At 73.1% G+C, this 110,978-nt stretch carries 112 protein-coding genes and 2 tRNA genes (2 of these 114 only partly in view); 65 read left to right on the top strand and 49 right to left on the bottom strand.

The window, feature by feature from the left end:
* Positions 1–696, bottom strand: partial view of a 2OG-Fe(II) oxygenase gene (locus tag AB5J73_RS31635; protein WP_370962332.1) — the 5' portion only. 18 nt of this gene lie to the left of the window's left edge; only the first 696 of its 714 coding nucleotides appear in the window; the start codon lies at positions 694–696; the stop codon falls past the left edge of the window.
* A 77-nt stretch (positions 697–773) separates the two neighbouring features.
* Here AB5J73_RS31635 and AB5J73_RS31640 point away from each other — a divergent pair, with 77 nt between their 5' ends.
* Positions 774–1,427: a Pr6Pr family membrane protein gene (locus AB5J73_RS31640; RefSeq protein ID WP_370962333.1), complete on the top strand. Its 654-nt coding sequence runs from the start codon at positions 774–776 to the stop codon at positions 1,425–1,427.
* On the opposite strand, the gene AB5J73_RS31645 is transcribed toward AB5J73_RS31640, so the two are convergent.
* The 4 genes from AB5J73_RS31645 to AB5J73_RS31660 are packed head-to-tail and all read right to left on the bottom strand — an operon-like array spanning position 1,408 to position 3,781.
* Positions 1,408–2,001 (bottom strand): methylated-DNA--[protein]-cysteine S-methyltransferase, encoded by a 594-nt coding sequence (locus AB5J73_RS31645; protein WP_370962334.1) that lies wholly within the window; start codon positions 1,999–2,001, stop codon positions 1,408–1,410. The genes AB5J73_RS31640 and AB5J73_RS31645 overlap by 20 nt on opposite strands.
* Positions 1,998–2,474: an RNA polymerase sigma factor gene (locus tag AB5J73_RS31650; RefSeq protein ID WP_370962336.1), complete on the bottom strand. Its 477-nt coding sequence runs from the start codon at positions 2,472–2,474 to the stop codon at positions 1,998–2,000. Before AB5J73_RS31650 ends, AB5J73_RS31645 begins: the two co-directional genes overlap by 4 nt.
* A 35-nt stretch (positions 2,475–2,509) precedes the next feature.
* A complete protein-coding gene (locus AB5J73_RS31655) occupies positions 2,510–3,274 on the bottom strand; it encodes a putative protein N(5)-glutamine methyltransferase (protein ID WP_370962337.1) in 765 nt (254 codons plus the stop codon).
* Between the two features lie 12 nt (positions 3,275–3,286).
* Positions 3,287–3,781, bottom strand: coding sequence for a L,D-transpeptidase (locus tag AB5J73_RS31660; protein ID WP_370962338.1), 495 nt, complete (start codon positions 3,779–3,781; stop codon positions 3,287–3,289).
* Between the two features lie 138 nt (positions 3,782–3,919).
* Here AB5J73_RS31660 and AB5J73_RS31665 point away from each other — a divergent pair, with 138 nt between their 5' ends.
* The 4 genes from AB5J73_RS31665 to AB5J73_RS31680 are packed head-to-tail and all read left to right on the top strand — an operon-like array spanning position 3,920 to position 6,300.
* Entirely contained in the window at positions 3,920–4,642 is a 723-nt protein-coding gene (locus AB5J73_RS31665; protein WP_370962339.1) for a transglycosylase SLT domain-containing protein, read from the top strand.
* 1 nt (position 4,643) lies between these two features.
* The gene (locus AB5J73_RS31670; RefSeq protein WP_370962341.1) at positions 4,644–5,642 is read left to right on the top strand and encodes a CHAP domain-containing protein; all 999 of its coding nucleotides are present in this window, start codon (positions 4,644–4,646) and stop codon (positions 5,640–5,642) included.
* Positions 5,639–5,893 (top strand): YbaB/EbfC family DNA-binding protein, encoded by a 255-nt coding sequence (locus tag AB5J73_RS31675; protein ID WP_370962342.1) that lies wholly within the window; start codon positions 5,639–5,641, stop codon positions 5,891–5,893. Before AB5J73_RS31670 ends, AB5J73_RS31675 begins: the two co-directional genes overlap by 4 nt.
* A complete protein-coding gene (locus tag AB5J73_RS31680; protein ID WP_370962343.1) occupies positions 5,890–6,300 on the top strand; it encodes a hypothetical protein in 411 nt (136 codons plus the stop codon). Before AB5J73_RS31675 ends, AB5J73_RS31680 begins: the two co-directional genes overlap by 4 nt.
* A 114-nt stretch (positions 6,301–6,414) precedes the next feature.
* Here the strand turns inward: AB5J73_RS31680 and AB5J73_RS31685 are convergent, their stop codons facing one another.
* The gene (locus AB5J73_RS31685) at positions 6,415–7,188 is read right to left on the bottom strand and encodes an ESX secretion-associated protein EspG (RefSeq protein ID WP_370962344.1); all 774 of its coding nucleotides are present in this window, start codon (positions 7,186–7,188) and stop codon (positions 6,415–6,417) included.
* Positions 7,189–7,236: 48 nt separating this feature from the next.
* On the opposite strand from AB5J73_RS31685, the gene AB5J73_RS31690 reads away from it, so the two are divergent.
* A complete protein-coding gene (locus AB5J73_RS31690) occupies positions 7,237–8,031 on the top strand; it encodes a helix-turn-helix transcriptional regulator (protein ID WP_370962345.1) in 795 nt (264 codons plus the stop codon).
* Here AB5J73_RS31690 and AB5J73_RS31695 read toward each other — a convergent pair.
* From AB5J73_RS31695 to AB5J73_RS31715, 5 genes are all read right to left on the bottom strand, one after another.
* Positions 7,943–8,539, bottom strand: coding sequence for a hypothetical protein (locus AB5J73_RS31695; protein ID WP_370962346.1), 597 nt, complete (start codon positions 8,537–8,539; stop codon positions 7,943–7,945). The genes AB5J73_RS31690 and AB5J73_RS31695 overlap by 89 nt on opposite strands.
* On the bottom strand, positions 8,536–9,228 hold the full coding sequence (locus AB5J73_RS31700; protein ID WP_370962347.1) for a hypothetical protein: 693 nt from the start codon (positions 9,226–9,228) through the stop codon (positions 8,536–8,538). Before AB5J73_RS31700 ends, AB5J73_RS31695 begins: the two co-directional genes overlap by 4 nt.
* A gap of 80 nt (positions 9,229–9,308) precedes the next feature.
* On the bottom strand, positions 9,309–9,593 hold the full coding sequence (locus tag AB5J73_RS31705; protein ID WP_370962348.1) for a hypothetical protein: 285 nt from the start codon (positions 9,591–9,593) through the stop codon (positions 9,309–9,311).
* Positions 9,590–10,735, bottom strand: a complete 1,146-nt coding sequence (locus AB5J73_RS31710) for a PPE domain-containing protein (protein WP_370962350.1) — start codon at positions 10,733–10,735, stop codon at positions 9,590–9,592. The genes AB5J73_RS31705 and AB5J73_RS31710 overlap by 4 nt, the downstream gene beginning before the upstream one ends.
* Positions 10,728–11,192: a hypothetical protein gene (locus AB5J73_RS31715; RefSeq protein ID WP_370962351.1), complete on the bottom strand. Its 465-nt coding sequence runs from the start codon at positions 11,190–11,192 to the stop codon at positions 10,728–10,730. The genes AB5J73_RS31710 and AB5J73_RS31715 overlap by 8 nt, the downstream gene beginning before the upstream one ends.
* 125 nt (positions 11,193–11,317) lie before the next feature.
* Here AB5J73_RS31715 and AB5J73_RS31720 point away from each other — a divergent pair, with 125 nt between their 5' ends.
* Positions 11,318–11,881 carry a copper resistance protein CopC gene (locus AB5J73_RS31720; RefSeq protein WP_370962352.1) on the top strand — a complete coding sequence of 188 codons (564 nt, stop codon included), beginning with the start codon at positions 11,318–11,320 and terminating at the stop codon, positions 11,879–11,881.
* Here AB5J73_RS31720 and AB5J73_RS31725 read toward each other — a convergent pair.
* Positions 11,878–13,245 carry an APC family permease gene (locus AB5J73_RS31725; RefSeq protein WP_370962353.1) on the bottom strand — a complete coding sequence of 456 codons (1,368 nt, stop codon included), beginning with the start codon at positions 13,243–13,245 and terminating at the stop codon, positions 11,878–11,880. The genes AB5J73_RS31720 and AB5J73_RS31725 overlap by 4 nt on opposite strands.
* A 181-nt stretch (positions 13,246–13,426) precedes the next feature.
* On the opposite strand from AB5J73_RS31725, the gene AB5J73_RS31730 reads away from it, so the two are divergent.
* Together AB5J73_RS31730 and AB5J73_RS31735 are read left to right on the top strand one after the other, a co-directional pair.
* Positions 13,427–13,909, top strand: coding sequence for an Lrp/AsnC family transcriptional regulator (locus AB5J73_RS31730; RefSeq protein WP_370962354.1), 483 nt, complete (start codon positions 13,427–13,429; stop codon positions 13,907–13,909).
* Positions 13,910–14,026: 117 nt separating this feature from the next.
* Positions 14,027–15,418, top strand: a complete 1,392-nt coding sequence (locus tag AB5J73_RS31735) for an aspartate aminotransferase family protein (protein ID WP_370962356.1) — start codon at positions 14,027–14,029, stop codon at positions 15,416–15,418.
* Between the two features lie 48 nt (positions 15,419–15,466).
* On the opposite strand, the gene AB5J73_RS31740 is transcribed toward AB5J73_RS31735, so the two are convergent.
* The gene (locus AB5J73_RS31740; protein ID WP_370962357.1) at positions 15,467–17,068 is read right to left on the bottom strand and encodes a GH25 family lysozyme; all 1,602 of its coding nucleotides are present in this window, start codon (positions 17,066–17,068) and stop codon (positions 15,467–15,469) included.
* A gap of 27 nt (positions 17,069–17,095) precedes the next feature.
* The gene (locus AB5J73_RS31745; protein ID WP_370962359.1) at positions 17,096–18,463 is read right to left on the bottom strand and encodes an FG-GAP repeat domain-containing protein; all 1,368 of its coding nucleotides are present in this window, start codon (positions 18,461–18,463) and stop codon (positions 17,096–17,098) included.
* Positions 18,464–18,594: 131 nt separating this feature from the next.
* Between AB5J73_RS31745 and AB5J73_RS31750 the strand changes: the two genes are divergently transcribed.
* The 6 genes from AB5J73_RS31750 (at position 18,595) to AB5J73_RS31775 (ending at position 25,956) form a co-directional block, all read left to right on the top strand.
* Positions 18,595–21,642, top strand: coding sequence for a BTAD domain-containing putative transcriptional regulator (locus AB5J73_RS31750; protein WP_370962360.1), 3,048 nt, complete (start codon positions 18,595–18,597; stop codon positions 21,640–21,642).
* A 65-nt stretch (positions 21,643–21,707) separates the two neighbouring features.
* The gene (locus tag AB5J73_RS31755; RefSeq protein ID WP_370962362.1) at positions 21,708–22,307 is read left to right on the top strand and encodes a hypothetical protein; all 600 of its coding nucleotides are present in this window, start codon (positions 21,708–21,710) and stop codon (positions 22,305–22,307) included.
* Between the two features lie 86 nt (positions 22,308–22,393).
* Complete coding sequence (locus tag AB5J73_RS31760) at positions 22,394–23,602, top strand: cytochrome P450 (RefSeq protein WP_370962363.1); 1,209 nt, start codon at positions 22,394–22,396, stop codon at positions 23,600–23,602.
* Between the two features lie 34 nt (positions 23,603–23,636).
* Positions 23,637–24,008: a hypothetical protein gene (locus tag AB5J73_RS31765; protein WP_370962365.1), complete on the top strand. Its 372-nt coding sequence runs from the start codon at positions 23,637–23,639 to the stop codon at positions 24,006–24,008.
* A 2-nt stretch (positions 24,009–24,010) separates the two neighbouring features.
* On the top strand, positions 24,011–24,655 hold the full coding sequence (locus tag AB5J73_RS31770) for a DNA-binding response regulator (RefSeq protein WP_370962366.1): 645 nt from the start codon (positions 24,011–24,013) through the stop codon (positions 24,653–24,655).
* A gap of 149 nt (positions 24,656–24,804) precedes the next feature.
* Entirely contained in the window at positions 24,805–25,956 is a 1,152-nt protein-coding gene (locus AB5J73_RS31775) for a DDE-type integrase/transposase/recombinase (RefSeq protein ID WP_370962367.1), read from the top strand.
* A 71-nt stretch (positions 25,957–26,027) separates the two neighbouring features.
* On the opposite strand, the gene AB5J73_RS31780 is transcribed toward AB5J73_RS31775, so the two are convergent.
* The 3 genes from AB5J73_RS31780 to AB5J73_RS31790 form a co-directional block, all read right to left on the bottom strand.
* Positions 26,028–27,164, bottom strand: a complete 1,137-nt coding sequence (locus AB5J73_RS31780) for a S8 family serine peptidase (RefSeq protein ID WP_370962368.1) — start codon at positions 27,162–27,164, stop codon at positions 26,028–26,030.
* Between the two features lie 14 nt (positions 27,165–27,178).
* The gene (locus tag AB5J73_RS31785) at positions 27,179–29,296 is read right to left on the bottom strand and encodes a hypothetical protein (protein ID WP_370962369.1); all 2,118 of its coding nucleotides are present in this window, start codon (positions 29,294–29,296) and stop codon (positions 27,179–27,181) included.
* 113 nt (positions 29,297–29,409) lie between these two features.
* Complete coding sequence (locus AB5J73_RS31790; RefSeq protein ID WP_370962370.1) at positions 29,410–30,135, bottom strand: FadR/GntR family transcriptional regulator; 726 nt, start codon at positions 30,133–30,135, stop codon at positions 29,410–29,412.
* Between the two features lie 142 nt (positions 30,136–30,277).
* Between AB5J73_RS31790 and AB5J73_RS31795 the strand changes: the two genes are divergently transcribed.
* From AB5J73_RS31795 to AB5J73_RS31825, 7 genes are read left to right on the top strand one after another with little or no spacing between them, the layout of a single operon-like run.
* Positions 30,278–31,873, top strand: coding sequence for an ABC transporter substrate-binding protein (locus tag AB5J73_RS31795; RefSeq protein ID WP_370962371.1), 1,596 nt, complete (start codon positions 30,278–30,280; stop codon positions 31,871–31,873).
* A gap of 12 nt (positions 31,874–31,885) precedes the next feature.
* The gene (locus AB5J73_RS31800) at positions 31,886–32,845 is read left to right on the top strand and encodes an ABC transporter permease (protein WP_370962372.1); all 960 of its coding nucleotides are present in this window, start codon (positions 31,886–31,888) and stop codon (positions 32,843–32,845) included.
* The gene (locus tag AB5J73_RS31805) at positions 32,842–34,746 is read left to right on the top strand and encodes a dipeptide/oligopeptide/nickel ABC transporter permease/ATP-binding protein (RefSeq protein WP_370962374.1); all 1,905 of its coding nucleotides are present in this window, start codon (positions 32,842–32,844) and stop codon (positions 34,744–34,746) included. The genes AB5J73_RS31800 and AB5J73_RS31805 overlap by 4 nt, the downstream gene beginning before the upstream one ends.
* Positions 34,743–35,681 (top strand): oligopeptide/dipeptide ABC transporter ATP-binding protein, encoded by a 939-nt coding sequence (locus AB5J73_RS31810; protein ID WP_370962375.1) that lies wholly within the window; start codon positions 34,743–34,745, stop codon positions 35,679–35,681. The genes AB5J73_RS31805 and AB5J73_RS31810 overlap by 4 nt, the downstream gene beginning before the upstream one ends.
* On the top strand, positions 35,681–36,604 hold the full coding sequence (locus AB5J73_RS31815) for a dihydrodipicolinate synthase family protein (protein ID WP_370962376.1): 924 nt from the start codon (positions 35,681–35,683) through the stop codon (positions 36,602–36,604). The genes AB5J73_RS31810 and AB5J73_RS31815 overlap by 1 nt, the downstream gene beginning before the upstream one ends.
* Positions 36,604–38,565 carry a beta-galactosidase gene (locus AB5J73_RS31820; RefSeq protein ID WP_370962377.1) on the top strand — a complete coding sequence of 654 codons (1,962 nt, stop codon included), beginning with the start codon at positions 36,604–36,606 and terminating at the stop codon, positions 38,563–38,565. Before AB5J73_RS31815 ends, AB5J73_RS31820 begins: the two co-directional genes overlap by 1 nt.
* Before the next feature lie 2 nt (positions 38,566–38,567).
* Complete coding sequence (locus AB5J73_RS31825; RefSeq protein ID WP_370962379.1) at positions 38,568–40,394, top strand: exo-alpha-sialidase; 1,827 nt, start codon at positions 38,568–38,570, stop codon at positions 40,392–40,394.
* 9 nt (positions 40,395–40,403) lie between these two features.
* Here AB5J73_RS31825 and AB5J73_RS31830 read toward each other — a convergent pair whose 3' ends face one another.
* The 3 genes from AB5J73_RS31830 to AB5J73_RS31840 form a co-directional block, all read right to left on the bottom strand.
* Complete coding sequence (locus AB5J73_RS31830) at positions 40,404–41,753, bottom strand: protein kinase (protein ID WP_370962381.1); 1,350 nt, start codon at positions 41,751–41,753, stop codon at positions 40,404–40,406.
* A gap of 97 nt (positions 41,754–41,850) precedes the next feature.
* Positions 41,851–42,312: an HNH endonuclease gene (locus AB5J73_RS31835; protein ID WP_370962382.1), complete on the bottom strand. Its 462-nt coding sequence runs from the start codon at positions 42,310–42,312 to the stop codon at positions 41,851–41,853.
* A gap of 63 nt (positions 42,313–42,375) precedes the next feature.
* A complete protein-coding gene (locus AB5J73_RS31840) occupies positions 42,376–43,314 on the bottom strand; it encodes a PHB depolymerase family esterase (protein WP_370962383.1) in 939 nt (312 codons plus the stop codon).
* 140 nt (positions 43,315–43,454) lie between these two features.
* Between AB5J73_RS31840 and htpG the strand changes: the two genes are divergently transcribed.
* Positions 43,455–45,359 (top strand): molecular chaperone HtpG, encoded by a 1,905-nt coding sequence (htpG, locus tag AB5J73_RS31845; RefSeq protein WP_370962384.1) that lies wholly within the window; start codon positions 43,455–43,457, stop codon positions 45,357–45,359.
* A 54-nt stretch (positions 45,360–45,413) separates the two neighbouring features.
* Here htpG and AB5J73_RS31850 read toward each other — a convergent pair whose 3' ends face one another.
* Positions 45,414–46,856 carry a glycoside hydrolase family 76 protein gene (locus tag AB5J73_RS31850; RefSeq protein WP_370962385.1) on the bottom strand — a complete coding sequence of 481 codons (1,443 nt, stop codon included), beginning with the start codon at positions 46,854–46,856 and terminating at the stop codon, positions 45,414–45,416.
* A 157-nt stretch (positions 46,857–47,013) separates the two neighbouring features.
* On the opposite strand from AB5J73_RS31850, the gene AB5J73_RS31855 reads away from it, so the two are divergent.
* The 3 genes from AB5J73_RS31855 to AB5J73_RS31865 all read left to right on the top strand — a co-directional run bounded on the left by AB5J73_RS31855 (position 47,014) and on the right by AB5J73_RS31865 (position 49,484).
* On the top strand, positions 47,014–48,306 hold the full coding sequence (locus AB5J73_RS31855; RefSeq protein ID WP_370962386.1) for an erythromycin esterase family protein: 1,293 nt from the start codon (positions 47,014–47,016) through the stop codon (positions 48,304–48,306).
* 16 nt (positions 48,307–48,322) lie between these two features.
* Entirely contained in the window at positions 48,323–48,973 is a 651-nt protein-coding gene (locus AB5J73_RS31860; protein WP_370962387.1) for a phosphoribosyltransferase, read from the top strand.
* Positions 48,974–49,061: 88 nt separating this feature from the next.
* Positions 49,062–49,484, top strand: coding sequence for a DUF6292 family protein (locus AB5J73_RS31865; protein WP_370962388.1), 423 nt, complete (start codon positions 49,062–49,064; stop codon positions 49,482–49,484).
* A gap of 1 nt (position 49,485) precedes the next feature.
* Here the strand turns inward: AB5J73_RS31865 and AB5J73_RS31870 are convergent, their stop codons facing one another.
* The 4 genes from AB5J73_RS31870 to AB5J73_RS31885 are packed head-to-tail and all read right to left on the bottom strand — an operon-like array spanning position 49,486 to position 50,883.
* The gene (locus tag AB5J73_RS31870) at positions 49,486–49,848 is read right to left on the bottom strand and encodes a VOC family protein (protein ID WP_370962389.1); all 363 of its coding nucleotides are present in this window, start codon (positions 49,846–49,848) and stop codon (positions 49,486–49,488) included.
* Entirely contained in the window at positions 49,845–50,270 is a 426-nt protein-coding gene (locus AB5J73_RS31875; protein WP_370962390.1) for a hypothetical protein, read from the bottom strand. Before AB5J73_RS31875 ends, AB5J73_RS31870 begins: the two co-directional genes overlap by 4 nt.
* Entirely contained in the window at positions 50,267–50,434 is a 168-nt protein-coding gene (locus tag AB5J73_RS31880; RefSeq protein ID WP_370962391.1) for a hypothetical protein, read from the bottom strand. The genes AB5J73_RS31875 and AB5J73_RS31880 overlap by 4 nt, the downstream gene beginning before the upstream one ends.
* A gap of 11 nt (positions 50,435–50,445) precedes the next feature.
* The gene (locus tag AB5J73_RS31885) at positions 50,446–50,883 is read right to left on the bottom strand and encodes a DUF4383 domain-containing protein (RefSeq protein WP_370962393.1); all 438 of its coding nucleotides are present in this window, start codon (positions 50,881–50,883) and stop codon (positions 50,446–50,448) included.
* 417 nt (positions 50,884–51,300) lie between these two features.
* On the opposite strand from AB5J73_RS31885, the gene AB5J73_RS31890 reads away from it, so the two are divergent.
* On the top strand, positions 51,301–52,494 hold the full coding sequence (locus tag AB5J73_RS31890) for an aromatic acid exporter family protein (RefSeq protein WP_370962394.1): 1,194 nt from the start codon (positions 51,301–51,303) through the stop codon (positions 52,492–52,494).
* 5 nt (positions 52,495–52,499) lie between these two features.
* Here AB5J73_RS31890 and AB5J73_RS31895 read toward each other — a convergent pair whose 3' ends face one another.
* Both AB5J73_RS31895 and AB5J73_RS31900 read right to left on the bottom strand, forming a co-directional pair.
* The gene (locus tag AB5J73_RS31895) at positions 52,500–52,679 is read right to left on the bottom strand and encodes a hypothetical protein (protein ID WP_370962395.1); all 180 of its coding nucleotides are present in this window, start codon (positions 52,677–52,679) and stop codon (positions 52,500–52,502) included.
* Positions 52,680–52,753: 74 nt separating this feature from the next.
* Positions 52,754–53,959, bottom strand: coding sequence for a glycosyltransferase (locus AB5J73_RS31900; protein ID WP_370962397.1), 1,206 nt, complete (start codon positions 53,957–53,959; stop codon positions 52,754–52,756).
* Positions 53,960–54,128: 169 nt separating this feature from the next.
* On the opposite strand from AB5J73_RS31900, the gene AB5J73_RS31905 reads away from it, so the two are divergent.
* From AB5J73_RS31905 to AB5J73_RS31925, 5 genes are all read left to right on the top strand, one after another.
* Positions 54,129–54,743: a DUF47 domain-containing protein gene (locus tag AB5J73_RS31905; RefSeq protein WP_290061598.1), complete on the top strand. Its 615-nt coding sequence runs from the start codon at positions 54,129–54,131 to the stop codon at positions 54,741–54,743.
* Positions 54,743–55,738, top strand: coding sequence for an anion permease (locus AB5J73_RS31910; RefSeq protein WP_370962398.1), 996 nt, complete (start codon positions 54,743–54,745; stop codon positions 55,736–55,738). The genes AB5J73_RS31905 and AB5J73_RS31910 overlap by 1 nt, the downstream gene beginning before the upstream one ends.
* Positions 55,739–55,803: 65 nt before the next feature.
* Positions 55,804–56,994: a zinc-dependent alcohol dehydrogenase gene (locus tag AB5J73_RS31915; protein WP_370962399.1), complete on the top strand. Its 1,191-nt coding sequence runs from the start codon at positions 55,804–55,806 to the stop codon at positions 56,992–56,994.
* 247 nt (positions 56,995–57,241) lie between these two features.
* The gene (locus tag AB5J73_RS31920) at positions 57,242–58,315 is read left to right on the top strand and encodes an NAD-dependent epimerase/dehydratase family protein (protein ID WP_370962400.1); all 1,074 of its coding nucleotides are present in this window, start codon (positions 57,242–57,244) and stop codon (positions 58,313–58,315) included.
* 15 nt (positions 58,316–58,330) lie between these two features.
* On the top strand, positions 58,331–59,923 hold the full coding sequence (locus AB5J73_RS31925) for a phytoene desaturase family protein (RefSeq protein ID WP_370962401.1): 1,593 nt from the start codon (positions 58,331–58,333) through the stop codon (positions 59,921–59,923).
* A 15-nt stretch (positions 59,924–59,938) separates the two neighbouring features.
* Here AB5J73_RS31925 and AB5J73_RS31930 read toward each other — a convergent pair whose 3' ends face one another.
* Positions 59,939–60,406: an SRPBCC family protein gene (locus tag AB5J73_RS31930; protein WP_370962402.1), complete on the bottom strand. Its 468-nt coding sequence runs from the start codon at positions 60,404–60,406 to the stop codon at positions 59,939–59,941.
* Positions 60,407–60,491: 85 nt separating this feature from the next.
* Here AB5J73_RS31930 and AB5J73_RS31935 point away from each other — a divergent pair, with 85 nt between their 5' ends.
* Together AB5J73_RS31935 and AB5J73_RS31940 are read left to right on the top strand one after the other, a co-directional pair.
* Positions 60,492–61,475 (top strand): YihY/virulence factor BrkB family protein, encoded by a 984-nt coding sequence (locus AB5J73_RS31935; protein ID WP_370962403.1) that lies wholly within the window; start codon positions 60,492–60,494, stop codon positions 61,473–61,475.
* A 4-nt stretch (positions 61,476–61,479) separates the two neighbouring features.
* A complete protein-coding gene (locus tag AB5J73_RS31940; RefSeq protein WP_370962404.1) occupies positions 61,480–61,869 on the top strand; it encodes a VOC family protein in 390 nt (129 codons plus the stop codon).
* 99 nt (positions 61,870–61,968) lie between these two features.
* Here AB5J73_RS31940 and AB5J73_RS31945 read toward each other — a convergent pair whose 3' ends face one another.
* The 3 genes from AB5J73_RS31945 to AB5J73_RS31955 form a co-directional block, all read right to left on the bottom strand.
* Positions 61,969–62,307, bottom strand: a complete 339-nt coding sequence (locus tag AB5J73_RS31945) for a hypothetical protein (RefSeq protein WP_370962405.1) — start codon at positions 62,305–62,307, stop codon at positions 61,969–61,971.
* Positions 62,308–62,445: 138 nt separating this feature from the next.
* The gene (locus AB5J73_RS31950; protein ID WP_370962406.1) at positions 62,446–63,459 is read right to left on the bottom strand and encodes a DNA topoisomerase IB; all 1,014 of its coding nucleotides are present in this window, start codon (positions 63,457–63,459) and stop codon (positions 62,446–62,448) included.
* Positions 63,460–63,595: 136 nt separating this feature from the next.
* Positions 63,596–63,757, bottom strand: a complete 162-nt coding sequence (locus tag AB5J73_RS31955; protein ID WP_370962408.1) for a hypothetical protein — start codon at positions 63,755–63,757, stop codon at positions 63,596–63,598.
* A gap of 167 nt (positions 63,758–63,924) precedes the next feature.
* On the opposite strand from AB5J73_RS31955, the gene AB5J73_RS31960 reads away from it, so the two are divergent.
* A complete protein-coding gene (locus AB5J73_RS31960; protein ID WP_370962409.1) occupies positions 63,925–64,524 on the top strand; it encodes a methyltransferase in 600 nt (199 codons plus the stop codon).
* Entirely contained in the window at positions 64,511–64,717 is a 207-nt protein-coding gene (locus tag AB5J73_RS31965; RefSeq protein WP_370962410.1) for a CDGSH iron-sulfur domain-containing protein, read from the top strand. Before AB5J73_RS31960 ends, AB5J73_RS31965 begins: the two co-directional genes overlap by 14 nt.
* 56 nt (positions 64,718–64,773) lie before the next feature.
* Here AB5J73_RS31965 and AB5J73_RS31970 read toward each other — a convergent pair whose 3' ends face one another.
* Together AB5J73_RS31970 and AB5J73_RS31975 are read right to left on the bottom strand one after the other, a co-directional pair.
* Complete coding sequence (locus tag AB5J73_RS31970) at positions 64,774–65,775, bottom strand: iron-containing redox enzyme family protein (protein ID WP_370962411.1); 1,002 nt, start codon at positions 65,773–65,775, stop codon at positions 64,774–64,776.
* 9 nt (positions 65,776–65,784) lie between these two features.
* A complete protein-coding gene (locus tag AB5J73_RS31975; protein ID WP_370962412.1) occupies positions 65,785–66,921 on the bottom strand; it encodes a glutamate--cysteine ligase in 1,137 nt (378 codons plus the stop codon).
* Positions 66,922–67,030: 109 nt separating this feature from the next.
* On the opposite strand from AB5J73_RS31975, the gene AB5J73_RS31980 reads away from it, so the two are divergent.
* Positions 67,031–67,405, top strand: a complete 375-nt coding sequence (locus AB5J73_RS31980; protein WP_370962413.1) for an STAS domain-containing protein — start codon at positions 67,031–67,033, stop codon at positions 67,403–67,405.
* Here AB5J73_RS31980 and AB5J73_RS31985 read toward each other — a convergent pair.
* Complete coding sequence (locus AB5J73_RS31985; RefSeq protein WP_370962415.1) at positions 67,402–68,499, bottom strand: glutamate--cysteine ligase; 1,098 nt, start codon at positions 68,497–68,499, stop codon at positions 67,402–67,404. The genes AB5J73_RS31980 and AB5J73_RS31985 overlap by 4 nt on opposite strands.
* A gap of 97 nt (positions 68,500–68,596) precedes the next feature.
* On the opposite strand from AB5J73_RS31985, the gene AB5J73_RS31990 reads away from it, so the two are divergent.
* From AB5J73_RS31990 to AB5J73_RS32000, 3 genes are all read left to right on the top strand, one after another.
* Positions 68,597–68,950 carry a hypothetical protein gene (locus AB5J73_RS31990; protein WP_370962417.1) on the top strand — a complete coding sequence of 118 codons (354 nt, stop codon included), beginning with the start codon at positions 68,597–68,599 and terminating at the stop codon, positions 68,948–68,950.
* Between the two features lie 8 nt (positions 68,951–68,958).
* Positions 68,959–69,438, top strand: coding sequence for a hemerythrin domain-containing protein (locus tag AB5J73_RS31995; RefSeq protein WP_370962418.1), 480 nt, complete (start codon positions 68,959–68,961; stop codon positions 69,436–69,438).
* A gap of 92 nt (positions 69,439–69,530) precedes the next feature.
* On the top strand, positions 69,531–70,718 hold the full coding sequence (locus tag AB5J73_RS32000) for a M20 family metallopeptidase (protein WP_370962419.1): 1,188 nt from the start codon (positions 69,531–69,533) through the stop codon (positions 70,716–70,718).
* 24 nt (positions 70,719–70,742) lie between these two features.
* Here AB5J73_RS32000 and AB5J73_RS32005 read toward each other — a convergent pair whose 3' ends face one another.
* The 6 genes from AB5J73_RS32005 to AB5J73_RS32030 form a co-directional block, all read right to left on the bottom strand.
* Positions 70,743–71,639 carry a TauD/TfdA dioxygenase family protein gene (locus AB5J73_RS32005; RefSeq protein ID WP_370962421.1) on the bottom strand — a complete coding sequence of 299 codons (897 nt, stop codon included), beginning with the start codon at positions 71,637–71,639 and terminating at the stop codon, positions 70,743–70,745.
* The gene (locus AB5J73_RS32010) at positions 71,636–72,943 is read right to left on the bottom strand and encodes an LLM class flavin-dependent oxidoreductase (protein ID WP_370962422.1); all 1,308 of its coding nucleotides are present in this window, start codon (positions 72,941–72,943) and stop codon (positions 71,636–71,638) included. The genes AB5J73_RS32005 and AB5J73_RS32010 overlap by 4 nt, the downstream gene beginning before the upstream one ends.
* Positions 72,940–73,782 carry an ABC transporter permease gene (locus tag AB5J73_RS32015; protein ID WP_370962423.1) on the bottom strand — a complete coding sequence of 281 codons (843 nt, stop codon included), beginning with the start codon at positions 73,780–73,782 and terminating at the stop codon, positions 72,940–72,942. The genes AB5J73_RS32010 and AB5J73_RS32015 overlap by 4 nt, the downstream gene beginning before the upstream one ends.
* Positions 73,779–74,552, bottom strand: a complete 774-nt coding sequence (locus AB5J73_RS32020) for an ABC transporter ATP-binding protein (protein WP_370962424.1) — start codon at positions 74,550–74,552, stop codon at positions 73,779–73,781. The genes AB5J73_RS32015 and AB5J73_RS32020 overlap by 4 nt, the downstream gene beginning before the upstream one ends.
* Positions 74,549–75,568 (bottom strand): ABC transporter substrate-binding protein, encoded by a 1,020-nt coding sequence (locus AB5J73_RS32025; protein ID WP_370962426.1) that lies wholly within the window; start codon positions 75,566–75,568, stop codon positions 74,549–74,551. Before AB5J73_RS32025 ends, AB5J73_RS32020 begins: the two co-directional genes overlap by 4 nt.
* A 102-nt stretch (positions 75,569–75,670) precedes the next feature.
* Positions 75,671–76,882: an ROK family protein gene (locus tag AB5J73_RS32030; RefSeq protein ID WP_370962427.1), complete on the bottom strand. Its 1,212-nt coding sequence runs from the start codon at positions 76,880–76,882 to the stop codon at positions 75,671–75,673.
* Positions 76,883–76,972: 90 nt separating this feature from the next.
* Here AB5J73_RS32030 and AB5J73_RS32035 point away from each other — a divergent pair, with 90 nt between their 5' ends.
* Both AB5J73_RS32035 and AB5J73_RS32040 read left to right on the top strand, forming a co-directional pair.
* Positions 76,973–77,308: an ArsR/SmtB family transcription factor gene (locus AB5J73_RS32035; protein ID WP_370962428.1), complete on the top strand. Its 336-nt coding sequence runs from the start codon at positions 76,973–76,975 to the stop codon at positions 77,306–77,308.
* A gap of 1 nt (position 77,309) precedes the next feature.
* Entirely contained in the window at positions 77,310–77,789 is a 480-nt protein-coding gene (locus AB5J73_RS32040; RefSeq protein ID WP_370962429.1) for an SRPBCC family protein, read from the top strand.
* Here the strand turns inward: AB5J73_RS32040 and AB5J73_RS32045 are convergent.
* Positions 77,758–78,726 (bottom strand): helix-turn-helix transcriptional regulator, encoded by a 969-nt coding sequence (locus tag AB5J73_RS32045; RefSeq protein WP_370962430.1) that lies wholly within the window; start codon positions 78,724–78,726, stop codon positions 77,758–77,760. The two genes, AB5J73_RS32040 and AB5J73_RS32045, sit on opposite strands and share 32 nt — an antisense overlap.
* Positions 78,727–78,788: 62 nt before the next feature.
* Here AB5J73_RS32045 and AB5J73_RS32050 point away from each other — a divergent pair, with 62 nt between their 5' ends.
* Both AB5J73_RS32050 and AB5J73_RS32055 read left to right on the top strand, forming a co-directional pair.
* Positions 78,789–79,913, top strand: coding sequence for an epoxide hydrolase family protein (locus AB5J73_RS32050; RefSeq protein ID WP_370962431.1), 1,125 nt, complete (start codon positions 78,789–78,791; stop codon positions 79,911–79,913).
* A gap of 60 nt (positions 79,914–79,973) precedes the next feature.
* Positions 79,974–80,183, top strand: coding sequence for a DUF2945 domain-containing protein (locus tag AB5J73_RS32055; protein ID WP_370962433.1), 210 nt, complete (start codon positions 79,974–79,976; stop codon positions 80,181–80,183).
* On the opposite strand, the gene AB5J73_RS32060 is transcribed toward AB5J73_RS32055, so the two are convergent.
* On the bottom strand, positions 80,180–80,629 hold the full coding sequence (locus AB5J73_RS32060; protein WP_370962434.1) for an HIT family protein: 450 nt from the start codon (positions 80,627–80,629) through the stop codon (positions 80,180–80,182). The genes AB5J73_RS32055 and AB5J73_RS32060 overlap by 4 nt on opposite strands.
* A 22-nt stretch (positions 80,630–80,651) precedes the next feature.
* Positions 80,652–81,536, bottom strand: coding sequence for an NmrA family NAD(P)-binding protein (locus tag AB5J73_RS32065; RefSeq protein ID WP_370962435.1), 885 nt, complete (start codon positions 81,534–81,536; stop codon positions 80,652–80,654).
* 102 nt (positions 81,537–81,638) lie between these two features.
* On the opposite strand from AB5J73_RS32065, the gene AB5J73_RS32070 reads away from it, so the two are divergent.
* Positions 81,639–82,187 (top strand): TetR/AcrR family transcriptional regulator, encoded by a 549-nt coding sequence (locus tag AB5J73_RS32070; protein ID WP_370962436.1) that lies wholly within the window; start codon positions 81,639–81,641, stop codon positions 82,185–82,187.
* A gap of 100 nt (positions 82,188–82,287) precedes the next feature.
* On the opposite strand, the gene AB5J73_RS32075 is transcribed toward AB5J73_RS32070, so the two are convergent.
* Positions 82,288–83,421, bottom strand: a complete 1,134-nt coding sequence (locus AB5J73_RS32075; RefSeq protein WP_370962437.1) for a helix-turn-helix domain-containing protein — start codon at positions 83,419–83,421, stop codon at positions 82,288–82,290.
* Between the two features lie 181 nt (positions 83,422–83,602).
* Between AB5J73_RS32075 and AB5J73_RS32080 the strand changes: the two genes are divergently transcribed.
* From AB5J73_RS32080 to AB5J73_RS32145, 14 genes are all read left to right on the top strand, one after another.
* Positions 83,603–84,862, top strand: a complete 1,260-nt coding sequence (locus AB5J73_RS32080) for a YncE family protein (RefSeq protein ID WP_370962438.1) — start codon at positions 83,603–83,605, stop codon at positions 84,860–84,862.
* 124 nt (positions 84,863–84,986) lie between these two features.
* Positions 84,987–86,459, top strand: a complete 1,473-nt coding sequence (locus AB5J73_RS32085) for an amidohydrolase family protein (protein ID WP_370962439.1) — start codon at positions 84,987–84,989, stop codon at positions 86,457–86,459.
* Positions 86,456–87,583 (top strand): M20 family metallopeptidase, encoded by a 1,128-nt coding sequence (locus AB5J73_RS32090; RefSeq protein ID WP_370962440.1) that lies wholly within the window; start codon positions 86,456–86,458, stop codon positions 87,581–87,583. The genes AB5J73_RS32085 and AB5J73_RS32090 overlap by 4 nt, the downstream gene beginning before the upstream one ends.
* A gap of 32 nt (positions 87,584–87,615) precedes the next feature.
* Positions 87,616–88,500: a GNAT family N-acetyltransferase gene (locus AB5J73_RS32095; RefSeq protein WP_370962441.1), complete on the top strand. Its 885-nt coding sequence runs from the start codon at positions 87,616–87,618 to the stop codon at positions 88,498–88,500.
* Entirely contained in the window at positions 88,497–89,600 is a 1,104-nt protein-coding gene (gene menC / locus AB5J73_RS32100) for an o-succinylbenzoate synthase (RefSeq protein WP_370962442.1), read from the top strand. The genes AB5J73_RS32095 and menC overlap by 4 nt, the downstream gene beginning before the upstream one ends.
* Positions 89,597–90,844: an MFS transporter gene (locus AB5J73_RS32105; RefSeq protein WP_370962443.1), complete on the top strand. Its 1,248-nt coding sequence runs from the start codon at positions 89,597–89,599 to the stop codon at positions 90,842–90,844. Before menC ends, AB5J73_RS32105 begins: the two co-directional genes overlap by 4 nt.
* A gap of 22 nt (positions 90,845–90,866) precedes the next feature.
* A complete protein-coding gene (locus AB5J73_RS32110) occupies positions 90,867–91,046 on the top strand; it encodes a hypothetical protein (RefSeq protein ID WP_370962444.1) in 180 nt (59 codons plus the stop codon).
* 104 nt (positions 91,047–91,150) lie between these two features.
* The gene (locus tag AB5J73_RS32115) at positions 91,151–92,536 is read left to right on the top strand and encodes a serine hydrolase domain-containing protein (RefSeq protein WP_370962445.1); all 1,386 of its coding nucleotides are present in this window, start codon (positions 91,151–91,153) and stop codon (positions 92,534–92,536) included.
* Complete coding sequence (locus tag AB5J73_RS32120; RefSeq protein ID WP_370962446.1) at positions 92,533–93,423, top strand: serine hydrolase; 891 nt, start codon at positions 92,533–92,535, stop codon at positions 93,421–93,423. The genes AB5J73_RS32115 and AB5J73_RS32120 overlap by 4 nt, the downstream gene beginning before the upstream one ends.
* On the top strand, positions 93,420–95,006 hold the full coding sequence (locus AB5J73_RS32125; RefSeq protein WP_370962447.1) for an ABC transporter substrate-binding protein: 1,587 nt from the start codon (positions 93,420–93,422) through the stop codon (positions 95,004–95,006). The genes AB5J73_RS32120 and AB5J73_RS32125 overlap by 4 nt, the downstream gene beginning before the upstream one ends.
* Entirely contained in the window at positions 95,003–95,983 is a 981-nt protein-coding gene (locus AB5J73_RS32130; RefSeq protein WP_370962448.1) for an ABC transporter permease, read from the top strand. Before AB5J73_RS32125 ends, AB5J73_RS32130 begins: the two co-directional genes overlap by 4 nt.
* Before the next feature lies 1 nt (position 95,984).
* Positions 95,985–97,871: a dipeptide/oligopeptide/nickel ABC transporter permease/ATP-binding protein gene (locus tag AB5J73_RS32135; protein WP_370962450.1), complete on the top strand. Its 1,887-nt coding sequence runs from the start codon at positions 95,985–95,987 to the stop codon at positions 97,869–97,871.
* The gene (locus AB5J73_RS32140) at positions 97,868–98,785 is read left to right on the top strand and encodes an oligopeptide/dipeptide ABC transporter ATP-binding protein (protein WP_370962452.1); all 918 of its coding nucleotides are present in this window, start codon (positions 97,868–97,870) and stop codon (positions 98,783–98,785) included. The genes AB5J73_RS32135 and AB5J73_RS32140 overlap by 4 nt, the downstream gene beginning before the upstream one ends.
* 26 nt (positions 98,786–98,811) lie before the next feature.
* Entirely contained in the window at positions 98,812–102,147 is a 3,336-nt protein-coding gene (locus tag AB5J73_RS32145; RefSeq protein ID WP_370962453.1) for a serine hydrolase, read from the top strand.
* Between the two features lie 344 nt (positions 102,148–102,491).
* On the opposite strand, the gene AB5J73_RS32150 is transcribed toward AB5J73_RS32145, so the two are convergent.
* Positions 102,492–103,946: a DHA2 family efflux MFS transporter permease subunit gene (locus tag AB5J73_RS32150; RefSeq protein ID WP_370962455.1), complete on the bottom strand. Its 1,455-nt coding sequence runs from the start codon at positions 103,944–103,946 to the stop codon at positions 102,492–102,494.
* A 191-nt stretch (positions 103,947–104,137) separates the two neighbouring features.
* Here AB5J73_RS32150 and AB5J73_RS32155 point away from each other — a divergent pair.
* A tRNA-Val gene (locus tag AB5J73_RS32155) sits at positions 104,138–104,212 on the top strand.
* A gap of 38 nt (positions 104,213–104,250) precedes the next feature.
* Positions 104,251–104,322, top strand: a tRNA-Val gene (locus AB5J73_RS32160).
* Positions 104,323–104,410: 88 nt separating this feature from the next.
* Here the strand turns inward: AB5J73_RS32160 and AB5J73_RS32165 are convergent.
* Positions 104,411–105,007, bottom strand: coding sequence for a TetR/AcrR family transcriptional regulator (locus AB5J73_RS32165; protein WP_370962457.1), 597 nt, complete (start codon positions 105,005–105,007; stop codon positions 104,411–104,413).
* Positions 105,008–105,110: 103 nt separating this feature from the next.
* Here AB5J73_RS32165 and AB5J73_RS32170 point away from each other — a divergent pair, with 103 nt between their 5' ends.
* Entirely contained in the window at positions 105,111–105,842 is a 732-nt protein-coding gene (locus AB5J73_RS32170) for a class I SAM-dependent methyltransferase (RefSeq protein WP_370973404.1), read from the top strand.
* 67 nt (positions 105,843–105,909) lie between these two features.
* Positions 105,910–106,161, top strand: a complete 252-nt coding sequence (locus AB5J73_RS32175; RefSeq protein ID WP_370962458.1) for a DUF4287 domain-containing protein — start codon at positions 105,910–105,912, stop codon at positions 106,159–106,161.
* A gap of 210 nt (positions 106,162–106,371) precedes the next feature.
* On the opposite strand, the gene AB5J73_RS32180 is transcribed toward AB5J73_RS32175, so the two are convergent.
* The gene (locus AB5J73_RS32180; protein ID WP_370962459.1) at positions 106,372–107,826 is read right to left on the bottom strand and encodes an MFS transporter; all 1,455 of its coding nucleotides are present in this window, start codon (positions 107,824–107,826) and stop codon (positions 106,372–106,374) included.
* A gap of 100 nt (positions 107,827–107,926) precedes the next feature.
* Between AB5J73_RS32180 and AB5J73_RS32185 the strand changes: the two genes are divergently transcribed.
* On the top strand, positions 107,927–109,132 hold the full coding sequence (locus AB5J73_RS32185) for a cytochrome P450 (protein WP_370962460.1): 1,206 nt from the start codon (positions 107,927–107,929) through the stop codon (positions 109,130–109,132).
* Positions 109,133–109,138: 6 nt separating this feature from the next.
* On the opposite strand, the gene lexA is transcribed toward AB5J73_RS32185, so the two are convergent.
* On the bottom strand, positions 109,139–109,792 hold the full coding sequence (gene lexA / locus AB5J73_RS32190; RefSeq protein ID WP_370962461.1) for a transcriptional repressor LexA: 654 nt from the start codon (positions 109,790–109,792) through the stop codon (positions 109,139–109,141).
* 270 nt (positions 109,793–110,062) lie between these two features.
* Between lexA and AB5J73_RS32195 the strand changes: the two genes are divergently transcribed.
* Positions 110,063–110,575, top strand: a complete 513-nt coding sequence (locus AB5J73_RS32195) for a lytic polysaccharide monooxygenase auxiliary activity family 9 protein (RefSeq protein WP_370962462.1) — start codon at positions 110,063–110,065, stop codon at positions 110,573–110,575.
* A gap of 43 nt (positions 110,576–110,618) precedes the next feature.
* Here the strand turns inward: AB5J73_RS32195 and AB5J73_RS32200 are convergent, their stop codons facing one another.
* Positions 110,619–110,978 carry the final stretch of an FHIPEP family type III secretion protein gene (locus AB5J73_RS32200; RefSeq protein ID WP_370962463.1) on the bottom strand. 918 nt of this gene lie beyond the right edge of the window, so 360 of the gene's 1,278 nt are visible here — the last part of the coding sequence; its start codon lies beyond the right edge, outside the window; its stop codon occupies positions 110,619–110,621.

The following is a 110,978-nucleotide window of genomic DNA, read 5'->3' on the forward strand; positions in this document are numbered from 1 at the left end:
GACCAGGCCCAGCGTGTGGCGGCGGCCGGTGCGGACCGCCGATACGCCGTGGCGGACCGGGGCGGCCGACCAGCCGCGGGCTGAGCGGACCGGGCGGTCGCGGGTGGTGAACACCAGGCCGTGGCCCTGGGGGATCAGTGTCGCCGTGCCGCGGGACTGGGCTCGCGGTCGTTGCTCCACCAACAGGAACTCGCCGCCCGTGTGGTCGGTGCCCGGGTCGTTCAGGTTGATCACCACCTGCAGCGGGAACACCTTGTCGCCGTAGAGGTCCCGGTGCAAGGCGTTCCAGCCGCCGGTTTCGTAGCGCAGCAGGATCGGTGTCGGGCGCTGCTGACCCGCCGCGTGGCAGATCGCCAGCCATTCGTCCAATGTGGGAGGCCACTCCGCTTCGCGGCAGAGCCGCGCGAACCAGTCCTGGGCGATCGGGAGCAGCCTCGGGTAGAGCGCCTGGCGCAGCCGCTGCACCGGTTCCGGGAAAGGCGCGGCGAAGTAGTGGTAGTCGCCGTTGTCCCCGAAGCGGTGACGGCGCAGGTTCACCGTCGCCCGGAAGTGCGCCGGCTCGTCCCAGAGCGCAACCAGCTCCGCGCATTCCGCCGGGGTGAGCAGGCGGGGCAGGAGCGCGCAGCCGTAGTCGTCGACCTCCGCCGCCACCGCGGGCCAGTCCGCCGCGGCGACACGCTGTTCGAAAGTGGTCATACCCAGTAGACGTCCCGGCCGGGTGAAACGTGAGATCGGCCCGGCGAAAAGATTCGGGCCGCACTAGCGTTCCGGCCATGATCGCCCAGGCGTCGAGGTGGTGGCACGGCGCCATCGCCGCAGTCATCTTCGCGTCGCTGGTCATCCAGCTCGCCCTGCTCTTCACCGGTGGCGCGGACGCCAACTCCGGCCAGGCCGGGACGTCGCTGAGCATCGGAGTGCGGCTGTGGCGGCTGTTCAGCTACTTCACGATCGAGAGCAACCTGTTCGTGCTCGCCGTCGCGATCGTGCTGACGGTGCGGCCGCTCGCCGACGGCCGCGTCTGGCGAGTCGTCCGGCTGGACTCGCTGCTCGGCATCCTCATCACCGGGCTCGTGTACGCGATCGTCCTCGCCCCGCAGGTACACCTGACCGGCGCGGCCCTGGTCGCCACGATCGGGCTCCACTACGTCTCGCCGTGGGCGGCGGTGCCGGCCTGGCTGCTGTTCGGCCCCCGGCCGCGGCTGACCTGGGGCACCGTCGCCTGGGCTTTCGCCTGGCCGCTGCTGTGGCTGGGCTACATCTTCGTCCAGGGCGCGTTCACGCACTGGTACCCGTACCCGTTCCTCGACGCGGGGAAGCTCGGGCTCGGGACCGCGGTGCGCAACGCGCTCCTGGTCGTCGTCATCGCCGTGGTGTTCGCGGCGCTGTTCAAGCTGCTCGACCGGAAGCTCAAGCCGCTTCCATCGTGAGCAGCACCCGTTTCGCTTCCTCGCCGCCGGCGTACTGGCCGTACGAGCCGTCGGAGCGGACGACGCGGTGGCACGGCACCACCACCGGCAGCGGGTTCAGCGCGCACGCCGTGCCGACCGCGCGGACCGCCTTCGGGCTGCCCGCGGCCGCGGCGACCTGGGCGTAGCTTTCGGTGTGGCCGTAGGAGATCTCCGGCAGGTGCTCCAGCACGGACAGGCGGAACCCGCGGGCCAGGCGGAAGTCGAGTGCGACGTCGAAGGTGTGCCGTCCGCCGGTGAAGTACTCGTCGAGCTGGCGGACGACCGGGTCGAGCCGGGCCGGGGCGCGGAGGATCCGGGGGCTGATGATCGCGGCCAGCTCGGCCAGCACCGCGTCGTGGTCCTGGCGGTCGAACGCCACCTTGACCAGGCCCTGCTTCGTCGCGGCCAGCAGCAGGGAGCCGACCGGGGTGTCGAGGGTCCGGTAGGCGACGTCCAGCAGGCCTTCGCGGTCGGCGGCGGCGGCGAGCTTCTCGTGCATGGGGTTCGGGTCGAGCTCGAAGAGCTCCGGAGCAGCGAAGAAGATGTCCGTCATGAGTGCGCTCCTTCCAAGGGGTAAGTGGCCCGCAGCGCCTTCACGCCGTCGGCGGCGGCCCGGCGTGCGGCGTCCGTCGTGCCGCCGGTGATCTCCGCGATTTCGCGGTACGGCAGCCCGGCCAGGTAGTGGTAGGCGACGGCGAGGCGTTGCTTGTGCGGCAACCGCGCCAGCGCGTCCCACAGATCGCCGGTGAACGTCTCCGCGCGGCCCGGCCGGTCCGGGATTTCGCCGACCGGGAGCGGGCGGCGGGCTTGCGCGCGGGTGACGTCGACGGCCTTGCGGTGCGCGATCGTGACGAGCCACGCCTGGACGTTCGCCTCCGCCGGCAGCTCCGGGTACGCCTTCAACGCCGACAGGAAGGTCTCCGACCAGGCGTCTTCGGCGTCGGCGGGGCCGAGCACGGCCCGGCAGACGCGGAGCACCATCGGCCCGTGCTCGGCCACGATCTGCTCGAACGGTTTCACGATCACACCTTGAAGACGTCCGGGGCCGCCGGAACGTGAGGTCACACCTTCGGGGTACCGGTGACGACGGTCGCGCCCAGCTCGTCGGAGGAGTGCACCTCCGGCGTCAGCCCGGCCGCCGTGAAGACTCCGGCCAGCACCGGCGCCTGCCGTTCGCTCGATTCCACCACCACCGTGCCGCCCGGCGCCAGCCAGCGCGGGGCGCCGGAAGCGACCCGGCGGGCGAGGTCGAGGCCGTCCGAGCCCCCGTCGAGGGCGACGAGCGGCTCGTGCAGCCGCGCTTCGGGGGGCATGGTCGAGACGGCGGCCGAGGGCACGTAGGGGACGTTCGCCAGCAGGACGTCGACCCGCCCGCGCAGCGACGGCGGCAGCGCGTCGTAGAGATCGCCCTGGTGGACGAGCGCGCCCGGCAGGTTCTCGCGGGCACAGGCGACGGCCGCGGGCTCGACGTCGGCGGCGTGCAGCTCTCGCGGCCGCAGCGCCGCCGTGAACGCCGCGCCGAGCGCCCCGGAGCCGCAGCACAGGTCGAGCACCACCGGGTCCGGCGGGGCGAGCGAGACGGCGACGTCGACGAGGAACTCGGTGCGGTGCCGGGGCACGAACACCCCGGGCCGCACGCGGACGCGCAGGCCGTGGAACTCCGCCCAGCCCAGCAGGTGTTCCAGGGGCAGCCCGGCGACCCGGCGCGCCACGAGCGCCTCGAGCTCGGCCGGCGTCGCGGCGGCGCCGACGAGCAGCGCGGCCTCGTCCTCGGCGAACACACAGCCGGCGGCGCGCAAGCGGGAGATGACGGATGAAGTGTCCACCGGGGACGGACCCTACCGGACCTCCACCGTGTCCCCGACGTTCAGGCCGTCGAAGAACGCGGCCGAATCGGCGTCGGAGAGGTGCACGCAGCCGTGCGAAGGCGCGTCGAGCGGTCCCGCGTGGAAGGCGATCCCGCCCGCGGCGAAGAACACCGAGTTGGGCATGTCGGTGCCGTAGTCGCCGCTGCGGTGCTCGCGGTCCTTCCACACGACGTGGAACGACCCGGCCGGCGTCGCCTGCTCGGGTGGGCCGAACCCGGCCGGGACCGGGCCGCGCACCACGTGGCCGTCCCGCAGCAGCCAGGCCAGCCGCTGCGTCAGGCTGACGCAGGCCCCGGTCGTGACGGCGCACGGCGGCGCGGGCGGTGGCGGCGTCGTGGTGGGGGTGGTCGTCCGGGGCAGCGGCACGGGCTCGGCGATCGGGCTCGGCGTCGTCGTGCGCGGTACCGAACAGGCCGCCGTGACCAGCGTCAACCCCAGCAGGGTCAGCACCCCGGTGCCGCGCATCCGCCATCCCCTCGTCGAAGGTCCTCCCGGGAGCAGTACGGCTGAACGGCCCCGGAGGTTGCGCCGGGCGTGCACGCGGGTTGTCCCAGCGTGCAGCGCGGCTACCGCGGCGGGTACCCGGGCGGTCAAGGTCGAACCATGACCAAGCTGAGCGCCGAGCAGATCGCCCGGCACGCCTACGCGGCCGGGTTCCGGGGACAGGGCCTGACCACCGCGGTGGCGGTCGCGCTGGCCGAGTCCGGCGGGCGGACCACCGCGCACAACGCCACCCCGCCGGACAGCTCCTACGGGCTGTGGCAGATCAACATGCTGGGCGCGCTGGGGCCCGAGCGGCGTCACCAGTACCACCTGAAGTCGAACGACCAGCTGTTCGACCCGGCCACCAACGCCCGTGTCGCCAACAGCATCTCGAGCGACGGTCGCGACTTCACGCCCTGGTCGACGTACACGAACGGCGCCTACAAGGACCACCTCACCGCCGCGCGCAAGGCCGCGAAGGACGTCACCGGGCACCACGGCGAACCGCACGCGCAGACCGGCGGCGGGGCGCTGAAGGTGGACGACGAGGTGCTGCACGGCTACGTGCGGCGCACCCGGCACGTCGCCGACGCGCTGGGTGGCGCGACCGGGCAGCTGCGGGACGTCCGGGACATCGCCGAGGACAGCTTCGGCCGGATCGGCAAGGAGTCGGGGTTCGCCGGCGCGCTGGCCGGCTTCGGGCTGGCGCTGCAGCGGCAGGTCAAGGGCGTCGGCACGCACGCCGACCGGCTGGCCACAGCCGCGCAGAAGGCCGCCAAGACCTACCGCGACCACGAGACGGCCACCGCGGCCGCGCTGAACGACCACGCCCGACGGAGCTGACATGGACACCGCCGCACTCGCGCGCTCCTTCGCGAAGGACCTCATCGCGCACCGGAACAAGCTCGCCGGCAAGGCCGAAGACGCCGTCCGCGCCGAATTCGCCCTGCACCAGGTCGCCACCGCGCTGGACGACCAGCACGACGCCTACCACAAGGAAAGCACCGCGGTCCTCGGCCACTGGCACGGGCACGGCGCCGACGGGTTCCGCCACACCAGCGCGAAACTGACTAAGGAACTGAAGATCACGGGTGCGGCCGGTGCCGCGGCGGAGAAGGTCGTCGCGCACGTGGCGTCCACAGTGGACAGCGGGCACACCGCCGTGCAGCGGCTGGTCGACGAGTACACCACCAAGGCGAAGCAGGTCCTCGACGCCGGTGCCGCCACCGGGACGCAGGCCGCGCTGATGCGGGCCGTCGGGCACGTCGCGGACCTGGCGCCGCACTACACGCGGCAGTCCGCCACGACCCTGCGGCACGTCCACGCCGAGCTCGAAGCGGCGGCGAAGAAGCTGAACGAGCTGCGGAAGGACCTCACCCACGACCACGTGGGGGACAAGACGACGCACGCGAGCCACGTTTCCGGGCGGGGCAAGGAGATCGTGCACGCCGCGCGCAAGGAGCTCGGCACGCGCGAGAACCCACCGGGCAGCAACCGCAACCCGTACGGGCCGACCGCCGCGTGGTGCTCGTCGTTCGCCACCGCGATGTGGCGGAAGGCCGGGGTGAAGATCCCGGTGCTGCCGTTCAGCGGCGACGTCTTCCACTGGGGACAGGCCAATGGGCACGCGTACGGCAAGCGTTCGCTGCACGAGGCGCGGCCGGGGGACGTGCTGATCTTCGGCACCGGGCCGCAGAACACGTCGACGAGCACGCACATCGGCATCGTCGAGAAGGTGGAAGGCAACAAGGTCACGATGATCGAGGGCAACTCCGGGGACGCCGTCCGCCGGAACACGCACACGCTCTCGGCGTCGACGTTCTACGGAGGGGTCCACCCGTGATCACCGGAAAAGCCGCCGACCGCACGGTCGCCGTGGAGGTCGCGCCCGGCGGGGCGCTGCAGGAGCTGACCCTGGAGGCCGCGGCGCTGCGGCTGGAACCGGACGAGCTGGCGCGCCGCATCCTGCTGCTGACGGCGGCGGCCGCGGCCCGCGCGACGGCTTCGCTGTGGCACAGCGTCGACGGGCTCGGGTTGCCCGCGGCGGGGGAGGCGGCGGAAGCGACGACACCGGAAAGCTGGCGGGCGCAGTGAGCGGGGAACGGACGACGGTGGAGCTGATCGAGGACGCCTTCGCGGAGCCCGGCCCGGGTTACGGCGCCCGGCTGGCGGCGATCCGGGCCGAGGCGGCGGCGGACGGGGTGGCGCTGGCGGTGGACCTGCACGGGGCGCTGGTGGAGCTGCGGTTCGAGCGGTGGGCGCTGAACCTCGCGCCGGGCGAGCTGGCGGGGGTGATCCGGCGGCTGGCGGCGGAGGCGGGCGTGGCGGCTCTGCGGCAAGGGCGGGAGTTGCTGGGGGAGTTGCTGCCCGAGGACGCGGCGGGCGTGGACGGGCCGCGGATCGGGGCTCGGCCGGTGGACGAGCCGCTGACCGTCGGACCGGTCATCCGGCCGCGACCGGAAGCCGAGGACGACTTCACGCCGGTCACCTGGGCGACGTGACCCGGGTCGGTTCCGAGCGCCCCAATGTGGCGTTGGGTGCGTCTGGCGCACCGAACGCCACATTGGGTGCGTTCTCCAGGCTCGACGACGGGGCCCGGCGAGGGGATCGGCGGCTCAGGTGGTTGCGTCGAGCATGCGGTTCAGGCGGTCCGCGAGCCACGCGCTGTCCGCCGGGGTCACCATCACCCACGGCTCGCCGCCCGCGTTCTCCGGGGTCACCGCGTAGCGGCCCGCCGCCGTGTCGAACCAGGCCAGGACCGGTGCTCGGCCCGCCGGGCCGGTCGCTCCCAGCTGGCCGGCCGCATAGCGCTCCGAAGTCGCCAGTGTCGCCAGCGGCCGGACCGCGCGGCCCGTCACGCCCGATGACGCCAGTGCCCGCTCGAAGGCGTCGTAACCGCTGCGGGCGTACGCGTCCATCGCGGCCGTGTACGCCGCGCGGGGGAGGCGCAGCTGGTCGCCCGGGCCCGAGGGCTGCTCGCCCAGCATCCGCACCACCGCGGGCACCAGGCCGGCCGGGCGCACCGGCTCGAGGACCAGGTCGCGTTCGTCGAGCACGGCGAGCACGCCCGCCGCGTCGCGGGCCGCCGCCAGCAGCCGCCACGGCGCTTCGCCCAGGACCAGCGCGTCGACGCTCAGCGACGGCGAGCCCAGCACCGTGAACAGGTCCGCCAGCTCCGGGGCGACGTCGTCGCCGTCGGTGAGGCCGGCTTCGGCGAGGCTCGCGAACACGCCGACGCCCAGGTCGTCGCGCTCGGCCTGGGTGCGGCCGTGTGCGGCCACGTCGAACGGGTGCGGTGGCGGCCCGCCCGGGCCCAGGTCCGCCCAGAGGAGATCGAATTCGAGATGCGACAGGACTACCCCCGCCGTCGTCGTGGTGCGGCGCGCCACGGTCCCCCTTCCCGTCGTGGGCGGCCGCCGTCGGGCACGATGGTGCCGATGGCCGAGCCGTACCCGGTGGACGTACCCGCGAGCGGGTACCTCGTCGTCCGCGCTTCGGGCGCGGCGGCGGCGCGGGCGGCGATCCTCGGCGGCGCCGCCGGTGCCCCCGAAGACATCCAGCTGGTGCTCCGCTGCCCCGTGCCGCGGGCGGTCGCCGAGTCCGGCGCGAAGCTGACCTTCGCCGACGCGACGCTGCACCTGCTGCCGTCCGGGCGCGGGGTCGTCATGCTGACGGTCGCGGCGGCGAAGCTGTCGATCTCGTTCGCCGAGCTGCGGCCGCTGATGTTCCGGCCGGTCGAGGTGGACGCGCCGCTGCGGGCGCTGTTCGCGAGCGCGGTGGCGCACGTGCTGGCGGCCGGGCCCCGGCTCGACCCGCACGGGCTGGCCCACCACCTGCTGGGCCTGGCCGAACTGGTGCTGCGCAGCGCGCTGCGCGTCGAGCTCGACCGCGTCGACGCGCTCGCGGCCCGGCGGCGCGAGGCGCTCGAGTACATGCGCGCCCACCTCGCCGACCCGTCGCTGACCGCGGACAAGATCGCCGAAGCGCTGTACATCTCGCGGCGCCGGCTGTACCAGCTGTTCGACGACGGCCAAGGCGTTTCCGAACGGCTCAAGGGCCTGCGGATCGAGCGTGCGAAGGCGGTGCTGGCGGACCCGGCGAAGGCGGGCCGCGGGATCGCGGAAGTCGCGCGGGACTGCGGGTTCACCAGCGCCCCGCACTTCTCGCGGACCTTCCGCCGGGCGACCGGGACGACCCCGCGCGAATACCGGGAGCGGGCCCTGCGGGGGTGAGGTCGACGCCGGCGACGAGCGTCCCGGCCAGCCCGGCGACCTCGAGCCAGCCCCGGCCGCCGGGGGAGTGCAGGGTGAACACCGCCGCGCGCGGGCGGTCCGGGTCGAGCACGACGGCCTGCAGCTGCGCGCCGGACAGGCCGATCCGCTCGACGATCACCACCGGGTAGCCGCGGCCGGTCCGCGCGCTGCTCACCTCGCGCAGGCCCGGGGTCGTGTCGGCGACGAAGTGCTGCAGGTCCGCGGCTTCCTCGAGCGGGACGTCCACCGGGACGACGCCGGCGATCAGCAGCGCGGGGTCCGCGTCGCGGTGCTCGACCAGCGCCAGCAGCCCCGCCCGCTGCTCGTGGGCGATTTCCGCGGACTGCACGGCGGCCGCTTCGAGGCCGAGGTCGTGGGCGGCGTCGGGGCCGCGCAGGCGCGCCATGAGCGCGTGCAGCTCGGCGGTGGTGCGCTCGACCGAGTCCAGGTTCACCGGGGTGATCCCCGGTACGGCGGGCAGTTTCACCGGCCACCCAGCGCGGCGGCGAACGCGGACACGGCGCCCGGCGGGGGCGGCACCGGCGTGACGGGCGTGCGCGCGACGGTCACGCCCAGCTCGCGCCCGGCGGCCGAGAACGACTCCAGGTGCGTGGCCAGGCCCCGGAAATCGGGTGCGGACGGCAGCGGGGTGCCGTCACCGAGCGCGGCGAGGCGGTCGGCGACGCGGTGCGCTTCGGTGGCGTGGGCGCGTTCGAGGTCGCGGGCTTCGGCGAGCACCCGGCCGAGCTCCTGCCGCCGGTCCGCGAGCCGGGCGCGGGCCGCCGTGAGGTTTCCGGCGCCGGCGGGCGAGAACTGCGCTTCGGTTTCGGCGCGCTCGACGTCGTCTTCGGCGCCGACCACGGCCCGGCGCGCGGCTGCGGCCCGGACGTCGAGGTCTTCGGCGCGGCGGTGGTGGGCGACCAGGGTCCCGGCCCAGCCGTCGAGCACCGCGGCGGCCGCGTCCATGGCGTCCGGCGCGGCGGCGAGCCCGGTCGCGGCCCGGCCGGCGCGCTCGGCCTGGGCCCGCGCCGACGGGCCGGCCCACTCGGGGATTTCGGCGGGCGGCCGGATTTCCCGCAGGCGGGCGGCCGCCTCGGTGCACCGGCGGGCCGCTTCGGCGACGGCGTCGGGGTGGCCGGGGACGGGGTCGAACCCCAGGCCGCGGAAGTCAGTCATCGGTGCGTCCCAGGCGGTCCGCGGCGTCGGCGTTGGCGTCGGGGTGGCCGGGGGTGGGCTCGAACCCGAGGTCGTGGAAGTCAGTCATCGGTGCGTCCCAGCCGGTCCGCCGCGTCGGCGTCGGCGGTGCGGTAGGCCTTCGCCGCGGCTCGCACGCTTTCCGCCGATGCGGCGAAATCGTCGTGCACGTCCCGGAGCCGGCCCGACCACTCGACGGCGAGCGCGGCCAGGGCGCCCGAGACCGCGGGCGGGCCCAGGTCGCCCACGTCGAGGTCGGGCGCCGCGGCCGCGTACTCGCCGGCCGTGTCCGCCAGCTGCCTCGCGAGGGTGTCGAGGGCGGCCGGGTCGGCGTGGAAACCGGTCATTCGCCGAACACCGGCGGGTAGGCGGGCGGGAGGTCGTCGAGCAGGTCGTAGCCCGAGCCGTACTTGTCGCGGTGCTCGGTCTCCTCTTCGCGTCGCGCGCCCTGACCGGGTGGGTACATGCCGTACCCGCCCGCCGTGCCGCGGGCGCCCGCCGAGCCGGGGCCGAAGCCGGGCGTTCCGGTGCCGGGGGCGCGGCCGGCGCCGGCCTGCGCGCCTTCCCCGAGCACGCCGGAGCCGATCAGCCCGGTGAAACCCGGGCCGGACGCGCCCGTCGGCGCGGGTCCGCCCGGTCCGGGCAGGCCGTCCAGCGCGCCCGGCAGCCCGGCCCCGGTGAGGGACGCGGGCAAGGCGGCCGCCGCCGACGTCGTGTCGCCGGGCGAGGAGCCGGGAACCCGCGGGCCGCCGGGCAGGCCGGGTGGTCCGGGCTCGGGTCCGGGGTCCGGGTCCGGTGGGGGCACGGGGACGTGCTGGACCACGTCGCCCGTCGCGCTGACCTGCGGCGCCGTGTCGAACGTCGGGAGGCGGTGGCGGACGTCGTGGCTCGCGCTCTCGTACTGCTCCATCACCCGGACGGCTTCGGCCTTGGCGTCGTCCGCCTGCTTCTTGGTCGGCTGCTTGTCGTCGAGCAGGTCGTCCAGCATGTACGCGCCTTCGGGCCCGTCGAGCCGCTTGACCGCGTAGCCCTCCCGGAACCACTTTTCCGCCCAGTAGTGCACCGGTTCCGGCATGTTCCGCCGCGCTTCGCCGATCGCCGAGGTGTACGCGTCGAGGCCGTCGCCGACGTCGCGGGCGTTCGAGCTCGCCGTGCTCGCCCACTGCGTCAGCCGGCCCACCGAGTCGGCGGCCCGGACCGCGGACGGGCCGCGCCACGACAGCAGCAGGTCCTGCACCAGCTTGTGGACTTCGCCGGTCTCGGCGTCGACGCCCTTGGCCAGCTCGGCCCACCGGTGCGCCTGTTCGCCGAGCTTCGGCGGGTCGGCCGACTGGACCATGTCCCACAGCTCGCGGTGGGCGTAGCTGTCCCAGTGGATCTTGCCGAACGACGCTTCGCGGCCGTTCACCGCCTTCTCCCGGCGGACCCGCCGCGCCTTCGCCTTCTCGCGCGCGGTCGGCCGGTGGTGGCTCGAGTGGAACTCAGGCATCGGCCTCACCCACCTGGAGGACCGCGGCGGCCTCGTCGTCGTTGCGCCGGTGCGTCGTGGCGACGGTGTCGAGCGCCTGCCGCAGCGACGCCAGCTCGGTCAGGTAGGACCGCAGCGTGGCCTGCACGCCGCCGGGGTCGGCGCCGCCCCGCAGGCCGAACGAGCGGCCCATCCAGTGCGCCACCGGGCCGTGGCCGTCGGCCAGCGGGGCGCCCAGCTCGGCGGCCGCGGTGAGGTGGCCGGAAAGTGCCTGGTAGCGCGCGTCGATGGCCGCTTTGGCCCGCTCGACCTCGTCGTAGTCCAGCGCGATGACGTCGGCCTCCGCGACCAGTGCGGCCGAGCCGCCACCCGCCGGCTTCGCGACGTCGGCCGCGGTCTCCCGCGGCTTGTTCGCCGCGAGCTGCTCTTCCTTGCGCAGCTGTTTCCGCGCGTCGGCTTCGTCCCGCACTGTCGCCATGGACGTCCTTCCCTCGCCACCCAGGCGTCCATCCTGGCCAATGCGGGGCGCGAAGAGAAGTGGCCTCGCCGCGGCTGCACGGGTGGACACGAAGACTGCACGGGCGGATAGGGCAGGATGTCCGGATGATCCCGCGTCGCGTGTCCGGAGCCGTTCTCGCCGCCCTCACCGGGCTCGTCGTGCTCGCCGGGCCGGCCTCGGCCCACACCGAGCTCGAGTCCAGCTCGCCTGCCGAAGGCGCGGCGCTCGGCACGGCGCCTTCGCAGGTCGAACTGACCTTCGGCGAGCCGGTGACGCTGCCGCCGGACCCGATCGAGGTCACCGGCCGCGACGGCGTCAGCTGGCAGGTGGGCGCTCCGGCGGTCGCGGGCGGGGTCGTGACGGTGCCCGTGACGCCGTCCGGTCCGGCGCAGGCCTACACGGTGACCTGGAAGGTCGTCGCGAAGGACGGCGACAACGTCACCGGGACCGTGCACTTCACCCTGACCGCCCCGGTCGCGAGCGCCGCGCCGGCCGCGGCACCGGGCGCCGCGGCGGCCTCGAGCCCGGCCGCGCCGACGTCCGCGGCGCCGGCCACCCTCGACTCCGCCGGCATCCCGACGTGGGTGTGGGTGCTGGTCTCGGTGGTCGGCCTGCTCGCGGTGATCGTCGTCGGCATCCGCCAGCTCCGGGGCCGTCCGAAGGACTAGTCCTGGGGGACCGTCACGACCCAGCGCTCGGGACGGCGGCGCAGGTAGCCCCACCAGTACAGCGCCGAGACGACCAGCACGCCCGCGGTGATGCCGAGGTCGAGCGCGCTCTGCTCGACCAGGACGCAGGCCAGCGCGCCGGTGGCGAGCACCGGCACCACCGGCCACGCGGGCATCCGCCAGACGTGCGGTTTCCGGTGCGCCGCCCGGCGGGCGCCCAGTGCGGCGGCCGCGACGCTGAGGTAGAGCGCGACGACGGCGACCCCGGTGACGCCGCTGAGCGTGTCCACCGGCACGAAGCAGAGGACCGCTTCGGACAGCCCGACCACGAGGGTCGCGACCCACGGCGCGCCGAACCGCTCGCTCACCACGCTCATCGCCCGGTTCACCGGGGTCGGCCACGCCTGGTCGCGCGCGGCGGCGTAGAGCACGCGCGAGTTCTGGATGACCATGACGATCACGGCGTTGACGATGGCCGCCGCGATGCACAGGCTGATCGCGGCGCCGACGGCCGAACTGCTCCAGCCGGTGACCAGCGCGGTGAGGTCGAGCCCGGCGAGCGCGGCGGCGTCCGGCACGGCGAGGGTGATCGCCACGACCGGCACGAGGATGACCACGGCGCTGATCCCGAGCGTCCAGAACACCGTCCTGGCCACCGTCCGGCGCGGCTCGCGCATCTCCTCGGCGAGGTAGACGGCGGTGCTGAAGCCCTGCACCACGAACAGCGCGACGGCGAGCCCGGTGACCACGGCGATCAGCCCGATCCCGCTCGTGCCGAGGCTCGGCTTCAGCAGCACGGCCGGGCTCTGCGTGGTGTGGGTGAAGCCGAGCAGGGACACGGCGAAGATCGCGACGATCTCGATGACCAGGAACACGCCGGTGATCCAGGCGTTGGACCGGAGGTTCAGCAGGCCCATCACAGTCGACGCGAGCATCACGAGCGCGCCCGCGACCGAGGGGCTGACGTCGACGACGGCGGCGAGGTAGTCGGCCACGCCGATCGCGATGATCGGCGGCACGACGAGGATCACGATGAACGACAGCACGAAGGTCAGCCAGCCGGCGAACCGGTTCGCCACCGTCGTCACCATCGCGTACTCGCCGCCGGCGCTCGGCACCAGCGTGCCGAGTTCGGAGTAGCAGAAGGCGATCCCCACGCAGAGCAGCACGGCGAGGGCGATGGCGAGGGCGGTGCCGGTGCCGAGGTCGGCGAACAGCGGCGGCACGAGGACGAACAGCGAGGACGCCGGCGTCACGCAGCTGAGCGTCAGCAGGGTGCCGCCGCCGACGCCGATGGAGCGGGTCAGCGTCTTCTTCGCCTTGGCGGTGGCGGCGGTGTCGGGCGGGGCGGGAGTGCGGGGCATCGGCGTTCCCTCCGGCCGGGGGCAAGGTGCGACGGATGGAACAGCACCGATTCGGTGTTGTCAACGCCACTTTGACGACTAAATCCGTTGTCTCGGCGGGACCGCGGCTTCGTATTCAGTGACGGGCCGTGACGGCGCGCCGCGGTTGCCGGGCGTCGCCCGCGTCGGGGATGATCCGGGCGTGAGCAGCCAGGACACCCCCAGCCGGCCCGCGCCGCCGGTGCTCGACGACATCTCCCGGCAGATCATCGCGCAGCTGCAGGAGGACGGGCGGCGGGCGTACGCGACGATCGGCAAGGCGGTCGGCCTCTCGGAAGCGGCGGTCCGGCAGCGGGTCCAGCGGCTGTCGGACTCCGGTGTCATCCAGATCGTCGCCGTCTCGGATCCCTTGCAGGTCGGGCTGTTCCGGCAGGCGATGATCGCGATCACCGTGGACGGTCCGCTCGAGCCGGTCGGCGACGCACTGGCCGAAATGGACGAGATCGCGTACGTGATCCTCTGCGCCGGGCGCTACGACCTGCTGTGCGAGGCCGTCTGCGCGGACGACGAGGCGCTGCTGCAGCTGATCTCGACGCGGATCCGCGCGCTGCCCGGCGTCCGGCACGCGGAGGCGATGGTCTACCTGAAGCTGCGGAAGCAGACCTACCAGTGGGGCTCTCGCTGAGGGTGACGACTAAATCCGAAGGTTACTCGGCAGAGTTGACCATGAATTAGTCGTGTAAGTTCGTCTGGACGACTGAATCGCTTGCATCGGCGCGCCAGGGCGTGCGATAACCGAGGCATGACCACAACCGCCGACCGCGCCACCGCCGACGCCTCGAGCCTCGCCGAGGCCGCCCGCCGCAACCTCTGGATGCACTTCACGCGCCACTCCACCTACGACGAGACCGACGTCCCGGTGATCGTGCGTGGCGAAGGCCCGTACATCTGGGACGCCCGGGGCAAGCGCTACCTCGACGGGCTGGCCGGGTTGTTCGCGGTCCAGGTCGGCCACGGCCGTGAGGAGCTCGCCGAAGCCGCCGCGCGGCAGACGAAGCAGCTCGCGTACTTCCCGCTGTGGGGCCACGCGCACCCGGCGGCGATCGAGCTGGCCACCCGGCTGGCCTCGGCCGCCCCCGGCGACCTGAACCGCGTGTTCTTCACCGTGAGCGGCGGGGAATCGGTCGAGACGGCGTGGAAACTGGCGAAGCAGTACTTCAAGCTCGTCGGGAAACCGGGCAAGCACAAGGTGATCAGCCGCGCGCTGGCCTACCACGGGACGTCGCAGGGCGCGCTGTCGATCACCGGCATCCCCGGCGCGAAGGCGGACTTCGAGCCGCTGGTGCCGAGCACCCTGCGCGTGCCGAACACGAACTTCTACCGCGCGCCCGAGCACGCCGACGACTACGAGGCCTACGGCCGCTGGGCGGCGGACCGGATCGAGCAGGCGATCGAGTTCGAAGGGGCGGACACGGTCGCGGCGGTGTTCCTCGAGCCGGTGCAGAACACCGGCGGGTGCTTCGTCCCGCCGCCCGGGTACTTCGCGCGGGTGCGGGAGATCTGCGACAAGCACGACGTGCTGCTGGTGTCCGACGAGGTGATCTGCGCGTTCGGGCGGGTCGGGTACGACTTCGCGGCGAAGCGGTACGGGTACCAGCCGGACATCATCACGACCGCGAAGGGGCTGACGTCCGGGTACGCGCCGCTGGGGGCGGTGCTGGCCTCGGAGCGGCTGATGGAGCCGTTCACCCGCGGCGAGACGACGTTCATGCACGGGTCGACCTACGGCGGGCACCCGGTTTCCTGCGCGGTGGCGCTGGCGAACCTCGACCTGATCGAGCGCGAGGGGCTCTACGAGCACGTGCTGACGCGGGAATCGGCGTTCCGGTCCACTTTGGACAAGCTGACCGACCTGCCGATCGTCGGAGACGTCCGCGGGGCCGGGTTCTTCTACGGGATCGAGCTGGTGAAGGACAAGGCGACGAAGGAGACGTTCAGCGCCGCGGAGTCGGAGCGGGTGCTGCGCGGGTTCCTGTCGGACGCGTTGTTCGACGCCGGGCTGTACTGCCGGGCCGACGACCGGGCCGAGCCGGTGGTGCAGCTGTCGCCGCCGCTGGTGTGCGACCAGCCGCAGTTCGACGAGATGGAGCAGATCCTGCGGGACACGCTGACGCGGGCCTGGCAGCTGCTGTAGGCGAGCCGCTGCCCCCGGCGGCGGCCGGGGGCAGCGGCGTGGCTCGGCTCAGGCGAAGGTCTGCCAGCCGGAGCCGATCAGCGCGCCGGAGCTGTACGGGGCGGTGTCGGAGCCGCCGTTGGTGTACAGCCACAGGGTTCCGTCGGGCTTGGTGGCGGTGAGATCGGCCCGGTGGTCGCCGGTGACGTCGCCGAGCTGGACGCGGTCGAACTGGGCCCAGCCCCCACCGATCTGGCTGCCGCTGCTGTACGGCGCGGTGTCGCTGCCGCCGTTGGCGTACAACCAGAGTGTCCCGTCGGGCTTGACCGCGACGAGGTCGGCCCGGCCGTCGCCGGTGACGTCCCCGCCCAGGATCCAGGTGAACTGTTCCCAGCCGGCGCCGACCTGGGTGCCGGTGCTGTAGGGCGAGGCGCCGCCGCCGTTGGGGTAGAGCCAGAGCGATCCGTCGGCTTTGGCGGCGACGAGGTCGGCCCGGCCGTCGCCGGTTACGTCGGCGAGGGTGACGTGGCCGAACTGCTGCCACGCGGAGCCGATCAGCGTCCCGGTGCTGTACGGCGAGGTGTTGTCGCCGCCGTGGGTGTACAGCCAGAGTGACCCGTCGGGTTTGGCGGCGACGAGGTCGGCTTTGCCGTCGCCGGTGACGTCGCCGGACTGGAACCAGCTGAAGCCTTCCCAGCTGGTGCCGATCAGGCTGCCGCTGCTGTACGGCGACGTGTTGCTGCCGCCGTTGGCGTAGAGCGAAAGCGACCCGTCGGGCCGGCGGGCCACGAGGTCGGCCCGGCCGTCCCCGGTGACGTCGCCGGCGGCGACTCCGTTCGCGCCGCCGCCCGAACCGCCCGCGAGCGCGGCGAGCTGGGCGAGCGAACCGTTGAAGACGTTGGAGTCGTGGGCCGCGCCCCGGCCGCACGCGTCGATGTCGTACTGCCAGAACGTCCACTTGGTACCCCAGCCTGGCACCGACGGCGGCGACGGGTTGCAGCTGGCGATGTCGAGCGGGTACCCCGAGAACGCCGTGCTGTTGCCGGTGCAGGGGTTCCACCAGTTGACGTTGGTGTAGATCATCGGCGCGCGGCCGATGCGGGCCTTGACCTGGTTGAGGAACGAGCTGATCCAGGCCCGCATGTCGCTCTGGCCGAGCCCGTAGCAGTCGGGCAGGTTCAGCGAGCTGTAGGGCCATTCCAGGTCGAGGAACGGCGGCAGCGTCCGGCCGTCCGCCGCCCACTGCAGGTGGTCGGCGAAGTAGTTCGCCTGGCCCACCGCGTTCCCGAGGTCCGGGCGGCCGAACGCGTAGGCGCCGGTGTAGAGCCCGGCGTTCTTGGCGCCGTGGTAGTCCTGGTCGAAGTACGGGTTGGTGTAGCCGGTGCCTTCCGTCGCCTTGACGAACGCGAACTCGTCGCCGGCGGCCTTCTGGTTCGCCCAGTCGACCGTCTTGCCGCCCGAGTGGTCGTGGCTGGAGACGTCGATGCCGTTGACGGTGTAGCCGGAGGGCAGGCCGGCGGCGAGTGCGGCCGGTGCGTCCGGTTCGCGAGCGGCGTCGGCGAACCCGTTCGCCGTGTCGGATTGCTTGTCCGTCAGGGGTTCGGCGATCGCGGGCGACGTTCCCCCGAGGAGGACCGCTCCGGCCAGCACCGCCAGCAGGTACTTGCGCATGGTGAGCTCCTGTGGTGAGAAGGGGGATCAGGCGAAGGGCTGCCAGCCGGAACCGATCAGGATGCCGCTGCTGTAGGGCGCGGTGTCGCTGCCGCCGTTGGTGTAGAGCCACAGGGTGCCGTCGGGCTTGGTGGCGGTGAGGTCCGCGCGGTGGTCGCCGGTGACGTCGCCGAGCTGGATGCGGTCGAACTGGGCCCAGCCCGCCCCGATCTGGCTGCCGCTGCTGTAGGGCGCGGTGTCGCTGCCGCCGTTGGTGTAGAGCCACAGGGTGCCGTCGGGCTTGACCGCGACGAGGTCGGCGCGGCCGTCGCCGGTGACGTCCCCGCCCAGGATCCAGGTGAACTGTTCCCAGCCGGCGCCGATCCGGGTCCCGGTGCTGTAGGGCGCGGTGTCGCTGCCGCCGTTGGCGTAGAGCCAGAGCGACCCGTCGGGCATGGCGGCGACGAGGTCGGCCCGGCCGTCCCCGGTGACGTCGGCCAGGGTCACGTGGCTGAACTGCGCCCACCCGGAGCCGATCAGCGTTCCGGTGCTGTACGGCGAAGTGTTGTCGCCGCCGTGCGTGTAGAGCCACAGCGTCCCGTCGGGTTTCGCGGCGACGACGTCGGCCTTGCCGTCGCCGGTGACGTCGCCGGACTGGAACCAGCTGAAGCCGTCCCAGCTGGTGCCGATCAGGCCGGCGGTACCGTAGGGCGAGGTGTCGCTGCCGCCGTTGGCGTAGAGCACGAGCGACCCGTCGGGCTTGCGGGCGACGAGGTCGGCCCGGCCGTCCCCGGTCACGTCACCGGCCGCGACCCCGTTGGCCGCGGACGACTGCTCGACGACGCGGTCGTAGCGGATGGCGGTGTAGGAGGTGACCTCGGACCACGAGTCGAACCCGAGGTTGCCGGAGTTGTTGACCTTGTACGGGTTCTGCACGGTCTGGCCGGTGGAGTTGAACGAGTAGACGTAGGCGCCCTGGCCGTGGTCGTTCTGGTTCTTCCAGAACGCGAACAGCTCGATGTGCCCGTCCGGGCCGCTGCCGTCGCTGTCGCGGACCATCGCGTCGCCGGGGCGCAGGGCGTCCCGGGCGACGACGTGCATCCCGTTGCCGCTCTGCGCCTTGCTGAGGAATTCGTTGGTGATCAGGCTCGAGCCGAGGTGCCAGGCCATCGAGACGAGTCCCGAGCAGTCCCGGCGATAGGTCTGCCCGCCGTCCGGTCCGGGGACGTGGGTGCCGGTCTGGGTGTAGGTGTAGCCCTTGTCCACCCAGTACTGCGCCCGGTCGAGGACCTCCTGGCGGGAGACCGGGCCGTTGACGGTCGATGCGTGCGCCGTGCCCGGGACGGCGAGCGAGACCGCGGTCAGGGCCGCGGTGGCGAAGGTGACGGTGAGCCGGGCGATCGTCTTCGTGGTCATGGGCCCAGCGTCGGGACCCGCGCTGCAGGTTCTCTGCAAATCCGCCGGTAGCCGCCATACAGCGGTTTTCCGGCGGCCTTGCCGGGCGGTAGGGTCCGCCGGGACATCTCGGGGGAGACACAGGGGCGGGGATGGAGTTCCGGCTGCTCGGACCGGTCGAGGTCGCCGACGAAACCGGCACCCTGGCCTTGGGGGGCACGAAGACCCGCACGCTGCTGGCCGCGTTGCTGCTCGAGCCGGGCCGGATCATCGCCACGGACCGCCTCGTCGACATCATCTGGGACGACGACCCGCCGTCGACCGCCCGCGCGCTGATCCAGACCTACGTGTCCACGTTGCGCCGGGCGCTGGGTGACGCCGGCACGGAGATCATCCGCACGGCGGCGCCGGGCTACTCGGCTCGCTTCGGCGCCGAGAGCCTCGACCGGCACCGCTTCGAGGTCTTCGCCGCGGAGGGCCGGGAAGCCGCGGCCGAAGGGCGGTACCGCGAGGCGTCGAACGCCTTCCGGGCCGCGGACACGCTGTGGCGCGGGCCGGCGCTCGGCGGCGTGCGCAGCCGCGTCCTGTCGGGCGAGGCGGCCCGCCTCGACGAGCAGCGGCTCGCGGTCATCGAGGCCCGCATCGCCGCCGACCTGGAACTCGGCCGCACGGACGAGCTGATCGGCGAGCTCACCGTCCTGATCGGGCAGCACCCGACGCGGGCGTCGCTGCGCGGCCACCTCATGCTCGCCCTGTACCGCGCGGACCGCACCGCCGACGCCCTCGCGGTCTTCCGGCAGGGACGCGAGGTCCTCGTCGACGAGCTGGGCATCGAGCCGGGGGTCGAGCTGACCCGGCTGCACGAAGCCATCCTGCGGTCGGACCCGGCCCTGCTCGGCCCGCCCGCCGAGCCGTCCGCGCGCCCCGAGCCGGCACCGGCGGCCCGCGGCGGGGGCCGGGTGGCCGTGCCGCGCCAGCTCCCGCCCGACGCGGCCGATTTCACCGGCCGGGACGCACTGGTGGGCGAGCTGGCCGGAGTGCTGACCGGCGGCCGGCCCGGACCGGTGGTCGCGGCCCTGCTCGGCCCGGGCGGGGTGGGCAAGTCGGCACTGGCCGCGCACGTGGCGCACCGGGTGTCCGCGGCCTACCCGGACGGGCAGCTCCACGCCGACCTGCGGGGCACCACCGGCATGCCGGCGTCGCCCACCGAGGTGCTCGGCCGCTTCCTGCGGGCCCTGCAGCCCGACCGCGGCGCGATCCCGGACGACCCCGACGAGCGCATGGACGCTTACCGCACCGCGCTGGCCGGCCGCCGCGTGCTGATCGTCCTCGACGACGCCGCCGGCGAGCCGCAGGTGCGGCCCCTGCTGCCCGGCACGGGTACCTGCTCGGTCCTGGTGACCTCGCGCACCCGGCTGGCCGGCCTGGCCGGTGCCCACCTCGTCGACGTGGGCCTGCTCTCGGCGGGCGAAGCGACCGCGCTGCTGTCCCGGATCGCCGGCGCGGACCGGATCCAAGGCGCGCCCGACGCCGCCGCCGAGATCGTGGCCTGCTGCGGCAACCTGCCGCTCGCGGTCCGCGTCGCGGGCGCGCGCCTGGCCACCCGCCGGCAGTGGACCGCGCGGCTGCTCGCGACCCGGCTGACCGACGAACGGCGCCGCCTCACCGAGCTGTCCGCCGGTGACCAGCAGATCCGCGCGAGCATCGAGCTGAGCGTCCGGAACCTGGACCCCGCCGCCCGGACCGCGCTCCGCCGGCTCGGGCACCTGGGCCTGGCCGACTTCCGGTCCTGGGTGGTGGCCTGCGCGCTCGACGTCGAAATCGCCACGGCCGAGGAGGTCGTCGAGCACCTCGTCGACACCCACCTGGTCGACTACACCTTCGTCGACGACACCGGCCAGGTCCGCTACCGGCTGCACGACCTGGTTCGCATCTACGCCCGGGAGGAGGCCGAACGGCACGAGTCCCGGACCGACCTGGTGGCCTCGACCGCGCGCGTCGCCGGCGGCTGGACCGCCGTGCTCGACCGGCTGCGGGACCACGTCGCCGACCACGTCACCTCCGGGGCGATCCCGCTGACGACGGCCGAGGCAGGCCCGGTCGACCCCGAGGTGCTCGGCACCGCGCTGACCGATCCCCGCGGCTGGCTCGACATCGAGCAGGCGTCGCTGGTGCTCGCCGTGGAGCGGGCCGCCGAGGCGGGGCTCGACGGGCCGGCCGTCGCCATCGCGTCGGTGCTGTGCGCGTCGGGCTACGCGTTGAACGGCGTCGTGGACCTGTGGGACCGCGCGCACGGCGCCGCGCTGGCCGCCGCCCGCGCCGCGGGCAACCGGCCCGGCGAGGCGGTCCTCCTGGCGCAGGTCGGCCAGCTCCGGTACGAGCAGGACCGGTTCGCCGAGGCCCGCCGGCACCTGACCGACGCCGTCGAGCGGTTCCGCGACCTGCGGGACGCGCGGGGCGAGGCCGCCGCGCTGACCGCGCTCGGGCTCGCCTGCCGGGACCAGGGCTACCTGCCCGAAGCCGAGCACTTCCTGGACCGGGCGGCCACGGTGTGCCGGAGCCTGGACGACGACCGCGCGACCGGCCACTGCGAGCGGCTGATCGGCTCGGTCCACCTGGAGCGCGGCGACTTCGCGGCCGCGGACGCCGCGCTGGCCGCCGCGCTGGCGGCGTACCGCCGGGCCGGCAGCGAACGCGGGGAAGCGCTGACGCTGCGCACGATCGGCCTGACCCACCTCGGCCGCGGCCGGCTCACCGAGGCCGAGGAGACCTTCACCCGCGCGCTGGCGCTGTTCCGCGCGCTCGGTGACGAGAAGCTGGTCGGGTTCTGCCGGCGCGGACTGGCCAAGACCCACCTGCGGATGGGCCGGCTGGCCGAGGCCAGAGGACCGCTGGAGACCACCCTCGCCGCCCACCGCGCGGAAGGCGACAGCTGGTCCGAAGCGATGGTCATGCGCACCCTCGGCGAGCTGGACCTCGCCGCCGGCCGGTTCGAGGAGGCGAGCCGGTGGCTCACCACCGCGCTGGCCGCCTTCCGCGAGCAGGAAGCCTTCCTGTTCGCTGCCCGCACCCTGCGCGACATCGCGCAGCTGGAGGAGGCCAGGGGCGACCAGCCGGCGGCGAAGGCCGCGCTGGCCGAGGCCATCGAGACCTTCCGCGCCTACGGGGCCCGCGAATACGGCGAGCTGACGTCGCTGTAATCCGGTTGCAGGGTTTCTGCAGCCCGGTGGGCGACCGTGGAGCGGTGCCCCCTCCAGATGCCCCGATGACCGTGCCGCCGTTCGATCCGCGCCTCGCCCGGATCCCGATCCGCGACAGCGGCGAGGAGCTGGTGGACGTCCGGACGTCGGCCCCGCTGTGGGTCGCCGGACCCACCTGGCTCCGGCACGGGCTGGTCGATCGCCTCGTGACCGCCCAGAGCCTGCTGCCCCGCGACGTCCGCCTGCTCATCGTCGACGGGTACCGGACGCCCGGCCACCACCCGGCCTGCGCACCCGGGTGCGCGATCCCGCCCGCGGTGGCCCCGCACCCGACCGGCGGTGCCGTGGACCTCACCCTGTCCGGGGCGGACGACGAGGCGCTGCCGCTGCCCGCCTGCTGCGCCGGCCCGATCCCGCCGCCGGACCCGAAGACCGGGCGGCTGCTCGCCGAAGCGCTGGTCACCGCCGGTTTGGTCAACTACCCGGCCCGCTGGTGGCACTGGTCCTACGGCGACCGCTTCTGGGCCTGGGTGGCCCGATCACCCCACGCCCGTTACGGCCCGGTCCACGAGCCGGATCGTCCTCCGGCGGGGACCGGCGGCGCGGGGGCGTTGGCCCGAAGGGGCGGCGAACCGGGCGATCCCCGCTCCGGCCCGGGTTCCTGAGTACCGTGGAACGCAGGGGGACCGGGGGGTGCGGCCGGCGACCGGCCCGCCCGCGCCCGGCCGGCCGCGCGCCGGGAGGAGACCCGATGACCGCGACCACGGACACCCCGCGCCTGCCGTTCGAGCGGCCGAACGTCCTGGAGATCGCGCCGCTGTTCGAGGTGCTGCGCCGGCAGGGGCCGGTCGTGCCGGTGACCACCCCGGCCGGGGATCCGGCTTGGCTCGTGACCGGGTTCGAAGAGGTCCGGACCGTTTTCACCGATCCGCGCTTCGGCCGCTCGCACCCCGCGCCCGAAGAGGCGTCCGCGCTGTCGGACGCCGCCATCCTCAGCCGGCCGCAAGGCGACCACGAAACCGAGCACGTCGAGCACGCGCGGATGCGCCGGATGCTCGTGCCCGCCTTTTCCGCCAACCGGATCCGGCGGCTGGCCGGCCACGTGCAGGAGCTGGCCGACGGCTGCTTCGCCGCGATGGAACGCGCCCGGCACGGCGACGAGCCGGTCGACCTCCACGAACACCTCTCGTTCCCGCTGCCGGTGCTGGTGATCTGCGAGCTGCTCGGCGTCCCGTACGAAGACCGCGACACCTTCCGCGTGCTGTCCGAGCGGATGGGCCGGATGGACATCGGGTCCGGCGCCGAAGCCGCCCTCGACGAGTTCGCCGCCTACATGGGCCGGCTCGCCGCGGCGAAGCGGCGTGCCCCCGGGCAGGACGTCGTCTCGGACCTGGTCCGGGCGCAGGCCGACGACCCCGCGTTCGCCGACGACGACCTGGCCCGGCTCGCCGCCGGGCTGCTGTTCGCCGGCCACGAAACCACTTCGAACCGGATCGACCTCGGTGTCCTCTTCCTGCTCACCGACCTCGCGCGGCGCGACGCCCTGGTCGCCGACCCCGACGGCCTCGTGCACGGCGTGGTCGAGGAGATCCTGCGGCTGTCCGCGCCGGGCGGTCTGGGTGTCCTGCGGTACGCGCACGACGACGTCGACCTCGGCGGCGTGCGGGTCGCCCGCGGCGACGCGGTCGTCCTGGCGCTGGCGGCCGCGAACCGGGACCCGGCCGCGTTCCCGCACGCCGAAGAGTTCGATGCCGGGCGCAAGCCGAACTCGCACGTCGCCTTCGCCCACGGCGGCTGGTTCTGCATCGGCGCGAGCCTGGCCCGCACCGAGCTGCGCGTCGTGTTCGGCTCGTTGTTCCGCCGGTTCCCCGGGCTGCGGCTCGCGGTGCCGGTCGACGAGCTGGAAGTGCGGACGAACCGGGTCACCGGGGGAGTGGACCGCGTGCCGGTCCTCTGGTAGACCTGCGGCGGTGACGCTGTGGGACAGGCTCGGGATGGATGACAAGCTCATCAAGGTGCTGAAGGAGATCCCACCGGGACCGGACGCGCCGGAGCTCGGCCCGGCCTACGTGACCATCCACCAGCTGGCGGTCGAGCTGGACCAGCGGTTCCCCGAAGTCCGCAAGCAGCTCGACGTGCCCCTCGGCGGCGGCTCGACGCGCCACGCGGGGCTGGTCGAGCTGCTGGGCAAGGAACTGGTCGACAAGATCAAGCGCTACGGCGACGTGTACCCGATCGAAGCGGCGCAGCTCTCTTCGGTGCGGTTCCGCGAGCTGCGGCTGCGCGGCCCCGGCGGACGTGACCTGGTGGGCGCCTCGCGCACCGACCTGCCGCTGATCCGCCTGCGGGCCAAGGGCCAGGACTGACGGTGCTGCCCCCGCCACCGGTCCGGGCCCTGCTGGCCGAACGCGACCCGGCGGTGCGGGCCCGGCTGAGCACCGTGCTGGGTGAGGCGGACGGCATCGAGCTGATCGGCTCGGCCTCGGACGCGTCGTCGGCCCGGACGGCACTGCGCCGCCTGCTGCCGGACGTGGTGCTGCTGGACCTGCGGCTGGGGCCGCTCGGGCCGGTGTTCCGCCGCCCGGCGGTGCTGGCGCTGGTGACGTTCGACTCCGACGCCGGGATCCTGCGCGCGCTGCGCGACGGGGCCGCGGGGTACGTGCTGCGCTCGGCCCGGCGCAACGAGCTGATCAAGGTGGTCCGCCTGGCGGCCGACGGTCACGCGGTGCTGTCCCCGGACGCGTCCCGCCGGCTGGTCTCGGCCGCGACCCGGCTGTCCGGCCCGCGCGACGAGCGGCTGGCGGCGGTCGACCGGCTGTCCGCGCGCGAGCGGGAAGTGCTGATCGGCATCGGTTCGGCGCTGTCGAACGCGGAGATCGCGGCGCGGCTGGGCGTGGCGGAGCCGGTGGTGCGCAGCCTGGTGGACCGGGTGGTGCGGAAGCTGGGGTGCACGCACCGGACCGAAGCCGGCTTGCTGGCGTACGAACGGGGCCTGTGCCGCCCGGGGCCGTGAGCGGTGATCCGGGTTCCGGCCCGGTGCTTGAGGTCAGGACATCGTGAACAGTTGATGTTTCAGGACATCGTGAACACTGACCGGCCTGTCAGCATGATGACCAGGACTTCCGTGGTGATCATGCGACGATGGGCAGAGCAGGGTTTTCGATGGATCCTGAGTTCGTCGCCGCAGTCGCACGCGCCGCCGCAGGCGAAAAGGTCAACATCGCACGGTTCTGCCGCGAACACGGCGTGTCCCGGGGCGTGTTCCACAAGTACCTGACCCGGTTCCGGACCGAAGGCACCGACGGGTTCACCCGCCGCAGCACCGCCCCGCGCCACCACCCGGCCGCCCTGGCCGCTCCGGTGGCCGAGGCGGTGCTGCGAGCCCGCAAGGAACTGGCCGAGCACGGCCTCGACAACGGCCCGATCTCTATCCGCTGGCACCTCGAGGACAACGGAACCACTCCCGTGCCGTCCCCGTCCTCGATCTACCGGATCCTGCGCGCCCACGGCCAGATCGTGGCCCAGCCCCGCAAGAAACCCCGCACCCGCCGCCGCTTCGAATACGCCGACCCCAACGGCTGCTGGCAGATCGACGGCATGGAGCACTACCTGGCCGACGGCACCAAGGTCTGCATCATCCAGATCCTCGACGACCACTCCCGCCTCGACGTCGGCTCCTACGCTGCGACCGGCGAAACCACCGCCGGCACCTGGGCCGCGCTGCAGCAGGCCTTCGCCGGCTACGGCCTGCCCGTCACACTGCTGTCCGACAACGGGCTGGCCTTCACCGGCAAACACCGCGGCTGGATGGTCGAACTGGAACGCCACCTCGCCCGGCTCGGGGTCACCAGCATCGCCTCCACCCCGCACCACCCGCAGACCTGCGGAAAGAACGAACGCGTTCACCAGACCCTGCAGAAATGGCTCGCCGCCCGACCACCCGCCGCCACTCTCACCGCGCTGCAAGACCTGCTCGAGGACTACCGGACCTGCTACAACAACCGCCGTCACCAAAGCCTCGACGGGCTGACACCCCAGCAACGCTACGACGCCCGCGCCAAAGCTACCCCCGCCACCGGTCCCCGCCGGGCCGGCGGCGTCGCCACCCGGCCTGTCTCCGCTACCGGCGTGATCGCGTTTTCCGGCTGCTCCATCGTCCTCGGACGCGCCTGGGCGGGCCGCTTCGCGACCCTCTACTGGCAGGGCGACCGTGTCACCGTGATGATCGGTGACACCGTCGCCCGCCAGCTCACGCTAGACCGCTCGGTACGCTACCAACGCCTCACCGACCACAAACTGTCCACGAGGTCGTGAAACACATCTGTTCACGAAGTCCTGAAACAGGACACCGGGTTCCGGCCCGGATCACCGCTCACGACCGCCGGTCAGAAGCCGGTCAGGCCGTTCGGGACTCCCACGCCCGTCGGGGCGTCATAGCCCGGGCCCGCGACGCACAGGTAGTCGCCGCCGCACTTCTTGCCCGCGCCCGCCGGGTCGTTGTGGCCCGTCGTGATGTCCGTGAACCGGGACGCGTTCGCGTACAGGCCCGACGGCGCCGGGACGTGCCTCGACCGGCCGATCAGCCCCGCGATGAACGGCGCCGACGCGCTCGTGCCGCTCGCCGGGAGCCAGCCACCCGCGTCCGTGTAGTGGATCGCGATGTCCGCCGCCGCCGCGGCGACGTCGGCCACCGTTCGCTTGCCGCAATGGGTGTCCTTTTGCCACGACGGCTTCGCGATGTACGCAGAGCACCCGCTGCCGCCGTACTGCCACACCGACTCCGTCCAGCCGCGGGTGGTCGACGGGTCGCGGGCCAGTGACGTCCCGCCGACCGCGATGGTCGTCGCCAGGACCGCCGGGTAGCTCGCCGCCGTGAAACCCGAGTCGCCCGAGGAGGCCACCACCGCCACGCCCGGGTGCTGGTAGTGGCTCGCGAACGCCAGCGGCGCGCCGCCTTCGCGGGCGCCGTAGCTGTTCGACACCACCGAGGCGCCCAGGCGGACCGCCGTGTCCTCCGTCTCCGCCAGGTCCGCGAATCCCGGCGAGTTCCCTTCGACGACCAGCAGCCGGCACGACGGGCACGCCGCCGACACCATCGAGACGTCCAAAGTGGACTCCAGCGCCCAGCCGAAGCTCGGCTCCGGCAGCGGTGCCGCCAAGCCCTGCTGGTTGACCTTGCGGAAGCAGCCGTCGGCCGCCGTGCACGGCGGCAGGCCGTACTGCGCCCGGTACGCCGCCAGGTCGGCCTCCAGGTTCGGGGCGTCGAAGGCGATCGAGATGCCGACGACCGTCTCGGGGCCCGGAGTGGCCGGGAGCCCGTAGGCCGACGCCAGGTCGTCGGCACCCCAGCCGGCCGGGCCGTCGGCCGAGGCGCGCACCGCACCCGGGGTGTACGTGGTGAGGCAGCGCGCCACCCCGGGCTGCTCGGGACACGCCGCGCGCGGCGCCGGAGCCGCGGTCGCGGCCGGGGCGAACGCGACGGCCAGGACGGCGCTCAGCACGCCGATCAGTGATCTGTGCACTGTGGACATTCCCCTCAGACCGGGTAGACGTGGTAGGCGGCGGTGATCGTCTCGGCCACGGTCGCCCCGGCCGCGTCGGACGCCGTCACGCGCAGCGAGACGTCCGTGCCGCGGAAGGCCTCCGTGACCGCGGCGAAGTCCGCGTGGAAGACGCCGCCGTCGCGCGGGGTCACCGTCGCGTCGAGCCAGGTGGTGCCGTCGAGCGAGTACTGCACGGTCGCCGCCGTGATCGGCGAAGCCGTGCTCTGCTGCAGGTGCCCCACGCTCAGGTCGAGGCTCTGCGGCCCGGACACCGTGGAGCCGTCGGGTCGCAGCCCGCCGACGGCGTACCCCAGGGTCAGCATCGGCTCGACCGCGCACGACCGGTCGACGCCACCCCGCAGGCGCAGGCAGACCAGCGCCGCCGGGAGCTGGGCGCCCTCGACGTGCCGGGACTTCCACGTCCACTCGGTGCGGGTCGCGGTGCTCTGGCGGTACATCGGCCCGGTGCGCCCGGCGTCGACCGTCAGCCCCAGGGTCGACGGCCCGGCCGCCACCGGCTGCTCCACGGTGAGCTCGGTGTTCCCGGCCGGGTCGCCCTCGGCGATCGTGGTGCCGTCCTGCGTCAGCGCGTAGTGCCCGGTGACGGTGTCCCTGGCCTCGCCGTAGAAGCCCAGCCCGGTGTGCCCCGGCTGGTTGTCGCTGAACGGCGTGATCGACAGCCGCAGCAGGTCTCCGGCCCTCGTCGCGGCCGGCGCCACCGGGGCGCTGCCGTCGTCGAGCGGCAGCAGCGCGACCTCGCCCGCCGGGTGGAGCGGGAACCGGTTCCACTCCTCGGTGGCCGCCGAGCCGCCCCGGTAGGCGTGGAACGGCTCGTACTGGCCGCCGGCCCAGCCGGGGAACGGCCCGGGCAGGACGTACTTCGAGAACCCGCCGAACCAGCGCAGGTCCGGCGCCGCCGAGACGTACTCGACCTGCTTGCGCGGCAGCTGGATCGGGTGCGAGACACGGCCGCTGACGTCTTCGAAGGAGAACATCCCGCTGCGCTGGCGCAACCCCAGCGACGAGTACTCGCTGAAGTAGGTCGAGTCCACCGCGGCGACGTCCTTCGCCGTGATGACGTACCGCTGCTGCGGAATCGTGCCGGTGCTCGCCTTCTGCAGCACGTATTCGTACGGCGTGCCCGGCCCCGGCGGGGACACCAGCCTGCTGTACGGGTACGTCTGCAGCGCGCCCGTCTTCACCGGGACGGCCGTCGGCGACACCGCGATCGGCACGCCGGGCCCGGCGTCGAAGTCGACGAGCAGTGCCGGCCCGGTCTTGGCCGCGCGGCGGAACAGGAACCCGGTGTCGTCGAGCAGCGCCGGCCGCGGCGTCACCCAGGTCAGCTTGCTCGACGCGCGGGAAGCGTCGACGCGGACGGTCTTGTCCGCCTTGACCGCGAACTCGGGCTGCGCGCTGAACCGCAGCTCCGTCGGGTTGCCGTCGGCGTCGGCGGTCCAGAACAGGCCGAGCGCGCTGTAGTTCCCGTCCGGGACGCTGAACTTCGCCGTGCCGCCCGAGAAGTAGTTGAGGCTTTCGTCCGGGGCGAGGAGGTTCCCGTCGTCGGTGTTGTAGAGGAACGCGACACCGGTGTCGGCCGGGTGGCCGGCGATGTCGGTGGCGTCGACCGACACCGTCCGCATCACCGAACGCGGCCGGACGGCCGGGCGCGCCCCGGGCAGCGCGAACCGCGCACCGCCGGCGAAGAGCCCCTGCCCGCCGAACTGCCCGCGCGCGTTGTCCTCTTTGAACTGCTTCGCCAGCGCGGGCCCGAACGTCGCCGGGTCGGCGGGCAGCGGCGCGCCGGCCAGCAGCGCGCCGACGTCGAACAGGTTCAGGTCCAGCCCGCGTCCGAGGTAGGGGAGCGCGGTGCCGGGGACCTCGTAGTCGCGGTCGCCGAGCCGCAGGTGCACCAGCGCCCGCGCCATGCCCTTCTCCGCGGCCGGCCGGACGTCGAACAGGGACCGGCCGTCGGCGGTGGTCCGGACGCTGACGCGCTCGCCGGTGATCAGGGTGGCGGACGTTGAGGGCGCCGCGGCGCCGGCCGGTGGGGGAGCGAGTCCCACTAGCCCGGCGAGCGCGACCCCCAGGACGGACAAAGTTCTTCGCACTGGCACCTCCGTGTGGTGGTTGATCACCACTACCGACGAGCCGGTGGTCCGGGGCGTTGAGACCGGTTCTCGATCTTGGCGCGAATTACCTCGATCGGCTCAACGACGCACAGTCAGGACCGGAGCGCCGGCACCGGCCGGGCGACGCCGAAACCGCCGTACGGCCCCGCTTTCGCGCGCTTGCGGACCTCGTCGAAGTGCCGGTGCACCGCTTCGGCGGCGGCGTCGGCGTCGCGCAGCACGAGCGCGTCGACGATCGCCTGGTGCCGCTTCGCGGTGGCGGACGGGGACCCGGCCGGCCCGCCGAGCTCGCTTTCGGCGATCCGGTAGACGTCCCAGAACAACCCGGTGAGCTCGCGGGCGAGGTCGAACCCGGCCTCGGCGCAGATGAGGTCGTGGAACTCGCGGTCGGCCTCCGCGGCGTCCGGGCCCTTGCGCTTCATCCGCGCGACGCAGGCCTGCAGTTCCTCGACCAGTCCGGGCCGGTGGTCGGTGGCGACGCGGCGGGTCAGCTCGGTTTCGAGCATCTCCCGCACCTCCAGGAGATCGCGCAGCCGCCCGACGTCGGTGGCGCCCCGCGCGCGGGTGCGGAACAGCAGCCACGTCTGCAGCGACTCCGACCCGGCGGACCCGACGAACGTGCCGTAGCCGTGGCGGATTTCGACGATGCCGAGCGCCTGCAGCGCCTTGATCGCCTCGCGGATCGAGTTGCGGCTGACGCCGATGTCCTCCATCAGGCTCAGCTCGGTCGGCATGGGCGCGCCCGGCGGGAGTTCCCGCTCGACGATCAGGTCGATGATGCGCTTGGTGATCTCTTCGCTGCGCTGCGGACGGGCCACTGCTGTCCTCCCCGGATGCGTCGTGAGAGGACATCCTACGTCATACGTCCAGAAGGGTTGACCGGCACGCGAAGCCATCCTAGGCTCACGCCAGTCATAGGACGTCCCACGTCCTACCGTTCGAGGCCCGCAGGAGACAGCGATGTCCCAGAGCCCGTCGCTCAGCCGCCGCCAGTTGCTGCGCTACAGCACCTTCGCCGGGGCGGCCTTGGCGTTCCCCACCGTGCTCGCCGCGTGCGGCGGCCCGGCGTCCACCAACAAGACCGGCAGCTCGGCGGGCTCGCTGACCGCCGTCATCGGCTACGGCAACAACCAGACGTGGGACCCGCTGCAGACCGCGTCCGCGTTCTCGATGGCCGCGATCCTGCACTGCTACGAGTCCCTCGTGGAGGGTGACCCGGTCACCCGGACGCCGTTCCCCGGCCTGGCGAAGGCGCTTCCGGACGCCACCGGCACCAGCCTGGAGTTCGAGCTGAGAGACGGCGCCCAGTGGCACGACGGGCAGCCGGTCACCGCCGACGACGTCGTGTTCACCTACGCGCGGGCGCTCGACGAGAAGGAGAACGTGCTGATCCACAGCTTCTTCTCCACGTGGCTGAAGGAAGTCCGCAAGACCGGCGACCGCTCGGTGGCGTTCGCGCTGAAGTTCCCGTTCCCGTACGCGCTCCAGCGGATCCAGTGCTGCAAGATCGTGCCGAAGCACGTCTTCGAGGGCAAGTGGGACGACGCCAAGGGCGGCAAGGTCGTCGGCTCCGGCCCGTACCGGGTCGTCGAGCAGGCTCCGCTGAGCCACACCAGCTTCGAGAAGTTCGCCGCCTACAACGGACCCCGCCCGGCCGCGTACGACAAGATGCTGTGGAAGTCCATCGTGGACGCCGCCCCGCGCGTCGCCGCGATTTCGGGCGCGAAGCCCGACGCGCAGATCGCCGAGAACATCCCGGCCGCCAACGCCGAGCAGCTCCGCAAGGCCGGCCGCACGGTCGAGTTCGCCGACGGCGGCAACAACCTCTTCCTGCTCTTCAACACCGCGCACGCGCCGTTCGACCAGAACCTCGTCCGCCAGGCGCTGCACTACGCCATCGACAAGAAGAAGATGGTCGAGATCGGGCTGAAGGGCGCCGGGACACCGGCGACGTCGTTCATCAACCCGAAGCTCCCGTCTTCGCAACCGGCGTCGCAGGACTTCGCCTACAACCCCGAGAAGGCGAAGCAGCTCTTGCAGCAGGCTGGTGTCAGCGACCTCGCGGTCACGTTGTCCACGACGAACACCTCGCTGGTCGCCGACTGCGTCAAGGTGATCAAGGAGGGCTGGGACGCGATCGGCGTCCGGACCACTTTGGACTCCCAGGACACCAAGGCGCTGTTCTCCAAGCTCGACGCCGGCACCGACTTCCAGGTCGTCGCGACGACCAACAACCCGATGCAGTTCGGCAACGACCCCGACCTGCTGATCCGCTACTACTACGACGCCAAGTCGATCCTCACGGCCAAGTACGCCCGCTTCACCGGCCCCGACGCGCAATCCCTGCAGGCGCTGCAGGACCAGGCCGCGGCGGAGACCGACGAAGGCAAGCGGACCGCGCTCACCAAGCAGCTGCTCGACCGGATTTCCGAGCAGGCCGTGCTCTACCCCGTGGTGTTCACCCAGCTCGGCACGGCGTGGGACCCGAAGGCGATCTCCGGCGTGCGCGCCCAGGGCTACCCGGGCATCTACCTCAACCAGGCCAAGCCGGTCTAGGAGGGGACATCCGTGGCCGTCGTCGTGCGGATGCTGCTGAGCCGCATCCTCGCCCTCATCCCGCTGCTGCTCGGCGTGATCCTGTTCGTGTTCGTCGTGATGCGGTTCGCGCCGGTCGACCCGGCGCTGGCCGCGTTCGACGGCGCGAACGCCACCGCCGAGCAGCTCCAGCAGTTCCGGCTCGAGAACGGGCTGCTGGACCCGCTGCCGCTGCAGTACGTCCACTTCGTCTGGCACCTGGCCCAGGGCGACTTCGGCACCAGCGTGATCACCAAGCAACCGGTCGGCGACACGATCGCCACCGCGCTGCCGCTGACCGTCCAGCTGACCCTGCTCGGCCTGGTCATCGCGCTGGTGACGGCGCTGGTGCTCGGCGTGACGTCGGCGCTGTTCCGCGATCGCTGGCCGGACAAGGTGATCCGCGTGGTCACCCTGGCCGGGGTCGCCGCACCGGCGTTCTGGGTGGCGCTGCTGCTCGTGCAGTGGCTCGCCGTCGGCCAAGGCCTGTTCCCGACCAGCGGCTACGTCAGCCCGGCCGACTCCTTCGGCGGCTGGCTGAACTCGCTGGCGCTGCCCGCGATCTCCCTCGCGCTGCCGGTGGCCGCCCAGCTGACCCGCGTGATCCGGACGTCGATGGTCGAGGAACTGGACAAGGACTACGTCCGGACCGCGCGCGGCGGCGGCCTGCCGCCGGTGGTCGTGATCGGGCGCAACGTGCTGCGCAACGCGCTCGTCACCCCGCTGACCGTGCTCGGCCTGCGGGTCGGCTACCTGCTGGGCGGCGCCGTCGTCATCGAGACGATGTTCGCGCTGCCGGGGATGGGGCAGAACATGATCCAGGCCGTCACCGACGGCGACACCGCCAAGGTGCAGGGCTTCGTCATCACCATCGCGATCGGGTTCGTCCTGGTCAACCTGATCGTCGACGTCTTGTACCTGATCGCGAACCCGCGCCTGCGGAGCCACGCGTGAAGCGCCTGCGCGCGGCCTGGCCCGCGCTCGCGATCCTCGGCGCCCTGCTCCTGGTCGCCGTGCTCGGCACGCTCGTCGCGACGCACAACCCGGACGCGCTGAGCACCGACACCGGCGGCCCGAGCGGCGCGCACTGGTTCGGCACGGACACCTCGGGCCGGGACATCTTCTCCCGGCTCGTCGCCGGCACGCGCTGGTCGCTCGCCATCGGCCTGGGGGCGGTGGCGCTCGCGCTCGTGTCGGGGGCGGTGATCGGGGCGTTCGCGGCTACGTCGCACCGCCGGGTCGACGCGGTGATCATGCGCGTCCTGGACGTCGTCATGGCGTTCCCGGGCATCGCGCTGGCCGCGGTGCTGGTCGCGGTGTTCGGCCACGGCATCCTCGTGCTGATCCTCGCCATCGGCTTCCTCAACACGCCCCCGGTGGCCCGGGTGATCCGGGCGAACGTGCTGGCCCAGTACGGCGAGGACTACGTCGCGGCCGAACGCGTCATCGGGGCCAAGCGGTTCTTCGTGCTGACCCGCCACGTCGCGGTCAACTGCGCCGCGCCGGTGCTCGTCTACTGCACGGTCACGGTGGCCGACGCGATCGTCTTCGAGGCCTCGCTGTCGTTCATCGGCGCCGGCGTCCAGCCACCGGACCCGTCGTGGGGCTCGGTCCTCGCCGACGGCAAGGACCTGGTCCTCACCGGCGGCTGGTGGGCGACGCTGTTCCCCGGCCTGCTGATCCTGATCACGGTGCTGGCGCTCACCATCCTGTCCGAACGGATCTCCGACGCCTGGGCCGCGCCCTCGGCCCGGGCGGTCAAGGCGGCGGAAGTGGCGAAGGCCGTCGAAGCCCGCGACGACGCCGACACCGCGCCCGTGCTCCCGATCGCCGGCCTGCGGGAAGCGGGGGAGCGGCTGGCCCGCACCGCCCGCGCGCTGGACCACCGCGAAACCGTCCTGGAGGTCGACCGGCTCCGGATCGCGTTCCCGGGCCGCCACGAAGGCGTCGACGTCGTGGCCGGCGTTTCGTTCAGCGTCCGCGCGGGCGAAGTCCTCGGCCTGATCGGCGAATCCGGCTGCGGCAAGACGCTCACGGCGTTGTCGATCCTCGGCCTCCAGCCACCGGCGGCGAAGGTGTCGGGGCAGATCCGGTTCGCCCAGCGCGACTTGCTGAACCTGCGGGCGGGCGAACGACGGCGGCACCTCGGCCACGACATCGCGATGGTCTACCAGGACGCGCTCAGCTCGCTCAACCCCGCGATGACGATCCGCGCCCAGCTCAAGCAGTTCACCCGCCGCGGCGGCACCCGCACCCCGGCCGAGCTCCTCGGACTGGTCAACCTGGACCCGGAACGCACGCTGCGGGCCTACCCGCACGAACTGTCCGGCGGGCAGCGCCAGCGGGTGCTGATCGCGATGGCGCTGTCACGCGACCCGAAGCTGATCGTCGCCGACGAGCCGACCACCGCGCTCGACGTCACCGTGCAGGCTCAGATCATGGCGCTGCTGCTGCGGTTGCAGGAAGAGCTCGGCTTCGCGCTCGTCCTCGTTTCGCACGACCTGGCTCTGGTGTCCGAGATCGCCGACCGCGTCGTCGTCATGTACGGCGGGCAGGTGGCCGAGCTGGGCGCCACGGCCGAGGTCGTCGGGTCGCCGCGGCACCACTACACGCGCGGCCTGCTCAGCGCGGTGCTGTCGGTGGAGGAGAACGAGGCCCGGCTGACCCAGATCAAGGGTGTCGTCCCGGCCCCGGCGGAGTTCCCGGCCGGTTGCCGGTTCGCCGACCGCTGCCCCGCGGCCCGCGCCAAGTGCCGCGAAGAGCCGCCGGTCCGGTTCGGGGAGCCGGTCGACCACCTCGTCGCCTGCCACTTCCCGGCGGTCGGCATCGCGCGCGAAAAGGAGGCCACGGCGTGAACCTCCTCGAGGTCGACGGCGTCCACGTCGTCCACAAGATCCGCGGCCGCGGCCTGTTCGGCCACCAGAACGTCTACGCCCTGACCGACGCCCACCTGGTGGTGAACCCGGGCGAGACGATCGGCGTCGTCGGCGAGTCCGGCTGCGGCAAGTCGACCCTGGCCAGGGTGATCGTCGGGCTGCAGCGGCCGACCGCGGGAGCCGTGCGCTTCCGCGGGGAGCCGCTCGTCCCCGGCCGCGAGGTCGGCATGGTCTTCCAGGACCCGTCGACCGCGCTGAACCGGCGGCTCGCCGTCGCCAAGATCGTCCGCGACCCCCTCGACGTGCACCGCGTCGGGACGCCGGCCGAGCGCGACGACCGCGTCCGCGAGCTGATGTCCCTGGTCGGGCTGCCGGCGAGCGTCGCCGACGCCGTGCCGGGCCAGCTGTCGGGCGGCCAGCGCCAGCGCGTCGCCATCGCCCGGGCGCTGGCCCTGCGGCCCGCGCTGCTGGTGGCCGACGAGCCGACGTCCGCCCTCGACGTGTCGGTCCGCGCCCAGATCCTCAACCTGCTGCTCGACCTGCGCGAACAGCTGGAGCTGGCGATGGTGTTCGTCTCCCACGACATCCAGACCGTGGCGAAGATGAGCGACCGGATCGTCACGATGTACCTGGGCCGGATCGTCGAGGAGGCGCCGGTGGGGGCGCCGGCCCGCCACCCCTACACGCGGGCGTTGTTCTCCGCGACGCCCAGCCTGCTGCACCCGGTCGAGCCGATCGTGCTCACCGGCCCGGTGCCGTCCGCGACCCGCCCGCCGAGCGGGTGCCCGTTCCGCACCCGCTGCCCGAAGGCCACCGACGAGTGCGGGGCCGAGCTGCCGCCGCTCGCCGCGGCCGAGGGCGGGCACACCTACCGCTGCATCCATCCCGAGACCCCTACCGGAGTGAGCGCCTGATGCCGAAGTTCGCCGGAATCGTCCCGCCGCTGTGCACGCCGTTCCACGACGACTTCAGCGTGGACACCGAGTCGCTGCGGCGCCACGTCGAGGTCCAGCTCGACGCCGGCGTCCACGGCGTGTTCGTCCTCGGCTCCTCCAGCGAGGTCGCCTTCCTGCCCGACGCGCAGCGCCGCGTCGTCGTCGAGACGGCGGTCGACCAGGTCGCCGGCCGCGTCCCGGTGCTCGCCGGCTGTATCGACATGACGACGTTGCGGGTCGCCGAGCACATCCGCGCCGCCGAGGCGGCCGGGGCCGACGCCGTCGTGGTCACCGCGCCCTACTACACGCGCACGCACGTCGCCGAGATCGACCGGCACTTCCGGCTGCTGGCCGAGCGCACGTCGCTGCCGATCGTCGCCTACGACATCCCGGTCGCGGTGCACACGAAGCTCGACGGCGGCCTGGTCCTCGACCTCGCGGCCGACGGCGTCATCGCCGGGCTCAAGGACTCCAGCGGCGACGAAGCCGCGTTCCGGGCCGTGCTGCTCGGCAAGCGCGACCGCGGCCTCGACTCCTTCGCCGTGTTCACCGGGTCCGAGCTCGTCGTCGACGCGGCGCTGGCGATGGGCGCGGACGGCGCCGTTCCCGGCCTCGCCAACGTCGACCCGGTCGGGTACGTGCTGATCCACGACCACTTCAGGTCCGGCAACCTCGCCGCGGCCCGCCGGGAGCAGGAACGCCTGCTGAAGCTGTTCTCGATCACGTCGGTGGCGCCGCCGAGCCGGATGGGCCGCGGCTCGGCCGGGCTCGGGGCGTTCAAGGCCGCGATGAAGCTGCGCGGGTTCGTAGACAACGCCGTGATGGCGCCGCCGCAGCTGCCCCTGGACGACGAGGAACTGCTGCGGATCAAGGAAAAGCTCGCCGAGGCCGGGCTGCTCTGATGATCCGGTACGGCGCCGACTACAACCCCGAGCACTGGTCCGAGGAGGTCCGCCGCGAGGACCTGGAGCTGATGGCCGAAGCGGGCGTCACGATGGTGACCGCGGGGATCTACTCGTGGGCCGCCGTCGAACCGCGGCCGGGGGAGTACGACTTCGGCTGGTTCGACGCCGTCATGGAGGGCCTCGCCGGCGCCGGGATCCAGGTGTGCCTGGCGACGATGACCGCGTCCCCGCCGCCGTGGCTGTCCCACACGCACCCGGAGATCCTGCCGGTGCGCGCCGACGGCGTCCGGCTCTCCCCCGGGGCCCGGCAGCAGTTCTGCCCGTCCAGCCCGGTTTACCGCGCACACGCCGAGCGCCTCGTGACGGAGCTGGCGACGCGCTACGCCGGGCACCCCGCCCTGGCGATGTGGCACGTCGGCAACGAGTTCGGCTGCCACGTCCGGGCCTGCTACTGCGCCGAGTCGGCGGCGGACTTCCGGCGCTGGCTGCGGGAGCGCTACGGGACGCTCGGGGAGCTGAACGCCGCCTGGACGACGACGTTCTGGTCCCAGCGTTACGCCGTGTGGGACGAGATCCTGCCGCCGCGCGTCGCGCCGACGTTCCCCAACCCCGCGCAGCAGCTGGACTTCCACCGGTTCTCCTCCGACGCCGCGCTCGCCTGCTTCCTGACCGAGCAGCGCGTGCTGCGGCGGGTCACCCCGGACGTCCCGGTCACGACCAACTTCGTCGGCCTGGTGCAGAAAGCCCTCGACTGGCACACGTGGACACCGGACGAGGACGTCGTCAGCCTCGACTCGTACCCGGACCCCCACGACCCGCGCGCCCACGTCGAAGCCGCGTTCGCGTACGACCTGGTGCGGTCGACGAAGGACCAGCCGTGGCTGCTGCTGGAGCAGGCGCCGAGCGCGGTGAACTGGCGGTCTCGCAACGGCCCCAAGCCACCGGGCGCGATGCGGCTCGGCAGCTGGCAGGCGATCGCGCAGGGCGCCGACGCCGTCCTGTTCTTCCAGTGGCGGCAAACGAGCGGTGGCGCGGAGAAGTTCCACTCGGCGATGGTGCCGCACGGGGGCCGGGAAACCCGGACGTTCCGCGAGGCTTCTTCGCTGGGGCGGGAACTGGCCCGGGTGCCGGAGCTGGCCGGGACGCGCGTGCGCGCCGACGTCGCCCTGCTGCACGACTGGCCGAGCTGGTGGGGCCTGGAACTGGACTCGCACCCGGCGTCGCTGGACCAGCTCGAGACGCACCTGGCGCACTACGCGCCGTTGTTCGACGCCAACGTCACCTGCGACGTCGTCCACCCTTCGCGCGACCTCTCGCGGTACAAGCTGGTCGTCGTGCCGAACCTGTACCTGCTGGAGCAGCCGGCGGCGGACAATCTCCGTGCGTACGTCGCGAGTGGCGGCCACCTCGTCGTGTCGTACTTCTCCGGGATCGTCGACGGCTGCGATCGCGCGTACCTCGGCGGGCACCCGGCGCCGCTGCGGGACGTCCTCGGCCTGCGGGTCGACGAGTTCTGGCCGCTCGACGCGCCCGTCGAGCTGGCGTTCGCCGACGGGACACCGGATACCGGGACGATCTGGTCGGAGTGGATCGAACTCGAAGGCGCCTCGGCCGTCGCGTCGTTCGGCTCGGGTGAGCTCGCCGGACGGCCCGCGATCACCCGGCACGAGTTCGGCGCGGGGGTCGCCTGGTACCTCGCGACCCGGCCCGATCTGGGTCCGGTGCTCGGCCGCGTGTGCGCGGAAGCCGGGGTGACACCGGTGGTGACGGCTCCGGCGGGCGTCCAGGCGGTCGTCCGGCACAGCGAAGAAAGCGCTTACCTGATCCTGCTCAACCACGGCACCGGGCCGGTCACCGTCGACCTGCCGCACGCCGCGCCGGACCTGCTGACCGACCCTTCGCGGCCGGTTCGCGAGGTCCGGCTCGCCCCGCGAGGTGTCGCCGTCCTGAAGGGATGACCATGAGAACACTGGGGAACTGGGCCGCGCTGGTGGCCCTGGTGGCGGGCTCGCTGCTCGCCGCGAGCCCGGCGCAAGCCGCGCCGACGTTCGACCAGCAGGTGCTGTTCAAGGCTTCGCAGGACCCGGGGTACAGCTGCTTCCGGATCCCGGCGATCGTGGAATCGACGCACGGCACGCTGCTCGCCTTCGCCGAGGGCCGCATCGACAACTGCGGCGACACCGGCGACATCGACCTCGTGCTCAAGCGGTCCACCGACGGCGGCCGGACGTGGTCGCCGCTGCGGGTGGTCAACCGCGGCGGCGGGGACACGCACGGCAACCCGGTGCCCGTAGTGGACAGTCGCACCGGCCGGATCGTGCTGATCACGACGTACAACAAGGGCCGCACCGACGACAAGGCCTGCGACGTCCCGTGCCCGCGCACGCCGCACTCGCAGTACAGCGACGACGACGGCCTGACCTGGTCCACGCCCGTCGACATCAGCGCCCAGGCGAAGCTGCCGAACTGGGATTCGTGGTACGCGTCCGGTCCGGTGCACGGCATCCAGCTGACCCGCGGCAAGCACGCCGGCCGGCTCGTGTTCGGCGTCAACGCGGAAACCAGCGACGGCACGCATTCGATCGAAAACCACGCCGGGCTCGTCTACAGCGACGACGGCGGGCGCAGCTGGCACGTCGGCGCCGTCGACAGCTACCCGCACCCGGTCGGCGGGACGTACACCCAGAAACCGTCCGAAGTCACCGTCGTCGAGCTGCCCGACGGTTCGATCTACGCCGGCGGCCGCGAGCAGGGCGGCACCGACATCGGCAACCGCGACTACGCGATCAGCCGCGACGGCGGCGAGACGTTCACCAGGTCCTTCACCACCATCCCCGACCTGGTGACGCCGATGGTGCAGGGCTCGATCCTGCGCGTCGGCAACCGGCTGTTGTTCTCGTCGCCGTCGGACACCGACCGGCGGCGCCGGATGATGATCCGGTCGTCCTACGACAACGGCCGGACGTGGGAAAACGCCGAGCAGGGCACACAGATCACGACAGACTGGTCGGGGTACTCGGACCTGGTGCGGATCAGCGGCTCGGAGATCGGGCTGATGTACGAAGGCGGCGCCGTCGACGCGCGGGACGAGATCCGCTTCGCGCGCTTCGACGAATCCTCTCTGGGCTGGCGGAACTCCGCGGGACCGTCCACACCGGACGTTTCCGGGCACGCGGACGCCCGGGTCCTCGGCGGCGCTTCCCTCGCGGCCGGCCGGTTCGGCGGGGCGGTGGCCCTGGACGGCGTCGACGACTACGTCCGCGTGCCCTACGACCCGGCGCAACCCCCTGGCGAAGGCGACCTGACGTGGACGGGCTGGTTCCGCTACGGCGCCGCGAAGGGCAACCAGGTGCTGTTCTGGCTCGGCGGGATGGGCGGCACGGCACCGCAGCTGTGGCTGCGCGGCGAACCGGCGAACCACCGGCTGATCGCGACGATGACCACGGCGGCCGGCAGCGCGTCGATCACGGCCCCGCAGGCCTACGACGACCAGGCGTGGCACCAGGTCGCCTTGGCGCGCACCGGCGGGAAGCTGCTGCTGTGGGTCGACGGTGCGCAGATCGCTTCGGGCGCGGCGGTGCCGGGTTCGGTGAGCCAGACGGTGTCGTTCCAGCTGCAGCTCGGCCAGCGGCTGGACAACCAGTTCCGCTGGGCCGGCTCGTTCGACGAGGTCCGCTTCTACCGGCGGGCGTTGACGGTCCCGGAGCTCGACGCGATCCGGCTGGCGAACGCACCGGTCCCGGCGGGCCAGGTGCTGCGGCTGCCGTTCGACCGGCTCCGCGGCTGAAGCCGCTGGTCAGAGCGTCCGGCAGGTGACGGCCGGGCGGCCGGCGTCGCTGCTCTGGGCCAAGGCGATGAAGCCGAACGTCGTCGTCGCGCCGGCGTTCAGTTTCGCGTTCCACGCCGCGTTGTCGACCGTCACGGTCGAGCCGTCCACCGTGTAATCGCCGTTCCACAAGCCGGTGATGTGGTGGCCGTCCGGGAGGGTCCAGCGGACGCTCCAGCCGGACAGGTCCCCGGCGTGGTCGTTGCGGACGGTCACCTGCACCTGGTAGCCGCCCGGCCAGGAGTTCGTCACCTCGTAGCCGGCCGCGCAGCCGAGGTCGGCGGTGGTCGAGGTGGGCGGCGGCGGTGCTGGGGGCGTGGACGTGACCGGCGCGGCGACCACCTGTTCCGCGCCGGGGACCAGGGCCGTCCCGATCAGCACCCCCGCGGCCAGCAGCACGGCGCCGGCCGCGGCGGCCAGGACCAGGCGGCGGCGGGAGCGGCGGACGCGCAGCAGCCGGGTGCCCGTGCGGGGCCGGGGGCGCGGGGGTGGCAGCGGGCGGCCGTCGGTGACCGCCTCGAACAGCTGCTGGACCTCGGCCATCGACGGGCGCGCGGCCGGATCCCGCTGGAGCAGGCGGATGAGGACCTCGGCGAGCGGGCCGTCGTGCCGGGGCGGGGTGACGTCTTCGCGGGCGACGCGCAGGAGCAGGGCGATCGGGTTGTCGTCGGTGCCGAACGGCGGGGTGCCTTCCAGCGCGCGGTAGAGCGTCGAGCCGAGCGAGAAGACGTCGGCCGGGAAGCCCGCTTCGCGGCCGTTGGCGACCTCGGGGGACAGGTAGGCCGGGGTGCCCGCGATGAAGCCGCCGCCGGTGACCGTGCCTTCGCCGGTCGCCCGGGAGATGCCGAAGTCGGCGATCTTGGCGACGCCGTCCTCGCCGATGAGGACGTTGCCGGGCGTGACGTCCCGGTGCACGATCCCCTCGGCGTGCGCCGCGGCGAGCGCCGACGCGGCCTGCCTGCCGATGCGCGCGACCTCGTCGGCGGGCAGGCACTCCCGGTCGAGCAGGATTTCGGCCAGGCTCCGCGACGGCAGGTACTCCATCACCAGGTACGGCTCGCCGCCCTGCTCGACGACGTCGTGCACGGTGATGGCGTGCGGGTGCCGCAGGCGCGCGGTGAGCCGGGCTTCGCGCAGCGCGCGCTGGGCCGCCTGTTCCCCGGCGGCCTGCCCGATGGCGGTGTCGTAGTCCAGCTGCTTGACCGCGACGACCCGGTCGAGCCGCTCGTCACGCGCGCGCCAGACGACGCCCATGGCGCCTTGGCCGACCTTCGCCGTCAGCCGGTAGCGCCCGGCGATCAGTTCTCCTGCGTCGGTCACGACGACCTCCCGGCCTTCCCCGGAACACACGGATCCGGGGGACGATCGGTTCGAGCTTAACGACCTGCCCGCCGGTACGCCGACGGGCAGGCCTGGCTCAACCGCCGAGCCGGTGCAGCTGGTCCCACGACGGCACGGACGGGGTGAACCGCAGCTTCATCCCCGCCTCCGCCGGCAGCCTGTCCGCCTTCCGCGCGTTGCAGCTGCCGGTGCGGCCGCCGCACGCGGCGACCGTGTTCAGCCACGACGTCCGCTCGCCGCCGCGGCTCAGCGGGACCACGTGGTCGATCGTCGTGGCGCGGGCGCCGCAGTACGCGCAGCGGTGGCCGTCGCGGGTGAGCACGCCGCGGCGCGACCACCGCGGCGGCTGCGTATATCGCCACTTCATCACCACGTACCGCAGCAACCGCACGACCTTCGGGCGCGGGAACAAGCCGTACGCGAGACCGTCTTCGGCCTCGTGGATCTCCGCGACGCGCCGCACGAGCATGCGGATCGCGTGCGGCACCGAAACCGTCTGCAGCGGTTCGTAACCGGCGTTCAGGACGAGCACCTTCACAACGCACCTCTTTCCTCTCGGCGAAAATCGTCGCCGAGGGGAAAGCGGTGCGTCAATCGTGTTTCACCGCAGGGGATGCGCGCGGAAGAACCGCCAGATGACCGGCGTCGCGTCGATCACCGTCGGCGTCGCCGAGTCGTTGTTCGGCTGTGTGCTGGGCCAGACGTGCCCGGCGCCTTCGACGCGGTAGTGCTCGAGGGCGCCACCCCGGTCGCAGCCGAGCCACTTCTGCGCCACGACCCCGGGAACCGGCGCCCACGACACCGGCTTCGGCCGGCAACCGTCCCTTGTGGACCACGCGGCCAGCCAGTCCGGGATGGCGGGCAGGCCCTTGGCCGGGTTGCCGGTGTAGGGGATGGTCGTGTCGGCGGTGCCGTGGAAGTCCAGCACCGGCACCGGGCGGCTCGGGTCGCACGCGCCGCCCTGCGGGTAGAACGCGCCCGACACCGGGGCGAACGCCGCGATCCGGCCCGCCAGCCGGCACGCCAGCACCCCGACGAACCCGCCGCCGTTGGACTTGCCCGCGGCGTAGATCCGGCCCGGGTCGACGCACAGCGTCCGCTGCAGTGAGTTCAGCAGGTCGCTGGTGAAGAGGACGTCGTCGGCGGCGGCCGAGTAGGGCGCCCCGGTCCAGGCCGACTCGCCGTCCGTGCCGATCAGGCCCTGGGGGTACACCGAGATCGCGTCCAGCGCCGAGAAGCCGGACAGCTCCTCCTGGTACTGCGACGTCCGCTTGTGCCCGTGGAACGACAGCACCAGCGGGTACGCCCGGTGCGGGTCGTAGCGGGCGGGCAGGTGGACGGTGTACTCGCGGTCCAGGCCGCCCGAGACGACGTGCCGGGCCGTCGTGGCTCCGGCCGGGATGCCGGGGGCGCGCCCGCAGCCGGTGGTGCGGACGGGGTGGTCGGCGACGCCCGCCGCGGCGGCGGGGGCGGCGAAGGCGGTGGTCAGGGCGCAGGTCGCGGCGAACGCGGCGGCCCACCGGGGAAGGCGTCCGGGCACTCGATCCTCCTTGATCGGCAGCGGGGCGTGGCCAGCATCACACCAGGTCGCGGGCCCTCCTACATTGCGTTCATAAAGTGCGCGGGCGGGATAGGTAGGATCGACCCACCCTTCGGCCGAGAAACCGGAAAGGACCGGACGTGACCACCCCGATCGAGACGCTCGAGTTCCAGTCGGAAGCGCGTCAGCTGCTCCAGCTGATGATCCATTCGATCTACTCGAACAAGGACACGTTCCTGCGCGAACTCGTGTCCAACGCCTCCGACGCGCTCGACAAGCTGCGGCTGGAGTCCTACCGCGACAAGGACCTCGAAGCGGACACGTCCGACCTGCGCATCGAGCTCGAGACGGACCCGGCGGCGCGGACGCTCACGGTGCGCGACAACGGCATCGGCATGAGCCGCGACGACGTGGTCGGCCTCATCGGCACCATCGCCAAGTCGGGCACCGCGGACTTCCTGACCAAGCTGAAGGAGGCGAAGGACGCCGCGGCGTCGCAGGACCTCATCGGCCAGTTCGGCGTCGGCTTCTACTCGAGCTTCATGGTCGCGGACAAGGTCACGCTGGTGACGCGCAAGGCGGGCACCACCGAGGGCGTCCGCTGGGAGTCGACCGGCGAGGGCACCTACACGATCCAGGAGGTCGAGGACGCGCCCCAGGGCACCGCGGTCACCCTGCACCTCAAGCCCGAGGACGCCGAGGACCACCTCTACGACTACACGTCCCCGGCGAAGATCCGGGAGATCGTGAAGAAGTACTCGGACTTCATCACCTGGCCCATCCGGATGGCCGGCGAGGCCGCCGAGGGCGAGGAGCCGAAGACCGAGACCGTCAACTCGATGAAGGCGCTGTGGGCGCGGTCGTCGAGCGAGGTCACCGACGACGAGTACCACGAGTTCTACAAGCACGTCAGCCACGACTGGCAGGACCCCCTGGAAACGATCCGGCTGCAGGCCGAGGGGACCTTCGAGTACCAGGCGCTGCTGTTCCTGCCCTCGCACGCGCCGATGGACCTGTTCCTGCGCGAGCGCAAGCGCGGCGTGCAGCTGTACGTCAAGCGCGTCTTCATCATGGACGACTGCGAGTCGCTCGTCCCCGAGTACCTGCGGTTCGTCAAGGGGGTCGTCGACGCCCAGGACCTCTCGCTCAACGTGTCGCGGGAGATCCTGCAGCAGGACCGGCAGATCCAGCTGATCCGCCGCCGGCTGGTGAAGAAGGTGCTTTCGACGGTCAAGACGATGATGACCGCCGACGCCGAGAAGTACGCGACGTTCTGGCGCGAGTTCGGCCGGGCGGTCAAGGAAGGCCTGCTCGACGACTTCGAGAACCGCGAAGCCATCCTCGAGATCTCGTCGTTCGCCTCGACCCGTGACGCGGAGAAGCCGACGTCGCTGCGCGAGTACGTCGAGCGGATGAAGGACGGTCAGGAGCACATCTACTTCATGACCGGCGAGTCGCGCTCGGCCATCGAGAACTCGCCGCACATGGAGGCCTTCCGGGCGAAGGGCTTCGAGGTGCTGGTGCTGACCGACCCGATCGACGAGATGTGGGTCGACGCGGTGCCGGGCTTCGACGGGAAGCAGTTCCAGTCGATCGCCAAGGGGCAGGTCGACCTGGAGTCGGAGGAGGACAAGAAGGCCACCGAGGTCGCCCGCGAGCAGCAGAACAAGGACTTCGAGGGCCTGCTGTCGTGGCTGGGCACGGCGCTGGGCGAGAACGTCAAGGAGGTGCGGCTTTCGTCGCGGTTGACGACGTCGCCGGCCTGCATCGTCGGGGACACCCACGACCTGACGCCGACGCTGGAGAAGATGTACCGCGCGATGGGGCAGGAGCTGCCGCCGATCAAGCGCATCCTCGAGCTGAACCCGGAGCACGGCCTGGTCACGGGCCTGCGGGAGGCGCACGCGGCGCGGCCGGAGGACGAGGGGCTGGCCGAGACGGCCGAGTTGCTCTACGGCATGGCGCTGCTCGCCGAAGGCGGCGAGCTGGCCGACCCGTCGCGGTTCATCAAGCTGCTGGCGGGCCGGCTGGAGAAGACCCTCTGACCGGTCGTGAGTGAGAAACGGGGTTCCAACCCGGTTTCTCACTCACGACGGGGGTCAGGGTGCGGCGTTCATCAGGTCCAGCGCGCTCTGCTGCCGGGCCGAGTCGGCCTGGTCGAACGGGCCCGCCCACAGCAGGCCGTAGGCTTCCGCGCTGTTCCGGTCGTTCGCGTACGCCGAGTTCGCCTGGCGCTGCAGGTAGCCCGTGTACGGGTGGTCCGGGAGCGCTGCGTTCAGCACCGCCAGGTCGCGGACGTAGACGCCCTTGAACGTCGGGCCGTCCACGCCGCCGCCACCCGCCGTCTCGCCCGGGTCGCGGAGGATGCCGCCCGGGTTGAGGGAGCCGTTCGTCGTCGACGCGTTCGCCATCGCGCGGGCTTTCGCCGCCAGGGCCGCGTCCCCGGTCGCGCGGTACAGCTCGGTCAACGCCGCCAGCGGTACGCCCTGGTTGTAGGTCCAGACCGGCTGGCCGTTGTTCGCGCAGGTGGCCACGTCCAGGCCGTCGTTGACCAGGTTCGAGCCGTTGATCATGCCGCTGCCCGAGAACCACGCCCACCCGGCCCGGGCGCGGGCCAGGTACGCCGTGTCGCCCGGGATCCGGTTGTGCAAGGCGGCGTTCAGCTGGACGTAGAGCGAGTTCGGGATGGCGTTCTTGGTCTGGCGGCTGGTGTTCCACCAGACCCCGCCACCGCAGACGCCGTCCCAGTAGGCGTACATGTGGTCCGCGTCGGCGCGGGCGGTGTTGAGGTACTTGCCGTCGCCGGTCAGGTCGTAGGCGTCGACCCACGCGAGGCCCCACCACGCGGTGTCGTCCAGGTAGTCGTTGCGGAAGTTCCCGCCCTGCGCCGCGAGGTTCTTCGTGTACGTCGTGTCGATCGCGTACCGGTAGCTGCCCATGCCGCTCACCCGGGCGTTGTCGATGATCGCGGTCAGCGCGTTGGCCGAGTTCCACCAGCCGGTGGTGTCGAACAGGCCGGTGCCGAGGTTGTACCGCTCCATCAGCGCGGTGGCGGCCGCGGTGCGGCGGTCCCAGGCGTTCCACGTCGGGCGCGCCCAGCCGGTGCAGGCGATGCTCGCCGAGCCGGCGGGCTGCCCGCAGGCGCGCAGCAGGCCGACGCCCTTGTTCGCCCAGTCGTCGGCGTTGTGCATCAGGGTCCGCCAGCCGGTCGCGCCCGGCGGCGTCGCGGTGTCGCCGAGCTTGCTGCCGCCCGCCCACGTGCGGCCGGCGTCGAACGAGCGGTCCAGCCAGACGTGGTCGCCGGCCGCACCGCCGGTGATCGCCGCCCAGCCCATGTCGTCGGCGTCGTCGAGGTGCAGCGAGAGCCGTCGCCCGCCGACACTCGCCGAAGCGCCTTCGCGATCACCGGGGGAGAGGGCGGGATCCCGGGCGTCGCAGTACTTGTCGCAGATCACCGCCAATGGGGCGACCGGCGACGGTGCCGGGGTGGGTGCCGGGGTGGCGGCCAGGACGAGGGTGAGGAGGGGAGCCAGGAGGTTCATCGGTCACCTTCCGCGCTGAAGGGCGATGCTTTCCTTTGTAGCAGGGAAAGTTCGTTGGTCCAGTCCTTTGCCGGACAGGCTTTCGGACAGGAATTCACGGCTCGCGGGAACTCGGGCGGGAAGTTTCGGCCGGCTCCGGAACGGGAATGCGCCTGACATGTCCGGAACCGTGCTCGACGAAGTGACGGCGATCCGCGAAGCGGCCGTACCGCTGCGAAGCCCGCAGGACCTCGACCCGCTGGTCCGGCGGATCGGCCACGCCCGGATCGTGCTGCTCGGCGAAGCGACCCACGGCACCGCCGAGTTCCACCGGTGGCGCGCCGAGCTGACCCGGCGGCTGCTCGCCGAGCGGGACTTCTCGTTCGTCGCCGTCGAAGGGGACTGGCCGGAGTGCCACCGGGTGCACTGCTGCGCCGCCGGGGCGCCGGGCGCGCCCAACGACGCCGGGCAGGTCCTGTGGGGGTTCCGGCGGTGGCCGACCTGGTTGTGGGCCAACGAAGAAGTCGCCGAGTTCGCCGCCTGGCTGCGGTCCTTCAACGCCACCGGCGACGGGCCGCCGTGCGGCTTCCACGGCCTCGACGTCTACCGCCTCGGGGAGTCGCTGCGCAGCGTGCTCGGCTACGTCCGCGCGCACGCGCCCGAGCACGCCGAGACGGCGCTGCGGGCGTTCCGCTGCTTCGAGCCTTACGGTGAAGATCCGCGTGACCACGCGGGTTCCGCCGCGCTCGTTCCGGAGAACTGCCGTGAGGACGTGGTGCGGCTGCTGACCGCGCTGCGCTCCGCGGCGCCCGCCGACAGCGTGCCGGGGCTCGGTCCGGCGTTCGTCGCCGAGCAGAACGCCGAAGTCGTCGTGGGCGCGGAACGGTACTACCGGGAGCTGGTTCAGGGCGGTTCGCGGTCCTGGAACACGCGTGACAGCCACCTGAGCGACACGCTCGACCGGCTGCTGCGCGCCTACGGCCCGCGTTCGAAAGCCGTGGTGTGGGCGCACAACAGCCACGTCGGCGACGCCCGCGCGACCGACATGGCCGCCGCCGGGATGGTCAACCTCGGCCAGCTGGTCCGCGAACGGCACGCGGCCGACGGCGTGGTCGCCGTCGGCTTCGGCACCTTCCGCGGTTCGGTGCTCGCCGCCGACCACTGGGGCGGCGCCGTGCGCCGGCTGCCCGTCGAGCCGGCGCGCCCGGGCAGTCTCGAAGGCCTGCTGCACGACGCCGTGCCGGGGGAGAACAGCCTGCACGTCTTCGGCGAAGGCACCCCGTGGGCGGAGGAACTGCGCGAGCACCGCGCGATCGGCGTCGTCCACCGCGGCGGCGGGTACGTGCCGACCGTGCCGTCGGCCCGGTACGACGCGTTCGTGCACTGCGACGAGACGACCGCGAGCACGCCGTTGCACCAGTGGGAGCCGGAAGCGGGTGAAGAGGCGCAGACTTACCCGAGCGGCGGATGACGCGGAGGGAGCACCCATGGCGGCCCGGGACGACCTGGCGCGGGTGTTCGCCGACCGCGGCGACGGCGGACGGCGGCTGGCCCGCGAACTCCGCCGCCGGAGCTGGGTGGACCCGCTGGTCCTGGGGCTGGCCCGCGGCGGGGTCCCGGTGGCCGCCGTGGTCGCCCGCCGGCTCGGCGCGGAACTGGACGTCGTGGTGGCGCGCAAGATCGGTGCGCCGGGACGGCGCGAATACGGCGTCGGCGCGGTGACCGCGGACGGTCCCGCGATCTACGACGAAGCCATCCTGCGCACCCTGGAGCTGACCGCGCTCCGGATGACGCGGACGGCGGACCGCGAGCGGGCGGAGGCGCGCCGGCGGCTCGAGCGCTACCGCGCCGGCCGGCCCCCGGTCCGCGTGGCCGGGCGTGACGTCGTCCTCGTCGACGACGGGCTGGCGACCGGCGTCACCGCGACGGCGGCACTGCGCGAACTCCGCGCGGCGCGGCCGCGGACGGTGGTGTTCGCCACCCCGGTGGCCGCCCCCGGCGCGGCCGCGCGGCTGCGGGGCGAAGCCGACGACGTCGTCTGCGTGGCCGAACCGCCGAGCTTTCGCGCGGTCGGTCAGTGGTACGCGGATTTCCACCAGATCGGGGACGAAGACGTGCTGGACCTGCTCGACCGGTGACGCGCTGCTCCGCCCGGGGCAGGCCAGGTTGACCGGGTGGGTGACGGGGTATCACCCGGCAGAGGCACCGACGGGATGGGCAGGCGCGATGATCGAACGGGACGGGCTCGGCGCGGCGGCGCGCGGGCTGCGGCAGTACCTGCTGGCCGTCGCGACCGAGCTGGACGTACCCGCCTGGTTCTGCGAGGTGGCCGTCCCCGCCGGCGGCTACCTGGCCCTCGACCAGCGCCTCGACCGCTTCCCGGACCACGAAACTGCGTTGCTGTGGGACGAGCGCGACGGCTGGTCGGCGGCGGTCGAGTCGGCGACGGGCGACGAGGTCATCGCGCTCGCCTACCTGGGCGTGGACGTCCTGCCGTCCCCGGACGAGGTCGTGGCGTTCGTGAAGGACCTCTACCGCGGCGACTACCCGGGCCGGCCCGACCCGCCGGGCTTCCGGACCCCGGGCGCCCAGGACGGCTTCGACGACCGGCTGGCCGCCTACGCCGCCGACCCCGTCGGCCGGGCCTGAGTCAGCGGGGCGGGAGAACGCAGAACTCGTTGCCCTCCGGGTCGGCGAGCACGACCCACGGGTCGTCGGGCGGGTCGTCGAGGACCTTCGCCCCCAGCACCACCAGCCGTTCCACCTCCGCCCGCTGGTCCCGTCCCACCGGCGCCAGGTCGAGGTGCAGCCGGTTCTTGCCGGACTTCCCCTCCGGGACCGGCTGGAAGAGCAGCGCGGGGCCGTCGTCGAAGTCCAGCTGGTGGTAGGTCAGCCCGTGCGAGTCGGTCCACGTGCGGGTCTCGCCGTGCCCGAGGGCGTTCGCCCAGAACTCGGCCAGCAGCCCGGGCCGGTGGCAGTCGACGGCCACGGCGAGCACGCGGGTGGTCGTCACGACACGATCCGGTTGATCGCCGCGGCCACCAGTTCCGGTTCGGCGACCGTCACCGTCAGGCCCGGGTGGCGCAGCTTGCCCCACGGGTCGATGCCGGGCACGGGCTCCCGGAAGCGGAGGCACACGCCGCCGCGGGTGGTGGTGCCGAACGTCAGGCCGCGGTCGGCCAGTGACAGCCGGACGCCGAGGGCGCGCAGGGGGTGGAACGGACCGGTGGCTTCGGCGCCGGCGAGGTTGGCCAGCGGCGTTTCGACCAGCCAGGGCCCGAACCGGACGCGCAGGCCGCCGGTGTCCAGCTCCAAGCCGCTGCGCGGGCCCAGCAAGCGGTGCAGCCAACCGAACGGGACGGCGAAGTCCGCGTGCAGCCGGTGGTGCACGACGACGGCGGGCGCACCCACCGCCGCCACGTCGCCGGTCGTCATGCGCCGCCGCCGATCGGCGGGACACCGGTGTCGTCGTCCGGGGCGCTTTCGGGGTCGCGCCACTCCTCGGCGCGGGACCGGCCGTTGCCCTGCAACGTCCCGCGCAGCTCGGCCTTGAGCTCGTCGTCCGCGCGCGGCGGATGCCGGTCGCTTTCGCGGTGCATGGGAACCTCCTTCACGCGGTGTGCTTCCGGTTGGCGGCGCGGGCGGCGAAGACGCCGACCGCCAGTGCGCCGAGCGCGGTGAGCCCGTGCAGCACGTTGCCCGCCCAGTTCAGGTTGATCGGGTCCTCGGGAGTGCTGAACGCGGTGGCCAGGACGCCGTACGCCGTCATGCCGGCGAAGCCCGCGAACAGGACCCAGCAGTAGATCAGCGAACCGGTGCGCCGGGTCGCGGCGAGCAGGCCGAGCACCCCGACGACCGCGTGGACCAGGTTGAGCAGCGGGGTCACGCTGAAGATCCACACCGCGCGGGTCGTTTCGTCCCCAACCGCCGTCGTCTCCGGCGTCAGGAACCCGGCCACGCCGAGCGCCAGGTAGAGCAGCCCGGCCACGGCCACGACCGGGCGGAGCCAGGACGCTCCCCGCCGGGAGCGGATTTCGGCGGACGACATCGGGTTCTCCTTCCCTCCGCGGCCGGATACCCGGCGCGCGGTGCGGGAAACGGGGGAGTGGAAGGGGGCCGGACGGCGGGCTGGGGGAGCCGCCGTCCGGCCCGCGGCCGGGACCCGCGCCGGTCCCTGCAGCCAGGACGCGGGCCCCTGGTCTAGGGGGAACGCCGGTCGTGCTCGCGGTACGCGGTGCCGTGCCGGTCGGCCCCAAGCCGCGGCGAAGCGGGTTCGGCGGGCAAGCGGGCCGGAGTGGGCACGGGCGTCTCCTTTCGGCGTGTCCCCGGCGGCTACCACGTCGTCCGGCGGCTAAACGCGCAGCCACCGGACCCGTTCCCTGATCGGTTGTCCGGTGCCGTCCCGAGTTTGTGCGCGCGGTCCGCGGGGGTAATCGCGCGGTTCCCCCGAGTGGCAGGAGAACGCGTGCACCAGCCGGACCAGGACCGGTACCCCACCACTTCAGCCGTGGCCTCCGGCCGGCGGCTCCGGTTCAAGCGGCAGCTCACCGTCGCGCTCGGGACCAGCGGGCCCTCGCCCGACGACGACCGGCGCGGCCGGGGCCCGCTCGGCTGGCTCGCCCGCGCACTCCGCGTCCCCGGTCGTGAGCGGCGGGTCCTCGTCCAGAGCGCCAAGGCCACCCTCGCCGCGACCGGCGCCTGGCTGCTCGCCACCCTCGTTCTCCGCCTGCCGCAACCGTTCCTGGCTCCCTACGCCGCCGTCTTCCTCGTCGAGTCGACCGTCTACCGGTCACTGCGCGGCTGGGTGCAGCAGGTCGGCGCGGTGGGCTGCGGCGTGCTGCTCGCCGCCGTCGCCGGGCAGCTCATCCCGTGGCAGGCCGTCGCGCTCGCCGCCGTCGTCTTCGCCGGGCTGCTCGCCGGCAGCTGGCGGCGGTTCGGCGAGTCCGGGGTGTGGGTCGGGGTCACCGGCATGCTGGTGGTCTCCTACGGCACGGCCACCGAGCCGGTGCTGCTCGGCGACCGCCTCCTCGAAACCGCGCTGGGCGCCGCGATCGGGGTCGCGGTCAACACCCTGATCTTCCCGCCGCTCCACGGCGAACGCCTCGCCACCGCCGCCGCGCGGCTCGCGACGGCGCTGGCGGATCTCCTGGAATCGACGTCCGGCCTGATCCGCCACGACGAGCCCGAAGGCGTCGATTCCCTGCTCTCCCAAGCGAACGACGCGCGGAGCCAGGTCCTGGCCGCCGAAGACGCCGCCGGGCTGACGCGGGAAGGCCGGCGGCTCAACCTGCGCCGGGGCCGCCCGGCCGCCGGCGCCGGCCACGACCGTCCCTTGCGGACGCTCATCGCCCTGTGGCCGCCGCTGGCGCAGCTCATCGCCGCCGTGCGGACGACGTCGGCGCGCCAGGAGCACCCGTTCGCCTACCCGTGGCCGGACGCGCGGGACGCGCTCGCTGACCTCGTGCACCGCCTCGCCGGAGCCGTCCAGTCGGTCGCGGTGACCGGCGAGCCGGTCGACCTCGACGAATGCCGGGCGCTGCTGCACCGGCTCGAGCGGCGCCTGGTCTCCGCCGAGGACGACGGCGTGCCGGCCTGGCTGGGGCTCGGCGCGCTGATCCTCCCCGCGCGCCTGCTGGTGGAGAAGCTGGAAAACCGCTGACCGGGTCAGTGCACTGCGACGGCGTCGGCCTCCGTGCGGTGGCGGCGGCACGCGGTGCACACCATCGTCTGGCCCAGCAAGGCCCCGTCGCCCGACACCAGGCGGGCCACGTGCAGGGTGGGCAGGCCGCACTCCTCGCACGGGATGGGCTTGCTGTCGCGGCTGATCAGGACTCGGTTCGGCATGGGGCCCCCTGACTGGATCGAAGTCCGTGCCGGGTACCCCGTGATCGCGGCCACACTCCTCCGGCGCAGTGAACTCACCCGAACGGAGTAGGAGCCTCGGAGGTGGGTCGCGGGACCGGCTCCTGGTAGGCCCGCAGCGTGTCGGCGGCGACGCGGTCCCACGAGTAGCGGGCCACCACCCGGTCGCGTCCGGCGGTGCCGTAGGCGTGGCACAGGGCCGGGTCGTCGAGCAGCCGCCGGAGCCGGGACGCCAGCTCCCTCGGCTCGCGCGGGCGGACGAGCAGCCCGGTGACGCCGTCGACGACGGTGTCGGTCAGCCCGCCGACCGCGGCCGCGACCACCGGGACACCGCACGCCATCGCCTCCAGCGGCACGATCCCGAACGGCTCGTACCACGGGGTGCAGACGACGGCGTCGGCCGAGCGCAGCAGGACCGGCAAGTCCTTTCGGGACACCCGGCCGGGCCAGCGCACGCGGTCGCCGACGCCGAGCCGGGCGGCGAGAGCCCGCAGCCGCCGCGCTTCCGGGTCCCCGGCGAGCCGGCGCCGGTCGGGACCGCCGGCGATGACGAGCTCGGTGCCGGGCAGCCCGGCGAGCGCGGCGATCGCGATGTCGAACCCCTTGCGCGGGACCAGCCGGCCCACGGTGACCAGCCGGTGCGGGGTCCGGCGGCGGGCGAGCGGGCCGTCCGCGGTGAACCGCCCGAGGTCGACGCCGCCGGGGACGAGCGAGATCCGCGACCGCGGCACGCCGAGCCGGGACAGCTCGAAGACCTCGTCCGAGCAGGTGGCGAGCACGCGCCCGGCCCGCCGCCCGATGATCCGTTCCAGCCGGATCCGGTCGGCCGGGCCGGTGTCCCCGCCGCCGCGGTGGCGCTGCTCGACCACGCCCAGCGCGTGGAAGGTCTGCACCACCGGGGTGCCGGTCGCGCTCGCCGCCAAGGCGGTCGCGACGCCCGATGTCCAGAAGTGCGCGTGCGCCACGTCCGGCCGCTCGGCCGCCCACCGGTCGCGCAGGAACCCGCCGAATTCGCCCGTTCCGGACAGTGCGCGCTCCTGGCGCGCCGGTCCGGCGGGTACGTGCACCACCCGGAACCCCTGGGGTGCCCGGACCTCGGGCGGTTCGTCGCGGCGCTCCCGGCGCGTGTAGACGGTGACGTCGTGGCCGGCCCGCGCGAGCGCGGCCGAGAGCTCGCCGACGTGCACGTTCCGGCCACCGGCACCGGCTTCTCCCGGCGCCGTCAGGGGATTGGCGTGCTCGGCCACCATCGCGATCTTCACGCCCGGCTCCCGTCCGCGAGCCGGGTGCGGGCCGGAGCAGTAGTCTCGGGCCCCGGGAGCCGGGATCATTCATGTTCTCTTGGGTTCCCGGACACCGCCGGTTAAACCTCCGGCCACCGCGGGCCCCCGGCTCCGCGACGGCCGGGCGTCGACGAAGGGACCTCCATCCATGCGGTTCACCCCCCGGGGCACCCGGTTCTTCGATCTGCTGACCGATGCCGCGAGAAACCTGGTGACCGCGAGTGCGCTGCTGCGAGAACTGGTGGCGGCCCGTCCCGAAGACCGCGAAGCGCTCGCCAAGCGCCTGCACGAGGTCGAGCACCAGGGCGACGAGCTGACGCACACGATCATGGTGGAGCTGAACAGCTCGTTCGTGACGCCGTTCGACCGCGAAGACATCCAGGCGCTCGCCGGCAAGCTCGACGACGTGCTCGACTTCATGGACACCGCGGCCGACCTGGCGGTGCTGTACCGGATCGAGGCGTTCCCGCCGGGCACGGACGTGCTGGTGCGCGTGCTGTGCCGGTGCGCGGAGCTGACCGCGTCGTCGATGCCGGGCCTGGCGAAGGTCGGCGACCTCGAGCCGTACTGGATCGAGGTCAACGAGCTCGAGAACGAGGCCGACCGCATCTACCGGCGGATCCTGGCCCACCTGTTCGAACCGGGCGGGGACGCCCTCGAGGTGCTGAAGACCAAGGAAGTCGTCGAGCAGTTCGAGCTGGCCGCCGACGCCTTCGAGCACGTGGCCGACGTGGTGCAGACCATCGCGGTCAAGGAGTCCTAGTGACGGGGACGGCCGCCCTGGTCACGGTGATCGTGCTGACGCTCGTCTTCGACTACACCAACGGCTTCCACGACGCGGCGAACGCGATCGCCAGCGCGGTGTCGACCCGGGCGTTGACGCTGCGGGCCGCGCTGGTGCTGGCGGCGGTGATGAACCTGGCCGGCGCGCTGCTGTCCACCGGGATCGCGGCGACGGTGGCCAAGGGCATCATCGACGTCCCGGCCGGGCCGGACGCGCTCACCGTGGTCTTCGCGGCGCTGCTCGGCGCGATCACCTGGAACCTGATCACCTGGTACTTCGGCCTCCCGTCGTCGTCCTCGCACTCGCTGATCGGCGGCATGGTCGGCGCGGCACTGGCGGCGGCGAGCACGGTGCACTGGTCGGGGATCGCGGAGAAGGTGCTGATCCCGATGGTGGCTTCGCCGCTGCTCGGGCTGGTCCTGGGCTACGCGGCGATGCTCGCGGCGCTGTGGCTCCTGCGCCGGGCGAACCCGCACCGCAGCGGCCGGGTGTTCCGCCGCTTCCAGATCGTCTCGGCGTCGGCGCTCGCCCTCGGCCACGGCCTGCAGGACGCCCAGAAGGGCATGGGCGTGATCGTGCTGGCCCTGGTGGCGGCCGGGCAGCAGACGACGTTCGCGGTCCCGATGTGGGTGACCCTGCTGTGCGCGGCGGCCTTGTCGCTGGGCACCTACTCGGGCGGCCTGCGGATCATGCGCACCCTGGGCCGCCGGGTGTTCCCGCTGGACCCACCGCACGGTTTCGTGGCGGAGTCGGTAGCGTCGTCGGTGCTGTACGTGACGGCGTTCGCGGTGAAGGCCCCGATCTCGACAACGCACGTGATCACGGCGGCGATCATGGGCGTCGGCGCGACTCGGCGGCTGTCGGCGGTCCGGTGGGGGATCGCGAGGGACATCGTCCTGGGCTGGGTCCTGACCTTCCCGGCCGCGGCGGCGGTGGCGGCGGCGGTGTACCTGGTGGCGGATCTGCTCACCTGACCCGCGTTTGCCTCCCCGGCCGCCGGGAAACCGGGGCCGAGACCCGCACGCGGAAAGGGAGAGCCATGAAGGCAGTGACCTGGCACGGCAAACGCGACGTCCGCGTCGAAGAAGTACCGGACCCGAAGATCGAGGAGGCCACCGACGCCGTCATCCGCGTCACCTCCACCGGGATCTGCGGCTCCGACCTGCACCTGTACGAAGTCCTCGGGGCGTTCATGACCGAAGGCGACATCCTCGGCCACGAGCCCATGGGCGTCGTCGAAGAGGTCGGTCCCGAGGTGCGGCACATCAAGCCCGGGGATCGCGTCGTCGTGCCGTTCAACATCTCCTGCGGCCACTGCTGGATGTGCGACCGCGGCCTGCAGTCGCAGTGCGAAACCACGCAGGTCACGGAGCAGGGCAAGGGGGCCGCGCTGCTCGGCTACACCAAGCTCTACGGCCAGGTCCCCGGCGGCCAGGCCGAATACCTGCGCGTCCCGCAGGCGCACTACGGCCCGATCAAGGTGCCGGACGGCCCGCCGGACGAGCGGTTCGTCTACCTCTCCGACGTCGTGCCGACCGCCTGGCAGGCCGTCGAGTACGCGAACGTCCCGGCGGACGGCACCGTCGTCGTCTTCGGGCTCGGGCCGATCGGGCAGATGAGCGCCCGGATCGCGCGGCACCGCGGGGCCGGGCAGGTGATCGGCGTCGACCTCGTGCCGGAGCGGCTCGCGCGGGCTCGCGAACACGGGGCCGTCGCGCTGGACACCCGGGACCACAAGGACATCGGCGACACCATCCGCCAGCTGACGAACGGCCGCGGCGCCGACTCGGTGATCGACGCCGTCGGCATGGAGGCGCACGGGGCGCCGGTCGGGCGGCTGGCGCACAACCTGGTGAACCTGCTCCCGCAGGCGATCGGCGCCAAGGTCACCGAGAAGGCCGGCATCGACCGGCTGAGCGTGCTGTACGCCGCCATCGACAGCGTCCGCCGCGGCGGCACGATCTCGCTGTCGGGCGTCTACGGCGGGATGGTCGACCCGATGCCGATGATGGAGCTGTTCGACAAGCAGGTCCAGCTGCGGATGGGGCAGGCCAACGTGCGGCACTGGCTCGACGACATCATGCCGGTGCTCACCGGGGACGGCGATCCGCTCGGCGTCGAGGGTTTCGCCACCCACAAGCTGCCGCTGCAGGAGGCTCCGCGCGCGTACGAGATCTTCCAGAAGAAGCTCGACGGCGCCCAGAAGATCCTGCTGCAGCCGACCGCGTAGCCGCTGCCCTGGCCGCCGCCCACGCCGGTGCCGCTGTCCGTCCACACCGGACACAGCGTGCACGAGGGGGGAGCAGTGCTGGACCGTGCGCCGCGACGACCTCGACCTCGAGGTCACCCGCGACGTCCGCGAGCGCTACACCCGGGTCGGCGACGAAGTTCGTCATCGACGCGCAGCTCGACGCTACGAAGGGGCCCGGCGGGTGGTCTCGCGGTTTCACCGCCGCGGCACCGGGTAGCCGTCCGGGGTGCGGATCGTGATCACCGGAGCCACCGGGAACGTCGGAACGGCCTTGCTGGCCGCCCTCGGACCCGGCCACGACGTGGCCGGGCTCGCGCGGCGGCTGCCCGACACGGCGGTCGAGCCGTACCGCTCGGCCGGCTGGTGCGCGCTCGACGTCGGCGACCGCGGTGCCGGCCGCGAGCTGACCGCGCTGTTCGACGGCGCGGACGCCGTCGTCCACCTAGCCTGGGCCATCTCGCCGCGGCGCGGTGACCCGCCGATGTGGCGCACCAACGACCACGGCACCCGGCACGTGCTCGACGCGGCGGCGGCCGCCGGGGTGCCGCACCTGGTCGTCGCCTCCTCGGTGGCCGCCTACGGGCCCGCGCCGCGCTGGGACAAGGTGCGGGAAGACCACCCGTGCACCGGGCTCGGGCGCAGCGCCTACAGCCGCGGCAAGGCCGCGCTGGAGTCCCTGCTGGACCGGTTCGAGGCCCGGCACCCGGAGGTCGGCCTCGCCCGGCTCCGGCCGTGCGCGATCCTGCAGCGGCGCGCGGCGGGGGAGTTCGCCCGCTGGCTGCTCGACCCGGCGGTGCCCGCCCGGCTCGCCGGCGGACGGCGGCTGCCGGTTCCGCTGTGGAACGACCTGCGCGCCCAGGCGGTGCACACCTCGGACGTCGCCGAAGCGATCAGGCTGGTCCTCGCCACGGGGTACACCGGCCCGGTCAACCTGGCCGCGCCGGAGGTGCTCGGCGCCGACGCGCTGGCCGGCCTCCTCGGGGGAACCCGCCTCCCGGTGCCGAAGCCGCTCGCGCGGGCGGCGGTCCACGCGGCCTGGGCGAGCGGCGTGCTCCCGGTGCACCCCGGCTGGCTGGAGCTCGCCGATCGCGCGGCGCTCGCCGACACCACGGTGGCGGAGACCGTCCTGGGCTGGCAACCTCGGTACGACGCCGCGTCCGCGATCGCCGAACTGGTCGCCGGGCTGCGCTCGGGTGCGGGGGCGGCGAGCCCGCCCCTGGCTCCGCCGCGCGGTTCCGGGGCACTGGCCCGGCTCCGCTCGCTCACCCGGGCCGGGCCGAGCCACCAGTCGCAAGCCTGAACAGCAGGAGGGCCAGTGAGTGCGGAAGCCTTCGACGCGGTGGTGATCGGCGCCGGGCACAACGGGCTGGTGGCGGCGAACGTCCTCGCCGACGCGGGCTGGTCGGTGCTCGTGCTGGAGGCGACCGAGCGCCCGGGCGGTTCGGTCCGGACGGCCGAGGTCACCGAACCGGGCTTCCGCAACGACCTGTTCAGCGCGTTCTACCCGCTCTCGGCGGTGTCGCCGGTCATCAAGGGCCTGCGGCTGGCGGAGCACGGCCTGCGCTGGCGGCACGCCCCCGACGTCCTGGCGCACGTGCTGCCCGACGACCGGTGCGCGGTGCTGTCCCGCGACCTCGACCGCACGGCGGCGTCGGCCGACGAGTTCGCCCCGGGCGACGGCGATGCCTGGCGGGCGCTGTTCGAGCAGTGGCGGGAAATCCGCGAACCGCTGCTGAACGCGTTGTTCACGCCGTTCCCGCCGGTCCGCCCGGCGCTGAAGCTGCTGCGCCGCACCGGGACGGGGGACGCGCTGCGCCTGGCGCGCATGCTGACGCTGCCGGCCCGCCGGTTCGGTGACGAGCTGTTCGCCGGCGAGGGCGCGAAGCTGCTCGTGGCGGGGAACGCCGCGCACAGCGACCTTTCCGTCGACAACGCGGGCAGCGCGGTGTTCGGCTGGCTGCTCGCGATGGTCGGGCAGGACGAGGGCTACCCGGTGCCCGAAGGCGGTGCGGGCGAGCTGATCGCGGCGCTGGTCCGGCGGCTGGAGTCCCGCGGCGGGCAGATCCACTGTGGACGTCCGGTGCGGGAGGTCCTCATCGGCGGCGGGCGCGCGCTGGGCGTGCGGGACGCCGCCGGCGACCCGGTCCGGGCGCGCAAGGCCGTGCTCGCCGACGTGCCGGCGCCGCTGCTGTACCGCGAGCTGGTCGGCGAGGACCGGCTGCCGTCGCGGCTGGTCGAGGACCTCGGGAAGTTCGAATGGGACTGCGGGACGGTCAAGGTGGACTGGGCGCTGTCCGGCCCCATCCCGTGGACCGCCGAAGCCGCCCGCGGCGCGGGCACGGTCCACCTCGGCACCGATCTCGACGGGCTCGCGGCGTTCGGCGGCGAGCTCGCCAGGGGCCGGACCCCGCGCCGGCCGTTCCTGCTGCTGGGCCAGATGACCACGACCGACCCGACGCGCTCGCCGCCGGGGACCGAAGCGGCGTGGGCGTACACGCACGTGCCGCGCGGCACGATGGAGAACCGCTCGGCGCTGGAGCGGCGGGCGAAGCGGATCGAGGAGACGGTCGAGGCCAACGCGCCGGGGTTCACCGGCCTGATCAAGGCGCGGTACGTGCAGGGCCCGGCCGAGCTGGCGGGGCACAACCCGGGGCTGGTGGGCGGCGCGATCAACGCCGGGACCACGGCGATCCACCAGCAGCTGTTCTTCCGGCCGGTGCCGGGCACGGGCCGCGCGGACACCCCGGTGGACCGGCTGTTCCTGGCCGGCGCGTCGGCCCACCCGGGCGGCGCGGTCCACGGCGGCCCGGGAGCCAACGCGGCCCGCGCGGCGCTGGCCCGCGCCGGCCGGCTCGGCGGCGGCTACGCGGCGGTCATCCGGGCGGCCCACCGCGCGATCTACAGCTGAGCCCCCGGGTGGCCGTCACGGGCTCGGGTGGCCGTCCTGCGCGCGGGCGTGCTTGCCGGTGGCGAGGTCGGCGAGGCGGGCGAGCGACTCGACGTTGCGCGGCTTGACGATGAGCGCCTGCAGGGCCGCGGGCAGCACCTTGCCGATGCCGCTGACGATGTGCTCGGTCATCCGGACCAGCGTGGCCCCGTCGCCGTGCGGGACGAGCGTCAGCCCGACCGCCGCCGCGCCCAGTGGCCAGCCGCGCGCCTCCAGCGACAGCGACAGGCCCGGTTCCACCGCCCGGACCACGGTGACGTCCTGGATGTGCACCGGCCACGGGCCCACGCTGTGGTGGATCCGGGAGCCGACCGCGGGCCACTCGGGATCGACGTCGCGGATGTGCGAGCTGCCCACCACCCAGCCCGCGTAGAGCCAGCCGTCGGCGAGGACGTCGAACACGGCGTCGGGCGGTACGTCGATCACGCGGCTGACCTCGGTCACGGGTTCCTCCTGGTCGTCGGGACGAAGGGGGAATACCCGCTCCCGGACGGGGTATGCCCTCGCCGACCAAGCGGAGGTGACGGCGGTGGCCGGACGACGGAAAACGCCCGAAGGACCGGGTGAGCTGTCCAAGCGCTCGTGGGGTGCGGTGCTGAAGCGCACGGCCAAGCAGTTCGGCCGCGACAACCTGACCGACTGGGCCGCGGCGCTGACCTACTACGGGGTGCTGTCGCTGTTCCCGGGCGTCCTCGTGCTCACGTCGCTGCTCGGCCTGCTCGGCCCGGACAAGGTCCAGACCTTGATCGACAACGTCCAGCAGGTCGTCCCGGGGCAGGGCAGAGAGGTCCTCGTCGGCGCGATCCGGGAACTGGCGGGCTCGCGCGGCCTGGCCGGGCCGCTGGCGGTCATCGGCCTGCTCGGTGCGCTGTGGTCGGCGTCGGGGTACGTCGGCGCGTTCATGCGGGCGTCGAACGCGATCTACGGCATGCCGGAAGGCCGTCCGGTGTGGAAGGTGGTGCCGATCCGGGTGCTGCTGACGATCGGGATCGTGGTGCTGCTGGGGGCGTGCGCGCTGGGCGTGGTGGCGACCGGCGCGGTCGCGCGGCGGCTCGGTGACCTGATCGGGCTCGGCGCGACCGGGGTGCTGGTGTGGGAGATCGCGAAGTGGCCGGTGATCGCGCTGCTGGTCAGCCTGGCGTTCGCGCTGCTGTACTGGGTGGGCCCGAACGTGCGGCAGCCGGGCTTCAAGTGGCTGACGCCGGGTGGTCTGCTGGCGGTGCTGCTGTGGGTGCTGGCGTCGGCCGGGTTCGCGCTGTACGTCGCGAATTTCGGTTCGTACAACAAGACTTACGGTTCGCTGGCGGGCGTGATCGTGTTCCTTGTATGGTTGTGGATCTCGAACCTGGCCGTGCTGCTGGGCGCCGAGCTCGACGCGGAGCTCGCCCGGGGCCGCAGCATCGAAGCGGGGCGCGAGGAAGACCAGCAGGAGCCCTTCCTGCCGCCGCGGGACACCAAGGCGATGGACGACGACGAGGCCGCGGACGTGGCGCGCGAGACCGAACGGAGCTGACCGGATGGCCGCCCGGATCACGGGACTGGTGCTGGACTGCCACGACCCCGACCGGCTGGCCGAGTTCTGGTGCGCGGTGCTCGGCTACGAGGTGATCGGCCACGAGCCCGACGGCCTCGAGCTGGGGCTCCCGGGCGTCCCGCTCGGTGCCGGACCGCCGACGCTGGTGCTGGCCCGGACGGATCACCCGCGCCGCGGCAAGCTCCCGCTCCACGTGGACGTGAACCCGGTGGGCGGCGACCAGGAGACGGAGCTGCGGCGCCTGCTGGCCCTGGGCGCGCGGCCGGCGGACGTCGGGCAGGACGGCACGGAGTCGTGGGTGGTGCTGCAGGACCCGGAGGGCAACGAGTTCTGCCTGCTGCGGAAAGAGCTGGACACGGACCGCCCCGGCTGAGCTTCAGGTCCCCGCGGTTCCGGACGTCATGAACGACTCTTTCATGACGTCGGGGGGGGGCGCCGGTGTGGCTGGTTCGCCGGGGCTCGGGAGGGGTGGTCAGTGGTCTTCGGCCGCGCAGCGGCGCCACTGCACGTGGTCGCCTTCGCGGTCCGCGTGCCACACCGCGGTGCCGGAGTCCGACTCCCACGTCGGCACGAGCCGGCCGGTCACGACGTGGCCGCGGGCCACCCGGCCGAACAGTTCCACGCCGTCCGCCCGGCGGGCCGCCGGGATCCACGCCGGGAAGCGGGTGCGGGGGAGCTTCCGTTCGATCCACTCGCGCGCCGAGCCCTCGCTGCCGTGCTCGGACTCGACGATGCTCGACACCGGGCCGTCGCCGCCTACGGCGAGACCGATCGAGGCGCGCCAGCGCACGGGGGACGGGTCGGAAGTCATCGTCCCCAGGGTCCCGGACGGGCGGGTCCGCGGACCAGTACACGTTCGGATGGATTGACGTTCACTCACCGTGCCTCCTGGCGCTCGACCGGACGTCCGCACACAGATCAACTTCCCCGTAAGAGTGACTTCCAATCCTCATGACGCCTTCAACAACCGGGCGCACGCCTTCTCCAGCACCGCGCGCGCGTCGTCACCCTCCAGCCGGCCCGCCCGCTTGAGCGCGGCCGCGATGGTGCGCTCGCCGCGGTACGCCTCGACCAGCCGGGGGTCCACATAGGACGACCGGCACACGGCGGGGGTGTTGCCGAGCGCCCGGGAGACCTCCCGCATCACCCCGGCCTCCGCGCGCTTGCGGGCGGTCTCGGACGTCGGCGGTTCCGCCGCGGCGAACGCGGCCGCCGCCAGGACCGTCGCCGTCCACGTGCGCAGGTCCTTCGCCGTGCAGTCCGCGCCGGCCAGCTCTTTGAACCGCTCGTTGACGTCGGCCGCGTGCACCTCGTGCCAGGTGCCGCCCTCGCGGTAGCCGAGCAGGCGGTCGCTCCCGGACCGGGCGCGCAGCAGCGACCGCACCACCGAAGCCAGCGCCGCGTCCCGGATCGCGACCTCGCGGTCGAGGCCGCCCTTGGCGACGTAGCGGAACCGGCATTCGTCGCCGCGGACCGAGGCGTGCTCGCGCAGCAGCGTCGCGACGCCGTGGGTGCCGTTCTCCTCCGCGTACTCCTCGCCGCCGGTGCGGAAGATCCCCCGGTCGAGCATGCGCAGCGCCGCCGCCAGGACCCGGTTCCTGGTCAGGCCGCGCCCGGCCAGGTCGGCCGCCACCGACTCCCGCCACCCGGGCAGCCGCCGGGCCATCGCCAGGACGCGGTCGTGCTTCTCTTCGTCGCGGTCGCGCCGCCACTGCTCGTGGTAGAGGTACTGGCGCCGCCCGGCGTCGTCGGTGCCGACCGCCTGGACGTGCCCGTTGGGGTGCGGGCAGATCCACACGTCCCGCCAGGCCGGCGGGATGACCAGGTCCTTGATCCGCGCGAGCAGCTCGTCGTCGGCGACCGGTGAGCCGTCGGGGAGGGCGTAGGAGAAACCCCGGCCCCGACGGATCCGCCGGATGCCGGGGCCGCGCAGGTCACTGCGCCGGAGCCGGGTGCGTGCCATCGCCGCGGATACCCGCCCGGCGTACCGGGAAAACCCGCGCGCGCCCGCCCGGTATCGACATCTTCGTGATCGGCCTGGACGAGTTCCACGGCTTGCTGACCCCGGCTGGACACCTTCGACGGCGGCGTGCGCGGGGTCAGCCCGACTGGGGATCGGTGTCGTCGTGCTGGTCGCCGCCGGACGTGCCCTGCTCGCCGCGCAGGGTTTCGCGCTGAGCTTCGGGGGTGTCGCCGTGCGGGTCGTCGCCGGCGCCTTCGGCGGGCTCGGCGGGGCGGTGCGTGCGGTCCTGGGATGTCATCGTGGACCTCCTGGCTTCGCGATCCTTTTCGGAGCGGATACCCCGGCGGGCCCGCCCCAACCACCTGCGGCGGATCGGTTTGCGGCGATCTTCGCCGGGTAGCCGGGGGCGACGCGGTTGTCCGCCGGCGATCGCGCCGGGACCGCGGCGAGGTGAAGGAGACCGGGATGACCACGTCGGCGGAACCCGTCCGCCCGGGCCGCTCGGCCGCCCGGCGCGTCGTCCCCGTACCGCTGCTGCCCGGGGTCTGCCGCCCGCGGGAGGACACCGCCGCGATCGCCGGCCTGGCCGTCCCGCCCGGTGCGCGGGCGAGCACGCCGGCCCGCCGCGGCGCGAAAACCGTGCTGGCCGTGGACCTTTCGCGCCGGGCGCGGGCTTCGACGCGGTTCACCGCGCTGGTCCGCCGGGCCGCCGTGCGACCCTGCCGGGGAGACCTGGCGACGGCCGTACGCCGGGGCCCGGACGACCTCGTGGTCGCGGCGCCGGCCCCGGCGGTCCGCGCCACCCGCGGCCGCGACGCGGGCCCGGACGGCCGCGCGGTCCTGCGTCCCGGCGGGACGCAGCCGATCGTCCGATCCGCACCGTCCGATGTGGATGAAACGAGGGCATCGCTGTCCGCGCAAGGCTTGCGTGTCTCGGTGGCCCGGCGGGCCCGCATCCCGTTCGGTCCGGTCCTTTCCGGACGGACGGCCTTCCTCGAGGCGGCCGGGCCGATCGCGCCGGGCTCGCGGGCGGAAGAACTGGTGGTGCTGCGTGCCGGCCGCTGACCGCCCGCGGCGGGTGACGGTGGTCCCCGGCGGCCCGGTGCTCGTGGAGGGCCCGGTGGAGCTGCGCACGCCGGAGGGCGAGGTCGTGCGCTCCGACCGGTTCGTGGTCGCGGTGTGCGCGTGCCGGCGGAGCAAGCGCTTCCCGTTCTGCGACACCAGTCACCGCAAGCGGGTGCGCAAAGGTCTTGAATGAGTCGTTCAGGACCTCCGAAGACCTGAATGACTCATTCAAGACGATGGGCGAGCCGGTCAGAGCAGGGGGATCCGCAGCGAGGATTCGCCGGCCCGCCAGCGGTCCAGGAGCCGCGCACCGAAGCGGCCTTCCAGGAACTCCGTCGCCTGGATGCCGAACACGACGTCGGCGGCCAGCTCGGGTTCCTGGTCGAGCAGGTCGCCGAGCACCTCGTGGCGCATCACCTGTTCGTGCACCGCGTCGGCTTCGATGTGCTCGGTGTAGAAGAACCGGCACGCCTCCGGGGCGCCGAGGCGCCGCAGTGCCTGGTCCATCCGCTGCGCGGAGGGCCCGGTCGTGATCTCCGCCGCCGCGAGGTGACCGCACAGCGCGCCGCGCAACGACCGGTGCAGGCCGAACAGCGACATCATGTTGACCACGGCCAGTATCTCGGCGGGTGCGTGGTCGATGAGCTGCAGGTAGCCGTCCGGCAGGCCGGCCGCGCGCAGGAGGTCCGTGTACAGCCGCGCGTGCGCCAGCTCCGCGCGGCCGCCGCCGAACTCGTCGAACTCGACCGCCACCAGTGCCGCCTTGGCGCGACCGCGCAGGCGCGGGATCACCCACGCGTGCGGGTCGGCTTCCTTGTGGTGGTAGACCGAGCGGTGCGCGAACAACTCCCGCACGTGGTCCCAATCGCCGTGGTCGCGGAGGAAGTGCGAGACGCCCTCCGCGTCGAGCGGCTCGACCAGCAGCGCGTCGAGTTCGGCGGTGACGTCGTCGCCGCCCGGCGTGTTTTCGCGCAGGGCAGTGAGGAAGCGCGCCTCCAGCGCCCCGCGCAGGCGCAGCAGTTCGGGGTCCCACTCCCAGTCCGCCGACACCCCCGGCAGACCCTGGTAGTGCAGTTCGTAGCACAGGTGCAGGGCCAGCTGGACGTCGTCGCCGAGGGGGTCGGCGGCCACGAGCCCGTCGAAGCCGAGGTCCGCGCGGGGCTGTTCGCGCAGCAGGGTGCCCAGCACGGACTCCGAAAGCGGGCCGCGCGCGGTCGGCAGGGTGGCCGCCGCGAGGGTCGAGGTCGTCATGGCTCCCGGCTACCCCGTGCGCCGGGTTCCATGCGCCGGCGGCACGGTCAGCGCGGTGAGCCACCCGACCGCGGCTTCCGGGGTGCCGCGCCCGGCCACCGCGCGCTGCTGGACCGAGCCGGTGCCGTCGGCACGCAGGACCGCGGCCAGCGCTCGGACTTCGGCCAGGTCACCGCTCGCCTCCAGGGGTTCCCGGACGTGCGCCAGCAACTCCTCGACCAGTGCCCACGCGGGCCGGCGCGCCTCCCCGGCGACGTCGACGAGCTGCCCGGTGACACCGTGGCGCGCCGCGGTCCACACCGCGGCCGCGGCCACTTGCGGGGACAGCGGTTCCGCCGCGCGCCCGCGGCCGAGGTCGGCCAGCGCCCGCTGCACCAGCGCGCGGCTCAGCAGCGCCTGCAGGAGGGCGTGGTCGACGGTCAGCGCGGTGTCGGCGACCCGGAACTCCACCGTCGGGAACCGGCCGGACGGGCGGGCCAGCCAGAACGTCTGGTCCGGGTCGACGAGCGTGCCGCACTCGACCAGCGTCTCGACGGCCCGGCGGTACGCCGCGTGGTCGCGCAGGTGCGGCGCGACGCCGTAGCCGGGGAAGCGGGACTGCTGGACCATCCGCCAGCTGTGGTAACCGGTGTCCCGCCCGTGGTCGAACGGCGCGTTCGCCGACAGCGCGAGCAAGGTGGGCAGCCACCGCCCGACGTGGTTGACGACCGCGACCGCGGTGTCGGGGTCGGGCACCCCGACGTGGACGTGGCACCCGCAGGCCTCGTAGTCGGCGACCACCGCGCCGTAGGTGGCGTCGATTTCGGCGTACCGGCCCTCGCCCGCGGGTGGCGGCGCGGCCGGGCCGGGCCCGATCGGGGTACCGGTGGCCAGGAGCGCGCAGTCTTCGGCCGCGGCGGCCCCGGCCAGCACGCGCCGGGTCGCCGTCAGCTGGTACCGGAGCCCGTCCGCGGTGGTGCAGACGCCGCTGGCGGCTTCGATCTGGGTGAGGCGCAGCTCGCGGTGCACCCGGACGCCGTCGGGGAGCGGGCCGTGGTGGCGGTACCGCGCGAGCACCTGCTCGGCGCTCGCGGACGTGTGCCCGGTGCGCGGGTTGACGAGCAGGAACTCCTCTTCGACGCCCATCGTGGGCGGGCCGTCGGCCATGGCGGCCTCCTTCCGGGCGGCGCTGGTCCCGGATACCCGCTCCGGCCGCGGAAACGCACCCGGACCGCGGGTTGTTTGGCCGCGAACGCGCACCGGGTAACTCAAAGCCATGACGACCCATGAGCGGCAACGCGCGCCCGACCTGCCGACGCACGGGCTGCCCGAGCCCCGGGTCTCCGCCGACCGCCTGCCCAGCCGCACCCGGTGGCGGACCCCCGACGCGATCGTCGTGGAAGTCACGGGCGAGATCGACGGCTGCACCGCGGAAAGCCTGGGAGCGGCCCTCGACGAGCACCTCCGCGCCCGTCCCCGCGTGCTGCGGATCGACCTCGGCGAAGTGTGCTTCCTCGGCGCCGCCGGCCTCCTGGCCCTGGTGCGCGCGAACGAGCGAGCCGCCGTCGCGGGCGTCCACCTCGTGCTCGACCCCGGGCGCTCGCGCGCCGCGGCGCGTGCCCTCGCCCTCCTCGACCGGCTGCCGGTCTAGCCGTCGCCGGTCAGCAAGTCCACCACGTCTTCGCCGCGTTGCCGGTCCGCGAAGCGGCGTCGCTGCCGGTCGGCGCCGCCGCCGTCGGCGACCAGCCGCGCGATCCCGTCCCGCGCGAAGTCGAGGTCGCCCGCCGCGTCCAGCGCGGGGGCCGTCCGCTCGACCAGGTCGTCGAGCACCCCCTTCGCCGGCACCAGGTCGCCGGTGTCCGGGTGCGGGCAGCAGCCGGTGACGCCGTCGCGGGACGCGCGCCAGAGCTGGGCCCGCAGCACCTCGTTCGGCAGCGGCGGCGGGGGCGCACCGCCGGTTTGCGCCATGGCGACCAGGCCGCGGGCGAGCACCGCCAGCAGCACCGCTTCTTCGGGGGTGGCGGCCACGTCGGCGATGCGGAATTCGAGCGTCGGCTGCTTCTCCGACAGCCGGACGTCCCAGTAGACCATCCCGCGGTCGAGGATCGAGCCCGCCCGCAGCCACGCGTCGACGATGCTCTCGTACTCGTCGAGCGAGGCGAACCGCGGCGGCGGCCCGGCCGAGGGCCACCGGCTCCACTGCTGGTAGCGCCAGCTGCAGTAACCGGTGTCGTAGCCGTCGGAAATCGCCGAGTTCGCGGTGACGGTGAGCAGCGCGGGCAGCCACGGCCGGACCCGGTTCAGCACCCGGACACCGGTTTCCGGGTCGGGGATGGCGACGTGCACGTGGCAGCCGCACGTGAGCGAAGTCCTCGCGGTGGCGCCGAAGTGCTCGGCCATCCGCTCGTAGCGCGGGCTGGGCGTGATGACCGGCAAGTCCACTTCGGACAGTGGCGGTGCCGCGGCGGCCAGCAGCCGGTAGCCGCGCCCCCTGGCGGCCGCGGAAAGGTCGTCGCGCAGGCCGCGCAACTGGCGCAGGGCCTCGGCGTGGGTCCGGCAGATGCCGGTGGCGGCTTCGGCTTGCGACCGCATCAGTTCGTGCTGCAGGTCGCCCTGGTCGTCGCCGGCCGCCTCGGCGGCGTCGACGACGTCGTCACCGGCCGGGGACAGCCGGCCGCGGCGGTCGACGACGAAGAACTCCTCTTCGACGCCGAACGTCGGCACGTCGCCGCTCGGTTCGTTCACCGGTGTTCTCCTGGGGGTCGGAAGGACCGGCGAATACCCGCGGTACCGATCGGGCAAACGGCGTTTTCCCCGCGTCGCGGAGGGTATCCGGCCGGTCATGAACCCTTCACCGTCGCTGCTGGCCGCCGACGCCGGTGCCACCGTGCACCGGCTGTCCCGCAGCGTGGGCGACGGCGAGCTCGTCCCGCCGGCCGAGCTGTACCGCGTGCTCGGCGCCCTCCGGCTGCTGGCCGGCGACCTCACGCAGCTGCTGCCCGCCCTCCAGGGGCGGCTCGAGGACGGCCTGCTGGCCGGTCGGGTGGTCCGCCACGGCGACGGCGACGCCGGGGCGGCGTGGGACTCGGTGGGCGAGGTCGGCCGGGCACTGGCGCACGCCGGGACCGTCGCCCTGCTGATGACGAAGGAACTGGAGAACTCCCAGGTCGCCCTGCGTGACCTGGCCACACCGTGAGGACACCGATGTCGACCGACGCGATCGTGCTGCTCAAGAACGACCACAAGACCGTGGAAAAGCTGTTCAAGGAGTTCGAAAAAGCGGGGGAGGGCGCGCACCGCGAGAAGCGCCGCATCGCCGACTCGATCATCGAAGAGCTCACCGTCCACGCCTACATCGAGGAGGAGATCTTCTACCCGGCCGCGCGGGAAGCCGTGCCGGAGACGAAGGACCACGTCCTGGAAAGCGTGGAGGAGCACCACGTGGTGGTGTGGATGCTGTCGGAGCTGCTCGGCATGGACCCGGCGGACGAGACGTTCGACGCGAAGGTCACGGTGCTCACCGAGAACGTCCGCCACCACGTCGAAGAAGAAGAGGACGAGTGGTTCCCGGAGGTCCGCTCGGCGATGGGCCGCAAGCGGCTGCAGGAGCTGGGGCAGCGGATGATCGACGCGCGGTCCGGCGCGCCCGAGAACCCGCTGGAGCTCAAGAGCGCGAAGGCTTAGAGCCGGGCACGGCGGGATCCCGCGCCCGCTCGTGGCCGGGGCGTATCCGGCCCGGTGGTACGAGCGGGCGTGGTAGGGGTACACCGGTGGGCATGGAGTGGGACGATGAGCTGCACGAGCGGGCGGACGAGCGGGTCGAGCGGCTGGACGAACGGCTGTGGGCGGTGGCCACCGCGCTGCACGAGCACCCGGAACTGTCCTATGAGGAGCACGCGGCGGCCGGCCGCCTGACGCGGGAACTGGCCGAGGACGGCTTCGAGGTGGAGACCGGGGTCGCCGGGCTGCCGACGGCGTTCACCGCGCGGGCCGGCGCCGGGCGGCCGTGCGTCGCGCTGCTGCTCGAATACGACGCGCTGCCCGGCCTGGGGCACGCCTGCGGGCACAACCTCATCGCCGCGGCCGGGCTCGGTGCCGCGCTGGCGGCTCGCGAAGCACTGGCCGGCAGCCCGGGCTCGCTGCTCGTGGTGGGCTGTCCGGCCGAGGAACGCGGCGGCGGCAAGGTCGCGCTCGCCGAAGCCGGTGTCTTCGACGAGGCCGACGCGGCCCTGATGGTCCACCCCGGCGTCCACTCGTGGTCGTGGGCCCCGCTGACCGCGCACGTGGAGCTGGCAGTGACCTTCCACGGCCGCGCCGCGCACCCGACCGGTGACCCGGAAGCGGGCATCGACGCCCTCGCCGCGCTGATCCAGCTGTTCGGCGCGATGTCCGCGCTGCGCCAGCGCCTGCCCGCGGGCTCGCACGTCCAGGGCATCATCACCCACGGCGGCGAGGCGACCAACATCGTCCCGGACCGCGCCGAGGGACGCTTCGGGCTCCGCGCGCTGACGACCGGTGCGCTGGAGCGCCTGGTCGAGGACGTGACGGCGGCCGCACAGGGCACGGCGCTGGCGACGGGCACGAAGGTGGACGTCGAACGCGCCGGCCGCGGCTACGCGCACTTCCGCGACAACCCGGTGCTGTCCGGCCGGTTCACCGAACACCTCGCGGCGTGCGGGATCCAGGCGACCCCGCCGGCCCCGGGGGTGTACCTGGGCTCCTCGGACGTCGGCGACGTCAGCATCCGCGTCCCGGCGATCCACCCGTTCGTCGCGATCACGGCGGCGGAGCACGCCGACCACACCGCGGAGTTCGCGGCCGCGGCGGCGAGCCCCCGGGCCCGCTCGGCGATGCTGGCGTCGGCGGCGGCCCTGGCCCGCACGGCGATCGACCTGCGCACCCACCCGGCCCTGGTCAGCCGGGCGTGGGACTGCTTCCGCGAGCAGGAGCGGAACGGGCGCTGACCGCACGCCCGTTCCGCGCCCGGCTCACGCCACGGAGGTGTAGTGCGAGGCGTCGCCTTCGAGCGACTCGCTCGGCCGGCCGTCGACGCCCACCGGGACGTCGCCGGCCACCGTGACGCGGTTCAGGCGCCGGGGGAGGCCGTCGTAGTTGTCGATCGCGTAGTGCTGCGTGGCGCGGTTGTCGAACAGCACCAGCTGGTTCGGCTCCCACGCCACGCGCACGACGTTCTCCGGCCGCGTGACGTAGGACTGCAGCAGCCGCAGCAGGTCCCGCGACTCGCTCACCGAAAGCCCTTCGATCCGCTGCGCGAAGCCGCCGATGAACAGCCCGCGCTCGCCGGTCACCGGGTGCACGCGCACCACCGGGTGCACGGTCCGGTACTTGCGCGAGACGAACCGGGCGCGGCGTGCCTGCTCCTTGTCGTCCACCGTCTCCGGCGGCTGGACGTAGTCGTAGTCGTTGGTGTGCACCGCCCGCAGCGTGTCGGCGAACGCCCGCAGCGGCTCCGGCAGGTCGCGGTAGGCCGCCGCGGCGTTCGCGATCAGCGTCTCCCCGCCGTAGGGCGGCACCACGAGGCTGCGCAACGTGCTGGCCTGGGGCGGGTTGAGCACGAAGGTGACGTCGGTGTGCCAGTGGTTGGCGCGGCCCTGCTCGCTGTCGACGGGCAGGATCGCCGGCGCGCCGTCGACGGCGGGAACCGTCGGGTGGGCCTTGGTCAGCTCGCCGAAGTGCGCGGCGAAGCGCTGCTGGCCCTCGTCGTCGAGGTCGACGCCCCGGAACACCAGCGCCTTGTGCTCGTGCAGCGCTTCGGTCAGGAAGGCGACCTGGGACGCGTCGAGGTCGCCGGTGGGGTCGAAGCCGACGATCTCGGCGCCGATCCTCCCGGTGATCTTGCGGACGTCGGTGCTGATCGCGGTCATGCGGGCTCCTTGACTCGGGTGGCGGGACGCGCGAGGCCGTAGTGCTCGCGCAGGGTGGTGCCGGAGTACTCGGTGCGGAAGAGCCCGCGCCGCTGCAGCTCCGGGACGACGAGGTCGACGAAGTCGTCGAGCCCGCCGGGCAGGGTGGGCGGCATGACGTTGAAGCCGTCGGCGGCGCCGCCGGTGAACCACGCCTCCAGCTCGTCGGCGACCTGGACCGGCGTGCCGGCGAAGACGCGGTGCCCGCGCCCGCCCGCCAGCCGTTCCAGCAGCTGCCGGATGGTGAGGTCCTCGCGCCGGGCCAGGCCGACGACCAGCTCGAACCGGCTCTGGCCGCCCTCGGTGAAGCTGCCGACCTCCGGCAGCGGGCCGTCCAGCGGGTAGCCGGTGACGTCGTGGTCGAGCATCTTCGACAGCTGCCGCAGCCCGTAGTCCGGCGTGATCAGCGCGTTCAGCTCGGCTTCCCGCTCGCGCGCCTCGGCTTCGGTGCGGCCGAGGATCGGCGAGATGCCGGGCAGGATCTTGATCTCGTCCGGCGTCCGGCCGTACTTGGCCAGCCTGCTCTTGACGTCGTCGTAGAAGGCCTTGCCCTCGGCGAACGTCTGCTGCGCGGTGAACACGGCTTCGGCGTGGCGGGCCGCGTACTCCTTGCCGGTCTCCGACGACCCGGCCTGCACGAGCAGCGGGTGCCCCTGCGGCGGCCGCTCGATGTTGAGCGGCCCGTGCACCTGGAAGTGCGGCCCGTCGTGCTCGATCGCGCGGATCCGGTCGGTGTCGGCGTAGATCCCGCTCGCGCGGTCGACGAGCGCGGCGTCGTCGTCCCAGCTGTCCCAGAGCTTCTTGACGACCTCGACGAACTCGTCCGCGCGTTCGTAGCGGGAGGCGTGCGACGGCCGCTTGGCCAGGTTGAAGTTGCGTGCCTCGTCGGTGCCGGCCGAGGTGACGATGTTCCAGCCCGCGCGGCCGCCGGAGAGGTGGTCGAGCGAGGCGAACTTGCGGGCCAGGTGGTACGGCTCGTTGTAGGTGGTCGACGCGGTCGCGATGAGTCCGATGTGGACCGTGCGCGCGGCGAGCGCGGAGAGCAGCGTCAGCGGTTCGAAGTGACTGTGGGAGTTGTGTTTGACGTTGCCCCACAGCGCGACGCCGTCGGCGAGGAAGAGCGAGTCGAGCTTGCCGCGCTCGGCCGTCCGCGCGATGTCGGCGTAGTGCTGCAGCGTCCGGGCCCGCCGCGGGTCGGTCGAGGGGTGCCGCCACGCGGCTTCGTGGTGGCCGTTCGGCATCACGAACGCGTTGAGGTGCATCATGGCTTCTCCTTGGGGCGCCAGGTCGAGAACCGCCGTTCGAGCCCGACGAAGCCCTGGTTGACGAGCACGCCGAGCAGCGAGACCGCGATGATCCCGGCGTACATCTGGGGGATGAGGAAGTTGACCTGCGTGGTGTTGATCAGGTAGCCGAGCCCGGCCTTCGCGCCGACCATCTCGGCGGCCACCAGCACCAGGATCGAGTACGACGCCGCCATCCGGATGCCGGTGAACACCGTCGGCACCGCGGAGGGGAGGATCACCTTCCGGAACAGCCGCGGGCTCGACAGCCCGAGCGAGCGGGCCGCCTTCACCAGCAGCGGGTCGACGCTGTGCACGCCGGCGATCGTGTTGAGCAGCACCGGCCACACGCAGGCGTAGACCACCAGGCTGACCTTCGACAGCTCGCCGATGCCCAGCAGCAGCGTGAACACCGGGAGCAGCGCCAGCGCGGCGGTGTTGCGGGCGAGTTCCAGCAGCGGCTGCAGGAACCGGGCGACCGGCCGGTACCAGCCGATCAGCAGCCCGAGCGGGACCGCGACGGCGACGGCGATCGCGAACCCGGCGGCCGAGCGGCCGGTGCTGGCCAGCAGGTGCTCGGCCAGCTGGCCGTCGAGGACGAGCTCCCAGAGCGCCTGCAGGTCTTCGGAAAGCGGCGGCAGGAACGTCCGCGTGCTCTCGTCGAGGACGAACCGGGGGACGAGCTCCCAGAGCGCCGCGAACAGCACGACCGCGGCGGACGCGTGCACCGCCCGGGTGAGCTTCTCGGTGAACCGGTGTGGTTTCGGAGGTGCGGCCACCGGTCCGTTGTGGACTGCCGGGGCATCCAGGGTGGTCGTCATCGGACCGCGCTCCGTTCGTGTTCGGCCGCCTTGCGGACCTCGTCGTGCAGCAGTTCCCAGAGCCGGTGGCGCTGGCGCCCGAACTCCGGCGCGGAACGCACGTCGCCGGTGCGGTCGCCGAGGTCGACGTCGACGACGGCCTTGAGCCGGCCGGGCCGCGAGGTCAGCACGGCGACCCGCTGTCCCAGGTAGACGGCCTCGTCGATGCCGTGGGTGATGAACACGACGGTCTTGCCGGTGCGGCGCCAGATCCGCAGCAGCTCCTCCTGCAGCTGCTCGCGGGTCTGCGCGTCGAGCGCGGCGAACGGCTCGTCCATCAGCAGCACCGCCGGGTCGTAGGCGAGGCTGCGGGCGATCGCGACGCGCTGTTTCATCCCGCCGGACAGCTCGTGCGGGTAGCGGTCCTCGAACCCGGAAAGCCCGACCAGGTCGAGGTATTCGCGGGCCCGGTCCGCGCGCTGCCGCTTCCCGAGCGGGCCGCCTTCGAGGCCGAACTCGACGTTCGCGCGGGCGGTGCGCCACGGGAACAGCGCGTACTGCTGGAAGACGACCCCGCGGTCGAGGCCGGGCCCGCGCACCGGCTCGCCGTCGATGAGCACCTCGCCCGACGTCGGGGTGGCGAGCCCGCCGAGGAGGTCCAGCAGCGTCGACTTGCCCGACCCGCTGGGCCCGACGAGGGAGAGGAACGTGCCGTCGGCGATGTCGAGGGAGACGTCGTCGAGCGCGGTGAGCGCGCCGAAGGTCTTGGTCACCGCGCGGATGGCGATCACCTGGTCACCGCCGGGGCGCCGGCGCGGTAGGGGTTGAACTCGTTGGTGTAGAGCTTGGACGTGTCGATCTTGTCGCCCTTGAGGTAGCCCTGCCGCTTCAGCCACGGCTCCCAGAGCGTGTAGTCCTGGTCGGAGATGAGCCCGCCGCGGGTGAGGCCGACGCTCTTCCAGTACTTCAGCGTCGCCGTGCTTTCGTTGCGGCCGCGGGCCTGGATGATCTTCGTGAAGCGGGCGATCACCTCTTCCCGGGGAGTGGTGCGTTCCCATTCGATGGCGCGGGCCACCGCCGAGACGAAGATCTTCGTGGTCTCCGGGTACTTCTTGATGAAGTCGGTGCGCAGCACGTACGGCCCGCCGTTGTACGGCCCGAACGCCTGGACGTCGCTGAAGAGCGGGCGGACACCGCCGGCGGCGAGCGCGTGGTCCTGCAGGATGCCCTGCAACGCGGCGACGTCGAGCTGGCCGTTGCGCAGCGCCTGCTCGGCGTTGACCGGCGGGATGACGACCAGCTGGACCTGCTTGATCTCGTCGTCCGAGAGGCCCTGCCCGGTCAGCCAGGTGTCCAGCGCGGCTTCCAGGTTCGCGCCCGCGGTGTTGACGCCGACCTTCTTGCCGATCAGGTCGCGGGCGGTCCGGATCGGACTGTCCTCTTTGGTGTAGAAGCCGATGAACGCCTTGTCGTCGGAGCCGTAGTAGTTGACGACCGCCTTGACCGGTGCGCCGGCTTCGACGAGCTTGACGACTGCGCCGGTGAAGGCACCGCCGAAGTCGGTCTGGTCGGTGGCCGCGGACTGGATGTCCTGCGGGCCGCTGATCGTGTTGCCGACCCACTTCAGCTTGACCGGGCCGAAGTAGCCCAGGTCTTCGGCGAGTTCGGGCAGGCTCACGGAGTTGGCGTTGCCCTGGTAGCGCAGTTCCAGCTTCTCGGGTTGCCCGGGCGCACCGGTGGCCGTCGCCGACGCGCAGCCGGCGAGCAGCGCGGCGGCGAAGGCGAGCAGGGGCAAGGTTTTCTTCACGGTGGTTTCGTCCGTTCCGGGAGTCGGCGGGGTTGGGAGCAATTGTTGGCGGCCGCCGGCCGGAGGGTCAATTTTGCGAGTTCGTGAAATAACTCGGGAGGTTCACGAGGCGTGGGAGAGTTCGGTCAGCAGGGGACCGAACGGGTCGTCGTAGAGGAGGTCGAGCAGCACCGCGCCGCCGGCCGTGGCCAGCTCGGTGCCCGGGAAGCTCGTACCCACAACGGTTTCCGCGCTGTCGAGGCGGCGGGAGCGCGCGCCGACCTCGTCCCGGATGGCGGGAAGGCAGCCGGGTACGCCCGCTATGCTCCGGTCGACCACCACGAGCACGGCCGGGTTGAGGACGTCGAGCAGCAAGGCCGCCGCCTGGCCGATCAGCCGTGCGCGGTCGTGGAACAACCGCACCGCCGCGGAATCGCCGCGTCCGGCGAGTGCCAGCAATTCCGGGAAATCCGGGCGGGCGAGCAAGCCGCTTTCCATCGCGCGGCGCGCGAGAGTCGCTTCCGAGACGGCGGCTTCGAGGCAGCCGGTGCGCCCGCACCGGCACGCTTCGGCGCTGTCGTCGACCGGCAGGTGCGCGACCGCGCCGGCGGCAGAGCGCGGCCCGTGGTGCACCGTGCCGCCGGTCGCGAACGCGGCGTCGACGACGTTGCCGGTGAACAACTGCACGACGCTTTCGCGTGCCCGCGGGTGCCCGAAGAGCTGTTCGGCGTGCACCAGCGAGCGCGCGTGGCCGTCGACCGCGACGGTGAGCCCGGTCGAGGCGGCGAGCAGGTCACGCACCGGGACGTCCCGCCAGCCCAGCAGCGGGTGTTCGACCACGGTGCCGGACGCGCGGTCGACCCAGCCCCCGGTGGCGACACCGAGCCCGAGCGGCTCGCGGTCCGGCGCGTGCCCGAGCAGGAGGTCGTCGAGGATTTCGGCCGCTCGTGCGAGCACGTCTTCGGCGGCGAAGCCCTCGTGTGGTTCCTCGTGCTGCACCAGCACGTTCCCGCGCACGTCGAGCAGCGCGACGGTGGCGTGGTGCACGGCCAGGTGCAGCGCGCCGGCGACGTGCCGCCCGGTGTCGAGGTCGACCGGCACGTGCGGCCGCCCGACGCGTTTTTCGGTTTCCGGCAGCTCCCGCAGCAGGCCGCGCTGGAGCAGTTCGGCGGCGTGCCCGCTGACGGCGGCGGCGGACAACCCGGTCCGGCGCGCGATGGTGCTGCGCGCGATAGGCCCCTCGTCGAGCACCGCGCGCAGGACGGCACTCGCGCTGGCACTACGGCGGGCGCCGCGCGCATCCGTCCTCTGTGGAGCGTCGGCCCGGGCCGTCATGGCCTGATGGTGGCAGACGGCGGGGCGCGAGCCCAGCGTGCCCAGGATGTGGGTGTTGACACATACCCATATCGGCATATGATGACTCGCGTGGCCCGTGCAGCGACGACAACCGACACCTTCAACGCGGTCGCCGAACCCCGGCGGCGGCAGATCCTCGACGTCCTCCGCGACGGCGAACGGTCGGTCGGCGACCTCGTGGACCTGCTGGGCCTGGCCCAGCCGCAAGTGTCGAAGCACCTGCGGGTGCTGCGGGAGGTGGGCGCGGTGGACGTGCGCGGTGCCGGCCGCCGGCGGCTTTACCGGCTCAACGGGCCCGCGCTCAAGCCGATCCACGACTGGGTCCGGCAGTACGAGCGGACGTGGGCCGGGCGGTTCGACCGGATGGACGACGTCCTCGAAGAACTGAAGAAACAGGAGCACTGACGTGGAGATCACCACCCCCGCCGAGGACCAGATCCTCATCACGCGCGAGTTCGACGCGCCCAAGCACCTCGTCTACCGCGTGTGGACCACGCCCGAGCTGGTGCGCCGCTGGTGGAGCGGCCACCGCGGGACCACCACCGAAGTCGAGCTGGACCTGCGCCCCGGCGGCCGCTGGCGGTACGTGCTGAAGACGGACGACGGGGCCGAGGTCGGTTTCCACGGCGAGTACCGGGAAATCGTGCCGGCCGAGCGGATCGTCTACACCGAGGTGTTCGAGCTGCCGGGCGTCCCGCTCGACTCGGTGGACGGGCCGCTCATCACCGTCACCTTCACCGCCCTCGAGGGCGACCGCACGCTGCTGAGCTTGCTGACCGAGACCGGCAGCAAGGAACTACGGGACACGATCTACGAGTCCGGCATGGAGGTCGGGGTCCGGGAGCAGTTCGTGCTCATCCAGGAGCTGGCCGACTCCCTGCGTTAGCGGCCCGCAGGAACCGCTCGCCCGTCTTCGCCAGTTCCGCGGCCAGCTCCGGCGCGTCGAGCACGTCGAAGTCCACTTCGAGCAGCCCGAGGTGGAGCCCGAGCATCGCCGCGTCGTCCGAGCCGACCTCGGCGACGCAGCGGTCCGGCCCCTCCGGGACGACCTCGACCGCGATGGGCAGCCGGGCGCGGACGTGGTCCGCCGGCGCGTGCAGCCGGACCCGGGCGTGGAAGCGCCAGGTCGCCGCGCCGGCGCTGCGCTGGACGAACTGCACGACGTCGCCCTCCGGCGGGTCGCGCGGGGCGAAGCGCGGGCCGTTCGGCACCTTCGGCGTCATGCGGTCGACGCGGAAGGTGTGCCAGTCGTCGCGCGCGGTGTCCCAGGCGACCAGGTACCAGCGCCGCCCCCAGCTGACCAGCCGGTGCGGCTCGACGTCGCGGCGGCTCGGCTCGCGCAGGTGACTCGTGTAGCCGAAGCGCAGCCGTTCGCTCGCCCGGATGGCGGCCGAGATCGCGGTCAGCACGTCGGCGCCGACGGCCGGCCCGTCGCCGGGCACCGAGACGGTCGCGGCCTGCAGCGCCTGGACCCGATGCCGCAGCCGGGACGGCAGGACCTGTTCGAGCTTGGCGAGCGCGCGCACCGACGTCTCGGCGATGCCGGCCACACCCGTCGCCGTGCGGAGACCGACCGCGACGGCGACCGCTTCGTCGTCGTCCAGCAGCAGCGGCGGCAGGTGCGCGCCGGCGCCGAGCCGGTAGCCGCCCTGCACGCCGGGGGCCGCCTCGACCGGGTAGCCGAGCTCGCGCAGCTTGCCGACGTCGGTGCGGACGGTGCGCGTGGTGACGCCGAGCCGCTCGGCGAGGTCGGCGCCGGTCCAGTCGCGCCGCGTTTCGAGCAGCGAGAGCAGCCGGAGCAGGCGGGCGGAGGTCTGCAGCATTTTCCGAGCATCGCACGAAACGCGGAAGGAAGCCTTCCGCAATGGCTTCTAGCGTCCTCCCCATGACGAACGAAATCCGCCCCTTCCGCATCGACGTCCCGCAGGCCGAGCTGGCCGACCTGCACGGGCGGCTCACCGGCGCCCGGTTCGCCGATTCCGTGCCCGGTGACGAGCCGGACTGGTCCCGCGGCATGCCCACCGAAGCCGTCCGCGAACTCGCCGGGTACTGGCGGGACGGCTTCGACTGGCGCGCCCAGGAGGCGGCGCTGAACGCGTACCCGCAGTTCACGACCGAGATCGACGGGCAGACCATCCACTTCCTGCACGTCCGGTCGGCGCGGGCCGACGCGGTGCCGCTGCTGCTCACCCACGGCTACCCCAGCTCGATCGCCGAATTCCTCGACGTCGTCGGCCCGCTGACCGAAGCCGGCCCGGACGCCTTCCACGTCGTCGTCCCGTCCCTGCCCGGGTTCGGGTTCTCGACGCCGCTGAGCGGACCCGGCTGGGAGCTGGCCCGGACGACGGACGCGTTCGCGGAGCTGATGGTCCGGCTCGGCTACGAGCGTTTCGCCGCGCAGGGCGGCGACATCGGCGCGGGCGTCACCGGGCGGCTCGCCTCCCTGTACCCCGACCGCGTCATCGGGACGCACGTCAACAGCGACCGCGGGACGATCGCGCTCGCGGGGGAGCAGCTGCCGTTGCCGGAAAACCTGTCGCCCGCCGAACAGTCCGAATTGGACGCCGCGCGCGAGGCGTGGAAAGCCGGCCGCGGGTACCTGGACCTGCAGTCGCACAAGCCGGAGACGATCGCGGCCGCGCTCACCGATTCCCCGGTCGGGCAGCTGGCCTGGATCGCGGAGAAGTTCCAGGCGTGGACCGGCGACGGCGTCGACCGCGACCGGCTGCTGACGAACGTGAGCCTCTACTGGTTCACCCGCAGCGGCGCGACCGCGGCCCGGTTCCTCTACGAGGCCGCGCACTCCGCGCATGGGTGGCTGACGCCGTCGGCCGTCCCGGCGGGCTGGGCGGTGTTCGACTCCTCACCGGTGGTCCGGCGGATCATGGACCCGGAGGAGAAGATCGCGCACTGGTCGGAGTTCGCGTCGGGGGGCCACTTCGCCGCGCTGGAGGAACCGGAGCTGCTCGTGGCCGACATCCGCGCGTTCTTCCGCGGGCTGCGCTCGTGATCGGGTCGTGTCCCCGGATCATCGGGCGTACCCGGCATGATCGGCGGGTACCCCCCGATCATGAGCAAGCACTTCGAGAAGGGTGACCGCGTCCGCTGGGACGCGGGCAACGAGAGTTCGGTCGGGACGGTCGAGGAGAAGATCACCGAGGACACGCACGCGGGCAAGCGGGACGTCAAGGCGTCGCCGGACCAGCCGCAGTACCTCGTGAAGAGTGAGAAGTCCGGGAAGACCGCGGTGCACCACCCGGACAAGCTGCACAAGGCCTAAAGCGCGGCCTTGACCTTCGCCGCGACCTCCGTCAGCTCCTCGCGGGAACGCACCCGCCAGTCGGCGTTCATGACGAAGCCGTCGCCGGCGTGGCGGGGGATCACGTGCAGGTGGACGTGGGGGATCTCCTGGCCCGCGGCCTTGCCGTCGGCGAGGTAGAGGTTCACGCCCTCGCAAGGCAGGTCGGTGCGGCGCAGGGCCGCGGCCAGCGTCTGGGCGACGGTGAACAGGCGGCTGCCCGTTTCGGCCGGCAGCGCGGCCAGGTCCGCGGAGTGCGCGCGGGGGAGGACGAGCAGGTGGCCGGTGGTGACCGGGCGCAGGTCGGCGATGGCGACGAAGTCGTCGTCCTCGTGCACGAACGCCGCCGGGGCGCGGCCGGTGGCGATGGCGCAGAAGATGCATTCGCCGCCGTCGGTGGTCGTCGGCATGCGCTTGAGTTCAGCCATGCGGGTGACCCTAGCCGGGTGATCATCGGGCTGTCAGGTGCTTCGCGGCCCAGTCGGCGAACGACGTCAGCGGGATGCCGAGGGCGCGGGCGAATTCGGGCCGGGCGGGGTGGCCGACTTCGTTCTGCCATTCGTGCCGCACGGCGAACGCGGGCGCCCCGGCGGCCACGGCTTCTTCCGCGGTCATGTCCGGCGCGGTCAGTTCGACGCCCAGCGCCCGCGACAGGACCGCGGCGACGTCGGTCATGGTCATGAGCTCGCTCGCCAGTTCCAGTTCGACGCGGTGGAAGCGCGCCGGTTCGGCGAACGCCGCGGCGGCCGCGGCGCCGATGTCGGCCACCGCGACCAGCGCGAGTTCCGTGCCGGGCTTGATGGTCGTCACGAGCCGCCCGTTCGGCAGGAGGAACGACGGCGGCCGGAAGTTCTCCATGAAGAAGCCCGGCTTGAGCAGCGTCCAATGCTCGAACCCGGCGTCGCGGACGCGGTCCTGCAGCGCGGACTTCGTCGCGAAGTAGTGCTCCATCGACGTCCAGCGGCCCTCGGCCCAGCCGGGCACGGTGCGGTGCTGCCCGGCGCCGGAGACCGACGTGTGCACGAACTGCGGCACACCCGCCTGGCCGGCGGCGTCGATCAGGTTGCGGCCCTGGATCCACTCGGAGTCACCTTCGAGGTCGGCCAGGTCCGGCATCTGCACGGAAAACACGCCCCGCACGCCTTGCACGGCGGGCCGAAGCGAGTCGAGGTCGTAGAGGTCGCCGACGACGAGTTCGGCGCCGAGCGCGCGGATGTCCTCGGCGCGGGCGGGGTCGCGGACGAGCGCCCGGACGGGGATGCCCGCCTTCAGGAGGGCGCGGGCGGTGGCGCCGCCTTGCTTGCCGGTGGCGCCGGTGACCAGGACTGGGGACACGGGGGACTCCTTCGGTCACGAAGTGGCGGGGCCCGCCACTTCGTGACCGCTACACTAGCCATTAACTGGCGGACCCCGCCACTTACGTCCGGGAGGTGGTCCGTGCCGCGGTCCGACGCCCGCCGCAACTACGCGCGCATCCTCGAAGTCGCCGAGGCCGAGGTCGCCGCGCACGGTGCGGGCGCGTCCCTGGAACAGATCGCCCGTACCGCGGGAGTCGGCTCGGCCACCGTCCGCCGCCACTTCCCGAGCCGGCGGGCACTGCTGGAGGCGGTCTTCCACGGCCAGATCGACGCGCTGGCCGCCCAGGCCCGCGAACTGGCGGGCGCCCCGGACCCCCGGACGGCCTTGCTCGACTGGCTCACCGCGTTGACGACCTACTCGGCGACGGCCCGCGGCCTGGCGACCGCGCTGGTCCGCGAGTCTTCGGCGGAGGACGCCCGCACCTGCTCGGTGACGATGACCGCGGCGGGCGATCCGCTGGTGCGGCGCGCGGCCGAGGCGGGGGCGGTGGGCCCGGAGGTGACGATCGCGGACTTGATCGCGCTGGTGACCGGAATCGTGCTGGCGACGGAGAACCACCGCGATCCGGCGGGGGAGGCGCAGCGGTTGCTGGCGTTGGCGGTGCGGGGGATCAGCCCGGATCGCTGAGTGCCCGTGAAGGGGCCCTCCGCGGCATTCGCGCCCGCCGCGGACCCGCTCACCCGACGTCTTGAATGACTCATTCAGGAGCTCCGAAGACCTGAATGAGTCATTCAGGACGCTGGCCGCTCGCGTCTCCCAGCCAGTGGTGCAGTGCCCACCACGACCGGACCGCGTCCAGGACCCGGCCGCCGCTGTTTTCCGGCAGGGCCAGCGGGGTCAGCTCGGCCAGGCGGTCCAGGCGGTAGCGGACCGTGTTCGGGTGCAGGTGCAGGGCTTCCGCCGTGGTGCGCAGGCGCTGGCCGTGGTCGAGGTACGCCAGTGCCGTCGCCGCCAGCTCGCGGTGGAACGGGTTCGCCGGGTCCAGCGACCCGAGCAGCGACGTCGTGAGCAGGTCGGCGAGCAGTGGCTGCGCGGCCAGCGCGAGACCGCCCGCCAGTGCCGTGAGGTCGTGGCGGCCGGGGCCGGCCGAGCGAGCCGCCGCCGTGCAGAGGCCGTGGACTTCCCGCAGCCCGGGCAGCGCAACCGCGGGCGCGACGACGAGCGCCGCGTCGGCGCCCGGCTCGACCGAGGGCGCGCGGGCCGCCAAGCCGGTGAGCCGGCCCTCGACCAGGCCGTAGACCCCGCCGAACTCCAGCAGTGCCTGTTCCAAGGTGCGGGCCCGCGCGGGATCGCTCACGTCGGAAACCACGCAGTGGTACCGGCCTTCGGGACGCAGGCCCGCCTGCCGCAGCTCCTCCGGTGTCGGCGGTGTCCCGGCGAGCAGCAGCGTGCGCAGCAGCTGGGTCCGCGCGTCGCGGACCGTGCGCGACAGCTGGAGCTCGGCGGCGTGGTAGCCCTTGACGATGTGGCGTTCCAGCGCGCCGGTGTAGCGCTCGGCGGCCAGGACCGTCTCGAGGATGAGGTCGTCGGGCAGGCCCGCGGCCCGGCAGCGTTCGACGGCGACGCGCGCGGCGAGCGTGCGGCCCGCCTGGACCCCGCGCAGCAGGTCGGTGAGCGGGACGCCCTGCTCCGCGCGGTCGGCGCCGAGCTTCTCCGCCGTCGTGTAGTCGGCGGTGCCGGGGTTCGTCGTGGCCCGCAGCGCCGCGGAGAGCAGGAACTGGACGTGGCGGCGGTTTTCGGCCTCCGGCAGCCGCGCGACCCCCGGCGACTCGCTGCGCGCGGCGCGCACCAGCTCGTCCAGCACGGTCTCGTCCGCGGCCATCGCGTCGAGCACCTGCCGGAGCAGCGGCAACGCCGGCACCGCACCTCCCGGGGCCCGTTGTGGCACGGCCACAACGCCGCGCGCGCGATGTTGGCCGAGCGGCCCTACCGGAGCTGCTCCGGGGGCCGGTTATCGTGGCGATACCGGACAGTAACCGCTCTACCTCGCGAAAGCCATCGAAGTCCTCGCCGCACCTCTTCAGCGTCGAAAGGTGTTCCCAGTGCGCACTTCCCCGACCCGACGGCGGTCGTACCTCTCGCGCGCGGCGTACGCGCTTTCCGCCGCCACCCTGCTGGCGACCGGCGCCGCGGTGCCGGCGACCGGTGCCCCCGCGGCCCTGCGGGAGGTGATGTTCGTCGGCAACAACTGGGAAGGGACGGCGGACGTCATCCAGTCGCGGGGCACCTTCGCCCGCATCGGGCGCGTGAACATCATCCCGGACAAGGACGACCGGCTGCGGGAGATCTACCTCAACCCGATCAAGCTGGCGTTCTTCCTCGGCATCCGCAACGGCCCCGGCGAAGGCCACGACCAGTTCGTCGACGACATGTACACCACCCCGGACGGCGGTGCGGTGGTGGCGTCACGGCCCAGCTTCGCCGACGTCGTGTCGATCAGCCTCACCACCGGCCGGGTCAACTGGCGCTTCCCGGTGTCGGGCTTCCGCGCCGACCACATGGCCGTCTCGCCGGACGGCCGCCGCGTCGCGGTGTCCGCCTCGACGTCCAACACCGTGCACGTGCTGGACATCGGCACCGGGCAGCAGGTCGGCTCCTTCGCCACCGGTGACAAGCCGCACGAGAACGTGTTCACCGGCGGCGGCCGGTACCTCTGGAACATGTCGATCGGCGAGGTCAACACCGACCTCGACGACCCGGGCTGGGACTTCACCAAGGGGGACCGGCGCATCACCGTCGTCGACGCCGCGACCTTCGCCCAGGTCAAGGTGATCGACATGCGCCAGCGCCTCGACGCCTTCGGCCGGCGCGACCTGTCCGACGCGGTGCGGCCGGTGGCGTTCACGCCGGACGAGTCGAAGCTGTACTTCCAGGTCTCGTTCTTCAACGGTTTCCTGGAGTACGACGTCGCGACGGACAAGATCACGCGGCTCAAGGAGCTCCCGAAGAACCCGGCCACCAGCGACGACCGCACCACCTTCGTCAACGACTCGCGCCACCACGGCCTGTCGATGAGCCCGGCGGGGGACAAGCTGTGCGTCGCGGGGACCATGGACGACTACGCGACGGTCGTCGACCGCGCGACCCTGCAGCAGGGCACGCTGGTCCCGGCGGTGAAGCCGTACTGGGCCACGGTCAGCGGCGACGGCACCGCCTGCGTGATCTCCGAGGCCGGCGCCGACCAGGTCACCGCGATCGACTTCGCCACCGGCCAGAAGCGCGTCTCGGTCCCGGTGGGCGACCACCCGCAGCGGGTCCGGCTCGGGCACGTGCCCGAGGGCTGGACGGGCCCGGCCGCCTGAGCACGGCCGGCGCGGTTCGTCCGCCCGGACGGACCGCGCCGCCCGGCTTCGTCGTCCCGCACCAACGGCGCGGCCCGGAATCCTCCTAACGTCACCGTGATCGGCGACGACGAGGAGGCAGCGGGTGCGGACACTCTTGCGGGGCGGCCGGGTCGTCGACCCGGGCAGCGGGTTCGACGGCGTCGCGGACGTGCTCCTCGGCGACGGCGAGATCGAGGCCGTCGGTGCGGCGCTCGAAGCGCCGGACGCCACCGAGATCGACGTGACCGGGCTCGTCGTCGGGCCCGGGTTCGTGGATCTGCACAGCCACGTGCACTCGATCGCCGGGCAGCGGCTGCAGGCCATGGACGGCGTGACCACCGCGCTCGACCTCGAAGCCGGGCTGATGCCCGTCGAGCGGGCCTACGCCGAGGCCGCCGCGGCCGGGCGGCCGCTGCACTACGGCTTTTCCGCCTCCTGGGGCGCCGCCCGCGCGCAGGTGCTCGCCGGCATCGAGCCCGACGCGGACATCGGCAGCAGCCTGGCCATCCTCGGGAACCCGCGGTGGCAGCGAACCTCTTCCCGGGAGGAACTCGCCGCCTGGTTGTCCCTTTTGGACACCGAGATCGCGAAGGGCGCGCTGGGCATCGGGGTCCTCATGGGGTACGCGCCCGCCACCGACCCCGGCGAGTTCCTCGCCGTCGCGCACCTCGCCGCGAAGGCCGGGGTGCCGACCTACACCCACGTCCGCGAGCTGGTCGAGGTCGACCCGGCGATCCCGGTCGACGGCTCGGTCGAAATCGCCGTCGCGGCCGGGGAAACCGGGGCCGCCATGCACCACTGCCACGTCAACAGCACCTCCGGCCACCACGTCGACCGCGTCCTCGCCACCTTGGACAACGCCCGCCGCGAAGGCTCGCGCGTCACCGTCGAGGCCTACCCGTACGGCGCCGGCAGCACCGCCGTCGGCGCTGCGTTCATCGAGCCGGACCGCTTGCGGTTGAAGGGACTCCGCCCGTCGAGCGTCGTGATCCTCGAGACGGGGGAGCGGGTCCGCGACGAAGCCCGCCTCCGCGAAATCCGGAAGGCGGACCCGGGCGCGCCCTGTCTCCTGGAGTTCCTCGACGAGAACGATCCCCGCGATCGCGGCCTGCTGCACCAGGCGCTCGCCTTCCCCGACGCGATCGTCGCCAGCGACGCCATGCCGGTGTACTGGACGGACGGCCGCGCCGAGAGCACCGAATGGCCGCTGCCGCCGGGCGGCACGACACACCCGCGCACCGCCGGCACCTTCGCGAAGACCCTGCGGCTGATGGTCCGCGAAACCGGTACCTGGAGCTGGCTCGAAGCCTTCCGCCGCTGCTCCTACCTGCCTTCGCGGCTCCTCGACGACGTCGCGCCCGCCGCGCGCGGCAAGGGCCACCTCGCCGCCGGAGCGGACGCCGACGTCGTCGTGCTCGATCCGGACCGGATCACCGACACCGCGACCTACACCGACCCCACCCGGCCGTCGCAGGGTGTCCGGCACCTCTTCGTGGCCGGCGTGCGAGTGATCGGCGAAGGAGAGCTCGACCCGGAAGCGCTTCCCGGCCGGCCGCTGCGGGGTGAGCCGAAGTGATCGAGGACATCGAGGCGCTCGTCCGCTGCGAATCCCCGTCGGAGGACCACGAAGCCGTCGCGCGCAGCGCCGAGGTCGTCGCCGCGATCGGACGGCGGCTCCTCGGGACCGAGCCCGAACGGATCGTCACCGACGGCTGCACGCACCTGCGGTGGCGGTTCGGCGAGCCGCGGGTCCTGCTGCTCGGCCACCACGACACCGTGTGGCCACTGGGTTCTCTGCGCACCCACCCGTTCGAGGTCCGCGACGGCGTCCTGCGCGGACCGGGCTGCTTCGACATGAAGGCCGGCGTCGTGATGGCCCTGCACGCCGCCGCGGCGCTGCCCGACCGGGACGGCCTCTCGATCCTCGTCACCGGCGACGAGGAGATCGGCTCGCCGCTGTCCCGGCCGCTGATCGAGGCCGAGGCCAAGACCTGCGACGCGGTGTTCGTGCTCGAAGCCTCGGCCGACGGCGGGGCGCTGAAGACCCGCCGCAAGGGCGTTTCCCGGTACTGGGTCGAAGTCGGAGGCCGCGCCGCGCACGCCGGGCTGGAACCGGAGAAGGGCGTCAACGCCGGGATCGAGGTCGCGCACCAGATCCTCGCCGTGGCCGTGCTCGCGGACGCGGAGAAGGGCACCACCGTCGTCCCGACCGCGCTCAGCGCCGGGACGACGACCAACACCGTGCCCGCCGCGGCGAGCGTGGCGGTCGACGCCCGTGTCTGGGACACCGGCGAGCAGGACCGCGTGGACCGGGCCATCAGGAGCCTGGCCCCGGTCGTCGACGGCTCGTGGATCCGGATCGGCGGCGGCATCAACCGGGCACCGCTGGACGCGAAGGCGTCGGCGGAACTGTTCGTGCTGGCGAACGAACTCGCCGCCGGGCTGGGGCTCGGGCCGCTCGCCGAGGCGGCCGTCGGCGGGGCGTCGGACGGCAATTTCACCGCGGGACTGGGCATCCCGACCCTCGACGGCCTCGGCGCCGTCGGCGGCGGTGCCCACGCCGACGACGAACACGTCCTCGTCGCGGAGCTGCCGCGGCGCACCAGGTTGCTCACCGCACTCGCCGAAACCGTGCTGGCGCGGGGAAGTTCGTCCGCGCCGACGAACACGCGGGGCGAATCCGGTGCGGCGCAACGGTGACCGGCGGGCCGGGTCCGGAGAGGATCGTCAGCGTGACTGAAGTCGTGACGAACACAGCCCCGCCGCTGCGGGACGAGGCGGCCGCCGCCGCGGCCACCGCCGCCACGGCCTCGGGGGTCGCCGTCCGGACCCTGGCCGAGGTCGCCGACCTGGCCGCCGTGACCCGGCTCTTCGAGTCGATCTGGCGCCCCGAACCGGGAAACCCGCCCGTGACCGCCGAACTGCTGCGCGCCATGGTCTCGGCGGGCAACTACGTGGCCGGTGCCTTCGACGGGACCGAGCTGCTCGGTGCCTGCTTCGGGTTCTTCGGCGGACCGGCGAAGGGAGGACTGCACAGCCACATCGCCGGCGTCGCCACGAGCGGGCACGGCCGCGGCATCGGCTTCGCGCTGAAGCTGCACCAGCGCGCGTGGGCGCTGCGGCAGGACGTCGAGGAGATCTCCTGGACGTTCGACCCGCTGGTGCGCCGCAACGCCCACTTCAACCTGACCAAGCTCGCCGCCCGCCCGGCGCACTACCTGCCCGACTTCTACGGCCCGATGCACGACGGCATCAACGGCGCCGGCGACACCGACCGGCTGCTGGCCGTCTGGAACCTGACGAGCCCGCCGGTGCGGGCGGCCGCCGGCGGGGCCCCGGCCCGGGCGGACGCCGCCACGCTGCGGAAGCGAGGAGCCGCGGTCGCGCTGGCCGCGGACGCCGGTGGGGCGCCGGTCGGCGGGCCCGCAGACGCCCCTGTCCTGCTCGTCGCCGTGCCGCCGGACATCGAGGCGCTCCGGCGCACCGACCCGGAGCTGGGCCGGGCGTGGCGGGTCGCGCTGCGGGAGGTCCTGGGCGGGTTGATGGCCGGCGGGGCGTCGGTCACCGGATTCGATCGTGCCGGCTGGTACGTGGTCGCGAAGGAGCGCAGGTCGTGAAACTCGACGGGGTGGAACTGCTCCGCGTCCGGATGCCGCTGGTGGCACCGTTCCGGACGTCGTTCGGCACGCAGGCCGAGCGCGAACTCCTGCTCTTGCGGGCGGTGACGTCCGAAGGCGAGGGCTGGGGCGAGTGCGGCGCGATGGTCGACCCGCTCTACTCCTCGGAGTACGTCGACGGCGTCGAGCACGTGCTGCGCACCTTCCTCGTGCCCGCCCTCCTCGCCGCCGGGGACCTGACGGCGAACAAGGTCGCACCGCTGCTGGCGAAGTTCAAGGGGCACCGGATGGCCAAGGCCGCCCTGGAAATGGCGGTGCTCGACGCCGAGCTGCGCGCCCGCGGCGTGTCCTTCGGCGCCGCACTGGGGTCCACAAAGGACTCCGTGCCGTGCGGGGTTTCCGTCGGCATCATGGACACCGTCCCGAAGCTCCTGGACGCCGTGGCCGGCTACCTCGACGCCGGGTACGTCCGGATCAAGCTGAAGATCGAGCCCGGCTGGGACGTCGAACCGGTCCGCGCGGTCCGCGAACGCTTCGGGGACATCCTGCTGCAGGTCGACGCGAACACCGCGTACACGCTCTCGGACGTGCCGCAGCTGCAACGGCTGGACCCGTTCGAGCTGCTGCTCATCGAGCAGCCCCTGGAAGAGGAAGACGTCCTCGGCCACGCCGAACTGGCGAAGCACATCCGGACGCCGATCTGCCTGGACGAGTCGGTCGTCTCCGCGCGGTCGGCCGCCGACGCGATCAAGCTCGGCGCCTGCCGGATCGTCAACATCAAGCCGAGCCGGGTCGGCGGCTACCTCGAAGCGCGGCGTGTGCACGACGTCTGCGCCGCGCACGGCGTCCCGGTCTGGTGCGGCGGGATGATCGAGACCGGGCTCGGCCGGGCCGCCAACGTCGCGCTCGCGTCGCTGCCCGGCTTCACCCTGCCGGGCGACACCTCGGCGTCGGACCGGTTCTACCGCACCGACATCACCGAGCCGTTCGTCCTGGCGGCCGGCCGGCTGCCGGTGCCGACCGGTCCCGGTCTCGGCGTCACGCCGATCCCGGAGCGGCTGACCGAGGTGACGACCGCGAAGGCGTGGCTCGCGTCATGACCGCGGTGGACGCGCGCACCGAGCTCTGGACGGCCCGCCGGGTCAACCGGACGGCGCTGGTGACGATGGCCGTCATGCTGTGCGCCTGGTCGGTCGACTACATCGACCGCTTCGCGATCAGCATGGCCCTGCCGTCGATCGGCGCCGAGTTCGCGCTGTCCAAGTCCCAGCAGGGCTGGCTGGTCACCGTCTTCGCCCTGGTGTACCTGGTGTGCCAGATCCCGGCGGGGTACCTCGCGGACCGCTTCGGCGCCCGGCGCCCGATGCTCGTGACGCTGGTGCTCTGGTCGCTGTTCACCGCGCTCACCGGCGTGGCGGGCACGTTCGGCCTGCTGCTGCTCGTGCGGGCCCTGTTCGGGGTCTGCCAGGGCTGCTTCCCGGCGGCGTCGTTCAAGGCGGTCGCCGAGCGGACCACCCCGGCCAACCGGGCGACCGCGAGCGGCGTGATGCTCTCGGCCAGCGGCGTCGGCGCGGGCCTGGCCCCGCTGATCGTCGGGCCGCTGCTGATGGCCGTCGGCTGGCGGCACACGTTCTTCTGGATGGCCGGCTGCGGCGTCGTGATCGGGGTGGCGGTGTGGGCGATCCTCCCGAAGGCGCTGCCCGGCCGGCTGAGCAGCCTGCCGAAGGAGAAGGCCGCGCCGGAGGTGCCGCGCTCGCGGGTGCTGCGCTCGCCCGTCGTGTGGAAGTTCGCGCTGCTGTTCTGCCTGGTGAACATGCTGGCCTACGGCCTGATCACCTGGGTGCCGAGCTACCTGGTGGAGGCGCGGCACCTGTCGCTCGCCCAGACCGGCGTGCTGGCCGCGATCCCGATGCTGGTCAGCATCGGCACCACGATCCTCGGCGGCTGGCTGTTCGACCGGTTCTTCCACGACCGGGCCCGGTGGTTCCTCGGCGGCATCCTGCTGGTCACCGTCGTCCTGCTGGGGCTGATGGTCACCGCGGGCAGCACGGCGGAGTTCACCGCGTACGAGACGCTCGCGCTCGGCGTGGCCGGTCTCGCCACGATGGGCGTGTTCGGGCTGCCGCTGCGGGTGCTGCCGCCGGCGGTGATCGGGGTCGGCATGGGGATCCTGAACTTCGGCGGCCAGGTCGCCGGCGCGGTCGCCCCCGTGGTGATGGGCCGGCTCGCCGACGCGTTCTCCTACCCCGCGGCCTTCGGCTTCCTCATCGGCACCACGCTGCTGGCCGCGGTGGTGGCGTTCTGGGTGCCGCAGCGGGCCGAGCAGTTCACGTTCGCCGGATAGTCCACAACGGACGGAGGTCCCCATGGAGTCAGCCGAAGAGGTGGTCACCCGCTGGGCGGCGGAGGCCGGCGCGCGGGCCCGCTCGTACGCGGCCGGCGCCGCGGTCACCGCGTCGCGGGTCAAGGTCCTGCTCGCGGTGCGGTACGCGGCGCTGCGGGCCGGCGCGGGCCACCGGCTGCGGGCGGTTCGTCGCCCGCGATGAAAGTTCCGCCGGGTCTTGTCGGTTTCGACGAACCGGCCGCCCCGGCACCCGTCCTAGCATCCCCGCATCGCCGGTACCCCCCACCGTCGCCACGAGAGGCAACCATGTCGAAGCTCACCGAACTCTCCGCCTGGCTGGCCGGCCGGCTCCCCGCGCTGCTGGCCGAGCACCAGGTGCCGGGCGCGTCCGTCGCCGTGTACGCCGGCGGCGAAACCATCGACCACGCGGCGGGGGTGCTCAACAAGGCCACCGGCGTCGAGGCGGACACCGATTCGCTGTTCCAGATCGGCTCCATCACGAAGATCTGGACGACCACCCTGGCCCTGCAGCTGGCCGACGAGGGCCTCCTCGACCTCGACCAGCCGGTCCGGAAGTACCTGCCGGAGTTCAAGATCGCCGACGAGGACTCCGCCGCGCGGATCACCGTCCGGCAGCTGATGTGCCACACCTCCGGCTTCGAGGGCGACATCTTCACCGACACCGGCCGCGGTGACGACTGCGTCGAGAAGTACGTCGCCACCCTCGGCGACGTCCCGCAGCTGTTCGCCCCTGGCGAGATGTTCTCCTACAACAACGCCGCCTTCTGCGTGCTCGGCCGGGTCGTGGAAGTGCTGCGCGGCAAGGCCTACAACGTCTGCCTGGCCGAGCACCTGTTCGTCCCCTTGGGACTGACGCACGCCGCGGCGAGCCCGTACGAGGCCATCCGGTTCCGGGCCGCGCTCGGGCACCTGACGCCGGAGCCGGGTGCCGACCCCGAGCCCGCCGGGGTCTGGGCGCTGGCGGCGTCCAACGCCCCGGCCGGCGCGATGCTCGCCATGCGGCCGCGGGACCTGGTCACGTTCGCCGCGATGCACCTGCGCGACGGCGAAGGCCCGGACGGTACCCGCGTGCTCGGCGCGGACAGCGCCCGCGCCATGCGGGAGCGCGTGGTGGAGCTGCCCGACCTCGGCCTGATGGGCGACGCGTGGGGCCTCGGCTGGTCGCTCTTCGACTGGGCGGGCGGCGAGGTCGTCGGCCACGACGGTGGCACGATCGGCCAGTCGTCCTTCCTGCGCCTCGCACCCGGGCACGACGTCGCGGTGGCGCTGCTGACCAACGGCGGCAACCCGATCGCGCTCTACACCGAAGTCGTCGGCCACGTGCTGAAGGAGCTGACCGGCATCGAGCTCGCCGTGCCGCCGGTGCCGGACCCGGCCGCGCCGCGGATCGACGCGACGCGGTACGTCGGCGAGTACTCGTCGTCCGTCGCGGACATCACGGTCAGCCAGGACGGCGACGGCCGCGTCTGGGTGGAGCGCGTCCCGAAGGGGATCTTCGCGGAGCTGGCCAAGCCGGAGAAGACCGAGCTGGTCGCGATGAACGGCGACACGCTGATCCTGGCCGAGCCGATGCAGGGGATGTACCTGCCGCACGCGTTCGTCGGCGACGACGGCACCGGGCGCGCGCTGTACCTGCACACCGGCCGCGCCGATCGGCGGGTGCGCGCGTGAGCCCGGTCGAGGAGCGGATCGCGGACGTCTTCACCGCGGCCGGCGCGCGGGGGTTCGTGCACGCGCGGGAGCTCGGCGGGGAGGCCGAGGTGGCCGTCGGCGCGGACGACCCGGTGGTGCTGGCGTCGGTGTTCAAGATCCCGGTCGCCGTCGCCTACGCGCGCGAAGTCGTGGCCGGCCGGCTCGACGAAACCGCGCGGACCCGCGTCGGGAAGCGCTACCGCATCGGCGGGATCGGCACCGCCGGCTGCGCCGACGACGTGGAGATGAGCTGGCGCGACCTGGCGCTGTTCATGCTGACCATGAGCGACAACGCGGCCACCGATGTCATCTACCACCGCGTCGGCCAGGCCGCCGTCGACCGCGTCCTGGCCGACCTCGGCCTGGAGCGCACGCGGCTGATCGGCTGCTGCGAGGACCTCTTCGCCTCCGTGCTCGCCGACCTGGGGGCGGCCGGGACAGACGACCTCGACGCGGTGTTCGCCGGGGCGACGCCCGAACAGACCTGGAAGCTCGCGGTGCTCGACCCGGAGCGGACGACGTCGTCCACGCCCCGCGAGATCACCACGCTGCTCGAAGCGATCTGGACCGACCGCGCCGCCGAACCGGCCGCGTGCGAGCGGGTGCGCACGATCATGGCGCAGCAGATCTGGCCGCACCGGATCTCCGCCGGCTTCGGCTCCGACGTGACGATCGCGGCCAAGACCGGCACCCTGCCCGCCGTCCGCAACGAAGCCGGCGTGGTGTCCTTCCCGGACGGCCGCCGCTTCGCCGTCGCGGTCTTCACCCGCGCGGACTCCCTCGCCGGGCGGCAGCCCGCCGTCGACGCCGCCATCGGCAAGGCCGCCCGCCTCGCCGTGGACCACCTCCGGAAGGAAACGCCATGACCAGGACTCGGACGGCGGGGGTCGTGCTCGGGGTGCTCGCGCTCACCGCGACCGCCTGCGGGGGATCGGGAAGCGCCGGGAGCGGGGACGGGACGCCGGTCGACGGCAGGACGTTCAGCCTCGGCATCGGCTCCGACCCCGGCAGCCTCGACCCGCACATGACCGTGCTGTCGGTGGCCCTCCAGGTCGACCGGTTCCTCTACGACACGCTGCTCGGCCTCGACGACGCCGGGAAGCCGGTCGCCGGGCTGGCCGCGAAGTGGGAGGCGTCGACGACGACCGCGTCCTTCACCCTCCGCCAGGGCCTCACGTGCGCGGACGGCAGCCCGCTGACCGCCGCCGACGTCGCGGCCAACATCAACTTCATCGGCGACCCGGCGAACAAGTCGCCCATCGCCGGGCTGTACATCGCCCCGGGCACCAAGGCGGCCGCGGACGCGGCCGGCACGATCACCGTCACCAGCGGGAAGCCGGACGCGTTCCTGGCCCGCAACGTCGGCGGGGTGCCGATCGCCTGCGCCAAGGGGCTCGCGGACCGGAAGCTGCTCGCCAAGGGCGAGGCCGGCACCGGGATGTTCACCGTCGCCGAGTCCGTGCCCAACGACCACTACACGTTCACCCGCCGCAAGGACTACGCGTGGGGCCCCGGCGACTGGAAGGTGGAGCCGGGCCTGCCGGACAAGGTCGTCGTGCGGGTCATCCCGAACACCACGACCGCCACCAACCTGCTGCTGTCCGGCGAGCTGAACGCGGCCCAGATCAACGGGCCGGACCGGCAGCGGCTGGAGGGGCGCAAGCTGTTCCACACCGACTTCACGGCCCCGATGGGCGAGGTGTTCTACAACCAGGCGGCCGGGCGGCCCGGGCAGGACGAAGCCGTCCGCCGGGCGCTGACCCAGGCGCTCGACCTGCCCCAGCTCGGCAAGGTGCTGACCAGCGGCGCCGGCCGGCCGTCGCAGGGCATGATCACGAACGAGCCGGAGGTGTGCCCGGGCGACACCGTCACCGGCAACCTGCCGGCCCACGACCCGGCCGCGGCGGCGGCCGCGCTGGACGCCGCGGGCTGGAAGAAGGGCGCGGACGGCGTGCGCGCGAAGGACGGCAAGAAGCTTTCCCTCACCGTCCTCTACGGCACCCAGCTCGGCCCGACCATGGCGCCGACCGCGGAGCTGGTCCAGCAGACGTGGAAGTCGCTCGGCGCCGACGTGACGCTCAAGGGGGTCGACAGCCCCGGCCTCAGCCAGGTCCTGTTCGGCACCGGCGAGTGGGAGGTCTCCCTCGGCCCGGTCGGGTTCTCGCTGCCGAGCCAGCTGGTGCCGTTCGTCTCCGGCCCGGCCGCGCCCGACGGGACGAACTTCGCCCACATCGCCAACCCCGGGTACGACCAGGGTGCGCAGCAAGCGGCCACCAAGCCCGGGGACGCGAGCTGCGCGGACTGGAACGCGGCGGAGACCGCGCTGATCAAGCGGGTCGACGCGGTGCCCTACTTCGACTCCGTCGTGCCGACCTACGCCAGCGGCGCGAAGTTCGCCCTCAGCCAGGGCAGCCTGACCCCGTCGTCGATCCGGATGCTGGCGAAGTGACCACGGCGGCGGCAGCACCCCGGCTGCGCGGCGGCCCGTGGCCGGCGTTCGCCGCGCGGCGGCTGGCCCGGTTCGCCGTCTCGCTGTGGGCGCTGCTCACCGCGGCGTTCCTGATGATCCACCTGGTCCCCGGCGACCCGGTGCGGGCCGCGCTCGGCATGACCGCGCCCGCCGAGCTGGTCGCGGCCCGGCGGCAGGCGCTCGGCCTGGACGACCCGCTGTGGGTGCAGTACGGGCACTACCTGCGCGGCCTGGTCACCGGGGACTTCGGGACGTCGATGGTGAGCGGCCAGCCGGTGGCGCAGGTGATCGGCGACCGGCTGCCCTCGACGCTGCAGCTGGCGGTGCTCGCGTTCGCGGTCGTGGTGGCCGTCGCGGTCCCGGTTGGCGTCGGCTTCGCGGTGCTGACCCGCGGTGGCCGCCGCCGGGGCGGGGAGCTGGCGTTCACCTCGGTGAGCGTCTTCCTCGCCGCCATCCCCGAATTCCTCGTCGGCGTCGGGCTGGTGGCGCTGCTCGCCGTCGGCCTCGGCTGGTTCCCGGTCGCGGGCGCCGACGACGTCAGCGGGTACGTGCTGCCGGTGGCGGCGCTGGCGATCGGGCCGGCGGCGGTGCTGGCCCGGATCATCCGGGTCGAGCTGCTTTCCGTGCTGGGCGCCGACTTCGTCCGCACCGCGCGGGCGAAGCGGCTGCCCGCGCGGCTGGTCTACGTCCGCCACGCGCTGCCGAACGCGCTCACCGCGACGCTCACCCTGGGCGGGCTGATGCTGACCTCGATGGTGGCGGGCACGGTCCTGGTGGAGAACGTGTTCGCCTGGCCCGGCCTCGGCTCGACGATCGTGCAGTCGATCGTGACCAAGGACTACCCGCTGGTGCAGGGGATCGTGCTGGTCTACGGCGTCGGCGTGCTGCTGGTCAACCTGCTGGTCGACGTCGTGCTCGGGCTGCTCGACCCCCGCTCGGCGATCCGGGAGGCCTGAAATGGCGCGACGACGTGGTTCGGTGTGGCCGGCGGCCGTGCGCACCCCGGTGGGCGCGTGCTCGGCGGTGCTGCTGGCCGTGGTGGTCGTGCTCGCGGTGGTGGCCCCGCTCGTGTGGGGCGAGGGCGCCGCGGCAATCGACACCGACGCGATCGGCCAGGGACCGTCGGGCGCGCACCCGTTCGGCACCGACTCCCTCGGCCGTGACCTCCTACTCCGCACGCTGGTGGCGACCCGGCTCTCGATCGGGCTCGCGGTCCTCGCGACCGCGATCGGCGTCGGCACCGGGGTCGTGCTCGGGACGCTGCCGTCGGTGCTGCCGCGGTGGGCGGGCCGGCTGCTCGTCGCGGCCGTCGACATCGCGGTGGCGTTCCCCGGGCTGCTGCTGGCCCTGTTCTTCGCGGTGATCTTCGGCGTCGGCACCGAGGGCGCGGTGCTGGCGATCGCGTTCGCGATGGCGCCGGCGTTCGCCCGGCTCGTGCAGACGCTGTCGGCGTCGGTGAGCGGGCGCGACTTCATCGCCGCGGCGCGGATCGCCGGCGTCGGCCGCATCCGGCTGCTGGCCCGGCACGTGCTGCCCAACATCGGCGAACCCCTCGTCGTCAACGCGACCATCGGGGCCGGCTCGTCGCTGCTCGCCTTCGCCGGATTGTCGTTCCTCGGGATCGGCGTGCAGGCGCCGGACTACGACTGGGGCCGGCTGCTGCGCGAAGGGCTGGACGGCATCTACGTCAGCCCGGTGGCCGCGCTCGCGCCCGCCGCCGCGGTGGTGCTCGCCGGGCTGGCGTTCAACCTGGTCGGGGAGACGGTCGCCGCGGTCGTCGGGGTCCGGACGCGCCCGGCCCGGCGGGCGGCGGGCCCGCTCCCGGCACCGCGGCCCGCGCCGGCCGGCGAACCCGCCGGTGACGCGGTGCTCGTGGTCGAAAACCTCCAGGTGGCGTTCCCGGGACCGGGCGGCTGGACCGTCCCGGTGCGCGGGGTCAGCTTCACCGTCCGCGCGGGCGAAGCGATCGGCGTCGTCGGCGAGTCCGGGTCCGGCAAGAGCCTGACCGCGCTGGCCGTGTCGCGGCTGATCGAAGCGCCCGGCGTGGTCACCGCCGACCGGCTGGAGTTCGCCGGCCAGCCGGTGGCGTCGGCCTCGGACCGCGAACTCGGCACGTCGCTGGCCATGGTGTTCCAGGACCCCATGACGTCGTTCAACCCGGCCCGCCGGGTCGGCGGCCAGCTCGCGGAGGTGTCCGAGCGGCACCACGGCCTGTCCCGGCGCCAGGCGTTCGCCCGCGCGGTCGGGAAGCTGACCGCGGTGCGCGTCCCGGCCGCGGCGCGGCGGGCGCGCCAGTACCCGCACGAGTTCTCCGGCGGCATGCGGCAGCGGGCGATGATCGGCATGGGCCTGATGGGCGAGCCCAAGCTGATCATCGCCGACGAGCCGACGACCGCGCTCGACGTCACCGTGCAGCGGCAGGTGCTGCGCCTGCTGGCCCGCACGCGCGAAGCCGAGGGCGCGGCGATCCTGCTCATCAGCCACGACATCGCGGTCGTTTCCCAGACGTGCGAACGGATGCTGGTGATGTACGCCGGGCGCGTGGTGGAGGACCTGCCGACCGGCAGCGAACCGCGGCACCCGTACACGCGGGCGCTGCTGGCCACGACGGTCGACCTCGACACCGACCGCGACGAGCCCCTGGAAGTGATCCCCGGCCGGCCACCGGCCCCGGACCAGGTGCCGGCGGGCTGCGCGTTCGCCGACCGGTGCCCGCTGGCCGCGGAGCGCTGCCGGGCCGAGGACCCCGTGCTCGAACCGGCCGCGGCCGGGCACCGGGTCGCGTGCTGGCACCCGCCGGCCGGTGTCCTTTCCGGACAGTCCCATGAGGAGGGTGCGGCGTGAGTGCCTTGGAGTTCGACTGCGTGAGCGTCCGTTACGGCAAGCTGACCGCGGTCGACGGGGTCACCCTGACCGTCCCGTCCGGACAGGTCGTCGGCCTGGTCGGCGAGTCCGGCTCGGGCAAGTCGACGCTGGCCAGGGCGGCGGCCGGGCTCGCGCCGGTCAGCGCCGGCCGGGTCCGGCTCGACGGCACCGACGTGCGGCGGCTGCCCCGGCGCCGCCCGCTGCAGATGGTGTTCCAGGACCCGTATTCGTCGCTGGACCCGCGGATGGCGATCGGCGAGTCGATCGCCGAGGCGATGCCCCGCGGGGCCGGGCGGAAGGCCGAGGTGGCCCGGCTGCTCGAACTGGTGCACCTGGACCCCGATCGGGCGGGGATGCTGCCCGGTCAGCTGTCCGGCGGGCAGCGGCAGCGCGTCGCGCTCGCCCGGGCGCTGGCCGGGCAGCCGAAAGTCCTGATCGCCGACGAGATCACCTCCGCGCTCGACGTCTCGGTGCAGGGCGCGGTGCTGAACCTCGTCCGGGACGTGCAGCGGCGGCTGGCCCTGTCGATGCTGTTCATCTCCCACAACCTCGCCGTGGTGCGGTACGTCAGCGATGTGGTCGCCGTGATGTACCTCGGCCGGATCGTCGAAGCCGGGCCCGCCGAGCAGGTGCTCACCGACCCGCGGCACCCGTACACCAAGGAGCTCCTGGCCGCCGCGCCGTCCGCGCACCGCAACCTGCTCGACGGCGACGACGTCCTCGCCGACACCGAACCCGCCGACCCGCACCACCCGCCGTCCGGCTGCCGCTACCACCCGCGGTGCCCGGTCGGCCCGCTCGTGCACGCCGACCGCGCCGTCTGCGTCCGCACCGACCCGGCCGCGGGCACCGACCACCGCCCGCACCGGGCGGCCTGCCACTTCGCCGCGTGAACCCGTTCCCCCCAAGGAGATCCCGCATGACCCGACGTCTGGGCACCGACGACCTGTACGCCCTCGAATTCCCCGAGCAGCCGGCGATTTCGCCCGACGGCGGCCGGATCGCCTACGTGGTGCGCACCGCCGACCGCGACGCCGACGAGGTCACCCGCTCGCTGTGGCAGGTCGCCACCGACGGCGGCCCGGCCCGGCGGCTCACCCGCGGCAAGGCCGACCTCGCCCCGGCGTTCTCCCCGGACGGCACGAGGATCGCGTTCCTGCGCGCCCAGGACGGCCCGGCGCAGCTGTGGCTGCTGCCCGCCGACGGCGGCGAACCCGAGCAGGTCACCACGCTCCCGCTCGGCGCGGGCACGCCGGTGTGGCGGCCCGACGGCGCCGAGATCGCCTTCAGCGCCCCGGTCGACCGTCACGCGGAAGAGGGCGAGGACGCCGGCGCCCACGGCCGCCGCGCGCACGCCCCGGTGGTCGCCGACCGGCTCGACTTCAAGGCCGACGGCGCCGGCTTCCTGCGCACCTTGCGCAAGCACGTCCACGTCCTCGACGTCGCCACCGGCGAGGTCCGCCGGGTGACGTCGGGGGACTGGCACGCGGGCGACCCGGCCTGGTCGCCGGACGGCACGCGGCTCGCGTTCCCCGCGGCCCGGGACGCCGACGGCGACCTGACCTTCCGGTCGGGCGCCTACGTCCTCGACGCCGCCGGCCGCTCGGCCGAACCGGTCCTGGCCGGCTCGGCCGATGGCGAATGCGGCACGGTCACCTGGACCGCCGACGGCGGCGCGCTGCTCGTCGTCGGCCGCCGGGACACGGCCGCGGGCCACCTCGGGCTGCTGCGGGTTCCCCTGGACGGCGGCGAAACCGCCGACCTGGCGGCGTCGCTCGACCGCAACGTGATGCCGGGCGGCCCGGGCTACCCGGGCGCGCTGCCGCAGCCGGCCGGCTCCGAAGTCCTGTTCTGCGTCCGCGACCGCGGCTACACGCACCTCTACGCCGTCGACGTCGCCGGCGGCGAGCCGCGCCTGGTCCTGGGCGGGGCCGGGAACACCGTGGCGGGCGTGAGCGTCGCCGGGGACACCGCGGCGGTCGTGCTGACCACGACGACGTCGTACGGCGAGATCGCCACGGTCGGCGTCGGCGGGGGAGCGGTGGCCGTCCGCACTTCGCACGGCGACGGCGACCTCGAGCTGTTCCGCCACGAGGAGCGCGAGTTCACGATCTCCGACGGCACGGTCGTGCACGGCTGGCTGCTGCGCGACCCGGCCCGCACCGGCCCGCTGCCGCTGCTGCTGGACATCCACGGCGGCCCGCACAACGCGTGGAACGGCACCGCCGACGCCGTGCACGTTTACCACCAGGAGCTCGCCACCCGCGGCTGGGCGGTGCTGCTGCTGAACCCGCGCGGCAGCGACGGCTACGGCGAAGCGTTCTTCACCGCTGCGGTCGGCGCGTGGGGCCTGGCCGACGCCAAGGACTTCCTCGAGCCGCTGGACGACCTGGTCGCCGAGGGCGTGGCGGACGGGCGCCGGCTCGCCGTGTCCGGCTACAGCTACGGCGGCTACATGACGTGCTACCTGACCAGCCGCGACGACCGGTTCGCCGCGGCGGTCGCGGGCGGCGTGGTCAGCGACCCGGTGAGCATGGCGGGCACCTCCGACAGCGGGCACTTCCTCGGCGTCGCCGAACTCGGGGCCCTCCCGGCGGAGAACCGGGCGCACTACGCGGCGCTTTCCCCGCTGGCGCAGGTGGAGAAGGTGCGCACGCCGACGCTGGTCGTGCACGGCGCGGACGACGACCGGTGCCCGGCCGGGCAGGCCGAGCAGTGGTTCACCGCGCTGCGCGAGCAGGGCGTGCCCACCCGGCTGGTGCTCTACCCCGGCGCGTCCCACCTGTTCATCCTCGACGGCCGGCCGTCGCACCGCGTCGACTTCAACCGCCGGATCGTGGACTGGGTGGAGCAGCACGCGGGCGAGCCGGGCAAGCCGGCGCGCGTCCCGCTCGACAGCGCGCACTGGCGGCGACGCCTGGCCGAGCTCGCGCGCAAGCACCGCGTTCCCGGGGCGACGCTGGGCATCCTGCGCGGGGACGACGAGGTCGTCGCGGGCTTCGGGGTGCTCAACAAGGCCACCGGGGTCGAGGTCACCGGCGACTCGGTGTTCCAGATCGGCTCGATCAGCAAGGTGTGGACGGCCACCGTGGCCATGCAGCTGGTCGACGAAGGCCTGCTGAGCCTGGACGCCCCGATCGCCGACGTGCTGCCGGAGCTGCGGCTGGCCGACCCCGACGTCACGAAGAAGGTGACGCTGCGGCACCTGCTGACGCATACCAGCGGCATCGACGGCGACGTCTTCACCGACACCGGCCGCGGCGACGACTGCGTCGAGAAGTACGTCGAGGTGCTGGACCAGGCCGCGCAGACCCACCCGCTCGGGGCGACCCTGTCCTACTGCAACTCGGGGTTCATCCTCATCGGGCGCGTGATCGAGAAGCTCACCGGCAAGACGTGGGACGCGGCCCTGCGCGAGCGGCTGTTCACCCCGCTCGGCCTGACCCGCACGGGCACCCTGCCGGAGGAGGCGCTGCTGCACCGCGCGGCGATGGGCCACGTGGCCAGCGGCGACGGGGACCCGCAGCCCGCTCCGGCGTGGGGCCTGCCGCGCTCGGCGGGCCCGGCCGGCCTGATCACGGCGTCGGCGTCGGACGTCCTGGCCTTCGCCCGCATGCACCTGGCCGGCGGCCTCGCCCCGGACGGCTCGCGGGTGCTGTCGGCGGAGTCGGCCGCGGCGATGACCGAGGAACAGGCCGAGATGCCGGACAAGCACACCCTCGGCGACTCGTGGGGCCTCGGCTGGATCCGCTTCGGCTGGGACGGCCACCGCCTGATCGGCCACGATGGCAACACGATCGGCCAGTCGGCGTTCCTGCGGATCCTGCCGGAGCACGGGCTGGCGGTCACGCTGCTCACCAACGGCGGCAGCGCCCACGACCTGTACGAGGAGCTCTACGCGGAGATCTTCGCGGAACTGGCCGGCGTCGCCATGCCGCGCCCGTTCGAGCCGCCCGCGGCACCGCCGGAACTGGACGTCTCGGAGTACCTGGGCGTGTACGAGCGGGAGTCGATGCGCATCGAAATCCTGACCAGGGAAGGGCAGCTGCGCATCCGGCAGACCGTGACGGGCTCGCTCGCGGCGCTGGTGCCGGACCCGACGACGGAGGACGACCTGGTGGCGGTCGGCCCCGGCCACTTCGCCCACAGCCCGGCGGGCATGCGGGGCTGGGTCTCGGTGACGTTCTACACGCTGCCGACGGGGGAGCGGTACCTGCACACTGGCGTCCGGGCCACGCCGAAGGCCGCGGGATGAGCCCCGTCACGTCGGGGAACACCCCGGCGCGCGTGGCGTTGTAACGGGTGTCGGTACGGAGGGGTCCCCGGGCCTCACCCCTTGCCTTCACGGAAAACCAGTCCGGCTGGAGCCGTGTTGAGCCCTTCGCCGCGAGGCGACCCCCGTACCGGCCTCGAACTCCCGCTTCCGCTCGCAGGTCTCCCCCCAGCCTTCGCTGAGCGGAAGCGGGACTTTCTCTTGTCCGGCCTAGCGGCGCCCGTCCGAGCGCCCCAATGTGGCGTTGGTTGCGTCCAACGCACCGAACGCCACATTGGGTGCGTCTGACGCACCGAACGCCACATTGGGGCGCTTTGGGGCTGTCCTCAGTGGTGCGCGGCCGCCGCCGGCGCCGTTCCCGGCTTCTTGCCGCGGATCAGCCACGTGCCCGCGAAGGCCGCCAGCCCGATGCACCCGGCCACCACGAACGCCGCGTGCAGGCCCGAAGCGTCCGGGCTGCCCGCCGTCTGGTCGTCGCTGCCGAGCGTCGCCACGCTGACGAACACCGCGGTGCCGAGCGCGCCGGCCACCTGCTGCAGCGTCGAGAGGATCGCACTGCCGTGGGAATACAGGTGTTCGGGCAGCACGCCGAGCGATTCGGTGAACAGCGGCGTCATCATCAGGCCGAGCCCGGCCATCAGCAGCACGTGGATGCCGATCACCGCGATCAGCGGCGAGTCCGGGCCCAGGATCGTGAACAGCCACAGCGACACGGCCATCGCCCCGGCGCCCGGGATGACCAGCGGGCGGGCGCCGACCTTGTCGAACAGCGCGCCGACCGGACGGCCGAGCAGGCCCAGCACCAGCCCGCCGGGCAGCACGGCCAGGCCGCTGACGAACGTGGTCGTGTGCAGGACCGTCTGCAGGTAGAGCGGCAGCATGATCGCCGCCGCGCCGATCAGGCAGACGAACAGCAGCGCGGTGAGCACCAGCGAAATGACGAAGCTGCGGTGCGTGAACGGCCGCAGGTCCAGCAGCGCCCGGTCGCGGCGCTGCAGCCGCAGCTGGCGCCAGGTGAACACGACCAGCGAAACGACGCCGACGACGATCGGCACCCACGCCGGCACCGGCGGCTCGACCCCGGCCTGTTCGCCGCTGGCGGACAGGCCGTACAGCACGCCGCCGAACCCGATCGCCGACAGCAGCACCGACGGCACGTCCAGCGGCACGCGGCGGCGTTCGCTGTCCAGCTTCAGCTGCAGCGCCCCGGCCACCAGCGCGGCGATCGACAGCGGCAGCACGATCCAGAACATCCAGCGCCAGCCCAGCGACGACAGCACGGCGCCGCCGATGGTCGGGCCGATCGCGGGCGCGACCGCGATGACGATCGTGATCGTGCCCATCGTCGCGCCGCGGCGCTCCGGCGGCACGAGCCGCATCACCGACGTCATCAGCAGCGGCAGCATCACCGCCGTGCCGCACGCCTGCACCACGCGCCCGGCCATCAGCATCGCGAAGCCGGGCGCGAGCGCGCACAGCAGCGTGCCGAGGCTGAACGCCGACAGCGAGAAGAGGAAGACCTGCCGCGGCGAGAAGCGCTCCAGCAGGAACCCGGTGGTGGGGATGACGACGGCCATGGTCAGCAGGAACCCGCTGGTCAGCCACTGCACCGTCGTCGTGGGAACACGGAGGTCGACGGTCAGGTCGCGCAGCGCGACGCTGAGGATCGTCTCGTTGAGGATCATCACGAACGCGGACAGCACGAGGACCCCGATGAGGAGCCCCGCCCGCGCGGGAGCGCGGTTCAAGTCGGCGGGCGGACGGGAATCGGTGTCGGTCATCGGGGCGGGAGCTCTCCTGGGTCGGCCGGCCCGGCGAAACCGCGGGCTGTCTTGTGCAGTCTGCCCGTTTCCGCACCCCCGTGTCACGGCGATTTCCGCAGTGCAGCGGGTCACACCGCACGATGGAGGAGGCCCCCGTGAAAGCCCTTGGCGGCATCCGATATGCTTCCGCCAGTACGAAGTTCCGCAGCGCGCGATTAGCTCAGCGGGAGAGCGCTTCCCTGACACGGAAGAGGTCACTGGTTCAATCCCAGTATCGCGCACCACGAGTCCGTCCCCCGGACATCGTGGAAGTTCGTACGACGGGCGATTAGCTCAGGGGGAGAGCGCTTCGTTCACACCGAAGAGGTCACTGGTTCGATCCCAGTATCGCCCACAGGATCGTTGAGAGGGTTGGGTTCGCGCAAAGCGTGGACACAACCCTCTCGTCGTGTCCGGGGGTGGTGCCGGTCCACTTCGGACGGTCAGAGCAGCCGGCGCTGCAGTACGTCCGCGAGGACCGTCTCGACCACCTTCGTCAGTTCGCGCTCGTCGAGCAGCGTCCCGCGGTGGCCCGCGAACAGCAGGTGGCCGCCGCCGATCAGGGACAGCGCCAGGGAATCGGCGTCCGCGTCCGCCGCGATGCGGCCCAGTTCGCGCTCGGCGGACAGGTAGTTCGCGAGCATCGCGCGAGCCTCCACCAGGATCGGCAGGCCGTCACCCGGACGGCGTAACCGGGCGCGCAGTTCGTCGCGGAAGAAGACCAGGCTGACGAGCGCCACCGAGACCGGGTCGAACAGCTCCGTCAGAGTGGCGGCGACGTTGTCCGGGACCGTGCGCGTCCCGGCGCCGGCCCGGAGGAGTGCGGCCTGGTCGCCGAGGCGGGCGATGCGTTCGCGCACGAGCTCCGCCAGGAAGTCGTCGAAGTCGGCGAAGTGCCGGTGCAGCACGCCCTTGGCGACGTCGGCCTCGGTGGTGACCGCGCGGCTGGTCAGCGCGTTCGCACCGGCGCGCAGCAGGACCCGCTCGGCAGCGGCGAACAGCTGCTGGCGCACGTCGCGCAGGTGGACCCCGGTCGGCATGGCTCCCATTCTCCGGTACGCCACGGGCGAACGCGCATTGCCCGAGTGGGCAACTGCCCACTAAAGTGGGCGCATGCCCACTCAACCCCACGAAGCACGGCGGATGGCCGAATCCTTCGGGATCGACGCCGGCCGCTACGACCGCGCGCGTCCGCCCTACCCGGAAGAGCTCGTGACCGAGGTCCGGGCCGCGAGCCCGGGACCGGACGTCCTCGACGTCGGCTGCGGCACCGGGATCGAGGCGCGGCAGTTCGCCGCCGCCGGGTGCCGGGTCCTCGGCGTCGACCCCGACCCGCGGATGGCCGCGTTCGCGCGGGAGCGGGGGACCGACGTCGAAGTCGCGACGTTCGAGGCGTGGGATCCGGCCGGGCGCACGTTCGACGCCGTCGTCGCAGGACAGGCCTGGCACTGGGTCGACCCGCTGGCCGGCCCGGCGAAGGCGGCGCAGGTGCTGCGGCCCGGCGGGCTGCTCGCGGTGTTCGCCCACGTGTTCCAGCCGCCCGCCGCGGTCGCGGACGCGCTCAAGGCCGCGATGCCCGGCTCGCCGTTCGCCGGGGAATCGAGGAGCGCCGCCGAGCTGTACGAGGTGATGTTCACCCGGTTCAGCGACGGGATCCGGGAGTCGGGTGCCTTCGGTGCGTCGGAGCTGCGGCGGTTCGCCTGGGAAAAGCGGTACACGCGCGAGGAATGGCTGGACTTCCTGCCGACGACCGGCGGCCTGACGCGACTGGCGCCGGAGCAGCTGGCGGAGGTGCTGGCGAGGGTCGGCGCGGCGATCGAAGAGCCCTTCGTGCTGCCGTACACGACGCTGGCGGTCTTCGCGGCGAAGCCTTGACAAAAAAAGTTGTCGGTGAGAACTTGGTCGCGAGCACGACGAACCCGCACCGACCCACGGAGTCCCGATGTCTTTCCAGGCCTACCTCGACAACGCCGAGAAGCAGACCGGCATCACCCCGCGCGCCTTCCTCGACCTGGCGGCGAGCAAGAACCTCACGAAGCACGCCGAGATCATCACGTGGCTGAAAACGGACCACGGCCTGGGCCACGGCCACGCGACGGCGATCGCCCGCCTGGTGACGAAGGGCCCGGAGTTCGTGGCGGCGCACCACACCGACGGCGTCCTCCACCTCGACGGCCTGGCCGCCCGGACCTGACCCCGGGCGGCCAGGCCGGGTTGTCGGCGGCCGGTGTGGGTGCCGGAGGTCCGGGAATCCGGGCTTGCTCGGCCGATGTGCGCCGCCGGGGATGGCCGGTGGCGCGGCCGCCCGACCGGGACCGGTGCGGCAGATGGGGGCCGGTGATTCGGTGGCCGTCCGGGTGGCCGGCCTCGCGCGGCCGATTCCGCGCGAGGCTCGACCTTCCGCTCAGCGGCCCACCGCGGCGGCCGGTTCGGGGCTCGCGGCCGCCGGCGTCGCAGGGGCACGCCGGGGCAGGAACGCGGCGACGGCCAATGCGATCAGCGCCGCCGCCGAGCCCATTGCCAGCACCAGCCGGAAGCCGTTCTGGGAGGGCAGGGTCGCCGGTCCGAAGTGGATGGTCAGGCGGGCGAGGACCAAGCCGGCCGTCGCGCTCGACACCGATGTGCCGATCGAGCGCATCAGCGTGTTGAGGCTGTTGGCCGCCGCGGTCTCCGACACCGGGACCGCGCCCATCACCAGCGCCGGCATGGCGCCGTACGCCAGCCCGATGCCCGCGCCGATGATGCTCGACACCACCACCAGCTGCCAGGTCGCGCTCATCAGCCCGATGCCCAGCGCGTACCCGGCCGCGACGACGACCGCGCCGAGCATCAGCGTCGTCTTCGGGCCGCGGGTGCGTGAAATGCGCGCCGACACCGGGGCGAGCGCCATCATCACCAGGCCCGACGGCGCCATCACCAGGCCCACCACGAGCATCGACTTGCCGAGGCCGTAGCCGGTCGCCGCCGGCAGCTGCAGCAGCTGGGGCAGGACCAGGGACATCGCGAACATCGCGAAGCCGAACACCGCCGACGCGATGTTGGTCAGCAGCACCTGGCGCCGCGCGGTCGTGCGCAGGTCGACCAGCGGCTGCGCCGTCCGCAGCTCCCAGCGGCCCCACAGCAGCAGGACGACGACCGCGACCGCGAGCAGGCCCAGCGTCGCCGGGCTGCCCCAGCCCCAGTCGGCGCCCTTCGAAATCGCCAGCAGCAGGCACACCAGTGCGATCGAAAGCCCGGCCGCGCCCGGCACGTCGAACCGGCCGCCTGTGCGGACGGGGGACTCCGGCACCAGCGCGACGACCAGGCCGACCACCACCAGCCCGAGCCCGGCCGCGGTCCAGAACAGCACGTGCCAGTCGGCGTTTTCGGCCAGCAGCGCCGCGGCGGGCAGGCCGAGCGCGCCGCCGACGCCGAGGGACGCGCTCATCAGCGCCGTGGCCGATCCCAGCCGCTCGGCGGGCAGTTCGTCGCGCATGATGCTGATCCCGAGCGGGATGACGCCGGCCGCGAGGCCCTGCAGTGCCCGGCCGGCGACCATCGGTGCCAGGCTGTCGGACAGCCCGCCGATGGCCGACCCCGCCACCAGGAAGCCGAGGCTGAGCAGCAGCATCCGCCGCTTGCCGTACATGTCGCCGAGCCGGCCGACGGTCGGCGTCGCCACCGCGCCCGCGAGCAGGGTGGCGGTGATCGCCCAGGTGGCGTCGGCGGCGGAGGCGTGCAGCAGCCCGGGCAGGGCCGGGATCAGCGGGATGACCAGCGTCTGCATCAGCGAGACGACGATGCCCGCGAAGGCGAGGACCCCGACGACGAGGTTCGCGCGGGTCGGCGCCTCGCCGGCTGGGGTGGATGGGTCGGGCACGGGGTCCTCCGTCGGGATGTCCGAATTAAATCAGTCGCTTGACTTAGCGTAGCAGTCTTCGGTTGACTGATCACGAACTGACGGCGAGCGCGGAGGAACGATGACGAGCACCACCGAAATCCCGGGGTTCCCGATGACGCGCGCCGCGGGCTGCCCGTTCGACCCGCCGCCCGCGGCCCGCGAGCTGCAGGCGGAGGCGCCGCTGGTTCGCGTCCGGCTGTGGGACGGCAGCACCCCGTGGCTGGTGACCCGCTACGCCGACCAGCGCGCGCTGCTGGCCGATCCGCGCGTCAGCGCCGACGTCACGCGCCCCGGTTACCCGAGCCCGGCGCCGCTGCCGAAGGGGGGCACCGGCATCAGCTTCATCCTGATGGACAACCCCGAGCACGCGCGGCTGCGCAAGATGGTGACCGCGCCGTTCACGATCCGCCGCGTCGCCGCCATGCGCCCGGCGGTGCAGCGGATCGTCGACGACCTGATCGACGAGCTGCTGGCCGGCCCGAAGCCGGTCGACCTCGTCGAGGCGTTCGCGCTGCCGGTGCCGTCACTGGTGATCTGCGAGCTGCTCGGCGTGCCCTACGCCGACCACGATTTCTTCCAGGACAACAGCAAGGTCATCATCCGGCGGGACGCGAAGCCGGAGGAGCGCGCGGCCGGGCACCAAGCGCTCGTCGGCTACCTCGACCGGTTGATGGGGGAGAAGCTCGAGAACCCCGCCGACGACCTGCTCTCCGGGCTCGCGGCCCGCGTGCGCGCCGGGGAGCTGTCGCGGGTCGAAGCGGCGCAGATGGGCGTCCTGCTGCTCATCGCCGGCCACGAAACGACGGCGAACATGATCGCGCTCGGCACGCTGGCCCTGCTGGAGCACCCGGACCAGCTGGCGCTGCTGCGCGAGTCCGACGACCCGGCGCTGGTGGCGTCGGCGGTCGAAGAACTGTTGCGGTACCTGAACATCACGCACAACGGCCGCCGCCGGGTGGCGCTCGAGGACATCGAGATCGCGGGCGAGACCGTCCGCGCGGGCGAGGGCCTGATCATGGCCAACGACATCGCCAACCGCGACCCCGCGGTGTTCCCCGACGGCGACCGCCTCGACCTGAACCGCGACGCGCACCGGCACGTCGCCTTCGGCTTCGGCGTGCACCAGTGCCTCGGCCAGCCGCTGGCCCGGCTCGAGCTCCAGGTCGTCTACAGCACGCTCTACCGGCGGATCCCGACGCTCGCGCTGGCGACCGGGGTCGAGCGGATCCCGTTCAAGCACGACGGATCCGTGTACGGCGTGTACGAGCTGCCGGTCACCTGGTGAGGCGCGTCAGACGCTCCGCAGCACCGACACGACCACGCCCAGGATCGCCGCCCGATCGCCGTCGATGACGTCGTAGGCCGGGTTGCGGGGCTCGAGGAAGACGTGACCGTTGCGGCGGCGGTACACCTTGACCGTCGCCTCCTCGTCGATCATCGCCGCGACGATCTGGCCGGAGTGGGCCTCGCTCTGCTGCTTGACCACGACGATGTCGCCGTCGCAGATGGCGGCGTCGATCATCGAGTCACCGCGGACGCGCAGCCCGAAGACCGTGCCCCGCCCGGTGAGGTCGCGCGGCAGCTTCAGGACGTCGTCGACGTGCTCGACGGCCGAGATCGGCGTACCGGCGGCGATGTCGCCGACGACGGGCACCGGGACCGAGTCGCGGTCTTCCCGCGCTTCGCCGCCCTGCAGGAACGCGCGCACGTCCATCGGGCGCGACACGCCGGCCCCGCGGCGCAGGAAACCCTTGTCCTCCAGGCTCGCCAGGTGCTTCGACACCGACGACGTCGACTGCAGGCCGACCGCTTCGCCGATCTCGCGGGTGCTGGGGGAGTAGCCGTACCGGACCACCCAGTCCCGGATCGCCACGAGGATCTTCTGCTGCCGTTCCGGCAGGGCCGCGGCGTCGAGGTGCTCGAAGGTGTCGTCGTAGGTGGTCACGGGCGTGATCCTAGAGGCTCGCCTCCCTCCGTTGCCGACCGGTCCGCCCCGGCGGGTCCCGCTGACCGGAACAACGAGTGACAGTTGGCGCCTTACCAACATGAACCGGGACTTTGCCAGCCGTTGACCTGGATAACGAATCGACGTATGGTCTAGACCACAATTTTCCTTCGCTCGTAACCCTTCCCGTCGCGGCGGGCCTCCCCGGGGGCCCGGACCGCGGCTTCGCCGTGCCCGGCGGGAGGCGAGCCTGTCCCCGGAGGAGCTGGTATGAACCGGAAACTGGTCGCGGCCGCGGCGGGTGCTCTCCTGGCCCCGCTGCTGGTGGTCCTCAACCCCGCCGGCATCGCGAGCGCGCACGGGTACGTCAACGCACCGGCCAGCCGGCAGGCGCAGTGCGCGCAGCACACCGTGTCGTGCGGGCAGATCCAGTACGAACCCCAGAGCGTCGAGGGCCCGAAGGGCCTGAAGTCCTGCAACGCCGGCCTGGCCCAGTTCGCCGAGCTGAACGACGACAGCAAGGGCTGGCGCGCCTCCCCGGTCGGCCGCACGGTGACGTTCACGTGGACCTTCACCGCCCGCCACCGCACGTCGAACTACCAGTACTTCATCGGGAACGAGAAGATCGCCGAGGTGAGCGGCAACAACCAGCAACCCCCGGCGACCGTCTCGCACCAGGTGAACCTGGGCAGCCACACGGGCCGCCAGAAGGTGCTGGCGGTGTGGAACATCGCGGACACGTCGAACGCGTTCTACGCCTGCATCGACCTGCAGGTCAGCTGAGCCACCCCCGGCCCGGGAGCGCGCGGCTCCCGGGCCGGCGGGTTCACCGGCCCGGGCTCGGATCCGCGGCCCCCGCGCGCTCGCTTTCGCGGGCGGCCCCGGCTCGCGAGGCGCCGGCCGGCTGCGGCGCCGGACGGACGGATTCGTCGAGGATCGTCTGGGCGATCGCGGCGAGGTCCCGGACGCTCGTCCCGGCCGAGACCATCGCCCGGCGCCGGCGCGTCAAGGCGACGAGGTGGGGGCGGATCGCCTCGGTGAGCCGGGGCGCCAGGTACTGCAGCAGATCCACTTGAGAACGGGTACTGCTCAGGGTGATCGTGCTCGGCAGGCGATCCGCGATGGCGTACCGGAACGCCCGCGCCATGAGTCCCACCGGGGTGATCGCGCCGGTGGCCTCGCTCGT

The sequence above is a fragment of the Amycolatopsis sp. cg9 genome (assembly GCF_041346945.1).
Classification (GTDB): Bacteria; Actinomycetota; Actinomycetes; order Mycobacteriales; family Pseudonocardiaceae; genus Amycolatopsis.

Excerpts from the sequence above, each read along its gene's own strand:
- AB5J73_RS31715 (WP_370962351.1), bottom strand. The coding sequence starts at position 11,192 with ATGGCGACAGTGCGGGACGAAGCCGACGCGCGGAAACAGCTGCGCAAG.
- AB5J73_RS31795 (WP_370962371.1), top strand. The coding sequence starts at position 30,278 with ATGTCCCAGAGCCCGTCGCTCAGCCGCCGCCAGTTGCTGCGCTACAGC.
- AB5J73_RS32010 (WP_370962422.1), bottom strand. The coding sequence starts at position 72,943 with ATGATGCACCTCAACGCGTTCGTGATGCCGAACGGCCACCACGAAGCC.
- AB5J73_RS32060 (WP_370962434.1), bottom strand. The coding sequence starts at position 80,629 with ATGGCTGAACTCAAGCGCATGCCGACGACCACCGACGGCGGCGAATGC.
- AB5J73_RS32175 (WP_370962458.1), top strand. The coding sequence starts at position 105,910 with ATGTCTTTCCAGGCCTACCTCGACAACGCCGAGAAGCAGACCGGCATC.
- AB5J73_RS32145 (WP_370962453.1), top strand. The coding sequence starts at position 98,812 with ATGACCCGACGTCTGGGCACCGACGACCTGTACGCCCTCGAATTCCCC.
- AB5J73_RS31720 (WP_370962352.1), top strand. The coding sequence starts at position 11,318 with ATGATCCCGCGTCGCGTGTCCGGAGCCGTTCTCGCCGCCCTCACCGGG.
- AB5J73_RS32165 (WP_370962457.1), bottom strand. The coding sequence starts at position 105,007 with ATGCCGACCGGGGTCCACCTGCGCGACGTGCGCCAGCAGCTGTTCGCC.
- AB5J73_RS32045 (WP_370962430.1), bottom strand. The coding sequence starts at position 78,726 with ATGCTGCAGACCTCCGCCCGCCTGCTCCGGCTGCTCTCGCTGCTCGAA.
- AB5J73_RS31850 (WP_370962385.1), bottom strand. The coding sequence starts at position 46,856 with ATGAACCTCCTGGCTCCCCTCCTCACCCTCGTCCTGGCCGCCACCCCG.
- AB5J73_RS31865 (WP_370962388.1), top strand. The coding sequence starts at position 49,062 with ATGATCGAACGGGACGGGCTCGGCGCGGCGGCGCGCGGGCTGCGGCAG.
- AB5J73_RS31815 (WP_370962376.1), top strand. The coding sequence starts at position 35,681 with ATGCCGAAGTTCGCCGGAATCGTCCCGCCGCTGTGCACGCCGTTCCAC.
- AB5J73_RS31950 (WP_370962406.1), bottom strand. The coding sequence starts at position 63,459 with ATGGCACGCACCCGGCTCCGGCGCAGTGACCTGCGCGGCCCCGGCATC.
- AB5J73_RS31895 (WP_370962395.1), bottom strand. The coding sequence starts at position 52,679 with ATGCCGAACCGAGTCCTGATCAGCCGCGACAGCAAGCCCATCCCGTGC.
- AB5J73_RS31755 (WP_370962362.1), top strand. The coding sequence starts at position 21,708 with ATGACCGTGCCGCCGTTCGATCCGCGCCTCGCCCGGATCCCGATCCGC.
- AB5J73_RS31875 (WP_370962390.1), bottom strand. The coding sequence starts at position 50,270 with ATGACGACCGGCGACGTGGCGGCGGTGGGTGCGCCCGCCGTCGTCGTG.
- AB5J73_RS31775 (WP_370962367.1), top strand. The coding sequence starts at position 24,805 with ATGGATCCTGAGTTCGTCGCCGCAGTCGCACGCGCCGCCGCAGGCGAA.
- AB5J73_RS31955 (WP_370962408.1), bottom strand. The coding sequence starts at position 63,757 with ATGACATCCCAGGACCGCACGCACCGCCCCGCCGAGCCCGCCGAAGGC.
- AB5J73_RS31915 (WP_370962399.1), top strand. The coding sequence starts at position 55,804 with ATGAAGGCAGTGACCTGGCACGGCAAACGCGACGTCCGCGTCGAAGAA.
- AB5J73_RS32170 (WP_370973404.1), top strand. The coding sequence starts at position 105,111 with ATGGCCGAATCCTTCGGGATCGACGCCGGCCGCTACGACCGCGCGCGT.
- AB5J73_RS31940 (WP_370962404.1), top strand. The coding sequence starts at position 61,480 with ATGGCCGCCCGGATCACGGGACTGGTGCTGGACTGCCACGACCCCGAC.
- AB5J73_RS32005 (WP_370962421.1), bottom strand. The coding sequence starts at position 71,639 with ATGACCGCGATCAGCACCGACGTCCGCAAGATCACCGGGAGGATCGGC.
- AB5J73_RS31820 (WP_370962377.1), top strand. The coding sequence starts at position 36,604 with ATGATCCGGTACGGCGCCGACTACAACCCCGAGCACTGGTCCGAGGAG.
- AB5J73_RS31945 (WP_370962405.1), bottom strand. The coding sequence starts at position 62,307 with ATGACTTCCGACCCGTCCCCCGTGCGCTGGCGCGCCTCGATCGGTCTC.
- AB5J73_RS31905 (WP_290061598.1), top strand. The coding sequence starts at position 54,129 with ATGCGGTTCACCCCCCGGGGCACCCGGTTCTTCGATCTGCTGACCGAT.
- AB5J73_RS31740 (WP_370962357.1), bottom strand. The coding sequence starts at position 17,068 with ATGCGCAAGTACCTGCTGGCGGTGCTGGCCGGAGCGGTCCTCCTCGGG.
- AB5J73_RS32105 (WP_370962443.1), top strand. The coding sequence starts at position 89,597 with ATGACCGCGGTGGACGCGCGCACCGAGCTCTGGACGGCCCGCCGGGTC.
- AB5J73_RS31765 (WP_370962365.1), top strand. The coding sequence starts at position 23,637 with ATGGATGACAAGCTCATCAAGGTGCTGAAGGAGATCCCACCGGGACCG.
- AB5J73_RS31855 (WP_370962386.1), top strand. The coding sequence starts at position 47,014 with ATGTCCGGAACCGTGCTCGACGAAGTGACGGCGATCCGCGAAGCGGCC.
- AB5J73_RS31885 (WP_370962393.1), bottom strand. The coding sequence starts at position 50,883 with ATGTCGTCCGCCGAAATCCGCTCCCGGCGGGGAGCGTCCTGGCTCCGC.
- AB5J73_RS31705 (WP_370962348.1), bottom strand. The coding sequence starts at position 9,593 with ATGACCGGTTTCCACGCCGACCCGGCCGCCCTCGACACCCTCGCGAGG.
- AB5J73_RS32150 (WP_370962455.1), bottom strand. The coding sequence starts at position 103,946 with ATGACCGACACCGATTCCCGTCCGCCCGCCGACTTGAACCGCGCTCCC.
- AB5J73_RS31745 (WP_370962359.1), bottom strand. The coding sequence starts at position 18,463 with ATGACCACGAAGACGATCGCCCGGCTCACCGTCACCTTCGCCACCGCG.
- AB5J73_RS31760 (WP_370962363.1), top strand. The coding sequence starts at position 22,394 with ATGACCGCGACCACGGACACCCCGCGCCTGCCGTTCGAGCGGCCGAAC.
- AB5J73_RS32185 (WP_370962460.1), top strand. The coding sequence starts at position 107,927 with ATGACGAGCACCACCGAAATCCCGGGGTTCCCGATGACGCGCGCCGCG.
- AB5J73_RS31990 (WP_370962417.1), top strand. The coding sequence starts at position 68,597 with ATGAACCCTTCACCGTCGCTGCTGGCCGCCGACGCCGGTGCCACCGTG.
- AB5J73_RS31700 (WP_370962347.1), bottom strand. The coding sequence starts at position 9,228 with ATGACTGACTTCCGCGGCCTGGGGTTCGACCCCGTCCCCGGCCACCCC.
- AB5J73_RS32000 (WP_370962419.1), top strand. The coding sequence starts at position 69,531 with ATGGAGTGGGACGATGAGCTGCACGAGCGGGCGGACGAGCGGGTCGAG.
- AB5J73_RS32055 (WP_370962433.1), top strand. The coding sequence starts at position 79,974 with ATGAGCAAGCACTTCGAGAAGGGTGACCGCGTCCGCTGGGACGCGGGC.
- AB5J73_RS31660 (WP_370962338.1), bottom strand. The coding sequence starts at position 3,781 with ATGCGCGGCACCGGGGTGCTGACCCTGCTGGGGTTGACGCTGGTCACG.
- AB5J73_RS31645 (WP_370962334.1), bottom strand. The coding sequence starts at position 2,001 with ATGACGGACATCTTCTTCGCTGCTCCGGAGCTCTTCGAGCTCGACCCG.
- AB5J73_RS31960 (WP_370962409.1), top strand. The coding sequence starts at position 63,925 with ATGACCACGTCGGCGGAACCCGTCCGCCCGGGCCGCTCGGCCGCCCGG.
- AB5J73_RS31750 (WP_370962360.1), top strand. The coding sequence starts at position 18,595 with ATGGAGTTCCGGCTGCTCGGACCGGTCGAGGTCGCCGACGAAACCGGC.
- AB5J73_RS32125 (WP_370962447.1), top strand. The coding sequence starts at position 93,420 with ATGACCAGGACTCGGACGGCGGGGGTCGTGCTCGGGGTGCTCGCGCTC.
- AB5J73_RS31860 (WP_370962387.1), top strand. The coding sequence starts at position 48,323 with ATGGCGGCCCGGGACGACCTGGCGCGGGTGTTCGCCGACCGCGGCGAC.
- AB5J73_RS31710 (WP_370962350.1), bottom strand. The coding sequence starts at position 10,735 with ATGCCTGAGTTCCACTCGAGCCACCACCGGCCGACCGCGCGCGAGAAG.
- AB5J73_RS31825 (WP_370962379.1), top strand. The coding sequence starts at position 38,568 with ATGAGAACACTGGGGAACTGGGCCGCGCTGGTGGCCCTGGTGGCGGGC.
- AB5J73_RS31995 (WP_370962418.1), top strand. The coding sequence starts at position 68,959 with ATGTCGACCGACGCGATCGTGCTGCTCAAGAACGACCACAAGACCGTG.
- AB5J73_RS32050 (WP_370962431.1), top strand. The coding sequence starts at position 78,789 with ATGACGAACGAAATCCGCCCCTTCCGCATCGACGTCCCGCAGGCCGAG.
- AB5J73_RS31690 (WP_370962345.1), top strand. The coding sequence starts at position 7,237 with ATGGCCGAGCCGTACCCGGTGGACGTACCCGCGAGCGGGTACCTCGTC.
- AB5J73_RS31970 (WP_370962411.1), bottom strand. The coding sequence starts at position 65,775 with ATGACGACCTCGACCCTCGCGGCGGCCACCCTGCCGACCGCGCGCGGC.
- AB5J73_RS32135 (WP_370962450.1), top strand. The coding sequence starts at position 95,985 with ATGGCGCGACGACGTGGTTCGGTGTGGCCGGCGGCCGTGCGCACCCCG.
- AB5J73_RS32195 (WP_370962462.1), top strand. The coding sequence starts at position 110,063 with ATGAACCGGAAACTGGTCGCGGCCGCGGCGGGTGCTCTCCTGGCCCCG.
- AB5J73_RS31980 (WP_370962413.1), top strand. The coding sequence starts at position 67,031 with ATGACGACCCATGAGCGGCAACGCGCGCCCGACCTGCCGACGCACGGG.
- AB5J73_RS31670 (WP_370962341.1), top strand. The coding sequence starts at position 4,644 with ATGGACACCGCCGCACTCGCGCGCTCCTTCGCGAAGGACCTCATCGCG.
- AB5J73_RS31975 (WP_370962412.1), bottom strand. The coding sequence starts at position 66,921 with ATGGCCGACGGCCCGCCCACGATGGGCGTCGAAGAGGAGTTCCTGCTC.
- AB5J73_RS32110 (WP_370962444.1), top strand. The coding sequence starts at position 90,867 with ATGGAGTCAGCCGAAGAGGTGGTCACCCGCTGGGCGGCGGAGGCCGGC.
- AB5J73_RS31735 (WP_370962356.1), top strand. The coding sequence starts at position 14,027 with ATGACCACAACCGCCGACCGCGCCACCGCCGACGCCTCGAGCCTCGCC.
- AB5J73_RS32115 (WP_370962445.1), top strand. The coding sequence starts at position 91,151 with ATGTCGAAGCTCACCGAACTCTCCGCCTGGCTGGCCGGCCGGCTCCCC.
- AB5J73_RS31725 (WP_370962353.1), bottom strand. The coding sequence starts at position 13,245 with ATGCCCCGCACTCCCGCCCCGCCCGACACCGCCGCCACCGCCAAGGCG.
- AB5J73_RS32030 (WP_370962427.1), bottom strand. The coding sequence starts at position 76,882 with ATGACGGCCCGGGCCGACGCTCCACAGAGGACGGATGCGCGCGGCGCC.
- AB5J73_RS31880 (WP_370962391.1), bottom strand. The coding sequence starts at position 50,434 with ATGCACCGCGAAAGCGACCGGCATCCGCCGCGCGCGGACGACGAGCTC.
- AB5J73_RS32015 (WP_370962423.1), bottom strand. The coding sequence starts at position 73,782 with ATGACGACCACCCTGGATGCCCCGGCAGTCCACAACGGACCGGTGGCC.
- AB5J73_RS31640 (WP_370962333.1), top strand. The coding sequence starts at position 774 with ATGATCGCCCAGGCGTCGAGGTGGTGGCACGGCGCCATCGCCGCAGTC.
- AB5J73_RS31665 (WP_370962339.1), top strand. The coding sequence starts at position 3,920 with ATGACCAAGCTGAGCGCCGAGCAGATCGCCCGGCACGCCTACGCGGCC.